A 114,652-nucleotide genomic window follows, 5' to 3' on the forward strand; every position below is an offset into this window, starting at 1 on the left:
TTCCGGGAGGCCACTCCAACAGGGGGCTCACCAATGTCTGCCATCACCATCGCTCCAACCACCTCCGCGGCCCGGGCCGAAGGCGTCAGCAAGTTCTACGGCACCGGCGACGCGACCGTCGCCGCGCTCAAAGACGTGCACGTGACCCTGCAGGCCGGTCAGTTCACCGCGATCATGGGGCCTTCCGGGTCGGGCAAGTCGACCCTGCTGCACATGCTCGCCGGCCTCGACCGGCCGACCTCGGGCGAGGTCTTCCTCGGCGACACCCGGGTCAGCTCACTCAACGACAAAGCGCTCACGCTGCTGCGCCGCGACCAGATCGGGTTCATCTTCCAGTCGTTCAACCTGCTGCCGACCATGACCGCCGCCGAGAACATCGTGCTGCCGATCCGCATCGCCGGCCGCAAGCCCGACGAGGAGTGGGTACAGTCGATCGTCGGCAAGCTCGGGCTGGTCGACCGGCTGTCGCACCGCCCCACCGAACTGTCCGGTGGACAGCAGCAGCGGGTGGCCGCGGCCCGCGCCCTCGCCTCGCGTCCACAGATCGTCTTCGCCGACGAGCCCACCGGCGCTCTGGACTCAGCCTCCGGCACCGAGTTGCTCACCTTTCTGCGCAAGGCAGTCAAGGAGCTCGGCCAGACCGTCGTCATGGTGACCCACGACCCGACCGCGGCCAGCTACGCCGACCGGGTCCTGTTCCTGGCCGACGGCCACGTCGTCGACGAGATGTTCGAGCCCACGGCCGACGCCGTCCTCGACTTCATGAAGCACCTGGGTGCGTGACCCATGTTCACCGCAACTCTGCGCGGCATGCTCGCACACAAGGTTCGGCTCGTCCTGACCATCGCCTCGATCGCACTCGGGGTCGCGTTCCTGGCCGGCACCCTCGTGCTGACCGACACCATGCGGGTGACCTTCGACCAACTGTTCGGCAAGGTCTCCGCCGGTACGTCGGCGGTCGTCCGGACCGAGGCTGCCTACAGCCAGAGCGAGGGCATCAGCACCAGTCGTGCTCCGATCCCGGCCGCGAGGCTCAAGGACGTCAGCACGGTTGACGGTGTCCGTACCGCCGAAGGTTCCGTCAGCGGCTACGCCTTGCTCACCGACAACAGCGGCAAGGCGGTGCTGACCAGCGGCGGTGCGCCGACCATGGGCTACAGCCTGGCCGCCGATCCCGCACTGCGAGGCGACGTCAAACTCTTGAGCGGCAGCGCGCCGGCGGGACCGCGCGAGGTTGCCATCGACGCCACCAGCGCCGAGGAGCACCACATCGCCGTCGGTTCCACCATCAAGGTCCTGTTCCAGGGCCCGGCCCAGGACTTCACCGTGGTCGGGACCGTCGGCTTCGGCAAGGAGAAGAACCTCGGCGGCACCACCGGCGCCTACTTCGACTCCGCCACCGCACAGCAGGTGCTCGGAGCACCCGGGTACTTCGACGCGATCAACGTCAGCGCGGACAACGGCGTAGAGCCGGCCGAGCTCGCGCAGCGGATCAACGCCGTACTGCCGGACGGCGCCGAAGCCGTCACCGGCGCGACCGTGGTGAAGGAATCCGCGGATGCCATCAACAAGGACCTCAGGATCGTCGGGATCCTGTTCCTGGTGTTCGCCGGGATCGCCTTGTTCGTCGGTGCCTTCATCATCTGGAACACCTTCACGATGACGATCACCCAGCGGTCCCGCGAGATCGCGTTGCTGCGGGCGATCGGCGCCACCCGGCGTCAGGTGAACCAGAGCCTGATCATCGAGGCCTTCCTGCTGGGGCTGCTCGCTTCCGCGGCCGGGATCGCACTCGGCCTGCTGGTTGCCAAGGGCCTCAACCTGCTGATGGACGCGGTCGGCTTCAGCCTGCCCAGTACGTCGATGCAGGTCCAGCCGCGCACCATCGTCGTGTCGCTACTGGTCGGCACCCTGGTGACCGTCGTCGCCGCGCTCGTACCGGCGTACCGAGCCACGAAGGTGCTGCCGGTCGAGGCCCTGCGCGAGGCAGTACCCGGCTCCGGCAACCCGTCGACGAAGCGCGTCATCGCCGGCATGATCGTGACCGGCGTCGGCCTGGCCGGGCTGTTCACCACACTGTACGGCGATCTGAACACGAGACTGTTCGGCCCCAGCCTGCTCGCCATCGTCGTCGGTGTCCTGATGCTGCTGCCGGCCGTGGCGCGTCCGCTCGCCTCGCTGATCGGTGTGCCGCTGCGGCTTCGGGGCCTGCCCGGCGCGCTGGCCCGGCAGAACGCGATGCGCAATCCACGCCGTACGTCGTCCACCGCGGCCGCACTCATGGTCGGCCTGACACTGGTTGTCAGCATGGGCGTGTTCGCCTCGTCGCTGAAGGCCTCGTTCACCGACATCGTCGGAGACTCGACGAACGCCGAACTGTTCGTGACACCCTCGAGTAAGCAGGCTCCGGGCTTCAGCCCCGAGGTGATCAAGGTCGTCCAGGGTGTCTCCGGGGTCAACGCGGTCTCGGCCAGCGGGTACGGCCGGGCCCGCTTCAACGGCAAGGATGCGAGGTACTCGGCCGTTGACCCGGCCACCGCGACAGCGGGCCTGAACCTGCGGCTGTCGTCCGGCTCGATCTCCGGCCTCCGCACGGACGGTGTCGTGGTCGCCAAGACCGCCGCCACCACGCACGGCTGGAAGGTCGGCACCGTCGTCCCCAGCGAGTTCGCGCAGACGGGGAAGCGCACCTTCCGCATCGTCGGCATCTACGACAGCAAAGGCTGGATCGGCGATGACTACGTCATCAGCATCGCCGCACAGACCGCGGCCGCCGGCCGGCAACTGACCGCCTCCGGTCTGGTCACGCTCGCGGACGGCGCCGACAAGGGAACGGTGCAGCGCGCCATCACCGACGCTCTGGCCGGCCACCCCGACGCCAAGGTCCTCGACCGGAAGGGATTCGAGAAGGAGGCGAGCGGTTTCATCGACCAACTGCTCACCTTCGTCACTGTGATGCTGTTGCTGGCGATCGTCATCGCGCTGCTGGGCATCGTCAACACACTGGTGCTGTCGGTGTACGAGCGGACCCATGAGCTGGGACTGCTCCGGGCCGTGGGGATGACGCGGGCTCAGGTACGGGCAATGGTCCGGTGGGAGTCGGTCGTCATCTCGCTGATCGGTGCACTGGCCGGAGCAGCCCTCGGTATCGGGCTGGGCATCGGGCTCTCCCAGGCGCTCGCGGACGAGGGCATCAAGTCCATCTCGGTACCCGGCCTGCAAGTGACGCTGTACGTCGTACTCGCGGCCGTCGCCGGCGTGCTCGCGGCCATCGGCCCCGCACGATCCGCCGCGAAGGTCGACGTACTGAAGGCGGTGGTCGCCGACTGAACTCCGCAGTTGCCCGAACACATTCCAGCTCGTTGAAAGGTTGCTCAGCATGACCGGATTGGTAAGACCCACCACGACCACCGAACCGAACTACTCACTGTCGTCACTGGCACGGATGGCCGGCCCGCTCGCCGTGGCCGCAGGCCTCCTGATGATCGTCGTCGAACTGGTGATCCTGCCCATTGTCGATGTCGACGACCACGTGGGAACGTCGACGAACCTCACCTATCGGATCAGCGGCGTCGTGTACTTCGTCGCCTTCTGCCTGCTCGTTCTGGTCGCGGTCGCCGCGTACGCCCGACAGGCGCACAAGGCCGGCCGGTTAGGCCTGATCGGGATGATCGCGGCTGTCGTCGGCACCATGTGGCTCGGCGGCGACCTGTGGTTCGAGTCGTTCTACGTCACCTACATCGTCGATCACGCACCTCAGGTCCTCGAACTCGATCCGGGCGGCATGATCGTGATCGGCGCGATCTCCAGCTACCTGCTCTTCGCTGCCGGCTGGGCCCTGTTCGGCATCGCGAGCCTGCGCGCCGGTGTGTTCCCGCGGGCGATCTCCGTGGCCATCGTGATCGGCGGCCTGCTCGGCTTCCAGGCGCTGCTGCCGCCGTGGGGCATCGGGCTCGGGCTGGCGATGGTCTGGCTCGGCGTGTGGCTGATCAGGACACCGGCACGGTCTGTGGCGACCGCGTGACAACCTCGGTTCAGGCGCCACCCACCGTTCGCGAGTGGAGTGGGTGGCGCACGGTGCTTGCCGTCTTCGGCAGCCCGTTGATCGTCCTCGGCGGCGGCGCTCTCGCCGGCCATGCGATGAGGCCGGCGAGTGAGCCACCAGGTTGTGCTTGGAATAGTTTGAAAGTCACCCGGCGTGGACAGCAGAGTTCATCTACCGTCGGTTAATCGTTCAGGCTAGGGTGCCTGCGACGCAGTGCTGGTGACACAGACTCCATCCGCCCCGTTAGGAGACTCGCATGCCAGATATCAACCGCCGCAGGTTCCTGCAGATGGCCGGAGGGTCGGCCGCGTTCGCCGCGATGGCGAACAGTATCGAGCAGGCCGCCGCGATCCCCGCGCACCGCCGGTTCGGCAGCATCCAGGACGTCGAGCACATCGTCGTCCTGATGCAGGAGAACCGGTCGTTCGACCATTACTTCGGCAGCCTGAACGGCGTCCGCGGGTTCGGTGACCCGCGACCGGTCACGCTGCCGAGCGGCAAGCCGGTGTGGTACCAGAAGAGTGCCCTCGGCCAGGAGATCCTGCCGTTCCGGCCGGAGGCCGACAACCTCGGGATGCAGTTCATCCAGGACCTGGCGCACAGCTGGTCCGACGCGCACCTCGCGGTGAACAACGGCAAGTACGACCAGTGGATCCCGGCGAAGACGTCGACCACGATGGCGTACCTGACCCGCGAGGACATCCCGTTCCACTACGCGCTCGCGGACAAGTTCACGGTGTGCGACGCGTACCACTGCTCGTTCATGGGTTCCACCGACCCGAACCGGTACTACATGTGGACCGGCTACACCGGGAACGACGGCGCCGGCGGCGGCCCGGTGCTCGGCAACGACGAGGCGGGCTACGGCTGGACGACGTACCCGGAACGGCTCGAGCAGGCGGGTGTCTCGTGGAAGGTCTACCAGGACATCGGCGACGGCCTGGACGGCGACCACGGGTGGGGCTGGATCGACGACGCGTACCGCGGCAACTACGGCGACAACTCGCTGCTGTACTTCAACAAGTACCGCACCGCACAGCCCGGGAACCCGTTGTACGACAAGGCCCGCACCGGCACGAACGCGAAGGCCGGCGAGAGCCTGTTCGCGCAGCTGACCGCTGACGTGCAGGCGAACCGGTTGCCGAAGATCTCCTGGATCGCGGCGCCCGAGGCGTTCACCGAACACCCGAACTGGCCGGCGAACTACGGCGCCTGGTACATCTCCCAGGTCCTCGACGCGCTCACCGCGAACCCCGAGGTGTGGAGCAAGACGGCGCTGTTCATCACGTACGACGAGAACGACGGCTTCTTCGACCACGTCGTACCGCCGTACCCGCCGATGGACGCCAACCAGGGTCTGTCGACGGTCGACCCGAACCCCGATCTGTACACCGGTTCGAAGGCCGCGCACGGCGCGTACGGTCTCGGCCAGCGGGTGCCGATGCTCGTGGTGTCGCCGTGGAGCACCGGCGGCTACACCTGCTCCGAGGTCTTCGACCACACGTCGATCATCCGGTTCATGGAGTCCCGGTTCGGCGTCCACGAACCGAACATCTCGCCGTGGCGCAGGGCGATCTGTGGCGACCTGACGTCGGCGTTCGACTTCGGTACGGCGGCGACGCGGCCGGCCACGCTCCCGGACACCAGCGCGTACGAGCCGCCGGACAACAAGCGGCACCCGGACTACGTGCCGACGCCGCCCGCGGTCGGCAAGGTCCCGGTGCAGGAACGCGGGCGCCGCCGTACCCGTCCGTTGCCGTACGCACCGGTCGTCGACGGAGCGGTTGCCGACAGCAAGTACAGGCTGACGTTCAGCTCCGGGGCGCAGGCCGGCGCGCAGTTCCTGATCACGTCCGCGAACCGCTCCGACGGCCCGTGGACGTACACCACCGAGGCCGGCAAGACCGTCGCCGACAGCTGGAACCCGATCTACTCCGGCGGTGTCACCGACCTCACGGTCCACGGCCCGAACGGCTTCCTCCGCACCTTCAAGGGCAAGCCCGCCACCGGCCTGGAGATCACCGCCCGCGAGAAGGCCGCCACGGGCAACGTCGTCCTCACCCTCACCTCCGACACCGCCCGCCGCGTCACCATCACCAACACGTACGCCGGCACCACCCAGACCCTCGACCTCCTCAAGGGCACCACCACCCGCACCATCACCACCACAAGCGGTTGGTACGACGTCTCCATCACCACCACCGACCCCACCTACCTCCGCCGCTTCGCCGGCCACGTAGAAACCGGCACCCCCAGCCTCAGCGACCCCGCCATCAAAACCGCCTAACTCAACACCGCGATCCCGGCCAGGGTCAGGTACACACCTCCCGCGGTGTACCTGACCCTGCATCGGTCCGGGCCCCTCCGCCGGGCGGGTGCTGCCAGTTTGCTGTCAGTCCAAGGACCCGGTGGATCGGTAGAGTGGGTGGCCATATCTCTCGGGGGTGAGATGGGACATCTCGACATTCGGCTGCTCGGACCGTTCGAGATCCGGCGGGACGGGCTGGTGGTTCAGGTTCCGGGCCGGAAGGTTCGGGCGTTGCTGGCGGTGCTTGCGTTGAACTGCGGACGGACTGTTTCGTTCGACGGTCTGGGGCGCGCGCTCTGGGCGGACGATCCGCCGCAGCGGCTGCGAGGCAGTCTGCAGACGTACGTCGGGCGGTTGCGCCGCGTGCTCGGCGACGACGCGGTGACGACCGAGCCGGCGGGGTATCGCCTCGACGTGCCGGTCGAGTGTGTCGACGTACTGCGCTTTCATCGGCTACTCGACGACGGGAAACTCGAGCAGGCGTTGGGATTGTGGCGGGGTGAACCCTTCGAGGGCTCGCGGTGGTTCGAGGAACACGAGGCGCCCGCCCTGGTGGAGCGCTACCTCACCGCCTGGGAACAACGAACCGGCGCCGACATCGCCGACCTCCAGAAGCTCACGACGCGCTACCCGCTCCGGGAGACGTTGTGGCTAAAGCTTCTGACCGCACTACGCGACGCCGGCCGGCACGCCGAAGCGCTCGAACACTACGAGGCGCTCCGCACCCACCTCGCTGACGAGCTCGGAGTCGATCCCGCGCCGGAGCTCCAAGCCATCCACCGGAGCCTGCTGGGCACAAAGACAGCGGGCATCCCCCGCGACCTCACGCGCTTCTTCGGACGCGACGAGGAGCTCGCTCAACTGGAGCAGGCACTGCGCGACTCGCGGCTGGTCACGATCGCCGGTCCCCCGGGCACCGGCAAGACCCGGCTCAGCCGCGAGGTGGCCGCGCGGATCGGCTCCCGGTACGCCGATGGCGTCGTACTCGTCGAGCTGGTGTCCACGACGCCACACGCGCTGCTCACCGAGATCACCGAGTACGCCGATGTCCTGGTCGTCCTGGACAACTGCGAACACGTCGTCGACGAAGCGCGAACCGCCGCGGTCCAGGTTCTCGCGACATACCCCTCAGTCCGCATCCTGGCCACGAGCCGCGTCCCGCTCGGTGCGCCCGGCGAACAGGTCTTCCGGCTGCCGCCTCTCGCACCCGCACCGGCGAGCCGGCTGTTCGCCGACCGCGCCGCTCTGGTGTCCGGCGCGGCGCCCGCCGACCAGTCGACGGTCGACGCGATCTGCCGGAAACTCGACGGCCTGCCGCTCGCGATCGAGCTCGCGGCCGCGTGGAGCCGGGTCCTGTCTCCGCGCGAGATTCTCGAACGACTCGACCCGCTGTTGCAGGACTCCGACGGCACCATGCGCGCCGCGCTCGACTGGAGCTATCACCTGCTGTCCGCACCACAGCAACTGCTGTTCGAGCGGCTCGCGGTGTTCTCGGGCAGCTTCGATCTCGCCGCCCTGGAGTACGTCGCCGACCTCGGCGACGAACTGCTCCGCGCTCTCACCGGACTCGTCGACCATTCCCTGGTGCTCACCGATCGGCTGCCCGACGGAGGGATCCGCTACCGGCTGCTGGAGCCGGTTCGTCAGTACGCCGCGACGGCCCTCGGCGAAGCACCGTCGATCCCGACCCGCCACGCGAAGCACTTCCTGGCCGTCGCACAGCAAGGCGACTCCGACCTGCACGGGAACGACCGGGGCCGCATCCTGATCGGCCTGCAACGCGACGAAGGCAACTTCCTCGCCGCGCTGAGCTGGGCGCGATCGCAGCCCGGCGACACCGGGTTGCGGCTGTCAACGGCCCTCGCCTACTACTGGGAAGTCCGCGGGTTCGTGAACGACGCGCGCACCTGGCTGGAAGAGTCCCTCGACCGTGGGGATCCGGCGCTCCGTGCGGTCGCGCTGGCAAGGCTGGGCCGGCTGGCGTGGCGTCAACGCGACTACCAAGCCTCCACACTCGCCTACCAGGAGAGCCTCGACCTCAATCAGCACCGAGGTGATGAGCCCGGAACGGCCCGCGCGCTGCGCAACCTCGCACTCGTCGCAGCCGCCACAGGCCAAGCGCCGTACGCCGTGGACCTGTGTGCGCAGAGCATCGCCAAGTTCCGCCAGTACGGCGATGAACGTGGTCGCGGCTGGACCCTGTCCGTGCTCGGTCTGGCGTACTGCGAGCAGGCGGCGTGGGCCGACGCCGGTCCCTGTTTCCGCGAGGTACGCGAGATCGGCCGATCGACCGGTAGCGCGGCACTGACGTTCGCCGGCCGTCTCGGCGTCGCCTATATCGCCGCGGAGGGCGGTGAGGTGCGGGTCCACCGCGAAGAGCTGACCGCGATCGTCGCCGACCTGCGCACAGCATCCGGTCTGATCGAGGATCCGGAGTGGTTGTGGGCCAGCATGAGTCTGGCGGCCAGTGAGGGGCGGGTGCGGGCCTCACTGCGGCTCGCCGGAGCCGCGGCCGCGCTGAGCCGTCGCGGCGGCCGGATGTCGGACGCGACCACAGTGCACTGTGACGCCATCGTCGAGCGGCTCCGGCAGCAGGTCGGCGGCAGAACGGCCGATCGGCTGATGGCGGCCGGCCGGCGACTCAACCAGGACGAGCTGATGGCCGAGGCGCTGGCTCCGCCCACACCGACCGACAGGCCGCTCAGCAGCCGGGAGCTCGAGGTCGCCGACCTCGCCGGACAGGGCCTCAGCAACGAGCAGATCGCGTCCGCGCTGGTGATCTCCCGTCGTACGGTCGAGTCGCACCTCGAGCACATCCGGCAGAAGCTCGACCTGTCCAGCCGGTACGAGATCATCGCCTGGGCGCTGTCACGATCCGGGTGATCACGGATGTGCCGGTCGACTGTGTCCGCGCAGGCTGAAGCGATGAACGACTACATCTTCGACACCGGCAGTGAGCTCGGGCACCATCACCTCGACCATCTCGGCAGGCTTCTGGACACCCCGACCACCTGGCGCCTGGAGCGGCTCGGCCTGACACCGGACCAGCGCTGCCTCGAGCTCGGCGCGGGCAGCGGTTCGATCGCGAACTGGCTGGCCGCACGCACCCGCGAAGTGGTTGCCGTCGACATCGATACGACCCAGCTGTACGACGTCGCGCCCGGCGTCCAGGTGATCAAGCACGACCTCCGCGACGGTCTCCCGGTGGACGGGCCGTTCGACCTGATCCATGCCCGGCTGCTGCTTCTCCACCTGCCCGAACGCGAGCAGATCCTGCAACGGCTGGTGAACGCCCTGGCACCTGGCGGCCACCTGATCCTCGGCGACATCACCGACCGGCCGCTCGAACTCCTCGCCGTACCCGAGCCGGCTGACCGGGACCTGTGGGAGAAGATTCAGCACCTGTCCCATCACGTCGTCAGCCCGGCGCGCGGGGTCAGCTGGACCTGGGCACGCGAGACGGCAGAGCGGATGACCGCCGCCGGGCTGGTGGACGTCGACGTGATGGACTACTCGCAGACAGCCGCCGGTGGCACCGACGGATGTCTCCTGCACCGCAACCTGAACCAGCAGGCCGAGCCTCTGCTGCTCGCGGCTGGGGCCACAATGGACGAGCTCGTCCGGTACCGCGAGCTGATGGTCGATCCGTGCTTCCGGGCGTGGTTCTACCAGCTGCTGTACACCAGCGCCCGGAAGCCCGGTTAGAGGATCGGTGCCTCCGGGGCCGGGGCCGCCTGGGCGTCGGTTTCTTCGAGGTCGTCGAGTTCGTCGACGGCGATCCGGCTGGTCCAGCGTTGGTCGGGGTCGGGTTGGGGGATGGAGTCGAGGAGGAGCTTGGTGTACGGGTGGGAGGGCTCGTGCATCACCGTGGAGACCGGGCCGCGCTCGACGATCTGGCCCTTGGTGATGACCATGACCTCACCGCCGAGGTAGTAAACCGTGGACAGGTCGTGGGTGATGAACAGCGTTGTCATCCCGTGCTCGGTCTGGAAGTCGAGCAGGATGTCCAGGAAGTGCTTGCGCACCTGGGCGTCCAGCATCGACACCGGTTCGTCGGCGATGATGAACGACGGACGCAGCATGTGGACGCGGGCCAGCATGATGCGTTGCCGCTGACCGCCGGAGAGCTGGTGCGGGTATCGCCCGAGCACGTTCTCCGGTTCCAGCCGGACCGCGCGCAGCGACTCCTCGATCAGTGCGAGCCCGGCCTCACGGGTCGAGGCGAGCTTGAACTTCTTCACCGCCTTCCAGAGCACGCGGTCGACCCGGTAGAACGGGTTGAAGATCGCGTACGGGTCCTGGAACACGGGCTGGACGTCGCGCCGGTACTCGTCGTACTCGGCCCGGTTCAGCTTGAAGATGTCCTTCCCGCCGTACAGCACGGTGCCGGCCGTGGGCTTCTGCAGGCCGAGGACGTTGCGGGCGATCGTGCTCTTCCCGCTGCCGCTCTGGCCGACCAGGCTGACGATCTGCGGTGGCGACGCGGCCAGGCTGAAGCTCACGTCGTCCACCGCGGTGATGTAGCCGTCGGCGACCCCACGGGCGTGGAATCGTTGCTGTACGCCACGAAGTTCGAGTTCAGACTTCATGAGGCCCTCCGTCCGACCTTCGGGATCGACTCGATCAGCTGCCGGGTGTAGGCGTCCTGCGGGTCCTTGAAGACCTGCCGTACGTCGCCGACCTCGACCAGCTGTCCCTCGTACATCACCGCGACCCGGTCCGCGAGCTGCGCGTGTACGCCCATGTCGTGCGAGATCACCATCAGCGTCACCCCGAAGTCGGTGCGCAGATCCGCGAGCGACTGCAGGATGACCCGCTGGATCGTCACGTCCAGCGCGGTGGTCGGTTCGTCGGCGATCACGAGGTCGGGTTCGAGTGCGACCGCAATCGCCATCAGGACCCGCTGCTTCATCCCGCCGGACAGCTCGTGCGGGTACATCCGGGCCACTCGCGGCTCGAGACCGACCTGTCCGAGCAGCCGCGGGATCATCTCGTGCAAGGAGTTCTTGCGATCCGGCGCGTGCTCCAGGATCACGTCCTTGAACTGGTCGTGCACGCGCATCACCGGGTTCAGCGAACTCATCGAGCCCTGCGGGAGATACGAGAGCGCGCTCCACCGCAGGACCCGCAGTTCCTCGCCCTGCACCTTCAGCAGGTCGACCGGGGAACGGCCGCCCGGGTGGAACATCACCGTGCCGCCGGTCACCTTGCCCGGCGCCTTCAGGAGCCGGAGCAGCGCGACCGCGAGCGTGCTCTTCCCACTGCCCGACTCCCCCGCGATCCCGAGGATCTCACCGCGCCGTACGTCGAGATCGATCCCGCGGACCGCTTTCACGTCGCCGCGGTTGGTGGAGTAGACGACCTCGAGGCCCTTGATCTCCAGCACTGAGTCACTCACCGGCCACTCCTCTCAGCCGCGGGTTGTAGACCTCTTCCAGCCCGATGTTCACCATGTTGAGCGCCGCGAACAGCAGCGTCAGCAGCACGATCGGGACCACGAACATCGGCCACGCCCCGAGGGTCAGCGCGCCGGTGGTGATCGCGTTGAAGATGATCTGGCCGAGGTCGACGACACCGCCCGGCCCGAGCCCGATCACCTCCAGGCCGACCAGTCCGAAGATCGCACCGAGCGCCGAGGACGCGAACCCGACACCGATGAACGGCAGCAGGTTCGGCAGCAGTTCGGTGACGATGATCTCCAGGTCGCGGGCCTTGCTCACCCGCGCCAGGTCGACGTACGGCCGGGTCCGCAGGCTCAGCACCTGCGAACGGATGGTCTTGGCCGCGAACGGCCAAGCGAAGATCGAGATCATCACGCCGACCTGGAACAGCGTCACGTTCTTCGCGTACGCCGAGAGCGCGATCAGCAACGGGAACGTCGGGATCACCAGCAGGATCCCGGTGAACGTCGACAGGATGCCGTCGATCCAGCCGCCCTTGTAACCGGCCACGAACGCCACGATCACCCCCACGACGGTGGAGATGATGCCCGCGATCGCCCCGATCTGGAGGGAGACCGAGAGCGCCTTCACCACCATCGCGAACACGTCCCGGCCGAACTGGTCGGTGCCCAGCAGATGGCCGGGCCCGGGCACCAGCCATTTCTCGTACGCCGCCACCTCGATCGGGTCCTTGCCACCCCCGATCGCGTTCACGATCAACGGGCTGAACAACGCCAGCAGCACCATCACCCCGAGGATGAGGAGACCGATCGCGAGGCGCCGGCTGTTCCGGATCGTCCGCAGTACCGCGGTCAGGATTCTCATCGTCATCACTTCCAGTACTTGACCCGCGGGTCGAGCAGCGGGAGCAGGAGGTCGAGGAGGAGTACGGCGGTGAGCACCGAGAAGATCGCGATATCGGTGACCCCGAGGATCGTGTTGAAGTCGAGCTGCTGGATCGCGGTGACCAGCGTGGTCCCGAGACCCGGGTAGTTGAACAGCTGCTCGACCAGCACGTTGCCGTTGAAGATGAAGCCGAGTGAGATGCCGAACGCGGTGATCTGCGGCAGGTAGCAGTTCCGCAGCGCGTACCGGGTCAGGATCCGCCAGCCCTTCAGGCCCTTCGCCTCGGCGTACACCAGGTAGTCCTCGCCGAGCACCGGGACCATCAGCATCCGGGTGGACAGGATCCAGCTGAGCGTCCCGATCACCACGATCGACAACCCCGGCAGCAACCCGTACTTGAGCACGCTGCCGATGAACTCGGGCGTGATCCCGGGACTGATGTTGGAGTCGTACGCCGATCTCGCCGGCAGCACACCCATCGAGTACGCGAAGATGTACACCAGGATCAGCGCGACGAAGAAGTACGGAACGTGGGAGAGCGCGATCGACAGGTTGGTCGCGATCGCGGAACCGAGTTTCCCGCGCCGCCAGCCGGCGATCGCGCCGAGGAGCACGCCAAGGATCCAGGACAGCACCGCGGAGATCCCGAGCAGACCGATGGTCCAGGGCAGCGCTCTCAGGATCACGTCCTGGGCCGGAGTCGGGTAGTTGATCAGGCTCGGCCCGAGATCGCCGTGCAGAACGAGTTTCTCCATGTACTTCACGTACTGGGAGAACATGTTCCCGGTGAGACCGAACTCCTGCTGGTAGCGGGCGATGAGCTCGGTGCTCGCCTGCTGGTTGTACATGTAGTTCTGCTGCAGGGTCTGGATCAGCGTCTGGACCGGGTCGCCCGGAATCAGGCGGAAGAAGAAGAACGCGATGGTGAGCGCTCCCCAGAGCTCCACGAAGTAGATCCCGACTCTTCGGATCGCGTACGCCGCCAGCGGATGCCGCGACAGCCAGGCCCGCACCCCCCGAGAAGGTGCGGAGTCCTGGCTCTTGTCGACTGCTACCACCGGCGGGGCATCCGCCGTCACGCCGGTCCCTTCTGGCCGGTGGCCGTGATCTTGCCGAGCACCAGCGTGAAGTGCGGCCACCAGTTCAGCGGCACCTCGTACAGGTTGTCGTCGGTCGGCCAGTCCTTCCAGAACGCGGTGTTGAAGAACTGCGGGTACCCGGTCTGGATCACCGGCAGCAGCGGCAGCTTCTGGAAGTAGATCTCCAGCGCCTGCTTGAGCAGCGGCTTGGCTTCCTCGCTGTCCGGGTCCATCCCGGACAGCTTCTGGGAGATCGCGTCGAACGCCGGGTCCCGGAAGCGCATCTTGTTCTTGCCGGCGGCGTTCTTGCCGATCGGCTGCGCCTTGGTGCTCTCCCAGTCGGTGTACAGCTGCTCCGGGTCGATGGCGAACCCGGCCCAGCTGGAGTCGATGTCGTACTCGCCGCGCTGGAACTTCTCGTCGTGCACGCTCCCGGACAGACTCCGCAGCGTGCAGGGCACGCCGACCTTGGCGAGATCGGCCTTCAGCACGTTGGCGATCGCATACTCGGCCTTGTCGACCTGCGCGGGCGTGATGATCTCGAGGTTGATCTCCTTGCCCTTGTACGTGCGCTTGCCGGCCGCGTTCTTCGGCGCGATCTCGTCGAGCAGCTGGGTCGCCTTCTCGAGGCTGTACTCGAACTTGTACTTATTGGCGAGCTCGTCGTCTTTCCACTTGTCGTTGGTCGGGTAGTCGGCCCACGGGTAGATCGCGGGCGGCACCTTGACGTCCCAGACCGACGTACCGATCTTTTCGCGGTCGAGGCAGTAGTTGATTGCCCAGTGCATCTTCTCCTCGGCCATCACGCCCCGGGTCGGGTCGCAGTTCAGCCACATCACCCGTGGGTTCGGGTCGTGGAACTGCGTGGTGACCAGGTTCGGGTACCCGGTGTTGGCCAGCTGCGTGGCGTGCTGCGCATCGATCGAGCCGACGTCGAACTCGGCCCGCTCGAACGCCAGCGACGCCTGGTCGAGCTGCTTCGAGGTGCTCTGGAAGATCACGTACTGCGGCTTGACGTCGAGCTTGTCCTTGTTCCAGTAGTTCGGGTCCTTCTCCCAGACGAACATCTTCTGGTTCCGGATCGCCTGCTTCAGCTTGTACGGGCCGGAGCGCACCGGCGGGTTGTCCTTGTACTTGGTCAGGTCCTGCGACTTCCAGATGTGCTCGGGCATGATGTTGTTCGGCGCGCCCGCGATCGCCGCGATGAAGTTGTAGTGGAAGCGCGGCGTCGGCTTCAGGAACTTGACCACCGCGGTCTGCGCGTCCGGCACCTCGACGGTCTTGACGAACTCCTTCAGGTCGCCGCCGCCGCCGAACAGGTCGGGCCGGTCCTTCAGCGCCATGACGGTGAACTTGAAGTCGTTGGCACCCAGCGGCTTCCCGTCGTTCCAGTGCGCCTTCGGGTCGAACTTCAGGGTCAGCTCGGTGTGGTCGTCGTTGTACTTGTACTCGGTCGCGAGCCACGGCGTGAGCTTGCCGGTGGCGAAACTGAGGAAGAACAGGGGCTCGGTGGCCAGCTCCACGCCGGCTCCGCCCGGTGATCCGTTGGGGATCATCCCGTTGAAGCTGTCGAAGACGGTGTACTCGACCTGACCCACGATCACCGTCTGCTCCCGCGGGACGGGGATGTTGGCCTTGCCGATCTGGATGGACTTGGTGGCGACCGGCTTGTTGCTGTTCGCCGGCTTGTCGGAGTAGGAGCCTCCGCCCGAACAGGCGGCCAGGAAGGCGGTCAGCGCCGCGGCGCCGCCACCGATCATGCTTCGCCGGCTCAACTGGTACCGCACGACGTCTTCGACATCTTCGTACTGCTCGCGCGGGGCGGCGCTGTTGTGAGACTCCGTCATGACGAAGGTCACCTCCGTTTACGTTGCGTGGACTGGCGGATCACCGACCGAGAGGTGCCACGGACTATAAGTAGCGTTGACAACGTTGACAAGAGTTCGTTGCCACGTTGAAGCAGAGAAGTCATATCCGCAGCTCAGTCGATATACCAACCTATGACAACGTTGCTCGCTCTGCGTGACTCCCGCAGGCGGAAACGCTTCCAGGAACAGTCACGCGGCGTAGAGGTTCCGGCCGGCGGCCGATTCCGGTCAGTCGTAGACGGCGTCGACCAGAAGTTCGACGGAACGGTCCGGTTCATTGAGAACCGCGCGGATCACATGCCGCCGGTCCCAACGCCCCGCGGACCACGCGAGAGCCTTCGCCAACCCGTCGAACGTCGCCGCGTGCGGAGCGCCGTCGGCGTCCACCCACCACGAGACCTCGACGCCGTCGACAGTGAGCTCCTCGTGCTCCCACCACGTCGCCGGGACCTCGGGGACGAGCTCGCGGACGAGCGCCGGCACGTCGGCCGCCGTACCCTCCCCACTGATCTTGCCCTCGGCAACTTCTTGGGCGAGCGGTACGTCGAACAGGTCACTGAGCCCGTCCGCCGCCGCGCCCGACCCGATCACGAACCCGCCGAGATCCTCGCGCTGCACCCACATCGGCCCGTCGACCACCACCGCGCCGTCCGCGTCGGTGACTCTGGTCGCGCCGTCGGCGTCGAGCACGCGGACCTGGGCCGGCGCGGCGCCTGGGAACAGCTTGAGGGTCCCGAGCCGGTTCCACAGCCGCAGGATCGACGCCTCGTCGACGTCCCGCTCAGGGTCGGCCAGCCGGTCGAGGACGAGTTCGATGCCGTCCGCGTCGAGATCGCCGACGTCGCGGACCAGGCCGACCGCCGTACGGACCTCGGGATCGAGTTCGGCCGTCCACGCCGGAGCCTCGTCGAGGAACGTCGCGAGCACCGGTTCGGCGTCGGGGTCCGCGCGTCCGGCGAGCGGTTCGCCGTCGTCGAGCAGGACGTGTTCCCGGATCCACCAGGCGGCGTACGACGGGACTCCCAGTGGCCGGTCGTCCGGGCCGACGACTCGGACCTGGGTGACCAGCGCGCGGCGCAGTTCGGGCTCAGAACCCAACAATTGCAGGGCCTTCGGCCAGCTGTCGTCGATGACCCAGTCGAGGTCGCGGATCGCTTCGAGCTCCCCGACAGTGGCACCGAACCGGGATCCGTCGGGTGCGACGTCGTACGCCCAGTCCTCGATGCCGTCGAGGTCCTGGAGGGCTTCGGGGAGCCGGTCGAGGGCGACGTCGGACGCGCTGACGAGGCCGAGCGAGGCGAGAACGCCGACGGCTTCGAGTGCGGGCAGGCCGTAACGGTCGAGGACGTCGGCGGCGATGGGCGCGACCTCGTCGGCGTCGAGCACGGCTTGTCCGCCGGAACCTTCGACCACCAAGGCGTTCGCGGGGACGAGGTCGCCGTCCGCGTCCCGGAGTACGAGGTCGGACAGCCACCACAGGCCGTCCGCCTGCGTCGGGTCGGCGGCGACCAGGCTGAGGACGGCGTGCGCGATCGCGTCCGGGTCGTCGGCGTCCGCGGAGTGTTCGACGGCGGCGCGCACGGCACCGTCCTCGAGGAGTGAGCGTGGGGTGGCGGGGATCGCGCCGAGGCGTTCGAGGACAGGGTCGACCGCCTCCGGGTGCACGACGCGAACGCCGTACGCACCGAACGCGGCGAGCGTGTCGACCGGGATCTCGGGTCCGGGCAGGAGCAGACCGCGGGCGCCGCGGACGAGCCGCCCGTCGGCGAGCGGGACCGGGAGGGTGCCGAGCGATTCGCGGATCAACGGGTCGGTGACCATGGTCTTGAGGGAGTTGTAGAGCGTGCGCCACCAATCGGGCAACTCCTGTCCCCCGAGCTGATCCACCACCTCCGCGAGCTCGAGACGCCTTACCTGCAAGGCATCCAGGGCTAGGCGGTCCTCACGGCGCGCGTGAATCAGGCCTGGTAGGAGCGGCGCGAGTACGGCGTTGAACGCCTCGTCGGCGCCCTCCACCACGACGGCTTCGGCCGGGCGCAGCTGTGCACCTTGGAGGATGGTCGTCTTGGGCAGCACGGCGAGGATCGCGTCCCGCAGCATGCGATCCAAGGCGCCCGCGGCGAGTCCGGTTGGTACGAGAGGCAGTACCTCGTCGCCAGCCGCGGCCCGCTCCGCCAACAGGTCCGCGTACGCCGTCGCGGCCTCTTGGACGAGCCGGTCCGTCAGCGGGCCCTTCGCGACGTGGCGACGGGTGGAGTCCAGCGGGAACGTTGCCAGGAGCAACGCTGGGAGGGAGAACGGTTCGTCGGTGGGTGTCGGTGCGTGGACTACCGGTGACAGTTCGGCGAGAGGGTTGCGAGGGAGGGCCCAGACGACTGACCAGGTGGGGCGGGTGCGTTCTTCGGTGGGGCGGTCGGCGAGGAGGTGTTCGCGTTCGGCGGTGGTGAAGGTGCCGGCGGCGCGGTGGATGTGCCAGCGGTCGGCGGCGTTCTCGAGGATCCGGTGGGTGTCGCCGGTCTCGATCTCGATGCGTTCGAGGCCGGGGAGGGCGAGGAGGAGGGCGTCGTCGGCTTCGGTGAGCAGGCGGCGGACGAGGTCGGCGGCGGCCTCGTCGCGGAGCGGGAGGATGACCGCGGTGTCGTAGCCCGCCGGTGGTTCGCCCTCGGTCGCGAACGGGAGCCGCAGGGCCGGCACCTGACCGTCGCGACGCCGCAGTTCGGTGTCGAGGGCCGCGCTGCCGAGGTCGGCGATGGCCGCGGCGGTGTCGGCCTTCGAGAACCGCACGCCCCCGGTCCGCGACAGCACCACCGGCTCATCCGTCACCGCAAGCACGGCCGAAAACCCAACCCCAAACCTTCCGACCGCGGCGCCTCCGCCCTCGCCCGTCTCTGGGGAGCGCTTGGCGGAGGCTCGGAGGGTGGCTAGGGACTCGACGCCTTCCGCGTCCAGCGGGGTGCCGGTGTTGGCGACGACGAGGGTGTTTTCGCGGAACTCGTACAGGACGCGGCCGGGGGTGCCGGCGCGGGTGGCCGCATCGGCGGCGTTCTGGGCGAGTTCGATCACCAGCCGGTCGACGTACCCGCCGAGAGCGAGTTCCTCCTCGGCGTTCGCGTCCTCCCGGAACCGCACCGGCGCCGCCGCCCACCCGGCCAGCACCCGCTCGCGAATCCCCGCAGCACCGAACACGTCGTCAGTCACCGGGGCACCGTACCCCCGGGCACCCGGTTCGTCCCGAACGGGCAGCGGTTACTGGAACGGACAGCCCGGATTCGCTGCGTCCTCGGACAGTGGGCTGCCCGTCGGAAGCACATAGAGGACGTCCAGTACGAGCGGTTTCGTACCGAGGTTGCGCCCCACGTGCACGTGGTCCGACCCGCTGGGCTCGGTGAACGCGGCGCCGGCCTTGTAGATGCCGTCCGTCGTGCAGTCGGCGCCGGAGTGGGTCAGTGTGCCCGACTTCACGAACGCGTACAGCGTGCCGTCGTGGAAGTGCCACCCGGTCGTCCCGCCCGGCTGGATGGTGATCTCGCGCAGCACGTAGTCGGTCCGCCCGACCGTCGTCTTGGACAGGATCGTCCCGGTGACGCCCGATCCCGGCGTCGCGTCGGCGGCGGACGGGCTCAGGCCGATCACGAGACCGGCGGCGGCGACCGTGGCGAGTGCTCCCCGAATGCGCATCGAGGTGTTCCTTTCGTCAGGTGGAGAGTTCGGCTCATCATCTATCGTGGTGCGGTGATCGCTTCCGGCAGTCGGTACGTCGCACTCGGCAGCTCGTTCGCGGCCGGACCGGGGATCCGCCCGATCGTGCACCCGCCCGCGGGCCGCTCGGGCAACAACTACGCGCGGCTCGTCGCGACCGAGCTCGGCCTGGAGCTGGTCGACGTCTCGTACTCCGGCGCGACCACCGCGCATGTGCTGGACACCCCGCAGGACGAGGCGCCGCCGCAGCTCGACGTACTCACGCCGGAGACCGCTCTCGTGACGATCACGGTCGGCGGCAACGATCTCGAGTACGTCGGGACGTTCCTCCGCGGGAGCTTCCTGAACACGGTCGCGAAACCCGCGACGATCCTCGGCCGCCGGGTGGCGAACCGGATCCGCGCGCGGGTGAGCTACCTCAAGGACGACGCGGCGTACCAGACGGTCACGGATTCGCTGACCAGGGTGGTCGAGAAGGCCAGGGAACGCTCTCCGCAGGCGCGGATCCTGCTGGTCGACTACCTGAGTCTGGTCGGGCCGGCGACCCGGCCGCGGCTCGACGTACCGCTCAACGAGGAGCAGCTGCCGAGCATCGCGATGATGGCCGACGGTCTCGCGGGCGCGTTCGCGAAGGCGGCGGCCGCGTCCGGCGCCGACCTGGTCGCGGCGTCGGCGGCGAGCCGCGAGCACGCGATCGGATCGGCCGAGCCGTGGACCACCGGGTTCACGCTGCGGCCGTCGTACCTGGGCGGCCACGTCTCGTACCATCCGAACGCGGCCGGTATGCGTGCCGTCGCCGACCTGATCCTCGAGACGCTCCGCACATGAAGGTGCGCGAGGCAACCATCGCGGATGTCGACGCCGCCGTCACCACGCTGACGCGCGCATTGGCCGACTACCCGATGAGCCGCGCGTGTTTCGACCCTGACGGTTACCTCGAACGACTCACGGAGTACCACCGCTTGTTCGTGAGCGGTATCGGGCTGCCGCACGGTCGCGTCTGGGTGACCGACGACGTCAGCGCGGTCGCGGTCTGGCTCCCGCCCGATCTGCCGGCCGATGCGTTCGCGCCGTACGCGGCCGCGTTCCAGGAACTCGCCGGGTCCCAGGCCCCGCTGACGGCGGAATACGGCCAGGCGATCGCGCTCTTCCATCCTCGCGATCCCGTCTGGCTTCTCGCACTGGCCGCCGTCGACCCTGACCGCCAGCGTCAGGGGCTCGGCCGCGCCGTCATCACCCCCGGCCTCGCCACCGCGGACGCCGGGCACTCCCCCGCCTTCGTGGAGACCCAGGACCCAGCGAACATCACCTTCTACGAGTCACTGGGCTTCACCGTCATCGCCGAGCTCGAACTCCCGCACAGCGGCCCAATGCACTACTCCCTCTACCGCGCCGCGCGCTGAGCCGGTGTGTGGACGTACGGCGTCGTGGTAGTGACTGCGAGGAAGCCGAGCCGCTGGAGGATCGGGGAACTGTCGTCGGAGGCGTCGACGTGGAGGTACTTGTAACCAAGCTCGACCGCTCGCGCAGCGCGGACCGCGACGAGCGCCTTATAGATGCCCTTGCCGCGCCACTCAGCCAGCGTCGAGCCGCCCCACAGGCCCGTGAACTCGGTCCCCTTCTTGTACACGGCCCACGCGGCGGAGACCACCTGTCCGTCGGCCTCAGCGGCGTAGACGTCGGTGCCGCCCGCGTGCCGGCGTACCAGGTCGTCGGTGAGCCAGGACCAGTCCTCACCCCAGACTGCTGACTCCATCGCGGCGATGCGTTCGAAGTCCACGCGCTCGCTGACGCGCCGGATCGTGATGCCGTCGACGGCGTCGCGGCCCCGGAGGCGCTCCGCGACGGCTGCGCTCTCGGCGACGAGAACGGTCTCCTGGTCCTCGGGCTCGAACCCGGCGGCCTTCAGCCGGTCCGGGAGGTCGGCCGGCTGGTCGTGACCGCGCAGCTTCCACTCGACGGCCTGTCCCTTGGCGGCGAAGTAGTCCCGCTGCCGGGCGATCAGGGCGTCGATCTCGGCCCCGTCCAGCCCGTCGAGCGAGCGGTAACTCACGAAGCCGCGGCTCGGGTACTCGACCCGGATCACCGGTCCGTCGGTGCTCGTCGGGACGTCCGCGGTCTCACTGGTCCCCCGCAGCTGGTCGTCGTACGCCGCGAGCAGGTCGTTCTTCAAGGCATCGGTCACGGGAGGACTTTGGCATGCCTCGCCCAGATCCGCCGCATATTTCCGGTGGCGAGCTTGCGTGCCTTCCGCGCCGTACGGCGACCGCGCCCGGCGGGCTGGCTGAGGCCGTGCTCGTTCTCACGTTCGGTGTTCGCGAAGTGGCTCAGCGACACCATCAGGTTCAGCGGTTCCATCGGTCCGTCCTCCGGTCTCTCGGTGCTTACACGGGGACGTCGGATCCGATCGACCGAACTTGACATGGGCCAGCTAGGAATCTTTCTCGGTGACGAGGACGAGGCGCCGGAGCAGGTTGTCGAGGCGGGTTCGGTCGGCGGTGGGCAGGTGGTGGATCAGTTCCTCCTCGACCCGGAGGATGTCGCCGATCCCGCGTTCCCAGAGAGCATTTCCGGAGCGGGTCAGGGTCGCGACGACCTTGCGGCGGTCGTCGCGGTCGTGCGTGCGTTCGACGTACCCGCGGCTCTCGAGCGCGTCCAGCCGGTTGGTGAGGGCGGCCGGCGACATCCCGAGCTGCCTGGCCAGTTCGCCTGGCGTCGCGCGGTACGGCGTACCGCCGCGGCGCAGCATGTGCAGCGTCTTGAACTCCCACAGCTGCAGTCCGTACGCCGCCAGCACGGCCTCTCGCCGCCGTTCGAGGTACCGCGTCAGCACCTGGAGGCGGACGGTGATGCCCTCGACGTCCCGATCGAGGTCATCGAGCTGCCCGGCCCACAGGTCGACATGTGCGTCTACGAAGTCTTTCACCCGGTGAAGCTTAGTTGTCATATATTTCGATGTCGAAATACCGTGGCGTCCATGAGCCAACTCGCAGCCACCGCGGTCGTCACCGCCGCCACCTACCTGATGCGCGCCGGCCAGTGGTCCGCCGCAACCGATCTCTTGACCGCCGCAACCCCCGACGACCCCGACGAACGTCAGATCCTCGCGCTCACCCTGGCCGAGGTCACCGTCGACCAGGACTTCGGCCGGCAAACCGACCACGCCTCCGCCGCGCTCGCGGCCGTGCCCGGCGATTCGTGGGATCTCGCGCTGCTCAACTTCCGCAAGGACTACGCGAGCGCACTGTTCAGGGCCGGCAGCAGGAACCTCAGAGATCGCGCCCTCACACTCATCGAGGAGGCGCCCGACGACGGGCGACGCGGCACCGCGAACTTCTGGGCAGGTGCGATGGCCGACAACGTGTACGAACAGCCGGCAGAGGCCATCGAGTACTACCGGATCGCGCTGGAACTGGGTGAGAAGTGCGACGACGAATGGCTGGTCGCGCAGGCGCTTCGTCATCTCGGCTACCACGCTCACGCTGCAGGTGACCTGGTGCTCGCCCGCTCGCAGTGGGAGCGGTCGACCGAACTCCTGCAGAAGGCCGGGTACCTGCGTCCCACGCTCGCCCAGCAGGCCATGCTCGCGGTCCTGCTCCGCGACGAGGGTGACGCGGCCGGATCACGCGCGCTCGCGACCGAGGTCAACCGGTGGGCCCGTCAACTGGGCATCCCGTTCATCATCCAGGAGACCGCGGAACTCATGGCCTGAGCGGTACGCCGAACTCCGCGGGAACCCCGGCGCTGAACGCGACATGATCCGGCGGGCGGTCGGGCGGTACGAGGCCCACGGACCGCAGCAGCGCGTCGGCGTCCAGTGCGGTGAGTCTTGCGCTGTGGAGGATCCAGGGCGGGTGCTCGTTCGGCAGGTACCAGGTGCGACCGGCGCGCTGGACGTGCAGCCCCCACCGCGCGGTGAGGAAGTCCTCCAACGGACCGACCGGCATCCGTTCACCCATCTCGACGCCGACAAGCGCTTGGATGCCGAACCGGCGAACGGTCGACGTGTACGTGTGGTGGTTGCCGTGCCGTTCATGGCACATCCGCGCCCACCGGTACGGGAGCCCGAACACCGTCCGCGCGGTCGCCACCACGGCCAGCCGGTTCGCGTCGAGACTCAGGAACACCACGCCACGCCGGCCTGTCTCGTCGACGGAGTACAGCCGGATGTTCGTTTCCAGGAACGACCCGAAGTACGGGACGGCCGGGCCGTGCGGCAGCCCGGTCCCGACCATCCGGAACGGGACCAGGCCGACGTACGTGCGTCCCTCGAACGTGTCCGGCCTGGTCCCCGGCGGGAAGAAGTGCGCGACATCGGCCGGCGCGAAAGCCCAGTGCACAAAGGTCAGATCCAGCCACCGCTGCCGCAGAATCCGCGGCCGCGACAACCCCGGCGCCACCGGCCAACTCATGACATCGAGCGTAAGCCCCCTAGGACGAGAAGGCCGCGTCGAACGACGCGGTCGGCGGATCGAAGGCGAGCGAGCGGACGAACTGAACGGCTTCGGCGGCGCCGACCAGGCGGTCCATGCCGGCGTCCTCCCACTCGACCGAGATCGGGCCGTCGTACCCGATCGAGTTCAGCATCCGGAAACACGCCTCCCACGGGACGTCGCCGTGCCCGGTCGAGACGAAGTCCCAGCCGCGCCGCGGGTCGCCCCAGGCGAGGTGCGATCCCATCCGTCCGTTGCGGCCGTTGCCGACCTGGCGCTTCGCGTCCTTGCAGTCGACGTGGTAGATCCGGTCCTTGAAGTCCCACAGGAACCCGACCGGGTCGAGGTCCTGCCAGACGAAATGCGACGGGTCCCAGTTCAGCCCGAACGCCTCCCGGTGCCCGATCGCCTCCAGCGTCGCGGTCGTCGACCAGTAGTCGTACGCGATCTCCGACGGGTGCACCTCGTGCGCGAACTTCACACCCACCTCGTCGAACACGTCGAGGATCGGGTTCCACCGGTCCGCGAAGTCCCGGTACCCGGCCTCGATCATCGCCGGCGGCACCGGCGGGAACATCGCGACGGTCTTCCAGATCGACGACCCGGTGAACCCGACCACCACGTCCACACCGAGTGCCCGGGCCGCCCGCGCGGTCGTCTTCATCTCGTCGGCCGCCCGCTGCCGGACACCTTCCGGATCGCCGTCGCCCCAGATGTGCGCGGGCAGGATCGCCTGGTGCCGCTGGTCGATCGGGTCGTCGCAGACCGCCTGCCCGAGCAGGTGGTTGGAGATCGTCCACACCTTCAGGTTGTGCTTCTCGAGGATGTCCAGCCGGTCCCGGACGTACGCCGGGTCCTCGGCGGCACGCCGTACGTCGAGATGGTCGCCCCAGCAGGCGATCTCCAGCCCTTCGTAACCCCACGAGGACGCCAGCCGGGCCACCTCCTCGAACGGCAGGTCGGCCCACTGGCCGGTGAACAACGTGATCGGTCGTGCCATGTCCTTCTCCTTGTCGATTCCTCTTGCAGGGGTGTCCCCGGCGGCGTCCGGAGCGCTTGTCCGCCGCCGGGGACTGTCACCGTGGGTCTCGCTGGGCCGTCGCCCGTCTGGGGCCGAACCAGCCGGGGCGGCGGCAGGTGTACGGCGGCGAGTCCCCACGGCGACGTCATCGGCCGAGCCGTGCCTTCAGGTCCTGGCCCACCGCGGTCAGCAAGGTTCGCGCCGGTACGTCGGCGACCGTGCGGGCCGTGGCCAGGTACAGGGTGAGGGCGACGGACGCGGGCACGACCTGGTTACGGGCCGCGGCGCGCTCGGCGGTTCTCAGGTGCGCCTTCAGCACCACGGCAGTTGCCAGCGGAACCTTTCCGGCGATACGGAAGCGGTCGACCAGCTTGACAGCCTCGGCGTACGACGCGACCACCGTGAACGGCACGTTCTTCACCGAGGTGTTCCCGGCCAGATCAGAAGCCGTAACGGTCAACGCGTGCGCCCCGAGCCCGAGCACTGCACCATCGACCGCTCCCGTTGTCGTCTTGCCGTCCAAGGCCATCACCACTGTTCCCGGACCGGAGAGCGCATCCGTTGCAGTTGCCTGCACCGTGGCGGTTGACGCGACTCCGAGAGTCGCCGTCAGTCCGGTGACCGTGGTGGTGGGTGGAGTCTGGTCGATCTTCACGGTGACCGACGAGGGTTCCGACACGTTGCCGGCGGTGTCACTTCCCCGCACCGCCAGCGTGTGCGTTCCGTCGGCGGTCAGGGCGACCGGGGCGGTGTACTCGGACCAGTTGCCGTCGCCAACCTTCTGCTCCAGGTACACCTGACCGGCCTGATCATCGATCCCCATCGCGGTGGCCGTCACCGGTCCCGTCCACCAGCCTGCTTGCCCCGAAGGCGTCGACGGGTTCAGCCCCACGGTGACGGTGGGAGCTGTTGTGTCGGTGACTCGCTTGAAGTAGTCGAACTTCGCGGTCTTCGACGCCGCTTGGTCGACACCGAAGGCGTAGACGCCGAACTTCGCCGAACCCAGCGCGGTGTTCGTCACCGGCGCGAGCGCCGTCCAGGACAACCCGTCGGAGCTGTACGACCCGGTGAACGTCGAACCCGCCTTCGACAGCCGGAGGTACCAGACGCCTTGGGTTGGGCTGGGAGCGTTCGGCTGCGGCGACTGCACCACGTCGGCCAGTTCGCTGCGCAGTTCTATGCCTCGGGTGACCGTGCTGCCTGCGGCGTTGGTGGTCAGGTAGTCGAGTTTCACGTAGTTCGCGTCGTCGGCGTAGACCAGCAGACCAGCCTGCTGGTACGCCTCGTCGAACGTCGACGCGTCCACCTTCGTCTCGATCGTCCAGTCACCGTCCGGCGCCTCCTGAAGCATCAGGTTGCGCGGGTTGGTCGCCGTACCGCCGTAGATGTCACCCTTGCTCGTGTCGATCTCCAGCCCGCCGCCGGTCACCCGGTAGGCGGCTGGATCGGGCCGTACGACGTCCGTCCAGCGGCAGGCGTCGAGCGTCGTACCGTCGAACTCGTCGTCCGGTGCGGGCTGCTCGGCGGTGTCGTCGGGCGTGATCGCGAAGTAGTCGAACGTCGCCGTGATCGGCAACGCCTCGGTCCGGTTCGTGAGACCGAACAGGCCGATGCGTGGATTCGTGATCCCGGCGAGCTGCTTCGTCTCCGGCATCTCGGTGAACGTCGCACCGTCGGCACTGTACGAGGCCTTCAAGTTCGCGCCGTCCGAGGTGAACCGCACCCAGACCGTGTCCGGGTAGGCCGCGCCAAGGTTCGCCGTGTTCGACGCGGCGACCTCGTTCGGCGCGCCGTTCTCCTCGCGGATGAACTGGAAGATCCGGTCAGCGGCGGACGCCGTCGTCGACCGGCCTTGCAGAACCATCTTGGCGTAGTTGTCGTCGTCGCCGTACACGATCAGCCCGGCCTGCTGGTAGGCCAATCGCGCGGGCAGCGTCACCTTGGCGGTCGCCGACCAGGCACCGGCCTGCAGCGGTTGCAGAACGATGTTCGGTGTGCCGGTGTTGCCCGTGCCGTAGATATCCGTTGCCGTCAACGGGATCGACAGCGCACCGTTCGCCACCGACAGTTCTTGGTTGCCGCGGACAACTGCCGACCAGCGGGCGGTGTCGAGCGTCGTGCCGTCGAAACCGTCCGAGCGACCTGTCAGGCAGGTCGGGGCCGACGGCGAGTCGACGGTCACATCAACCTTCGCCACACCTACCGCTCCCCGCGCATCGGTTACCGTCGCCGTCACCGTGTGTTTGCCGGGAGTTGTGAAGGTGTGCGAGGCAGCCGGTCCGGTGGCGGTCGAACCGTCGCCGAAGCTCCACGCGTAGGTGAGTGGCAGGTCGCCCTCGGGGTCAACGGCAGCCGCCGTGAAGTCGACCGCGAGCGGCGCCTTGCCTTGGGTGGCCGAAGCCGTGACCGTGACCGCCGGGCGCTGGTTCTCCGTGACGCCCTTGCCGATGAACTTGACCCAGTTGACGTTCAGCTGCCCGGTCGTCTTCACGAAGTACAACGGGCCGCTGTCGAGCGACGCGCCACTGACCGCGCCGGTGAAGTCGCCGTACGTCTGCCAGCCGCCCGTCGGCGTCACCTGGATGGTGGCTACGACCGGGCCGTCGGTCGGCGAGCCCTGTCGGACCTGCACCGTCGCGCCGGCGTCGGGTGACGCGGCCCGGAGCTGGATCTGGTCGATATTGGTCAGGTTGGTCGGTTTCCAGCCCCACCAGTCGCCGTCCTCGATGAACCCGATGTTCTTCCCACCGCCCGCGGTGTCACCGGTGTCCTCGACCTGTACGCCGGGCGCCGACCCAGGCCCACCGGTTTCGTTGAAGAACTCGGCTTCCCGCAGCTTGGGCTGCAGCTGGACGATCTTCTGCGTGGTGATCCTGCCGGTCCCGGGCGCGCCCTTGTCGGTGTAGGTCACCTTGACGATGCCGAAGATGTTCGCCCCGACGTGCCCCTGGTCTCCGGGCAACGGGAACGTGCCTTCGCAGCCGTGGTACTGCTCGTAGTCGTGCGCGTGCTCGTCATGCCCGAGCGCGGGCTGGGTGACGACGTCGGCGCAATCGACCGTCCCGTCCTCGGGGTCGGTGACGGTGACCTTGTAGCGGATCGTGTCCCCGAACTCGAAGAACCCGCCGTCGACCGGGGCCTCGATCGTGACCGTCGGCGCCGTGTTCCCGGCCGTGATGGTCCGGTTCGAGACCGCCGTCCGGCCGTCCGGATCGGTGACCGTCAGCCGCGCCGTGAAGACACCGGCGGTGGCATACGTGTACGCCGGTTTGGCGTCGGTACTGTCCGTCGTACCGTTGCCGTCGAAGTCCCAGGCCAGGGTCACGGGTTGCCCGTCCGGATCCCGCGACCCGGTCGAGTCGAACGCGACCGTCAACGGCACCGGGCCGGACGTCTTGTCGGTCGCGAACTGCGCGATCGGCGCCCGGTTCCCTTGGACGTAGTCGATCCGGTAGATCCCCGAGTCGGCGTTGTTCCCGCCGAACCCGCTCCCCCACTCGATCACGTACAGCGCGCCGTCCGGCCCGAACTGCAGCGCGTGCGGCCGGACGAAGTTCAGTGTCTGGAACATCCGCGACACGTCGGCGACGCCGCTGCGGTCGTCGTTCAGCTGCACGGAGAACAGCCGGCTGTCGTTCCAGTCCGCCCAGACCGCCTTGCCGTCGAAGTACTGCGGCCACTTCCGGTCCGACGGGCTCGCCGCGTCGTACCGGTACGCCCCACTCGTCATCGGCGCCCCGCTGCCACCGATCTCGGGCGTGCCGGTGGTCGACTTGCCCTGCCACATCGTCGCGGGGATCGCCGCGGGCAGCTGGGTGATACCGGTGTTGTTCGGCGACTCGTTGACCGGCGCGCTGCAGTTGAACGTCGCGCCAGAGGTTCCGGTCGCGAAGTCGTAGTTGTTGTACGGCGTGTTCGCGCCGACGCAGTACGGCCAGCCGTAGAAGCCCGGCTGGGACAGGATGTTCCACTCGACGCGACCGTCCGGCCCCCGCGTCGGCGACACCGCGCCGGCGTCCGGTCCGTAGTCCGCGACGAACAGGTGGTTGGTGGTCGGGTCGATCCCGATCCGGAACGGGTTCCGGAAGCCCATCGCATAGATCTCCGGCCGCGTCTTCGCCGTTCCAGCTGGGAAGAGGTTGCCCGCCGGGACAGTGTAGGTGCCGTCGACCTCTGGGTGGATGCGGAGCACCTTGCCGTTCAGCACATTGCTGTTGGCCGCTGACCGCTGCGCGTCCCACGCGGCGCGGCCGGCCCGCTCGTCGATCGGCGCGTAGCCGTCGGAGTCGAAGGGATTGCTGTTGTCCCCGGTCGCGATGTAAAGGTTGCCGTTGCCATCGAACTCGAGCGCACCGCCCGCGTGACAGCACTGGTCGCGTTGCGTGTCGATCCGCAGCACCTGCTGCTCGCTCGCGAGGTCAAGGGTGTCACCAGTCACCTTGAACCGCGAGACTCGGTCGAACGGCTCCGCGCTCACCGGCGAGTAGTACAGATAGACGAATCCGTTCGACGCGAACCCGGGATCCAGCGCGAGACCGAGGAGCCCGAACTCCTGGCCCGTGTAGACGTTCAGCGTCCCGGCCGTGACGACCGAGCCGTCGGTTTTGACGATCTTCACCGCGCCGTTGCGGTCGATGTAGAACACCCGGCCGTCGTCCGCGACCGACAACTCCATCGGGTTCGACGTGTCGTCGTCCAGCGTGACCTTCTCGTAGCTGTCACTCAGCGACGCGCCGCAGTCCGCCGGCTGCACACCGGCCGCGGTCCTGATGCCCCCGAGCAGCTGCTTGCGGAACGTCGGATCGGCGTACGACTCGATCGTGTGGCCCATACCCGTGTACCAGGCGCGGCCGCCGTCGTAGTCCTGGCACCACGTGATCGGGTGCTCGGGGCCCATGTTTCCACCGCTGTACGACGACTCGTCGAGCGACGCGAGGACGTGGACGGTGCCGCGCGGATTGGTCCGGTAGTTGTACCACTCGTCCGTGCGCTGCCACAGCGTCGGCGCATCGACCGTCGACGGGTGCGCGTGGTCCTCCACCTTCACCGTCGCGGTCGGCGTACCGGCGGGGTGGCTGTCGAAGTAGCTGCCGACGAGCTGCCCGTACCAGGGCCAGTCGTACTCCGTGTCGGACGCCGCGTGGATACCGGCGTACCCGCCGCCGCCCCGGATGTACCGCTCGAACGCGGCCTGCTGGTCCGCGTTCAGCACGTCACCGGTCGTGGACAGCCAGATGACGACCTCGTACTTCGCCAGCTCGGTGTCGTTGAACATCGTGGCGTCCTCGGTCGCGGTGACCGTGAAGCCGTTCTCGGTCGCCAGGTCCTTGATCGCCTGGATGCCGGCCGGGATCGAGTCGTGCCGGAAACCGGCGGTCTTGCTGAAGATCAGGGCGTTGAAGGTCTCGTCACCGTGCCCGGGATGGGCCCGGGCCGGTAAGGCGGTCAGTAGTGCCGCGAACAGGGCGAGCACGAGAGCGCACACCAAGGCGCCGTGCCTGCGTAGCTGGATCATGCGGAGCTCCTCATGGGTCGGACAAGGACGCGCGCTCCATCAACTACAAATCCCGTGCTCTGCCCTGCGCGGGAGTACTACCGGCTAACTCAACGGACGCCGAGCAAGTGCTCCATCGCCAGCTGGTCCAGCCGTTCGAACCCGAGACCGCGCTCGGCCAGCGCGTCCGGGTCGTAGGTCGCGTTGCGGAGATCGTCGAGTGATTCACCCTCGGCCAGGGTGGTCTCGGACAGCTCCGCGACGCGTGCGGCGGCGAGTGCCTCCGCGACCTCGGGGTCGGCGCGGAACGCCTGCACCTTGTCGCGCAGGATCAGGTAGTTCCGCATGCAGCCGCGCGCGGTCTCCCAGACGCCTTCCTCGTCCTCGGTCCGCGGCGGCTTGTAGTCGAAGTGGATGTAGCCCTCGTACGCCGGGTAGCTCCCGGCTCCCTGCAGTACGTCGACCGTCCAGAAGGCCTCGCGCAGGTTCCCGGCCCCGAACCGCAGGTCCTGGTCGAACCGCGGACCGTGCTGCCCATTGAGGTCGATGTGGTACAGCTTCCCGTGCCACAGCGCCTGCGCGATCCCGTGCGCGTAGTTCAGCGACGCCATCTGCTCGTGCCCGACCTCGGGGTTGATACCGACCAGCTCGGGGTCGGCGAGGTCGTTGATGAAGGCGATCGCGTGCCCGATCGACGGCAGCAGGATGTCGCCGCGCGGCTCGTTCGGCTTCGGCTCGATCGCGAACCGGATGTCGTAGCCCTGCTCGCGCACGTACGCGCACAGCAGGTCCATCGACTCCTTGTAGCGGTCGAGCGCGGCCCGCACGTCCTTCGAGCCGCCGGACTCCGCACCTTCACGACCGCCCCACAGCACATACGTCGTCGCGCCCAGCTCGGCCGCGAGGTCGACGTTACGCAGGACCTTCGACAGCGCGTACCGCCGTACCTGCCGGTCGTTGGCGGTCAGACCGCCGTCCTTGAAGACCGGGTGCGCGAACAGGTTCGTGGTCATCATCTCGACGACCATGCCGGTGTCGGCGAGCGACTTGGTGAAGCGTTCGAGCGTCTGCGCCCGGGTGCCGTCGTCCGGGACGACGTCGTCGTCGTGGAACGTGACCGCCGCGGCACCCAGTTCGGCGAGCTTCTCGACCGCGTGCACCGGGTCCATCGCCGGGCGGACCGCCGTACCGAACACGTCGACGCCCTGCCAGCCGACGGTCCACAGACCGAAGGAGAACTTGTCGTCCTTGGTCGGGGTGTAACTAGTCATTCCGGAATCTCCTGCCATTGTCGGGATGCCGAGCTGGTCTCGACCGCGGCCAGCACCCGCTGGACGCGCAGCCCGTCGGCGAACGACGGTTCCGGATCGGCGCCTTCGGCGATCGCGGTGACCAGGTCGACGACCTGATGGGTGAACCCGTGCTCGTAACCGAGCAGATGTCCCGGCGGCCACCAGGCGGCGACGTACGGGTGGTCGGGTTCGGTGGCGAGGATGCGGCGGAAACCCGCCGTCCTCGAGTCCTCGGTGGCGTCGTAGTAGTGCAGGAGATTCATGTCCTCGAAGTCGAACGCCAGACTGCCGAGGCTTCCGTTGATCTCGATCCTGATGGCATTCTTCCGCCCGGTCGCGAATCTCGTGGCCTCGAAGACTCCGAGTGCGCCGGAACGGAACTGCGCCAGGAACACCGCCGCGTCGTCGACGGTGACCGGTCCTCGTTGCGCACCCGCGGTACCCGACAGACCCGAGTGCTCCGCGGCGACCGGACGCTCCTTGACGAACGTCTCCAGCCGCGCGCTGACCTCGCCGATCGTGTCACCGGTGATGAACTGCGTCATGTCGACGATGTGCGCGCCGATGTCACCGAGCGCGCCCGATCCGGCCTTCTCCTTGTCCAGCCGCCACGACAGCGGCGCCTCCGGATCGGCGATCCAATCCTGCAGGTACTGCGCGCGGACGTGCCGGATCGTACCGAGCTTGCCGTCGGCAACGAGCTGGCGGGCGAGCGCGATCGCCGGCACCCGGCGGTAGGTGAACCCGACCATCGACCTGATCCCCTGGGCCCTGGCCTTCTCGGCGGCCGCGGTCATCGCCTCGGCCTCCTCGACGGTGTTGGCCAGCGGCTTCTCGCACAGGACGTGCTTGCCGGCCTCCAGGGCTGCGATCGCGATCTCGGCGTGACTGTCGCCCGGCGTGCACACGTCGACCAGCTGGACGTCGTCGCGCGCGATCAGCTTGCGCCAATCGGTCTCCGTCTCCTTCCAGCCGAGCTTCGTCGCCGCCGCTTGGACAGCCTCGGCGTTGCGACCGCCCAGCACGTTCATCCGCGGGTCCAGCGGCAGGTCGAAGAAGCGCGGCGCGCTCCGCCAGGCCTGCGAATGGGCCGCTCCCATGAACGCGTAGCCGATCAGGCCGATGCCCAGGTTCGTCATGACTCTCCCTCTACTAGCTCAGCTCTCGAATGCGGTGGGCAGGTACTGGTCCACGTTGTCCTTGGTGACCACCGGCGCGTACAGCTGGACGGTGCGCGGCACCTCGACCTCCACCAGGTCGCCGAGGGCCTTCTTCTGCACCAGCAGCCGCGCCAGCCGGACGCCGTCGGCGCCCTGCGTGGACGGGTAGATGACGGTGGCCTTGAGCAACGAGCTGCCGGACTTGATGTCCCGCATCACGTTCGCCGAACCGGCCCCGCCGACCACGAAGAACTCCTTGCGGCCGGAGTTCTTGATCGCGGCCATCACGCCGACGCCCTGGTCGTCGTCGTGGTTCCAGATCGCGTCGATCTTCGGCGCTGCCTGCAGCAGGTTCGCCGCGGCCTTCTCACCGGATTCCACGGTGAATTCGGCGGCCACCCGGTTGCTGACCTTCAGGCCGCAGTCGGCGAGCGCCTCCTTGAAGCCCTTGCTGCGGTCCTGAGTCAACGGCAGCGAGTCGATCCCGGCGATCTCCGCGACCACCGCGTCCTTCTTGTCCTTCAGCTGCTGGCAGACGTACGTGCCGGCCGACACGCCCATCCCGTGGTTGTCGCCGAGGATCGTCGTACGGGCCGCGAACGGGCTGTCGAACTCGCGGTCCACGTTCACGACCGTGATCCCGGCCTCCATCGCCTTCGTCGCGACCGGGGTGAGCGCGGCCCCGTCGAACGGCAGCAGGACGATCGCGTCGACCTTCTGGTTGATGAACGTCTCGACCTGGCTGATCTGCAGGTTCACGTCGTTGGTGCCTTCGGCGACGACCAGCTCGACGTCGGAGTACTTCTTCGCCTCGGCCTGGGTGGCCTTGGTGATCGCTCCCATCCAGCCGTGGTCGGCGGCAGGCGCGGAGAAGCCGATCTTGACCTTCTTGCCGGGCTCGTCGTTCTTCACGGCCGCCTGCTCGGCGGGCTTGTTGCCGCTGTCCTCCTCGGCCTTCGGGGTGTTGCTCGTGCAGGCGGCCAGTGCGACCACGCTGAGGCCCGCGATCACCAGGGTGCGGGCGGAACTTCGGGACATCTTTGTCCTCCTCTAGGTGCCGGTGGTACGACGCGCCAGCCGTTGCTGGAGGAGGACGGCGACCACGATGATCGCGCCCTTCGCCACCGACTGGGCGGAGATGCTCAGGTTGTTCAGGGTGAAGACGTTGTTCAACGTCGTGAAGATCAGTACGCCGAACACGGTGCCGACGATCGTGCCGCGGCCACCGGACAGCAGCGTGCCGCCGATCACCACCGCCGCGATCGCATCGAGTTCGTACAACTGACCGTGGGTCGAGCTCCCCGTGGTCGTCCGCGCCATCAGCATCACCGCGGCGATCCCGCAGCACAGCCCGGCCAGGACGTACAGCGCCACGGTGTGACGCTGAACCTTGATCCCCGCCAGGCGAGCGGCTTCGGCGTTCCCGCCGACGGCGAAGGTCCGGCGGCCGAACGTGGTCCGGTTCAGCAGCACCCAGCCGGCCGCGGCGACCAGCAGGAAGATCCAGACCAGCACCGGTACGCCGATCAGCGAGCCGCCGAAGAAGTCTTCGAACGAGCCGACCGTGATGATCTGGGTCTTCCGGTCGGAGATGATCTCGGCCAGGCCGCGCGCCGAGGCCAGCATCGCCAGCGTCGCGACGAACGGCACGATCTTGCCGTAGGCAACCAGCAGGCCGTTGACCAGACCGCACGCGGCGCCGACCGCGAGCGCCGTACTGACCATGAAGATCCAGTGGTAGTCGGCGGCCAGCTGCTGGGTCGCCAGCGTGGTCGCCCAGACCGACGCCAGCGCGACCATCGCGCCGACGCTCAGGTCGATCCCGCCGCCGGTGATGACGAACGTCATCCCGACGCTGACCACCCCGATGACCGCGGCCAGCCGCAGGATCGTCAGCACGTTCGCACCGGTCGCGAACGTGTCACCCGCGGTGGCGACGCCGACGATGCACAGCAGCACCAGGGCGACCACGAGGCCCAGGTTGCGGCCGAAGCCCGACCTCAGCAGGTCGGTCGACGACCGTGGCCTCGCCGGCTGGGTGACTGTGTCTTGTTTAGACGATGTCGTGATGTCCTCACTCATCACCTCGCACTTCCCTCCATCACCAGGTCCAGGACCTGGTGCTCGTCGATCTCTTGCGCGGGCCCCGTGTGGACGGCTCGCCCCTCCCGCAGTACGACGACTCGGTCGGACAGACCGAGCACTTCCTCGACCTCGCTGGAGACCAGCACGATCGCGACCCCGTTCGACGCCAGCTGCCTGATCAGCGCGTAGATCTCCGACCGCGCACCGACGTCGACTCCCCTGGTCGGCTCGTCGAGCAGCAGCACCCGGCAGTCCCGCAGCAACCAGCGCGCGAGCACCACCTTCTGCTGATTACCTCCTGACAGGTTGCGCACGGGGTGATCCACGCCCGCTGGGCGGACGTCGAGCGCCTGCGCCAACTTCGTGGCCGCGTCCCGCTCGGCCCGGTTGTTCAGGAATCCGCTGCTCGCGAACCGTCCCAGCGTCGACACCGTGATGTTTTTGAACACCGCCTCGTCGAGCAGCAGCGCCTGGCTCTTCCGTTCCTCCGGTGCGAGCCCGACACCGGCCTTCACCGCGGCCTGCACCCGTCCGGGACGCAGTACGGCACCGTCGACGCGGACGAATCCGGTCGCCGCGCGTCGCGCGCCGTACACGGTCTCCAGTACTTCGGAACGCCCGGAGCCGACCAGTCCGGCCAGTCCGAGGATCTCGCCGGCGCGCACCTCGAACCCGATCCCGGCGAACTCACCGGGCCGGCTCAGATCCACGACCTCGAGGACGACCGGCGCGGCGGCCGGGACGTCGGTGCGGGGCGGGAACACGTACTCGATCGAGCGCCCCGTCATCAGCTGGATGAGTTCCTTGGTTGGTGTCTGGCGGGCGTCGAGGCCGGTCGCCACCGTCGCGCCGTCCTTCAGTACCGTGACCCGGTCGCCGATCTCGCGGATCTCCTCGAGCCGGTGCGAGATGTAGACCACCGCGACCCCGCGGTCGGTCAGGCCGCGGATCACCCGGAACAGGTTCGACACCTCCTCCGGATCGAGCACCGCGGACGGCTCGTCCATCACGATCAGGCGGGCGTCGCGGGACAACGCGCGGGCCATGCTGACCACCTGCTGACCAGCGGCCGGCAGCGAACCGACTGTCCGGTGCGTGGGGATCTCGGCGTGTCCGAGGCCCTGCAGGATCGCGCGTGCCTTCGTGTTCGCCTCGTGAGTCCGGCTGAAGCCGTAGCGGGACGGTTCGTGACCGAGAAAGATGTTCTCGGCAACGGTCAGATCCGGGACCAGGTCGAGCTCCTGGTAGATCGCCGCGATCCCGCGCTGGATCGCCGCGGTCGGACTGTTCAGCTGCACCGGTTCGTCGTTGATCCGGATCATGCCCGCGTCCGGCTGGTGCGCGCCGGTCAGCACCCGGATCAGCGTGGACTTCCCCGCACCGTTCTGCCCGAGCAGGCAGTGCACCTCACCGGCCCGTACGTCGAGATCCACACCGTCGAGCGCCCGTACGCCGGGGAACTCCTTGACGATGCCCATCATGGTCAGCAGATCCGTCATGACGCGGCCCCGATCCGCGTCGGGTCGACGAAGACCTGATCGAGCGAGATCTGCGCGCCGCCGCGGACGGCCGCCGCGAAACCGAGTTCCGACCGGACGACCTTGCAGCCGCCGCCGTCCGGTGCGATCACCCGGTCCTGGATCGCCTTCTCCAGCGGTTCTTTCAGCCACGGCCCGAGGACGGCGAAGTAGCCGCCCAGTACGAGCACGTCCGGGTTCAGGATGTTCACCAGGATCGCTCCCCCAATCCCCAGCCAAGTGCCGACGTCCTTCAACGCGGACAGCGTCCGCGCGTCCCCCGCTTCGGCCCGCCGGGTGATCCCGGCCAGCCGTTGCTCCACGTCCAGCGACGGGTCCCGCACCGGATCGTCCCTGTCCGTTGCCTTGTGCAACAGTGCGGTCAGCCCGACGACCGTCTCCCAGCATCCGGTCCGCCCACACCCGCAGGTCCGCCCGGGCGGGGCGACCGGCATGTGCCCGACCTCACCGCTGTACCCGGCGCCCCCGTGCAGCAGGTGCCCGTTGGACACAATCCCCCCACCCACACCAACCGCCCCGGTCAACAAGACAAGATCGTGCGGAGCACCCCCGCGCTCTCCGGCCCCGCGCTCTCCGGCCCAGCCGTCTTCCGCTCGCTGCAGCTCGGCGTACGCGGCGAGCGCCGCGAGGTTCGCCTCGTTCTCGACGTGCAGCGGGTAACCGGCGTCGCCGAGCCGAGAGCGCATCTCCTGAGCTACGGAGACCTCGCCCCACCCCAGGTTCGGCGCAAGCTTCAGCTCCCCCGTCTCCCCTTGCACCAGCCCAGGCACAGCAAGCGTGACGCCGGCCAACTGCCCGCTCCGAGCCTCGACGGCATCGACGGCCTCCCGGACCAGTTCCGCGAGCCGGTCAAGCGTCGTACCGGGTTCAAGATGCGCGACATCGACCGGGACCCGCTTCTCGAGCACCACACCACCGGCCAGGTCGAGCGCCGCAACCGCGAGGTAGTCGACGTTGATCTCCGCGCCGACCCCGCAAACACCGGTGCCGTCCAGCTCGACGAGCTGCCCCGGCCGACCTAGCGCGCGGCTCGAGTCAGCCAGTCCCTCGCGGAGCAGGCCACGGTCGACGAGTTCGGCGACCAGGCTGCTGACGGTCGCCTTGTTCAGGCCGGTCTCGTCCGCGATCCGGGCCCTGGACCGGGGGCCCAGGTCGCGGACGTGCCGCAGTACGACCGAGAGGTTGTTGCGCCGCAGCGACACGTGATCGGCGGCAACGCCCCGGCTCCCCGGGCGACGGCCGTCCGTCAGCGTCATCTGGGCACCCCCCTCCAGATTTTGTCTGTTGACCCAACAAACTAAGTTCACGCCGCGAGGTCGTCAAGAGTTCCGCAACAGTCAAGTTCTTGCGAGAGTTTGTCGACGTTTGTACGCTCGCCACACGCTCTCCTGCCCGCCCCCACCAGGAGCACCCATGAAGCTCACGCGCCGTACCCTCCTCGCCACCACCGCCGCGGCCGCTCTGGCCGGCAGGTCCCAGTTCGCCTCCGCCGCCAGTCCCCCGGGCGACGTCGTCGGGAAGGTCACCGTCGGCTACCAGGGCTGGTTCGCCTGCGCCGGCGACGGCGCACCGATCAACGGGTGGTGGCACTGGAGCCAGAACTGGGGCCAGCCGCCGTCGCCGACGAACACCGCGATCGTCAGCTGGCCAGACGTCCGGGACTTCACGTCGACGTACCAGACGGCGTACGCGAACCTCGGGAACGGGCAGGCGGCCCGGCTGTTCTCGTCGTACGACCAGCAGACGGTGAACACGCACTTCCAGTGGATGCAGCAGAACGGCTGCGACACGGCGGCGCTGCAGCGGTTCAACCCGACCGGCGGCGAAGGACCGACGCGGGACGCGATGGCCGCGAAAGTGCGGCAGGCCGCGGAGCAGTACGGGCGAAAGTTCTACATCATGTACGACGCGACCGCCTGGACGTCGATGCAGTCGGAGATGAAGGCGGACTGGACGTCGAAGATGAGCGCGTATACGACGTCACCGGCGTACGCGCGACAGAACGGGAAGCCCGTCGTCTGCATCTGGGGGTTCGGGTTCAACGAGCCCAACAAGGCATGGCCGGCCGACGTGTGCCTGGACGTCGTGAACTGGTTCAAGGGACAGGGCTGCTACGTGATCGGCGGCGTACCGACGCACTGGCGGCCGGGCAACGAGGACTCGCGGCCCGGGTACCTGGACGTGTACCACGCGTTCAACATGCTGTCGCCGTGGATGGTCGGGCGGATCAGCGACATCGCGGGCGCCGATCACTACTACAACAACGTGAATCAGCAGGACCAGGCGGACTGCAACGCCCATGGGATCGACTACCAGCCGTGCGTGATCCCCGGCGACCTGCAGTCCGGGCACCGGCGGCACGGCGACCTGATGTGGCGCCAGTTCTACAACCTCACCCGCGTCGGCGTGCAGGGGCTGTACATCTCGATGTTCGACGAGTTCAACGAGGGCAACCAGATCGCCAAGACCGCCGAGACGTCCGCCTGGATCCCCGCGAGCTCAGGCATCCGCGCCCTCGACGAGGACGGCACAGCATGCTCGTCCGACTATTATTTGAGGTTGACCAACGACGGCGGCCGCATGTTCAAAGGCCAGGCCCCGTTGACACCGACGCGGCCGACCGTACCCATGCCTGTGCAAGGTCCTGCCGGAGTGATCTTCTACGAGCACGTCGACTACGACGGCGTAGCCGGCGCGACGCTCCCCAAGGGCAGCTACACCCGCGCGCAACTACAGGCAGCCGGCGTGCAGGACAACTGGGCGTCCTCGGTGAAGATCCCGTCAGGCTGGACGGTCACGATCTACGCCGAGGACAACTTCAGCGGGCAGTCCTGGGTGCGTACGGCGGACACACCGAACTTCGTCGCGCTGTCGCCGCACGCGAACGATCACCTGACGTCCTGCCGGATCTCCTAGAAGAGCTCCATGCTGTCGGCGGTGGCGGTGATGACCGGGTTGTCGAAGTAGAGACGGCAGGCGATCGCGTGGCCGGCGCAGGTGAGGAGGGACGGGCCGGCGGCGTCGACGACGCGGTACCCGACCGGGTGGACGCAGCGTTCCACCTCGCCCACGTTCTCCCGGCCGCAACCGAGAACGTGGCAGGTGACCGTGTCACCGACGTTCATCAGCGTCAGGCCGTGCTCAGGACAGACACCCCAGCCGACGCCGCACGCCTGTCCCTCGTTCGCGGCCAGCCGGACGAGTTTGCCGGCGGTGACCTCCAGCTTGCTCGCCAGGTCGCGGAAGGTGGTCGCGGCCTGGTCGAGGTCGCGCCGGAAGCGCCGCAGCTCGACGGACTCGGGCATGTTCTGCGTCGCGGCGTGCAGATCCTCGGCCAGCGTCATCGCCGCGACCGCGATCTCGTCGACCCGGACGGGCGTGTTGAACTGGCGCAGCGTCGTACCGCTCTGCTGCCGTGGCCGGTCGCGCACCTCGGACAGCCAGTCCGAACGCGGTACGACGTCCTGCGGCTGGTCCAGGCGGATCTCACCGACCTGCTGCTCCGCGTGCCACTCCGATGGTGGTTCAAGGTCAGTGGTCGGTTGCGGAGCGTGACCATTGGCTCCGTTGGCCGGTCCGGTCCCGTTCATCGGGATCCGGCTTTCCTGCGCTGTCCGCCCGTTCATACAGCCTCACTCGTCCAGTGCATGACACCCGCCATTGCGCGTCCCCTGTAGTGCCTCTGGTGGCTGATCGTGCCATGTCTGCGGTACCCACGACCAGAGGAACAACAACGGCGTCACCCACCGCTCCCCCGCACTTGCGGACCGCAACGATCAACCCCCAGGCAGTGCCAGAATTCCCCATCCCAGGGGCACCAAATCACACCGTGCGGGTTACCCAACGTGGTTTTGACATTTCCCCACGGACCGTCGCCGGGCCGTTGCTGTCAGGTGCTCCTCGTGAGGTGGCCGCGGAGGAATTCAACGGTCCGTGTCCGGGCGCGGTACGCCGAGTTCGGAGGGTCCTCACGCAGGTCCCGGGTGAGCACCGAATGCGCGCGCCGCCCGTACCCGTCCGGGTTGCCCGGCGCCGAGTCCAGCTCGATCACCTCGAACGCGTCACCCAGCTGTGCACGGAGCGTGACGAACCGCTCAGCCGGCGCCATCCGGTCCTTGCTGAACCGCATCCCAAGGACGCAGAGGCCGTCGGTCTGCGTGCGTTCCTTGACCGCCTCGAGCTCCTTTTGCGACAGTCCAGGATCACGCCGCAGCTTCGCGCTCACCGCGAACGGCGTCGACGGCTGGCTCAGCACCGGCGCCTTCACCACGTCCTCGACCGCGGTCGCGAGCGCGAACCCTCCGGTGAAGCACATCCCGATCACACCGACCCCGCGCCCCGGCGTGCGCGCGGCCAGATCAGTCGCGACGGCTCGCAAGTACTTCGTGATCGGGCGCTCGGCGTTCGCCGCGAAACACCGGAACTCCTTCGAGACACACAGTCGCGCGATCACGCCCAGCGCGTACCCGGTGGTCTCCGGGCGTCCCGGCGTACCGAACGGCGACGGGATCACGACCGTGAACCCCTCGCTCACCAGATGCTCCCCGAAGGCGGCCACCTCGGGCGTGAGCCCAGGGATCTCCGGGATCAGCACAACACCGGGCCCTTCGCCCTTCTCGAAGCAGTCATAGGTCAGGCCGCCGCCCGTGAACGGCGCCCTCCGCCAGGAACCGAGGTCCGCATGCATAGGGAGAAGTGTGCATCACGGGGCGTAGTGCTGGACGGCACCGCCTTGAGAGAGATCGACGAGGGTGTGGGCCAGGTCCTTCGCTTCGGCGAGGACTTCTGTCAGGTCCATGGTCGTGAGCTGACGGTCGCGCACCACGACCTGGCCGGCGACGAGCACAGTGACGACGTCGGAGGCTCGTACGGAGTACACCAGCGCGGCGCGTGCGTCGTGGATCGGCTGGTTGTGCGGTGCGCTCAGGTCGACCAGGGCGATGTCGGCTTGGCGGCCGGGCTCGAGTACGCCGATCTGGTCCTTGAGCCCAGCGGCCGCAGCGCTTCCCCGAGTGGCGAAGCGGAGTGTGTCGGAGAGGGTCATCCATTCGGCGTCGTGTTCGCGCTGCTTCTGGGTGAGGGCGACCATGCGGATCGCTTCCCAGACGTCGAGAGTGTTGTGTACGGCGGCTCCGTCGGTCCCGATACCCACGTCGACGCCGACTGACCGCAGTCCCTTGATCGGGGTCACCTCGCCCATCGCGAGCTTGAGGTACACCTTCGGGCAGGACGCGACCGTCGTACGGTCGGCGTACCGCTCGAGAATCGGCAGATCCTCCTCCCGGATACCGCAGCCGTGCGCTATCAGGGCCCCGGCCTCGAGAACACCGGTCTGCTCGAGCACCTGAATCGGCGTCACACCGTGCTTCTCGAGCGAGGCCCGCGTTTGGTCCTCAGTCTCGGAGGCATGCAGGTGGATCCGTCGCCCGTCGGCCCGCGCACGACCCGCCGTACGCCGCAGATCCTCGTCGGTCACCGTGTACGTCGCGTGCGGGCCGAGACTCGCGGTGATCCGCGGATGTCTCGTGCTCAGGTCGCGAGTGGTCTCGAACGCGGCATCGATCGCGTCCTGTCCTGCCGACGAGAAGAACGTCGGGGCGAGATCCGCCCTGATCCCGGACTCGATCGCGGCGGCAGCAATCTGGTCAGCGTGGAAGTAATGATCGACAAACGTGGTCACACCACCGAGCAACATCTCCGCACACGCCAGCCGCGCACCGACCCGCACCCGCTCCGCCGTCAAATTCACCTCCATCGGCCAAATCCGCCGATTGAACCAGTCCTCAATCGCCAAATCCTCCGCAGCCCCCCGCATCATCACCATCGGACTATGCGTATGCGAATTAACCAACCCAGGCACCGCCAACAACCCACCCCCGTCAATCACCTCGCCAGGCGGTTCACTCGCCCCTAGTGCTCCTGGCGCGCCCGGTGCTCGGGACGCGTCCTGTGCTCCTCGCGCGCCTTCTGCTCCTCGCGCGCCCGGTGTTCCCGTCGCGTCTTGTGCTCCTCGCGCGCCCTGTGTTCCCGTCGCGTCTCGTGTTCGTCGCGCGCCCTGTGCTGTTCGCGCGTCTGGTTCACCTGTCGCGTCTTGTTCGTCTGGCGCGCCTGTTGGCGTGATCGCGACGATCCGGTCGTCCTGCACATGAATGTCCTGCGCCTCGTCTACCCGACACTCCCCTTGCTCAGGAACGACCAGCACAGACACGTTCCGGATCAGTACTCGCGACATTGAACCTCCCGACACGCTGCCCTCGACACACAGCAGTCTTGTCGATCCACAGGTCCACGCCGCGACTCTGCCGGCAGCCTGAGCCAACTGGCGGCCTGCGCCAACTCGTTCGTGACCAACGACGATCTACGCAAGACTGCCCGAGTGTTCCCGTACGAGAACCTCCCGGCCATCCGGTCGTTCTGCCTAGCACGCTTGCAGGCGTCCCAAACCGCAGGCGACCCCGACGCCCCAAGTCTCTGTGCCCGCCTGGACACCGCCGTCCACGCACTACGCGCCCTGGCCCCCGACACCTGGCCACAAGCCGAAACCGACATCCAACAAATCGCCAACCGCTACGCCACCCACCCCGACTACCCACCCCTCGGCCTCACCCCCAGCCCTAACCCCTCCAACCACAACCAGAGCCCGCCCGACCTACCCACCACCTCATCACCCTGACCCCACAGGCAGCCCTCCTCCCGCAGCCAAACACCTCCGCGACGCCCCCTCAGCATGCCGCCCCGCCGCAGACCACGCCCATGACATGCAGGACAGGACACCCGCGACAGAACACGCGGCAGGACACGCGGTGCAGGCCACTGGCCCGCAGAAGGTCACAGTGCTGGGCATGCCCCGCAAGAGGTCACGGCGTAGGCCACACGGCACAGGTCAAGCAGGCGCAGGCTCACGGCTCAGGAGCTCACGTCGCAAGTCATGCAGCGCAGGCGTTCACGCGGCAGGTCACGCGGGTCACGCGGCGCAGGAAGTTCACAGCGCAGGCCCGCGGCGCAGGTGCTCACCGCGCAGGTACCCAGCGCACTAGGTCACGGGGCAAGTCACCCAGCGCAGGAGGGAACGGGGCGGGCCACGCGGCGCATGCACACCGCGCAGACACACGGCTCAGGAGCTCACGGGGTACGTCATGCAGCGCAGACGTTCACGGACAGGCCACGGGTGCCGCGGTAGGACGGAGACGGGAGGTGGAGCGCGCGAACGGGTGAAGGCATGAACAGCTGAGGAAGAGATCAGGCAGGAATGCTGAGCCGGGGCACGCAGCGCACGAGACCACGGGCAGCGGCAGCGGGTAGGACGGGGCGGGGCTTCTAACTAGCTGCGCTCAGGTTGAGTGCGATGGGGACTCAACTGGGACTGATGGGACTCATGGGTCGGTTCGGTGGGTGCCGTTGGGGTCGACCTGGAAGGTGAAGCCGTGGGGTGTCCTCCATTCGAGAGTCCTGTCGTCGATCCGGCGCACGCTCCATCCACGCGCGTGGGTCTTCACCCGATGCCCGAAGCGGCCGAGAGGTGCGAGGTTCGTGGTGCTCGTCTGTCCGCTGGGTCCGTATGGGGCGTAGGTCTTGATGTGGTCGAGGTCGATGGTGTTGGTGGTTTCGCGGGTGCCGTATGGAAAGAGTTCGACGGGATGGGTGAATCGGACGCGGTCGCGGATCCGGGTGGGGATCTCGTACGCGTCGACGCTCACGGCGTCGTTGAGGTCGATCACCGGTTTGACGGTGTACGGGCCATACCCGACAAGCTCGCCGAGCTGCGCCGCGAGCAGCGGCCCGATGTCCTCGGCACGCAGTACGCCGCTGCCGGTAGCCAACGTGTAGTCAGTGAGATGCACAACCACCTCGGTCTGCCCCGGACGCACCTGCCCAGCCCGCACCCGACCTACCCGCCCCGAATCTGGGCGCACCTGTCCCCTGATCTCATCACCCGGCCGCACCGGCACATCCGAGCACGAGACCTCACCCGATCTATCCGAGTCACCCGAGCTGCCCGGCTCGCCTGACCTGCCCGAGTCACCTGAACTGTCCAGGATCGGCGTCCTCGGACATGCCGCCGACAGGTCGGGCGGGTTGACCGGGTTGACCGGGTTGACCTGGTTGCCCGGGGTGACCTGGTTGCCCGGGGTGGCCGGCTTGCCTTGGGTACCCGGGTTGCCCTGGGTAGCCGGGCTGCCCTCGGTGGCCAGCTTGGCCGGGGTGGCCGCTTCGGCCGGGTGGGTGGGATAGCTCGGGGTGGCGTAGGCGTCTTGCTTGATCTGGGCGAGCCGGGCGCGGAGTGCTCGGCGCGCGGCAGCATCCATCGCCGAGCCCTGGTCGGGTTCGGTTCGTGGGTCCGTTGGATCGGGTGATGTTCGCCGATCGAACGGGTCGGTTGGTGGGTCGGGATCGTAGGGCGCGGCAGCTTCCAGCCACGGATCGTCCAGCGGACCTACCGGCTCCACGTCCTCCTGCATCATCGGGTCGTTGCGCACCACCCCGCCATGCGCCACCGAGTCGTCTTGCACCCCGTCCTGCACCACGTCGTCCTGTACCACCGCGTCGTCCTGCACCGGCAGGTCGTTCCGCACCTCCACGTCGTCTTGCACAACGTCGTCCTGGAGCGGCAGGTCGTTCCCCTGCGCCGCCTCGTCCTGCGCCGCCTCGTCCTGCGCCGCCTCGTCCTGCGCCGCCGCGTCGTACTGGGGTGCTGCGTTGTGCGCGGGCGCGGGGTAGTCGGGGGTGCGGGGTTCGTTGGTGTTTGGTTCGGGGGTGGTTGGTGGGGTGGCGGGGGTCGGGTGGGGGTGGTTGCGGGCTTGGTTGAGGAGTTCTTGGGTGTAGCGGGGGTCGGCGAGGATTTCGATGGCGTCGGCGCGGCGGTGTTGAACGGGGCGGGTGTCGCCGAAGGTTTTGAGGGCTTCGGCGATGTCGGTGATGGTTGCGTTGCAGCGGTTGACGGCTGCTGCGGCCGCTTTGATGTAGATGGTTTTGTTGCCGTGGCCGTCGCCGCGGCCGATGTGTACGCCGCGGTCGTCGGCGGCCGCTGCGGCCTGGTCGGCTGCGGCTGCGGGGTCTGCCTGTTGGCGGGCGGCGCGGGCGATCTTTTCGAGTCGGTGGGGTGGGATGGTGTCGATGATCGCGGCGACGCGGCGGTCGACGTACTCCGCGGCGGCGTGGTCGAGTTTGGTGCAGGCTCGGACGATCTGGCGGGCCTTCCAGGGGGTGGCTTCGCCGGCTTGGACGCGGGACCAGGTTCGGGGGAAGCGGTGGCGTAGGGCTAGGGCATCGGCGAGGAGGTCGCGGCCTACGCCGGGTGAGACACCGAGTACGACGGCGAACTCGGCGATCGCGAACTCCGCTATTTCTGGGCAGCCTTCGCCGCCAAGGATGACGGCTCGTTCGCGGCCGTCGTGGGCGCGGCGGGTTGGGCGGGTTGGGCAGATGGAGGGGTGGAAGCGGTCGGCGTAGGTCTGGGCGCATTCCAGGAGGCGCGCGTCGGCCAGGTTGGCCACTGTGCGGCAGTCCGCGGCCTGCTCTAGCAGGTCGCGGGTGGTTAGCGTTTCCAGATCTCGCTCGAACATGTGTTCGATTCTATGTGATGCAGGGTTGGGTGATCAAGTTGGTGGCGGGGAGTTTTCCCTTATCCACAAGGGGAAACGTCACAGGTTCGGTGTGTCGGGAAACGTGTATGCGATGGCGAGTCGGGGCGGTTTGGCGTGCGGGAGGGGCGGCCTGCGGCCCTGGGCGGCAGGATGGATCGCGGCGTGGATCGGCTGCATCCAGCCGATGAAGGCCTGTTTGAGCGCGCGGAGTGTGGGCGAGCATGCGTCGGTGGAGTACGTGCCGGCGGGGCGACCGTGGGCGGAGCGGGTCCAGACGGGGCCCAGTAGGCGGAGCGCGCCCCCGCGTGGCCGGTGGGACTTGGCGGGCTTGCGGCGGGGATTGGGGTGCTCACGGGAGAGGGCATGGGCATGCATCCACGGACGTGGCGCTGCCTCGGTCATCGACGCGAAGGCTGAAGGAGCGTCAGGGGCGTGGCGTGGGGCGCGGAGCGCGGGGCGCGGGACCTCGGGCGCAGGAACCCGGGCGCAAGACGTAGGTGCGCAAGACCCTGGACTTCGGGGGCGGGGGGTCGGATCGAGGGGTCGAGGCGGAGGGCGTCAGGGCGGGGCGCCAGAACGGGCGCCAGGCCGGGCATCGGGGCGAGGGGTAGGTCTTCGGAGCGGAGGGCTTCGGAGCGGAGGACTTCGGTGCGGAGGACTTCGGTGCGGAGGGCTTCGGTGCGGCGGCCTTCGGGGCCGGGCTTCAGGGCCGGGCTTCAGGGCCGGGCTTCAGGGCCGGGCTTCAGGGCCGGGCTTCAGGGTGAGGCTTCGGGGTGAGGCTTCGGGGTGAGGGCTTCGGGGTGGGCAACTGAGGCTGGTGGTGGGTCGTGCGGGGAAGAGGTGGGGCTTGGTGGTCGTGGGGTGGAGTGAGTTGGGGTGGGGTGGTCGGGGCGGTGGTTGTGTTGGGTGGGGCGGGGGTGGGTGGTGGGGATTTGGTGGTAGGGGAACGTTTGTTCGAGTTTCGGGTAGGGTGGGGGGATGGGTGGTGAGCTTCAGGGGTCGTTGCTGGATGCTTTTGCGGATCCTTTGTTGGGGGATTTGCGTGGGGTGGTGCGGGCTGAACTGGGGCGGGGGGCCTGGGTTGATGTGCTGCCGGGGTGGTTGACGGGGGCGGATCAGGTGTATGAGCGGCTGGCTCGGGAGGTGCCTTGGCAGGCGGAGCGGCGGCAGATGTACGACCGGGTGGTGGATGTGCCTCGGTTGTTGTGTTTCTACGGAGAGAACGCGGAGTTGCCGGTGCCGATTCTGGACGAGGCTCGGGATGCGTTGAGCGCGCACTACGCGGACGAGTTGGGTGAGCCGTTCCGTACGGCGGGGTTGTGTTTCTACCGCGACGGGCGGGACAGCGTCGCGTGGCACGGGGATCGGATCGGGCGCGGGAACCACGAGGACACGATGGTGGCGATCCTGTCCGTGGGTGAGCCCAGGGTGCTGGCGCTGCGGCCGAGGCCGGGGGCGTCTAGTGGGCCGGTCGGGTCGACTGTTCGGTATCCCTTGGGGCATGGGGATCTGATCGTCATGGGTGGCTCGTGTCAGCGGACCTGGGAGCATGCGATTCCGAAGGCGACGGGGCGTGTCGGGCCGCGGATCAGCATTCAGTTCCGGCCGCGTGGGGTGCGGTGACGGCGCAGCGAGATCCCGCGCAGTACGCCGCGCTCCACCGTCGAGATCGGTTCACGCGGCGACTGCGGTGGCGCTGAGGTCGTTGCGGTGGACTCCGTCCTTGGTGGCTGTGTAGAAGCCGAGTAGGCGGATGCCGGCGGCCTCGCAGATGGTGGTCGCGGCGTGGGCCCACTGGCGGTCGACGTCGGTCAGGCCGGCGGGACCTGGTCGGCCCAGGGTCAGGATGAGACCTGTGCCGGGAGCGGTGTGGACGGCGGGGATGACCGGATCGAGGACAGCCCCGCACAGCTCGGCGGGACTGGGTGGTTGGGCGTCAGCAGGTGGCTGAAGCTGTGACTGCGGGCGGCGGAGGTCTGCGGCGGCGGATTCTGGGAGGCCCACGAGCACGGTGGCCAGGTAACGGGCGTCGGGGTCGCAGATCAGGACGGTGAGGGTGCCTCGGCGGCGGTCGCCGAGGCTGACCATCAGGTCTACGGCGTCGGCGGCGAGGACGGGGTCGGTGAGTGGCTGGTCGGCCCAGGTGGCCGAGAGGTTCTCGAAGCTCATACCTCTAAAGGTGCCGCGATTCAGGCCGCCGTTCCGGATTGTCCACAAGGCAAAGTGGCCCACGATTTCGCGATGACAATGGATCTCTGGGCTGGGCCGCTACTCCCCTAGGCTCAGGAACATGACCAGCAGACTTAGGCAGATGCTTCCCCCGGCCGGAGCGCCGCGGGACCTGGCGATGGCGCAGTTGGCGAACTCGGTCGGCGACGGTGCGTTCGTCGTCACCTCGGCGTTGTTCTTCACCCGCGTCGTCGGGCTCTCGACCGCGGAGGTCGGGCTCGGGCTGACGATCGCATGGCTGGTGGGCTTCCTGGCAGGCGTACCGCTCGGCAACCTCGCGGACCGACGAGGTGCGCGCGGCACCGCGGTCCTGCTGGCGCTGACGACGGCAACGGCTGTCGCGTCGTTCCTGGTCGTCAGGAGCTTCGCAGCCTTCCTCATCGCCGCCATCGTCTACGCGTGCAGCCAGACAGGGCTCACTGCGGCGCGGCAGGCGTTGCTGGCCGGGCTGGTCGCCCCGGCGGAGCGCACCCGGATCCGCGCGTTCCTGCAGTCCACGGTGAACGCGGGGCTTGCGCTCGGCGCGCTCCTCGGGGGCGTGGCGCTCCGCTTCGACAGCGAAGCGGCGTACCTGATCGTGTTCGGGATCGATGCGCTCAGCTTCCTGATCGCCGCCGGGCTGCTGCGCCGGGTGCCGTCGATCGCGCGGACCCTCCGGGTTGTGGGTGAGCCGCGGCTGGCGGTGCTGCACGACCGTCCGTACGCCGTTCTCGCGCTGATCAATGCGGTGATGCTGCTCTTCATGCCGCTGATCAGCCTGGTCGGACCGCTCTGGATCGTCACCCGCACGAACGCTCCCAGCTGGGTCGTGGCCTCGCTGATGATCGTGAACACGCTCGGCGTCACGTTCTTCCAGGTCCGGATCGCGAAGAGCGTCAAGGATCTCCGCACCGCGTCCCGCAGCGTCCGGTACGCCGGAGTTGCGATGCTGGCCGCCTGCGCCGTCTTCGCGATCACCGCCGCCGACCTGAGCGCCCCGGTCACCGCCGCCGTACTCGTGGTTGCCGCCGCGCTGCTGACCCTCGGCGAGATGAAGCTCGCCTCCGGCGCCTGGGAGATCAGCTTCGGACTCGCGCCGGCTGACAAGCAGGGGCAGTACCAGGGCTTCTTCGGCACCGGCCCCGCGATCGCCCGGATGCTCGGCCCGGCGCTGCTCACCACGGTCATCCTCGGATGGGGTCCGATCGGCTGGCTGGTGGTCGGTGCACTGTTCCTGGGGACCAGTTGCGCAACTGGTCCCGCCGTACGATGGGCTGCGCGGACGAGGGCCGTCAACGAGGACGCCACGCCGTCGCTGGTAGAGGAGAACGCCGCCTGATGGAGATTCCCGGACTGGTCGAAATCACTACCCAGGAAGAGCTGCGGGAGATCGTCCCGCAACCGCTGGCCGCGGCCGCGGGTAAGGCGCGCAAGGAGCTGCACGACCTGGATCGCGAGTGGCTCGCGGCGTCGCCGTTCTGCCTCGTGGCCACGTCCGCCGAGGACGGTACATGCGACGTCTCCCCCAAGGGCGACCCGGCCGGGTTCACCAAGATTCTCGACGCGAGCACGATCGCGATTCCCGAGCGCGCCGGCAACCGGCGGGTCGACGGGTTCACCAACATCCTCTCCAACCCGCACGTCGGGCTGATCTACTTCCTGCCCGGCCGCGGCGACACGCTGCGGATCAACGGCCGCGCGCGGATCGTCCGCGAGGCGCCGTTCTTCGACGAGATGGTCGTGAAGGGCAACCGTCCGCAGCTGGCCCTGCTGGTCGAGATCGAGGAGATCTTCCACCACTGCTCGAAGGCGTTCCTGCGGTCCCAGCTGTGGAAGCCCGAGACCTGGAACCCGGACGCGATGCCGAGCCGCCCGCGGATCGCGAAGGCGCTGGAGCGGCAGGACGAGGAGCTCGCGACGCTCGAGGAGTACTACGGGCAGGCGTACGAGGACAAGATCTACAAGGTCAAGTACTGAGCTACCGCAGCGGGCGCAGACCGAAGTACTCCGTGGCGACGATGACATCGCCACGTGAGCCATCTACGGTTTCGTACTGTGACTGAACCTGTCCCGACTCTGGGGGCCCGCGTGCGCCGCGTCCTGCTGCCGGTGCTGCTGGCCGTGTTCTCGGTGGTGGGGTCGTTCGGCGCGTCGCGCGGTCAGACCGATCGCCACGAGCCCGACTGGTTCATGGTGGTCCTGCTGCTGGTCGGCGCGCTGTCCCTGTACTGGCTGCGCACCAGGCCGATCCCGGTGCTGTGGGCAACTGTCGTCTCGACGCTGATCTACATGCTCCGCGAGTACCCGTGGGGCCCGGTCGTGTTCGCGTTCGTGATCGCGGTGTTCACCACGATCCGGCTCGGTCACCGGCTGGCCGGCTGGGTCGGGCTGGTCACCTTGTACGTCGGGCATGTCGGCGGGCGAATGATCCTCGGCATCAACGAGCAGGGCGTGTACCAGGTCCTGCTCGTCGGCACGTGCTTCTGCGTGCTCGGGTTCCTCGCCGAACTGTTCCGCGCGCATCGCGACCGCGTCATGGCGGCGGCGCGGACCCGCGAGGAGGAAGAACTGCGCCGAGCCGGCGAGGAACGGCTGCGGATCGCGCAGGAGCTCCACGATGTCGTGGCACACCACATCTCGCTCATCAACGTCCAGGCGTCGACCGCGCTGCACCTGGTCGACCGGCAGCCCGAGCAGGCCGCTCCGGCGCTGTCCGCGATCAAGGACGCGAGCAAGGAAGCGCTGGTCGAGCTGCGGTCGATCGTCGGCGTACTGCGTCAGTCCGACGAGTCCGCGCCCCGTACGCCGGTGGCCGGCCTCGATCACCTGGACCACCTGATCAGCCGGACCGAGAGGGCCGGGCTCGAGGTGCACAAGATCGTTCACGGCGAGCCGCGGCCGCTGCCGAGCGGGCTCGACCGGGCAGCGTTCCGCATCGTTCAGGAGTCGCTGACGAACGTCGTACGGCATGCGCGCGCGACGTCGGCGACGGTTCGAATTCAGTACGGCGAACAGACGCTGGTACTGCAGATCGACGACAACGGCGACTGCCTGGCCGCGGCACCGACGGAAGGCAACGGCATCTCCGGCATGCGCGAACGCGCCACCGCCCTCGGCGGCACCCTGACCGCCAACCGCACACCGGCCGGCGGCCTCCGAATCACGGCAACCCTGCCGCTGTAGGGCTCAGGGCAATTTCACGTGGGACGGGTTCAGTTCGGCGACGCTGGAGACGCCGAGTAGGGCCATTGTGCGGCGGACCTCCTTGGTGAGGATGTCCGCGGCGCGGGCGACGCCGCGCTGGCCGCCGGCCATCAGGCCGTACAGGTACGCGCGGCCGACCAAGCAGGCGTCCGCGCCGAGCGCGATCGCGGCGACGATGTCGGCGCCGGACATGATGCCGGTGTCGAGGTAGATCTCCGCGTCGGTCCCGATCGCCTTGCGGACCTCCGGGAGGATGCGGAGCGGTGTCGGGGCGCGGTCCAGCTGGCGACCGCCGTGGTTGGACAGCACGACCGCGTCGGCGCCCGCGTCGACCACCCGGCGCGCGTCCTCGACGGTCTGGATGCCCTTGACGATCAGCGGGCCGTCCCAGATCGAGCGCAGCCAGTTCAGGTCGTCGATCGTCATCGTCGGGTCGAACAGCTTGTCGAGCAGCTCGGCGACCGTGCCGTCCCACGTGGACAGCGACGCGAACGTCAGCGGTCGCGTGGTGAGCAGGTTCGCCCACCAGGCCGGGTGCAGCGACGCGTCCAGGACGGTCTTCGCGGTCAGCGACGGCGGGATCGTGAAGCCGTTGCGTACGTCGCGGAGACGAGCGCCGGCGACCGGTACGTCGACGGTCAGCATCAGCGCCTCGTACCCGGCGGCGGCCGACCGCTTCACCAGGTCCTCACCGGCCGTGCGGTCCTTCCACACGTACAGCTGGAACCACTTGCGCGCGTTCGGGGCCGCGGCCGCCACGTCCTCGATCGAGGTGGTGCCCATCGTCGACAACGCGTACGGGATGCCGGCCTGCTCGGCGACCTTCACGACCGCGCTCTCGCCCTCGTGGTTCATCATCCGGGTGAACCCGGTCGGAGCGAACGCGAACGGCAGCTCGGAGCGGCCGCCGAGGATCGACGTCCCGAGATCGATGTCCGACACGTCGCGCAGGATCGACGGCTGCAGCTCCATCTCGGCGAACAGCCGGCGGGCGCGGCGCAGACTGATCTCCGCCTCGGCGGCGCCGTCGGTGTAGTCGAACACCGAGCGCGGCGTCCGGCGCTTCGCGATCGCCCGCAGGTCCGCGATCGTCAGCGCCTTGTCCAGCCGGCGCTCGGTCGGGTTCACCGTGACCGGCTTCGGCCGCAGCAGCGGCTTCAACTCGGACCATTTGGGCAACTGGCGATCGGTCATCACAACTCCCGGCTGAATCTGTGGTCGGACCACACCCTATCCTGTGGTCCGACCACACCGGTAGGGTCGTCCACATGAAGAACTACGAGCTGGTCCTGCATCGGGTCGAGGCCGACCTGGCGGCGGGGCGGCTGCGGATCGGCGGGCGGTTGCCGGGTGAGCGGGCGCTGGCCGAGCAGCTCGGGATCAGCCGGCCGTCGGTACGGGAGGCGGTCCGGGTGCTGGAGGCGATGGGCGTGGTGCGGACCGCGACCGGATCCGGCCCGGAGGCGGGTGCGGTGATCGTGGCGGAGCCGGTGTCGCCGCTGACCGCCGTACTGCGGTTGCACCTGGCAACCAACCACCTGCCGATGGGGGACGTCGTGCAGACCCGTCTGCTGCTGGAGTCCTGGTCGGCGCGGGAGGCGGCGGCGCGGGAACTCGGGGCGGGCGAGCTGAAGGTCGCGGAGGAACTGCTGGACCGGATGGACGACGCCGGGTTGTCGCCGGCGGAGTTCCATGTGCTCGACGCGGAGTTCCACGTCGCGCTGTCCGGGCTCGCCGGGAACGTGCTGATCGCCGCGGTGATGACGTCGTTGCGGTCGGCGATCCACGGGTACGTGCTGGCCGCCGTCCCCAATTTGCCGGACTGGGAAGCGACGGCCCGCGGGCTGCGATCAGAGCACCGGGCGATCCTTGCGGCGGTGCGGGGCGGTGAGCCGGAGCAGGCGGCCGAACTTGTGACCGCGCATATTCGGGGGTTTTATCAGGCTGCGCAGTTAGCACCGTTCGGCGGCGGTGAAGGCGGTGCGGCGGAGGCCGAGGATGACGATCGCGCCGACGACGAGGTGGAGTGACGCGAGGCCGAGTTTGGCGCCGGGGCCGATGCCGTTGGTCAGCGGGCTGCCGAGGGACGTGATGCAGACGATGGTGGCGACGACGGTCCAGATGGTGCGGGCGCGCGGGGTGCGGCGTTCGAGGATCGAGAGCAAGGCCCAGCCGGCGAAGGACACGAAGATTGTCGAGACGACGACGGCGGCGGCGCCGATGTGCTGAGTGCCGCCTTGGCGGGCCTCCAGGGTGAGGCCGGCGAGCGGGGCGAGGATCGCCCAGTCCGCCAGCGCTGCCAGGGCAGCAACCCCAACAACCGCCAGCCGACTCCGCCCCGGGACCCGACGCGGCGCCCGAGAAGTAGGCAGTTCGGCAGAAAATTCCGGGGCAGTCGGCAGTTGGTTGCCGGCGGCGGAGGCCGGCATGCTCGAGTGGCGGGCGGGCTGCTGGGTCGTCTGCTTCTGCATCGGGAGCTCCTCAGGTGATGGGGTTGTGGGATCACCTTGCTGGGGTGGAGGAGTCCGGGGCATCGGCCGGGGAGCTGGGGTGGGGCGGCCGGAAGTCTGCGGGGGTTCGACTTTGGTCGGTGGTGGGAATCGCCCGCGGCCGCCTAGTCTCGGCGGCATGGAGGAGTTGTGCGCGCCGCAGAAGCCGTCGAAGTGGATGGACGTCGTCGCGACCGGCGCGATCGGTGTGCTGGTCGCGATGACGATCATCGGGCGGCTGTCGGACCCGGAGCACCGGCAGTTCCTGCTGCTCGACATCGCGGTCGGTCTCGTCTCCGTCGCGCTGATCCCGGTGGTGGTCCGCCGCCCGGTGCACGGCGCGATCGCCCTGGCCGTGCTGGCGATCTTCTCCCCCGCCGCGACGCCGCCCTCGACCGTTGGCACGCTGAACGTCGCGATGCGCCGACCACTGCGTACTGCGGTCCTGGTCGCCCTCCTCGGCACCGGAGCACATCTGATTCAGGGCCTGTGGCAACCGATCCACGGTCTGCCCTTCCTCTGGTTCGCCGTACTGGACGTGGTCGTGCACGCCGCGTTGCTCGGTTGGGGCCAGGGCGCTCAGGCGCGGCAGCAGTTGCTCGAGTCGCTGCGGGAGCGGGCCCGTCGCGCGGAGGCCGAGCAAGGGCGCCGGGTCGCCGAGGCGCGGTCCAACGAGCGCACCAAGATGGCGCGCGAGATGCACGACGTACTCGCTCATCGGTTGTCGTTGCTCGCGACGTACGCCGGTGCGCTCGAGTACCGGCCGGACTCGTCGCCGGAGAAGCTGGCCAAGGCGGCCGGCGTGATCCGGACCGGCGTACATCAGGCGCTCGACGAGCTGCGTGAGGTGATCAACGTCCTGCGCGACGAGGATGTGTACGAAGGGCGGCCGCAGCCGACGTTCGGGGATCTGCGTGCGCTGGTCGAGGAGTCGCGGGAGGCGGGTACGACGATCGCGTACGACGACCAGGTGGCGGACCCGGAGTCGTTGCCGCCGGCCACCGGCAGGACGGCGTACCGGGTCGTGCAGGAAGGGCTGACGAACGCTCGCAAGCACGCGGCAGGGCATCCGGTCACCGTGCTGGTGGCCGGAGAGGCCGGCGACAGGCTGCGGATCGAGCTGACGAACCCGGCGTCGAACGGTACGCCGCTGGCGCCCGGCAGCGGGACCGGGCTGGTCGGGCTGACCGAGCGTGTGCAGCTCGCGGGCGGCACGCTGGACCACGGGCGGGTGCCCGGTGGCGGGTTCCGGCTGGAGGCCTCGCTACCGTGGCCCTCATGATCCGGGTGCTGGTGGTGGACGACGACGCGTTGGTCAGGGCCAGCCTCGAGATGATGCTCGACGGCGCGAACGGGATCTCCGTGGTCGGGCAGGCCGCCGACGGGGACGAGGTACCGGCCGCGGTCGACGCGCATTTCCCGGACATCGTGCTGATGGACCTGCGGATGCCGCGTGTCGACGGCATCGTCGCCACGCGGCGGGTGCGGGCGCGGGCCAATCCGCCCGAGGTTGTGGTGCTCACCACCTTCGACACCGACGAGAACGTCCTGCATGCGCTCCGCGCCGGGGCGAGCGGATTCCTGCTGAAGGACACGCCGCCGGCGCAGATCGTCGACGCCGTACGACGGGTCGCGGCCGGTGACCCGATCCTGTCGCCCGCGATCACGCGGCGGCTGATGGACCGCGCCGCCACGCAGGCCGATGCGCACACGATTGCGCAGGCGAAGCTGCAGCGGTTGTCGCCGCGGGAGTACGACGTGATGCTCGCGGTCGCGCAGGGCAAGGCGAACGCGCAGATCGGTACCGAGCTGTACATGAGCCTGGCGACGGTCAAGGCGCACATCTCGCACATCCTCACCAAGCTGGAGCTCGGGAACCGCACCCAGATCGCATTGCTCGCTCATGACGCGGGGCTCGCATAAGCTCCAGCGCATGATTCGGGTGTTGCTGGCGGATGATCAGGCGTTGGTGCGGGCCGGGTTTCGGTCGTTGCTGAACGCCGAGGACGACATCACGGTGATCGGCGAGGTGCCGGACGGGGCCGAGGCGGTCGCGGTCGCGCGGCGGGAGAAGCCGGACGTCGTGCTGATGGACATCCGGATGCCGAGGACGGACGGGCTGGAGGCGACCCGGCAGATCGGGGCGGATCCCGAGCTGGCCGACGTCCATGTGGTGATCCTGACGACGTTCGACCTCGACGAGTACGTGTTCGAGGCGCTGCGGGTCGGGGCCAGCGGGTTCCTCGTGAAGGACACCGAGCCGGTCGAGCTGCTGCAGGCGGTACGGGTGGTGGCGCGCGGTGACGCGCTGCTGTCGCCTGGGGTGACGCGGAGGCTGGTGGCGGAGTTCGCGTCGCGGTCCCGGCAACCGCATGCGAGCAAGGAACTCGACGTACTCACGGAACGCGAGAAGGAGATCGTCGCGCTGGTCGGCGAAGGGCTGTCGAACGACGAGATCGCCGAGCGCCTCGTGCTGAGCCCAGCGACCGCGAAAACCCATGTCAGCCGGGCGATGATCAAACTCGGCGTCCGCGACCGCGCCCAACTCGTCGTACTCGCCTACCAGACGGGCCTGGTCCGCCCCGGCTGGCTGGGTTGACCTTCGAGCCGCTCGAACCCAGAGGGTGCTCGCATGATGCACCTCGAGGAAATCACGGCAGCAGTCGAACTCGGTCGCACCGGGGACCGTGAAGCCGCCCGTCAGCAGCTGACCGACCTGTGGAACGCAGCCCAAGACCCGCAAACCCGCTGCGCGATCGCGCACTACCTGGCCGACGTACAGGAGGAAACCGAAGACGAGCTGCTGTGGGACCTGCGGGCGCTGGAGGACGTGGCCGACGACGGTTGGCTTCCTTCGCTTTATCTGAACCTGGCTGACGACTACCGGCGGCTCGGACAGGTCGAGCTGGCGCAGGAGCACCTCGCAGCAGCTCGTGCGCATCTCCCAGGACTGCCGGACGGCGCATACGGCGAGGTCATTCGGGCCGGGGTCGAGCACGTCGCGGAGGCTCTCGCGGCGGGGAGCCTGCAACGGCTGGAGACCAGCCCGAGTAGCTGACTACTCCGCCAGGGGTAGGTCGGGTCACTCCCCCGAGGTGACGCGCCCGGTGGGGTTTGAGCGACACGCTCTAGGTATGGATGCATTGGTTGAGGTCAGTGGGCTGACTAAGAGGTACGGCGGCACCTTGGCGGTTGACGGTGTCGATCTGAAGGTGTTGCCGGGTGAGGTGTACGGCTTTCTCGGGCCGAACGGCGCCGGGAAGACGACGACGCTCCGGATCCTGACCGGGTTGATCGCGCCGACGAGTGGGACGGTGCGAGTGCTGGGCTGGCGGCCGGGAGACGCCGCGGTGCTCAAAGGAACCGGGTCGATGATCGAGTCGCCGGCGTTCTACCCGTATCTGTCCGGGCTCGACAACCTGCGGCTGCTCGCCGAGTACGCCGGGGTGTCGCGGCAGCGGATCGACGAGGTGCTGGAGCTCGTCGACCTGACCGATCGCGCGAAGGACCGGTTCTCGACGTACTCCCTGGGGATGAAGCAACGCCTCGGGGTCGCGGCCGCGCTCCTCAAGGACCCGGAGCTGGTGATCCTCGACGAGCCGACCAACGGCCTCGACCCGGCCGGGATGCGCGACATGCGCCGCCTGATCCGTGAGCTCGGCACCGAAGGCCGGACCGTGCTGCTGTCCAGCCACCTGCTCGGCGAGGTGCAGCAGATCTGCGACCGGGTCGGCATCATCAATGCCGGCCGGATGGTTGCCGAGCACAACGTCGACGAGCTGCGCGGCGAGCAGGAACTCGTCGTCCGGGCGACGCCGAAGGACACGGCCCAGGCGATCCTGACCCGCTTCGGCAGCGTCCACCAGTACGACGACACGCTGCGGGTGCAGGTGGATCCGGCGAAGGCCGCCGAGGTGAACCGCACGCTGGTCGAGGCCGGCGTCGAGGTGTCCGAGCTGCACACGACCGAACGAGCACTCGAAGACGTCTTCTTCGAGCTCACGACCGAGCTGTCAACTGGGGAGGAGAAGGCCGATGTTGGGTAGCTACCGCGCGGAGATCCTCAAGCTCCGCAAGCGTTCCGCGGTCTGGGTGCTGTTCGGCGCCGGACTGGTCCTGAGCCTGATCTTCGGCTACCTGCTGCCGTACCTGGGCTACGCGACCGGCGACGAGAACCCGCAGACCGACGGCGTACCGCGCGCCGAGATCCTCCGCGGCATGCTCCCCGAGCGGATCCTGGACAACACGATCGGCGGGTACCCGATCTTCGCCGGCGCGCTCGCGCTCGTCCTGGGAGCGATCGTGATCGGCGGCGAGTACACCTGGGGAACGCTGAAGACCGTCCTCACCCAGCGCCCGCGACGGCTGACGATCCTCGGTGCCCAGTTCCTGGCGCTGGGCACGATGATCGCGCTCTGGGTGCTCGGCATCTTCGCCGCCTGCGTACTCTGCAGCGTCGGCATCGCCGCCGCCGAAGACGGCTCGATGAGCTGGCCCGGCGTCGGGGATCTCCTGCAAGGACTCGCGGGCGGCTGGCTGGTCCTGATGATGTGGTGCCTCGCCGGCGCGGTCCTGGCCGTTGCCTTCCGCAACGTCGCACTGCCGATCGGCCTCGGCGTCGTCTGGATCCTCGGCATCGAGACGTTGCTGGCCGGCGTCGTGAGCAGCCTGCTGCCGGGCCTGAAGTGGCTCGCCAACATCCTGCCCGGCACCAACGCCGGCTCCCTCGTCTTCAGCGTCACCGGAATGGCAGCCACCGACGCCCCACCAGGAGTACGCGACGCAGTCGGCGGCAGCCGAGCCCTCCTGACCCTGCTCGCCTACTGTGCGATCTTCGCCGTACTGGCAGCCTGGACCACCCGCCGCCGCGACGTCACCTGATGCCGGCGTGGACCAGGGCCAGTTCGCAGAACATGGCGTTGGCCCAGGAGAACCATTCGCGGGTGAATTTGCGGGGGTCGTCGACGTCGAAGCCCTCGTGCATCTGGCCGGTGCCGCCGGTGGTGTCGCGGAGGAGTTCCAGGAGATGCTGGCGCTCCTCCGCCGACGTGCTGGAGATTCCCTGGACGGCGAGGGCGATGTGCCAGATGTAGCGCGGCGGAGTGTGTGGGCTGCCGATTCCGGCGGCTGCGGTTCCGCTGTAGTAGTACGGGTTCGCCGGGCTGAGCAGCAGCGAACGCGTTGCGAGGTACGTCGGGTCGTCCGGGGCGGCGTACCCGGTGAGCGGGATCGACAGCAGGCTCGGCATGTTGGCGTCGTCCATCAGCAACGACTCCCCCAGCCCGTCGACCTCGTACGCGTACACCCGACCGTGCGACGGGTGCTCCACCGTGCCGTGTGACGTGATGCCCTCGTCGATCTCGGCCTTCAGTTCCTTCGCGCGATCGGCCAGCGGCTCGTCCCGCAGGACCTCGGTCGCGATCTCCTGCAGGTACCCGAGCACCACCGACGCGAACATGTTCCCGGGCACGTTGAAGCCCAGCTCCGTCGCGTCGTCACTCGGCCGGAACGCGCTCCACGACATTCCGGTCGGCCGCGTCAGGCGCCCACGTCCCTCGCGGACGAGCGTGTCCGACGGGCGGTCGTCGTGGCGCTGGAAGCGGTACGGCGAACGCGCCTCGTGGTCCTGCTCCACGGTCCACAGCTCGACGATCGCCTCCGCCGCGGCCCGGTACCGGTCGTCGATGACGTCCGCGCGGCCGGTGATCCGCCACAGCCGGTACGCCAGCTCGAGCGGGAAGCACAGCGAGTCGATCTCGTACTTGCGCTCCCACACCCACGGCGACATCTCGGTCTCGTCGGAGGTGTGCCCGGCGCCGTTCGCCTCCTTGTTGAAGGCGTTCGCGTACGGGTCCAGGACGACGTACTCGAGCTGGCGGTGCAGCACGCCGATCAGTACGTCCTGCAGGCCCGGATCGTCCTTGCACAGCAGCAGGTACGGGCGCAGCTGCGCGGCCGAGTCCCGCAGCCACATCGCCGGGATGTCGCCGGTCAGGACGAACGTCGTACCGTCCGGCAGCCGCTCGCCGACGGCCGGGAGGTTGCCGGCCATCGAGCGCTGGAACATCTCCGCGATCACGTCGTCACCGGTGGCCCGTCGCACGGCGGCCGTGGCACGGGCGAGGACCTCGGGGTCGATCATCAACACTTCTACCTTTCACCAGCAAGGGAGGGGTTCGGGGAAAACATCCGGTCCAGGATCAGGCTGGCGGCGCCGATCGCGCCGACGTCCGCGCCGAGCGACGTACCCGTCACCTCGAACGGGTGCACCGCGGCCAGCAGGAAGCGTCCTTCCAGCGCGGTGCGCACGCGGTCGTGCAGCACCGAGGCGAGCTGCTCCCAGTGCGGGCCGCCGAAGACGACGCGCTCCAGATCGAGCAGGTTCGCGATGTCCTCGACCACCTTGGCGATCCGGTCCGCGAGCGTGGTGAGGATGTCCCGGGCGGCGCCCGGACCGCCGGCCTGCGCACACACCGAGGCGAACGCCGCTTCCACCGCCAGCCGGTCGTCGAGGTCGATGCCTTCGGCAAGTACGCCGGCGCGCACCGCCTGCTCCACCAGGTACTTGGGCTGGCTGGCCTCGCCGACACACCCACGCCGCCCGCAGTAGCAGAGCGGCCCGTCGGGGTCGACGATCACATGACCGATCTCGCCGACGTTGCTCGACGAACCGCGGACCACCTCGTCACCGATCACCAGCCCGGCACCGACACCCGTGCCGAGGTAGAAGAACACGAAGCTGCCGCCCTGACCGGCCCACTTCTCCGCGGACGCGGCAGCGGTCACGTCCTTGTCCAGGACGATAGGAAGACCGGTCCGCGCGCTCAACTCGTCGCGCAGTGGAACGAGGTGCCAGGTCGAGAGGTTCGGCGGATCGACGACCACACCGCGTTCGACGTCGATCGGACCGGGCGCGGCGATCCCGACACCGGTGACCCGGTCGCGCGGTGCGCCGGACGCTGCGATCACTTCCTCGATCGTCTTCGCGATGCCGTCGATGAGCAGACCGGGGTCGTCGGCGTGCTGGTCGACCGGCCGCCGCGCGACCACCTCACCGGTGAGATCGAGCAGTACGACGGTGACGACCGACGGATCCAGATGCACGCCGACGGCGTACTGGCCGGTGGGTTCGAGCTCGAGCAGGGTCCGTGGTTTGCCGAGACCGGCGCCGCGCAGCCGGCCGGCCTCACGGACCAGGCCGGCGTCGAGGAGACGGCGCACGATGTTGGAGATCGCCTGACCGGACAGGCCGGTCGCCTCGGCCAGCTCGACCCGGCTCAGCTGCTCGCTGCGGCGGATCGCGTCCAGCACCACGGCGTCGTTGAATCCCCCGACGCGATCGAGGTTCGTCCCCCGTCTAACCAATTGGATCCGCACCCCACGGTTGCGACCAGTCGTAACGAATGGTGCCGTCGCCCGCCCGCCATTCGTTCGGAGTGGTGTTGACGAGCCAGTCGACCGGCTCGATCCCCGAGGTGTCACCACCACTGAGCGCCAACCGTATACCGTCGCGCAACGCACGGTCCGTGCGCTCCGTCCGGGCGGCCGGATCGATCGACAGGAACAACGCCGTACCGGAGCGCGCGACGAGGTCGAGGAACCGTTCGTTCAGTTCCCACGGCGTCTGCGGCGTACAGGGAACACAGTCGGCGTCGACGGTGAAGAACCGGTTGTGCTGCGGGAGCCGGAACGCGAGCGTGTTCACACCCATCTTCCGGGTCCGCTCCCAGTCCCGGCCGGACGTGTCGTCGCCGGTCCGCTGGACGTCGACGAGCCCGGCGGCGAGGTGGCCGACGGTGTTGCAGCCGATCAGTACGACGTCCTCGGCCGCCGCGCGAATCTCGCGGTAGAACGCGAGGACGATCTCGGCCGTGGTCCGTGACGGGTCATGGAAGTGCCAGTCGCCCGTCGTGAGTCTCGAACCCATGGCAGGACCGAAGTTGCCGAAGATGTCGTAGGTGCTGAAGTCGTGCTTCACCAGTTCGAAGCCCCAGGACCGGAAGCGTTCGAGGTCGGAGCGCACTGTCTCGAGGACCTCGGGCCGGGTCGGGTCGAGGGCGCGGCCTGGTTTGTCGTGGGGGCCCGGCCGGGCTGAGGAGTTGGGCTCGCGCACGAGGAGCGGACGGAACCAGAGGCCCGGACGCGCACCGATCGCCTTGATCGCGGCCGCCGTACCGGCCAGGTCGTCGAAGACTCCCGGCGTACCGCGGTCCCAGGGGCCGCCGGAGGCGATACCGCCCGGGTACCAGCCGTCGTCGACGACGCTGAACGGCTTCACCGGGTGACCGTCGGCGAGCTCGACGATCGTCGACGCGTCCTTGAGGACGGCCTTCTCGTCGAAGTTCTCGCCGTACGCGTAGTACCAGTTGTTGGCCCCGACCACCGGCGCGGGCTCAGGTCGCGCCGGTAGCCGGGTGCTCAGGGAGGCGACCGCTGCGTGCAGGGTCTGCCAAGGGGTGCCGGCGTCCTCGAATCGTCGCACGGTTGCCGCTGTCAGCGTACGACCGTCCAAAAGCGTGGGGCCGCCGCCGTTCCGCAGGTCGAGCCAGAGGGTGAACCCGTCACCGTCGACGGTCCACGAGCAGAACGCGTTCGGCTGCACGTCGACGCCCATACCGAACGTGCCTGCCGCCGAGTGGGCGAGGAAGTACCACGGCAGCAGACGCTCGGGTTGCTGGTGGCGCCACTGCAGGTCGCCGTACGAGCGTTCCCACGCATCGCCGAGGATCAGCGCATCGCTCGGCAGCTTCTCCGACCACCGGAGCGCAACCCGGGAGATCCGCTGGGCCGTGACCTCCACGGCGCCGTCGCTCCAGCTGATCACGGCACCGGCGCGCGCCGGTGCGACCAACTCTCCCGAGGGATCCACCTGGACGAAAACAGCACTCGGTTCTCTCACGTGGCTCCCTCTGGGTTACTTTCCCCAGAGACTTTAGTTAGTGCTTCTCGGGCCGGTCAAGGCGGCGACCGCGGCCACGAGACGGTCGACGTCCGACTGGTCCGTGTACGGCGCCAGACCGGCGCGGATCGCACCGGCCGGGCCGAGACCGAGGTGGCGGGCGGGCTCGTACGCGTAGAACGAACCGGCCGGGGCATTCACCCCTGCCTTCGCGAGGCGCTCGGCGACCGCGGCCGGGGTGTGCCCGTCGACGGTGAAGAGCAGGGTCGGCGTGCGGTGCGCGGCGTGGCCGTAGAGGGTGACGCCGGGGATCGCCTTCAGGGCGGCCTCGAGGTTGTCGCGGAGCGCGTCCTCATGCGCTTCGACCGCTTCGAGCGAGCCGATCAGGCGCTCGCGCCGGGTGTCGCCGGTGCCCGCGAGACCGGCGATGAAGTCGACAGCGGCGGTCGTGCCCGCGAGCAGCTCGTACGGCAGCGTCCCGAACTCGAAACGCTCCGGTACGACGTCCGTCGACGGCAGGAGCTTGTCGGGCTTCAGCGTCTCGAGCAGTTCGGGCGCCGCGGTCAGCGCGCCGAGATGCGGGCCGAAGAACTTGTACGGCGAGCAGACGTAGAAGTCGGCGTACCGCGCGTCGACCGGCGCGTGCGCGGTGAGGTGGACGCCGTCGACGTAGATCAGCGCCCCGGCCTCGTGGACCTGGTCGGCGATCTTCTGCGTGTCGGGGCGAGTGCCCAGGAGGTTGGACGCGGCGGTCACCGCGACCAGGCGGGTGCGGTCGGTGAGCAGCGGGGCGATGTCGTCCAGTTCCGAGGTCTCGGGGTCGAAGCCGAGCCACTTGACGGTGACGCCGACGGCCTCGGCAGCCTGCACCCACGGACGCACGTTCGCGTCATGGTCGAGGCGGCTGACGATCACCTCGTCACCCGCGGACCAGGTCTTGGCGAGCATGCGGGAGAAGTCGTACGTGAGCTGCGTCATGCTGCGGCCGAACACGATCCCCTGCGCGGTGGTGCCGAGCAGGTCGGCCATCGCCTGCCGGGCGCCGGCGACGATCTCGTCGGCCCGGCGCTCGGCGGCGGTCAGCTGACCGCGGTTGGCCAGCGCCGAGGTCATGGTCCGCGCCACCGCGTCGGCGACGGCCTGCGGGGTCTGCGAACCGCCGGGACCGTCGAAATGCGCCGCTCCCTCGTCGAGCGCGGGGAACTGCTTCCGGACGGCGACGACATCAAAGGCGCTGTCAAAGGCACTCATGCGCGTCATCCTCTCTCGCTCCTGACAGCCGCCGCTACTGCCTGCCCGAATGCGGATAAAAATGCGCGAACTGTCCGCGGAGTAGTGCAGGATGTCAGGAGTGAGTACCGTAACGACTCCTGACAGCACGGCGGCCCCGGTGCGGGCCTGGCTTCCCACCATGGTGGCGCTCGCCGCGATCTGGGGCTGCAGCTTCCTGTTCATCTCGGTCGGCGTCCGCGAGTTGCCGCCGCTCTACCTCGCGCTCGGACGGGTGATCGCGGGGTCCGTCGTACTGCTCGCGATCCTCGCTCTGAAGCGCGAGCCGCTGCCGCGGGACCCGCGGCTGTGGGCGCACTCGTTCGTGGTCGGAGCGATCGGCTCGGCGATCCCGTGGACGCTGTTCGGGTACGGCGAGGAGCGGATCCCGTCGCTGCTCGCGGGCATCTGGAACGGGATCACCCCGCTGGTCGTACTGCCGATCGCGGTCCTGATCTTCCGGACCGAGAAGTTCTCGGCGCAGCGCGGATTCGGGTTGCTGATCGGGTTCCTCGGGATGCTCGTCGTCCTCGGGGCCTGGCAGGTGCAGGCGGGTTCGGACCTCCTCGGCCAGGGGCTGTGCATGCTGGCCGCGGTCTCGTACGGGCTCGCAATCCCTTACCAGAAACGATTCCTGGCCGGGACGACGCTGTCCGGCACCGCGCTGTCGACCAGCTTGTTGCTGTGTGCAACGGTGCAGTTGGCAATCGTCGCTCCCCTGGTCACCGGGCACGCTCCCCCGGCTCCGTGGTCGCTGTCGGCCAAGACGGTACTGAGCGTTCTCGCCCTCGGCGCGCTCGGCAGCGGACTCGCGTTCGTGCTCAACATGCGCAACATCCGGCTGATCGGCGCCAGCCGCTCGTCGATGGTCACGTACCTGATGCCGATCTTCTCGATCGTCGTCGGCGTCCTCGTCCTGCACGAACACATCGCCTGGTACCAGCCCGTCGGCGGCGTCGTCGTACTCCTCGGCGTCGCCGTCTCCCAAGGTGTCCTCGGGAACTTCCGTCAGCGGTAACGGAGGTTGGGTACGGCGGCGACGGCTACGGCGACCAGTGCGAGGAGAGTGCCGGCGACGACCGGGGTGGTCACCGGCTTGTCGGCGACGGGCAGGAAGACGTCGATGAACAGGCTCGCGATCAGTTGACCTGCGATCGTGCCGAGGCCGAGCACGAACACGCCGACGACTCGGACGACAGCGGCCGCGGCGCTGATGAAGATGACGCCGCACGCGCCGCCGAGGTACAGCCAGGGCTCGCTCGGCAGGTGCCGTGGCGCGCCGCGGAGCGCCAGGTCGACGGCGAATACGGCCAGCAGCGCGACGAATCCGACCAGGAAGTTCACCAGTCCGGCCGCGACCGCGCCGTACGCATCGGAGGACGCGGCCCGCGCCACCCGCCCGTTGATGGCCTGCTGCACCGCACTGCCGACGCCGGCCAGCGCGGGCAGGATCGCGAGCATCAGACCGTCGGGGTGACTCAACTGCTCCGACACAGCCAGAGCGACCGCGACCAGCGCGATCAGCGCACCGACAATCCGTACGGCGGTGAGCGGCTGCGGTCCGGCCGGACCGAATCCGAGGCGGTCGACGACCAGGCTGCTGATCGCCTGCCCGGCCACACCCGCCACCAGGAACACCGCGACACCGATCACGGAGACGGTGATCGACTGCGTCGCGACGAGAAACGCGCCCGACAGTCCGCCGAGACACTGCCACCAGCGCAGACCGCCGTACCCGCGCATCGGCCGCCGGACAGTGCGCCAGACCTTGACCACCCCATGGCGCACCGGAGGCACCACCGCCGACGCGACCAGCAGGATCAGCAGGCCGGAGCCGAACGAGATCAGCGCCGCGGAAACCCCGTCGCCGAGGATGCCGCCGAGCTCACCGTTCAGGCGTGACTGGACCGCTACCAGCATCCCGATCCCGAAGGCCGACGCGAGACCGACGACGTGGTGCCGCCGGGTCGAGGGCGCGGGACGGGTGGCGGTCGTTGTCACGTCACTATCATGACCGTTCGGCCGATAGCGCGTGACAGCAGGTCCGGATCACGGGCGGCGGATCAGCGCCAGGTACATCGCGTCGGTACCGTGCAGGTGCGGCCAGAGCTGGACGTCAGGTCCGTCGCCCAAGTCCGGTACGCCGTGGAACAGCGGCCGCGCGTCCTCGAGGGTCGCGTCGTCGCGGCGCCCCAGGACGGCGTCGACCACCGCGCGGGTCTCGTCGGGATGCGGCGAGCACGTGACGTACGCGACCACGCCGCCCGGCCGGACCGACGTGATCGCCGAGTCGAGCAACGCCTCCTGGAGCGGGCGCAACTCCTCGACGTCTTCCGGCGTACGGCGCCAGCGCGCTTCCGGACGGCGGCGCAACGCACCCAGGCCGCTGCACGGGACGTCGGCCAGCACGCGGTCGAACGAACCCTCCGGCCACGTCGGCTTCGTCCCGTCGCCGACCAGCACCTTGTGGTTGCCAGGGATCGCCCGCAAGTTCTGGCGCACCAGGTCAGCGCGGTGTTTCAGCGGTTCGACAGCGGTCAGCTGACCGTCATGTACGAGGGCCGCCAGTAGTGCGGACTTGCCGCCCGGTCCCGCGCACAGGTCGAGCCAGTTCGCGTCGTCGCCGTCGACCTTCGCCGACGCCAGCGCGATCGCGACCAGCTGCGACCCTTCGTCCTGGACGCCGGCCCGCCCGGTCGCGACCGCCGCGATCCGGCCCGGATCGCCACCGCCGTCGAGCACCGCGCCGTACGGCGACCACCGCGCGGGCGTCGCGCCCGCAGCCACCAACTCATCCACGTCGGCCAGTCCAGGCCGAGCAACCAGCGTGACCCGAGGTGGTTCGTTGTCGGCAACCAGCAACCGCTCCAGCTCGTTCGCAGCCTCACCCGCCGGCGCGGCGCCCGGCCCAGCGGTGAGTGCACGGTCGAAGGACTCGATCACCCACCGCGGATGTGCTTCGGCGATCGCCAGGTAACCGAGGAGATCATCGTCCGGGTGCGGCGCGGTCGTGGAGATCCATTGGTCCAGCGAGCGCTGGCTGATCTTGCGGAGGACGGCGTTCACCAGGCCGGTACGCTTCTGCCCGAGCTCGGACCGGGTCAGCGTGACCATCTCGTCGACCGCGGCGTACGAGTCCACGCGCATGTTGAGCAGCTGATGGGTGCCGAGGCGGAGCACATCCAGGAGTTCAGGGTCGAGGTCCGCGAGTGGACGCGAGACGCACCGCGCCAGGAACACGTCGTACGTGCCCTGCCAGCGCAGCGTGCCGTGCACCAGCTCGGTGCAGAACGCGGCGTCGCGCCCACCGAGTCGCGCGTCGCGGAGGGCCTTGTTGAGCGCGAGGTTCGCGTAGCCGCCCTCAGCGGTGACCTGCCGGATGACCTGGTACGCCACCCGCCGTACCGGATCCGGACGCCGCTGCGGCGCCCGATTACGCGCGTTCCGATCAGCCACCGAGGAGGTCCGCATCGGTGAGCCGGATACCGCGCGCCCAGTCGGCCGCGGCCATCGGCTTCTTGCCCTGCGGCTGGACCGTGACGAGCTCGACAGCCTTGCTGCCGGTGCCGGTCTTCACACTCGACTTGGTCGCCTGCAGCTCGCCCGGCTTCAGCTCGTCGTCGGTCAGCCGTACGGCGAGGACCTTCAGCCGCTCGCCCCGGAACGTCGTCCATGCCCCGGGCGCCGGGTTGCACCCGCGTACCAGCCGATCGACGCGCTGCGCCGGCGCGTTCAGGTCCAGCTCGGCGTCCTCGACCGTGAGCTTCGGCGCCAGCGTCACCCCGTCGGCCGGCTGCTCGCGGGCCTCCAGCACACCGGCTTCGATCCCGTCGAGCGTGTCGACGAGCAACTTCGACCCGGACACCGCGAGCCGGTGGAGCAGATCACCGGACGTGTCCTCGGGACCGATCGGCTCGGTGAGTACGCCGTACACCGGGCCGGCGTCGAGCGCCTTCACGATCCGGAACGTACTCGCCCCGCCCACGTCGTCGCCCGCGATGATCGAGTGCTGCACCGGCGCGGCCCCACGCCACGCGGGCAGCACCGAGAAGTGCAGGTTGATCCAGCCGTGCTCCGGGATGTCGAGCGCCGCCTGCGGCAGCAGCCCGCCGTACGCGACGACCGGGCAGCAGTCCGGCGCGATCTCCCGTAGCCGGGCCAGGAACTCGGGGTCGCTCGGCTTGACCGGCTTCAGGATCTCGATCCCGCCGATCTCCTCCGCGTACTGCGCGACGGGCGACGCCACGAGCTTGCGTCCACGACCGGCGGGCGCGTCCGGGCGGGTCACGACCCCGACCAGTTCGTGGCGACTGGCAACGATCGCCTCGAGCGCGGTGACAGCTGGCTCCGGCGTACCGGCGAAGACGACTCTCACAGTCCGAATCCGTTCGTCGGGTGCGGCGAGACCTTGAGCTGCGGCGGGCCGCCCAGGCCGGACCAGTCGGACTCGCGGATCGCCTTCATCGCCTGCTTGCGGGTCTCGCGGTCGAGCCGGTCCACGAACAGGACGCCGTCCAGGTGGTCGGTCTCGTGCTGGATGCAGCGGGCGAGCAGGTCCGACCCCTCGATCACCACCGGGTCGCCGTACATGTTGAAACCCTTGGCGATCACCGACTGGGCGCGGCGGCAGTCGAAGGTCAGGCCGGGGATCGACAGGCAGCCCTCGGGGCCGAACTGCTCCTCCAGCGACAGCGTCAGCTCCGGGTTGATCAGGTGCCCGAGCTCGCCCTCGACGTGGTATGTGAACACCCGCAGGCCGACGCCGATCTGCGGCGCGGCCAGACCCGATCCCGGCGCGTCCTGCATGGTGTCGGTGAGGTCCGCGACCAGGCGGCGCAGCTCGGCGTCGAAGTCGACGACCGGGTCGGCCTTGGTGATCAGCACGGGGTCGCCGAACAGGCGGATGGGTTGGACCGACACAGACTCTCCACAGCACTCCACGGACCTGGACCGGGCAAGTCTACGGGGCCTGTCAGGCGGATTCCCGAGGGGAGGCCCCTCCCGTTTGTTGCCACAAGCACGTACTGTGGTCCCAGGCGTACCCTCAGTCACTGCCGTCACACGCCGCTCGGGAGACCCAATGCTCACAGCAGCACGGGGGGCGACTCTGATCCTCCTGGGTGCACTGCTCGCCCAGGCACCCCTCACCGCCCAGGCCTACCAACCACGCGACCCCGCCGGTCCCGCCACACCTCGACCCACCGCACCACCCACCGCACCACCCACGGCGCCGCCCACAGCTCCGCCTACCTCTGCTCCGACCCCTGCGGCCCCCAGTGATGGTGTGGCGAGGTCGTGGAGTGACGTGGTGCGGCAGGTCACGGAGAGCTCGCCGGGTGATGTGCAGCTCCGGTCGGCCGACACCTCGGCGCAGGCCGCCTCGATGCTCCGGTGCTTCAAGCTCGACACCGAGAACTACTGCCTCGGCCTCGGCTTCGTCAGCCAGGTGCCGACCGGCGCCCAGCGGCACGCCCTGATGACCGAGCCGACCCTGCGCGCCGCGGACGAGACCGGCACAGAGCAGGACATCGCGACCGGTGATCTGACCCCGGCCGCGTTCGTCGCGGAGCGTGCCGCGTTGCCGAAGAGCCGGCGTGTCACCGCGGAACTCGACGAGATGCAAGCCGCCTGGAACGGCCGCGAGAAGGCCCGCGAACTCCGCGAACTCGCCGAAACCCAAACCCCACCGCCCAACCCGGAGCCCACACCCGAGGCCCCTCCGGCACCGACACCGACATCAACGCCGACTTCGACTCCGACGCCGACCAGGACTGCTCCTACCCTCGGTCCGTCCACTCCGGTGACTTCGTCCCCGTCGACTCCGGTGGCGCCGGTGGTCGCGCCCGCTTCGGCGTACATCATGAAGGGCTTCCAGACCTCGCAGGACAAGGGGTACTGGTGCGGTCCCGCGACCTTCCAGTCCATCGACTGGGCCGACGACAACCAGAAGGACACCCAGGCGTCCTGGGCGAAGGACCTCGGCTCGACCACGTCCGGTACGGCGATCTCCGCGATGGTGAAGCAGACGAACCTGAAGACCGCGTGGCCCAAGTCCGCCGGCACGTACATCGTGCAGAACGTCGCGGACTGGAACACGCAGACCTTCTTCACCGTGCACCAGAAGCACCTCGGCGTGTACAAGGCGCCGGTGATCGAGCACGTGCAGCTGCTGAAGCGATACTTCCCGTACCTCGCCTTCAACCACAGCGGGCACTACCAGGTCGGCCGCGGCTACGACAAGGCGAAGGGCACGATCGCGATCTTCGAGGTGTTCAACGAGCGCCGCTTCAACAGCCGCGGCAACGTGACCGACGGCCCGAAGAACATCCCCGCCAGCGCCCTGTTCAACGCCACCCTGGCCAACTCCTTCAAGAACATCGGGCTGTGATGCGTCGTCGTACGGTTGCTGTTGGCACCCTTCTGCTCCTGACCGTGGCGGGCTGCTCCTCCAACCCACCGGAGAGCACCCCGTCACCAACCAGCACCCCTAAACCGACGCCGACGCGGCCAGGAGACACCGGTACGGCGCTGCCAGCGTGGGCGAACGTCCTGCGGCAACCGGTCGACGGCCAGCACCTCGTCACCCAGCAACGCAAGTACGTCGTGACTCGGGGCAGCGACGAAGCCGGTACGACGACCATCACGGACCGCGCCGGCAAGAAGGTCGTCGTACGGCATGTGCCCGCGGCCGGCTTCGTCGCCCAGTCCCCCGTCGTGATCGACGACCGCTGGGCGCTGATCGAGGACATCCGTTCCGACGGCCCCGACCCCCAGATCAAGGTGCTGCGCTACGACCTCGCGACGGGTAAGGCCACCGCTCCGACCGCGCTGCCGCCGGTGTCCGAGCCGGAGATCGGCGCGTACGACGGTACGTTCGCCTACAGCTCGACCGACGCGAAGAACCGTTCCTGCCTGATCGTCGCCGATCTCGCGACGCTGAAGTCCCGCACCGTCACCTGCGTCGCGGCCCCCGGCTACATAGCCGACCCGGTGGTGTCGGCCGACACGGTGACATTCAGCGAGATCATCGCGCCGGAGACCGCCCGCCGCTGCAAGCGGATCCTGACCGCTCCGCTGGCCGGCGGCGCCGTCCAACCGGTGCCCGCAGCAACCAACTGCATCCAGTGGAGCGGCGCGACGGTGCGCGGTGCGACGGTGTGGTCCGAGGTCGGCGCCGCGGACCCGGACCAGTACCAGAGCAAGGCGTACGTCCGGGAGTCCGGCGACTCCCCCGCCCGCCCGCTTGGCACGGTCGTCACCGACACCATCCTTGCCTGCGGCAACTGGATCCTGTGGGAGACCAGGACAGTCGGCTCGAGCGGTGAGGAGACCTATCAGATCAACCGCTGGCGCTCCGGTCTCTCCACCCCACAACGGTTGTACGCCGCCAAACCCGGCGTCGCGCTCACTCCGATGACGTGCCAGGACAGCACGGTCTACGTCGAAGCGGCGTACCTCGCGAGCACCCCGACGTACACCGAAACCATCTCAGCCGCGCTCTGAGGCCAGCACTGCCGCAAGACCGTCCTGGAGGTCCTTGACGAAGTAGTCCGGAACCTCCAATGCCGGGAAGTGTCCGCCGGCCTCGGCCAGCCGCCAGCGAACGATCTGCCGGTAGCGCTCCTGCGCCCACGGACGCGGGCACTTCTCGACGTCGCGGGGATAGGCAGTGATCGCCGACGGAACGTCGACCCGAAGGTCTGGGTCGAGCGAGTTGTGGCTCTCGTAGTAGATCCGGGCGGCCGAGGCGCCGGTCCGCGTCAGCCAGTACAGCGTGACGTCGTCGAGAACCCTGTCTCTGGACATCGTCTCGAACGGGCTGTCCTCGGTGTCCGACCACTCGGCGAACTTGTCGACGATCCAGGCGAGAAGCCCGACCGGCGAGTCGACGAGCGAGTAACCGATCGTTTGCGGCCGGGTCGCCTGCTGCTTCGCGTACGCCGCGCGGTGGCGCCAGAAATCGTGGGTGTCTTCGGCCCATTCGCGTTCGACCGCCGTCAGTCCGTCCGTCGTCAGCCCGGGCGGCCCCTCCGCGAACGTGGTGTGGATGCCGAGAACCTGATCCGGGAATCTGCCGGCGAGAACCGTGGTGATGTTGCCTCCCCAGTCGCCGCCGTGCGCCAGGAACTTGCCGTAGCCGAGCCTTCCCATCAGTTCCACCCAGGCGGACGCGATCTTCTCGGCTCCCCACCCGGTGGTGGCCGGCTTGTCGCTGTACCCGAAGCCCGGCAGCGACGGCGCCACGACGTGAAACGCGGGCGCGTCGACCTCCGTCGGATCTGCCAACTCGTCGATGACATCGAGGAACCGGACGATGCTGTCCGGCCAGCCGTGCGTCAGGATCAGCGGGGTGGCATCCGCACGCGCGGACCGGCGATGCAGGAAGTGGATTCCCAGTCCGTCGATGGTCGTGCGGAACTGGCCGATCCGGTGCAGGCGCTCCTCGAACGATCGCCAGTCGTACCCGGTGCGCCAGTAGTCCACGAGCTCGACAAGGTCGGCGAGCGGAACGCCCTGATCCCAGCGGCGCGGGCCGGGAGCGGCGCCGAGGACCGTCTCGGCCTCGGGCAGCCGCGCCGCAGCCAATCGTGCGCGCAGCTCGTCCAGGTCGGCGTCAGATGCACGGGTTTCGAATGCCTGTACGTCGCTGGTCATGAGACCTCCTGGAACCGTCTTAGGTGGTTCCACCTTGTCATGCCTCGAGGTGGGTCGCAACCGGCTAAGGTGGTTCCATGTCTGATGGGTTCCCCGACTTCCGCCTCGGCAGCGTGCTGGCGACCAGCTTCACGGGCACTCTGTCGGAGCGTCACGGGACTGCGGTGGAGCGCATTCCGACGCCGAAGCGACTCGTCGACTGGCTGGCCGTGAGCGGACTCGACGTGGAGTCCTGCACGCCTGCGCAACTCGACCTCGCTCGGGAGCTGAGGGAGTCGATCCATGCCGCGGCGACAGCGGCCGCAATCCAGGACGCGCTTCCTGCGGCGGCGGTCCAGGTCATCAACGACCGCAGCGTTCAGGGTCGGGCCGCGGCGGTTCTGACGGCCGAGGGCGAGCGCCGATGGCAGTTGGGCTCGGCTTCCGTTGAGGACGCCCTCAGCGTGATCGCTGCCGACGCGATCAGCATCATCGCCGGCGAACGGGACGGACGACTGGCCCTGTGCGCGTCACCGACCTGCCAAGCCGCGTTCTTCGACACCAGCCAGAGTCGCACCCGCAGATGGTGTGACATGAACACGTGCGGGAACCGCCAGAAGAAAGCGCGCTACCTCGCCAACCAGCGCGCTAGCGGCGGGCGTGCCGGATCTTCAGGCGACCGAAGCCCATCACCCCGGTGATCCGGACCCGCGGACCGTCGCCGCTCGAGGCGCGCGACGGCTTGTAGCGGGTGTCCTTCCACTCGGTGTGCACCGCGTCGAAGTCGACGACCGCGTCCCGCGGCAGCGTGATCTTGACCCCGCCGTGCATCACGTTGAGGTCGATGTCGACGTCCCCGTGCTCGAACTGTGCTTGCGACAGGTCCAGCCGCACCCGCCCGTGCATGGATTCGACCTTGAGATGCCGCGGCACCCGCCAGACGCCCCGCCGTACGATCCGGCCGGCCGAGGCGCCGATGGTCGCAGAGCGGCCCGGCTCCTCGGCCGGAAGCGCGGCGACGGCGACCTCGAGATCCTGACGGGTTCTGGCGGCCAGCACCTGGTGCAGCTGCTCCTCCAGCTCGTCGTGCGAGAGGTATCCCCCGGTGTACGCCGCCTGGACGCGTTCCACAGCGGCGTTGCGGTCCACGTCCCCGATCGCGGGCGAGCGATCCTCTGGTACCGAAGTCACGCAATCACTGTAGTGGCAGGCCGCGTTCACGCAGCTGGGTCCGCAGGTCCGCGGCACCGGTGAAGACCTCGGCGTCGAGTCCGACCGCGCGGGCGCCGTCGACGTTGTATGCCATGTCGTCGGTGTAGAACGTGCGCGCCGGGTTCAGCGCGAAGCGGTCGATCAGGATGCGGTAGATCTTCTCGTCCGGCTTCACCGTCTGCTCGACGCCGGACACGACCTCCCCGTCGAAACGGGTGAGGATCGGGAACGCCTCCTTGGCGACCTCCCACTTCTCGCCGGAGAAGTTCGTCAACGCGTACGTCGGTACGCCGAGCGACTGGAGCTCGGTGACGACCGCGGCGGTGTCCTCGAACACGCCCTTGACCATCTTCAGCCAGCCGGTGTCGTACGCCTCGATCCACTCGGCGTGCTCTGGGTGCAGGCTGGTCAGCTCGGCGACTGCCTCCGCCCACGGACGGCCCTCGTCCTGCTGGTGGTTCCAGGCCGGCGTGGCCACGTTCGTCAGGAAGTGCGTCCGCTGTTCCTCGTCCGGGATCAGTTCGGCGTACAGGTACGTCGGGCTCCAGTCCAGGAGGACCCCGCCGATGTCGAAGACCACTGCGTCGATCGTCCGCTCACTCATACCGGCAACCCTACGAGACCCGGCGCGAACGGCGCGGCGGCTTTCACCGTCCGAAGGACCGGGACGGTCTCGATCGCGGTGATGTGTTCGATCGCGCCGACGCGTTCGGTCAGGTAGGTGTGCAGGGCGTTCGGGCTCGCGCAGATCGCTTGCGCGACGAGGTTGGTCCGGCCGGTCGTCGCGGCGACGAACCCCAGTCCGTCGTGCCCGGCCAGCGCGCGACCGACCGCGTCGAGGTGGGCGGGTGGCACGGACAACCACAACATCGCACTCGTGGTGAAGCCGAGCGCGCCCGGGTCGACGTCCACGTCGAAGTAGATCGCACCACTCCCCTGCAACTCCTCCATCCGCCGCGCAACAGTCGCCGCCGACCACCCCGTCCGCACCGCAAGCTCCGCATGCGTAGCCCGCCCATCCGCACCCAGCCCCGCCAGCAACTTCCCATCCCCCACATCCAACGCCCGCACCGCACCACGTCCCGGAGTCCCGGCGGCCGCTCCCGTCCCGACCCCCGGCGCTCGGGAGCTTCTGAGTGCGCTCTCTTGAGCTGGGGTGAGGCTTTTCGCGCGGCCGCGCCAGGCGGTCGGCCCGCCGACGTACAGATGCAGCAGGTAGTGGGCCGACACCGAGGTGATGCCGGCCGTCCGCGGGATGTCGTGCAGGAGGAGCGCGTTCCCGTCGGACTGCGTCGCGTGCACGATCGACACAATCTCCGTACCGCCGGACGCCAGCTTGATCCAGCTCGTGTCGGACCGCCGCGACAGTGCCCCCGCAAGATCCTGCGCCGCATGCGGAACCGCGGTCAGCCGGAGCAGCCACTGCGACCGCCCCGCGAGCTCCGGATCCGGCAGGCCGATCACCCGCAGCCCCGCCTCGGCCCGCAGCCGATTGAACCGCCGCGCGACCGTCTGCGTGGACACGCCGAGCACCTCCCCGATCCGGCTGTACGGCGCCCTGCCGTCCAGCTGCAGCGCGTGTACCAGAGCCCGGTCGATCGCATCCACCATGGTGACGATCATCGCCCCAGACAGCCGTGTATGGAATATTCCAGCAAGATCCGTCCGCTGAATGGAAGATCATCAGCCCCAAGCTGATGGTGATGACATGACCAACAAACGATGGATCGGCCTGATCGCCCTCCTGGTCGCCGAGGCGATGAACCTGCTCGACGCGACGATCGTCCAAGTCGCGGCGCCCGTGATCCACACCGACCTCGGCGGCCGCACCGCGGACATCCAGTGGTTCAGCGCGGCGTACACCTTGCCGTTCGCCGCCTTGCTGATCACCGGCGGCCGACTCGGCGACCGCTTCGGCCGTCGGCGCCTGTTCCGCATCGGTGTGGCGGTCTTCGTCCTGACGTCGGCCGCCTGCGCACTCGCGACGGCTCCCGGCGAGCTGATCGGGTTCCGCGCGGTCCAAGGTGCCTCGGCCGCTCTGGTGATCCCGCAAACCATCGGCCTGATCAGGTCGAGCTTCACAGGCAGCGCCCTCTCGAAGGCGCTCGGCACGATCGGCCCGGTGATGGGCCTGGCCGGTATCTCAGGCCCGCTACTCGGTGGTTTCCTCACCGACGCCAGCTCCTGGCGAGTCGTCTTCCTCGTCAACGTCCCGCTCGGTATCGCCGTACTCGCCCTGTCGCACCTGCTCCCCGAATCCGCATCGCCGCAACCCCCACGGATCGACATCCTCGGAACCCTGCTGCTCACCGGCGGTACGGCGCTCGTCGTCTACCCGATCCTGCAGTCCCGCGACTGGTACCTGCTGGCAGCCGGCGTCGTGCTGCTCGCGCTATGTCTTCTGCGCAAGGCCCTGATCGAGGTCAGCCTGTTCGCACACCGCGGATTCGCGCCCGCACTGGTCACCTCGACGTTGTTCTTCGCGGTGATGAGCGGCCTGACCCTGGTCGTCGTACTGCATCAGCAACTGACCCTGCACCACAGCGTGATGCGCTCGAGCCTCGCGTTGCTGCCGTGGTCCGCGGCCACCGGTATCGCGTCGCTCGTCGCCGGCCAATGGCTGGTCACGCGACTCGGATCCCGCTTGATGTACGTCGGACTCGGCGTACTGCTCCTCGGTCTCGCGGCCGCGCCGTACGCGCTCCCGCCCGCGCTCGCCGTCGGCGGAGTAGGCGTCGGACTGTTCACGACCGCGTTCTTCACGGAGGCCTTGCACCGGGTCGGACCGCACGAGACCGGGTCCGCGGCCGGGCTGCTGAACGCGGTGCAGCAGTTCGGCGGAACGCTCGGGGTCGCGGCGTTCGGCTCGATCTTCCTGCGGCACCCGGCGACGCTCGACCGCGCGGTCTGGGTGGCGGTCGCGGTCGTCGCGGTGACGATCGCGACCGCTCACCTCATGCGGTCGCCGCGTTCGACTCGGCGCGGGCGTGCAACGCGGGAGCCAGTGAGTACTGGCCGATGAAGATCGCGACACCGAGTACGGCGCAGCCCAGCCACGTCGCGGTCGGGCCGAGGTGCTCGAGGGCGTTGGTGCCGGCCAGCGGACCGATCACGGTGCCGACGCCGAACGCCATACCGGACAGGCCCATGTAGCGCCCGCGCAGGTCGATCGGTGCGAGATCGGCGAACACCGCGCCGATGACCGCGGCGAATCCGATCTCCCCGAGCGTCCACACCACCACTGACATCCCGTAGCCCCACCAGGTGTCCACGAGCGCTCCCAGGCCGAACCCGAGCCCGACCACCAGCATCGAGCAGGCGAGCAGTTTCGGCCGGTCGAGCTTCGCCATCCAGCGGCCGAGGAACGGCTGGGCGAGCACGATCACCACGCCGTTCAACGCGATCACGAGCCCGTACGTCCGGGACGACAGACCGTCGCCCGCCATTGCCAGCGGCAACGTCGAGTAGCCCTGCATGTAGATGGTCGCGTAGCCGATCTGGATCAGGATCATCAGCAGGAACACCGTGTCGCGTGCGACCACCGGCAGCAGCGCCCGCCCGGCCGAGTCGTCCTCGGGCGCCGGGCGGCTCTCCGGCACCATCGTCCAGATCACCAGACCGGCGATCACCGAGGTGGCGGCATTCACCCAGAACAGCAGGCCGTACCCGAAGGAGGCGAGCACGCCGGCGCTGACGGTCGAGACGGAGAAGCCGAGGTTGATCGCCCAGAACAGGAGGCCGTACGCGCGGACCCGCTCGGTCGGCTGCAGCAGGTCCGCGACCGTCGCCTGGACCGCCGGGCGGAACAGGTCGCCCAGCAGGCCGACGAGGAAGGCGGTCACCCAGATCAGCACCATCGACCGGGCGGATCCGAGCAGGATCAGCGCGCCGCCGGTGCCGAAGAAGCAGATCAGCATCGTCACCCGGCGCCCGGCCCGGTCGGACAACCAGCCGCCGACGAGTTGCGCGCAGACCGATCCGGCGCCGACCGCGGCCGCGACGGCACCCGCCGTACCCGCGGAGAGGAGGCGGTCCTGGGTCAGGTACAGCACGAGGAACGGTTGCACGAAGCTGCCGAGCCGGTTGACCAGCTGGCACACCCACAACGCCCAGAAGGCCCGCGGCAGTGCGGTGGGCGTGGGGTTGCCAACGGCGATTGCGCTCATGGGTCAACTGTCCAGGCCTGCAGCGGTGTTGTCGACGATTAGGCTCAGGGCTAATCTGGCCCGGTGATCACGATCAGGCTGACCGCTGGGGACATCGGACGGATCCGGTTCGCGCTGTCGCCGGTCTGGGAGGCCGTGACGAGTGTGCGAGCGCTGAGCAACAACACCGCGCGCAGCGTGCACGGGCCGTGGCTGCAGAAGGTCCGGCCGACGATCGAGGGCGACGACCTGACGTTGCTCAGGGCCCTCATTCCGCCGGACGGCTACATCCCGGACTTCCTGACCCCGGCCCCGCCGCGCCGGTCGACGAGTCTGGAGTCGGGCCTCGCCGCGATCACCGCGACACCGCACGCCCTGGTCGCCGCCGAGCTCAGGAAGCTGTACGCCGAGAACCCGGACCCGGTGCTGCCCGCGCTGATCGCGCACCCGGCGAAGGCGCTGGACCTGATCACCACCGCGCTCGAGACGTACTGGCGCCGGGCGATCGAGCCGGACTGGCGGCGGATGCGATCGCTGCTGCAGGAGGATCTCGCGTTCCGGCTGGACGAGCTGGCGAGCGGCGGGATCGAGCGACTGTTCCGCAACCTGCATCCGTCGATCAAGTACGCCGGCGACCGCGTCGAGATCGACCGGCCGTTCTGCTGCGACGGCGAACCGATGACCGGGCAGGGTCTGCTGCTGGTGCCGTGCGTGTTCACCTGGCCGGCCGGGCTCGCCGTCACGGGCGCACCGCACGTGCCGACCATCACCTACCCGCCGCGCGGCCTCGGCCGGCTGTGGGAGGACCGCCAGGACACCACGGACTCACCCCTCGCCGACCTGGTCGGCCGCACCAGAGCCGCGATCGTCAGCCACCTAGACCTGCCGATGTCCACCACGCATCTCGCCCACCAGCTGGGCGTCACAGCCCCCACGCTCAGCGTCCATCTCAGCATCCTCCGCAACGCCGGCGTCGTCGCGTCCCGCCGCGACGGCCGCACCGTTCTCTATCACCGAACGTCACTCGGCAGCCAACTGCTCTCCGCCTCCACAACACTCGCGACGACGGCATGACCAAGGACAGCAACTTCAAGAAGGTCGTACGGCGGCACGCCCAGGAAACCGGTCAGCGCTACACCGAGGCGCTCACCGACCTCGTGGGTCTGGGCGACCGCATCTACCACGAACCGGACGCCGATCGGCTGCTCGCGCATCTTCGGAATCGCTACGGTATCGACGCGACCGCCGCGACGAAGCTCAGCGTGCACAAGACGTACGTGTTCCGCATCGACCGGAACGACGGCGACCCGTGGATCGCGCGCGCGTTCCCGCCCGCTCGGCCGCGCGCGGATGTCGAGGGCGACGCCGCGGTCCTGCGATTCCTTGAGCAGCACGACTACCCCGCGGAACGTCTCGCGGTCGACGACGCGGTGTCCGACTTCGACGGGGGCGCGGTGCTCGTCACCGAGTTCGTCGACAACACCCCGCTTCCGGACGGCGAGGGGTTCGCGATCATGGCCGATCTGCTCGGACGGCTGCACGCGTTGCCGTTCGACGAGTCGGTCAGCCGGCCGGGTGGGGCCAGCGGTGAGGACCCCCGCCGGATGGGGACGCCAAGGCAAGATCTGCTGGCCGGCTTGGCCTTTCTCGACGCCGTGGACACGAAGGTCGCGGCAGCCGACCGCGAGCGCTTCGAGCGGCTGCGCGACCAGGTGCGCTCCGCGGACGACGGCGACGGTCTGCCCGAGGGCCTGCTGCACGGCAATCTCCTGCACGCTCCCGATCACGCCGTAATGGGCAAGAACGGGCCGGTGGCAATCAACTGGAAGGCGTCCGGGCGTGGACCGCGGCTGGCCGACCTCGCCTTCCTGCTGTGGGGAACCGGCAACTGGGCTCCCTCGCGAAGCACGAACCAGGAGCGCGTCGACGCCGTCGTCACGGCGTACCGCAAGCACGTCGAGCTGACCGACGAGGAACTCGACCGACTCGAAGGCGTGATGTACATCAGGCCGCTCTACCTGGTGTGCTTCGGCTACCGGCGCGACCTGCTCAAGGGCGTGCCGTTCGACGAGTGGTGGTTCCTCGAGCCGTCGGAGTACTTCACCTCGACCGCAGCCGCAACGAGAGCCGCGTCCCGCCGCTAGCCGAAGCTCGGTGGGTCGACCTGGATCCGGACCGTGCCGGGGTTCTTCTTGGTGGTGCGCGCCGACTGGGACTCCTTCAGGGAGCGGACGAGCGTGGTCCCGTGGGCCCGCGGAGTCCGGACGACGGCCCGGACGGTTTCGTCGTCGAGGTCGACCGGCCCGAGGACCTCGAGTCCGGCGGACGGCGGCATCAGGTCGCGGAGGCGCATGACAAGGTCGTTGACCGATTCGGCCGGGCCGGTGAGTTCGGCGAGTTTGGCGGCCGGAGCGAGCCGGGCGGTACGGCGTTCCTCGATCTCGCGAGCGGCGTACCCCTCGGGGCTCCACCGCACGATCGCCTGCAGCGGCAGCGCCGACGGGTCGCCGACCAGGATCACCATCCCGCCGGCACTTGCCGGCCGAACCAGAGCGGCGGCGTTGAACCAACGGCGTACCGCCTCCTCAGCCGCCCGGAGGTCGGGGCGGGCGAGCATCAGCCAGGTGTCGAGGAGCAGCGCCGCGCTGTACCCGCCCTCGGCCACCGGCTCGGCCCCCGGTGTGCTGACGACCAGCGCCGGCGCGTCCGGTACGACATCGAGCACGTTGTCGCCGCCCGACGTCCGCACCACGATCCCGGGGAACGCGCGCCCGAGTTCCTCCGCCGTACGACGTGCGCCGATGACCGCCGCCCGCATCCGGGTGTCCCCGCACTCCGGGCACCGGTGATCCGCCGCCGGACGGCCGCACACGCTGCAGCTGGCCGGCCCCGATCCCCCGGTACGGCGCAAGGTCCCGCCGCAGGTGGAGCACCGCGAAGGCGCCCGGCAGGTCTGGCACACCAAACTCGGCAAGTACCCCGCGCGCGGCACCTGCACCAGCACCGGCCCGGTCCGCAGGCCTTCGCGCGCGATCTCGAACGCCCGGGACGGCAACCGCGCCGCGCGCGCCGACGGGTCGCGCGCCAGATCGATGTCCGACTCCCCCGCGATGTGCACCGACGGCGCCGCCGCCCGCGTCACCTTCCGGTCCGCGATCAGCTCGTGCGCGAACCCGGACTCCAGCACGGCCGCCGCCTCCGCGGACCGCGCGTACCCACCGAGCAACGCCGCGCACTTCTGCCGGAACGCCCGCAGCAGCAGGACTTCCCGGGCATTCGGGTACGGCGCGCGCGGCTCGGCGTACGACTCGTCGCCGTCGTCCCACATCGCCACCAGCCCGAGATCCGTCACCGGAGCGAACGCCGCCGCCCGCGTCCCGATCACCACCCGCGCACGGCCGTGCAACGCGGACAGAAACGCCCGATAGCGGGCCGTCGGACCCAGATCCGCGGACAACGTGACAAACCCGGACTCCCCCAGCACCTCGGCGCACGCGGCCGCGAGGCGCTCGAGATCACGGGCGTCCGGAGCCAACAGGAGCGCGCCCCGCCCTGACGCCGCGGCCGCGGCCTGAGCGAAGGCGAGCGGCCAGTCAGCACCCGGCACTGCGGTCCAGACCGCCCTCGGCGCCTCGCCCCGTGCGACCGCGTCCAGAAAGCCAGGGGGGTACGGCGCCCACTCCGACCGGGACGTCGACACCGGCGGGCGCGGCGGCTGATCGCAGCGCAACGACTCGCCCTCGACCTTCGCGTGCCGCGGCGGGACCGCGAGCCGCGTCACGTCCGCGAGCACCCCGGCGTACCGATCGGCGACCGCCCGGCAGAGGTCCGCGATCTCCGGCGTCAGCACCTGCTCGGGTGACACGACCTTGCGGAGCCGGACCAGCTTGCCGTCGTGGTCCGACGCGTCGAGCCGCTCCAGCACGAACCCGTCGAGGTCCTTGCCGGCGAACCGCACCTTCACCCGGGCACCGGGCTGCGCGGCCGCGGCCAGGTCGTCCGGCACGAGATAGTCGAACGGCCGGTCGAGATGCGGGAGCGAGACGTCGACCGCGATCCGGGCCACCGGCAACGTCGTGGTGATCTCGGCCGGTTCCTTGGTGCGGGACTTGCGAACGGTGTCGCGCAGCAGCGTCAGCTGCTCCGGCGAATCTCCGTTCGATGTCACTGAGGAATGCTAGAGCAGCGGGCCGACAGTGCGCTGACGCACTGCCGACCCGCTGTGGACAACTACTTGCTGACCGCTGCCTTGAGGGCCTCGACGCGGTCTGTGCGCTCCCAGGTGAAGTCCCCGCCGGTGCGGCCGAAATGGCCGTTCCGCGCGGTCTGGGCGTAGATCGGCCGGAGCAGTTCCAGGTCGCGGATGATCGCGGCCGGGCGCAGGTCGAAGACCTCCCGGACCGCGTCGGCGATCTTGCCGACGTCGACCTTCTCGGTGCCGAACGTGTCGACGTAGAAGCCGACCGGCGCGGCCTTGCCGATCGCGTACGCGACCTGGCACTCGACCCGGTCCGCGAGCCCGGCCGCGACGATGTTCTTCGCCACCCAGCGCATCGCGTACGCCGCCGACCGGTCCACCTTCGACGGGTCCTTGCCGGAGAACGCGCCACCACCGTGCCGCGCCATGCCGCCGTACGTGTCGATGATGATCTTCCGTCCGGTCAGCCCGGCGTCGCCCATCGGGCCGCCGATCTCGAACCGGCCGGTCGGGTTCACCAGCAGCTTGTAGTCGGCCGCGTCGATGTCGAACTGCTCCAGCACCGGGTCGACGACGTGCTTCTTGATGTCCGGCGTCAGCATCGACTCCAGGTTGATGTCCGCCGCGTGCTGGCTGGACACCACCACGGTGTCGATCCGGACCGCCTTGTCACCGTCGTACTCGACCGTGACCTGGGTCTTGCCGTCCGGCCGCAGGTACGCCAGGGTGCCGTTCTTGCGGACCTCGGCGAGCCGCTCGGACAGCCGGTGCGCGATCGTGATCGGCAGCGGCATCAGCTCCGGCGTCTCGTTGGACGCGTAGCCGAACATCAGTCCCTGGTCGCCTGCCCCCTGCAGGTCCAGTGCGTCCTGGGACGCGTCCGAACGCGTCTCGTACGCCGTGTCGACACCCTGCGCGATGTCCGCGGACTGGCTTCCGATGGCGACCTGCACCCCACAGGACGCGCCGTCGAAACCCTTCAGGGACGAGTCGTAGCCGATCTCGAGGATGCGCGACCGCACGATCCCCGGAATGTCGACGTACGCCGTCGTGGTGACCTCACCCGCGACGACGACCAGACCCGTGGTGATCAGGGTCTCGACCGCGACCCGGCTCTTCGGGTCCTCGGCCAGCAACGCGTCGAGGATGGAGTCGCTGATCTGGTCAGCGATCTTGTCCGGGTGACCTTCGGTCACGGACTCGGACGTGAAAAGGCGCCTCGCCACAGTTCTCCCTCGGATTCCTCTTGTGCCGCCCGGTTGCGCGTTGGCACAGCCGCACGATCCCCCCATGCACCGGCGGTTGGCGATGCATCTTGGGAAGTATGCCAGCAGTTTCCACCCGCGTCCCGGTGACGCTCCGAATTCATCCAGGATACGAGATTCCTGATCACATTCTGGACGATCGGCCCTGGTTCAGGCGTGCGGGCCGACCGTCACGTCGCCGAGTGTGAGCGACGGCGCACAACCAAGGATCGCAGCCAACCGGTCCACCTCGGCGTCCAGCAGAGCGCGGCGGCGCCGGTTCAGCGGGGTCAGCGCCTCGACCGTGACCTGCAGCTTCCGGCCCGCCTTTTTCTGGTGCCAGACACCGGCCACGATGCCGTCGACGAGCAGCAGCGGATAGTTCCCGGCCTGGCCGCGGGCGGTCGCCCGCTCGAACGCCTTCCCCGGGAAGAGCAGTTCGCGCGGGTAGCTGCCGACGCCGTACGCATCGAAGTACGGCAGCAGCCGGACACCCTCCGCGCGCTCGTCGGGAAACTCGTCGTCGCCAGGCGCGACGTATGCGATCTCCCCGTTCAGCAGGACCTGAGGCAGACCGTCGAAGTACGGCTTGACCGTGGTCAGCGTCGCACTCAGCCAGCGGGCGAACTGCTGCGGTGTCGCCGGACCGTAGGAGTACAGATACCGGTGCAGGAGCTCGGTGAGCGCCTTCTCCGCGGGCATCGGCTCGAACGGGCGGAGCCGATGCGGATTCGAGTACGTCGTGAGTCGGCCGCGCATCGGCCCGTGACAGAGGACGCCGGCATGCGCCGCGAGGTACACCGCCTGTCGCCAGCGGGCCCAGGCGCCCTGGAACGCCGGGATCGTCGGCGTCCGCGCCCACTCACCGGTACGCCGTACGACCTCCTCCGTGAGCTCGTCGACGGTCAGGTCGGCGTCGGCGAGTGCTTCACCGATCGCGGCCACGACCTGGTCGAGTTCGTCCGGCGTCATCCGGATCGGTTCCGGCTGCTGGCCGCCCCCTGGCAGCGCCGACAGCGCACCGGTCCACATCGGCAGGTCGTCGAGCGGCAACAGGTGCACGGTCCCCCGCGGACCGAACGTCTTCACCAGCCCTTCGTCGCCCTGCACCGACTCCCGGTTCGCGCCGTCAACGCGCACTGCCACGGACACGTCACCCGCGGCCGCGATCTGCGCATGCGCCCCGCACATCGCCCGGACGGCGTCAACGGGCGTCTCCGCGGCCTCGGTCAGGAAGTGCCGCCGCATCCGCCGCGCCACCACGGCCGTCCAGGTGATCTCCATACGCTCAGCCTAGGAGGGAAAGCGGACAGCTTCTGTCCTCTGCAAAATCCGGAGCCGTTTGCGGCGAGGTGAGGCAAGCTGACGTCATGACCACGACCATCCGGACCGCGATCACCGACGCCGACTACGAAGCCTGGCGCGCGGTGCGGATCGCGGTGCTGCCGTACGAGCGCTGCCCGACTCTCGCCGAACTGCGTGAACTCGACCGCCCCGGCCGGCTGATGGTGCTGGCCGAGGTCGGCGGTGAGGTGGTCGGCAGCGGGATGGCCGATCGTTCCGGCGACGGCGAGCGGGAAGCGCTGATGCCGCGGGTGCACCCGGATTTCCGCCGCCGCGGAGTGGGCACCGCCCTGCTGCGGGTGCTCGCCGAGCATGCCGTTGCCCAGGGCTATGACATGGCCGGGGCGAGTGTCGACGACGAGGAGTCCCGGCTGTTCGCCGAGCGGTTCGGCTTCAAGGAAGCGAATCGGGAGGTCGAACAGGTACGGCAGATCGGCGACGAGCCGTGGCCGGCGCCGCCGACGGAGTACACGATCGTGTCGGTCGCCGAACGCCCGGAGCTGTGGGCCGCGGCCTACCACCAGGTCGCGCTGCCGACGTTCCCGGACATGGACCATCCGAGCGCGCTGAAGGTTTCCGCGGACGAGTGGGAGAAGGAGTGGATCAACGATCCGGCCGCGATGTTCGTCGCCGTCGCGGGTGACGAGGCGATCGGCGTCGCGGGCCTGATGCTCGACTCCGATCGCCCGGAGCGCGCGGAGGTCGCCTACACCGCCGTACGCCGGGAATGGCGTGGCAAGTCGGTCGCCGCGACCCTCAAACGCACCAGCATGGCGTGGGCCGCCGACCACGGCATCACCGAGATCTACACCTGGACCCAGCGCGGCAACGACGCGATGCGCCGCCTCAACGAACACCTCGGCTTCACCTACGGCATCACCAGCATCAGCCTCCGAGCCCCACTGCCGCTGAGCTTCGACTAGGTCCTGAAGCGGAAGACCTGCCGCGAACCGCCCTCCGGACCGTCCTCCGCGGGCTCGGCCGGCACGAACCCGAGCCGCTCGTAGAACACGCGCGCCCCGCTGGTCACCGCCCCCGGATGATCCGCACCGAAGGTCACGACCTCGACGACGTCTCCCTCGGCGAGCCCTCGGCCCACGGTGAGCCGGTCGATCACCGCGTCCATCAGCTGCCGCCCGACACCACGGCCGCGCGCCTGCTCAGAGATCACCAGCCAGTGCACCGCGAACCGCGGCGACGCCCCACCGAACAGCACCGCTCCAGCCAACTGATCCGCGTCCGACGCCACCAGTGCGCGGTCGTCGGCGATGTGCTTGTGGAGCGCCCGATGGAAGCCCGGCTCGGCGACCATCGGACCGAACCAGTGCTCGACCTCACCGGCCAACTGTAGGAACGCCGGTACGTCATCCTCGGTGGCCGGTCGGACCGTGGTCACGACCAGTGCGTGGCGACGAGGTTCCAGATGACGCCGGCCAGGGCGTCTTTGCTGCCCGAGGGGACGGGGAGGGCGTTGCCGTCGCGGTCGAGGATGACGGCCTCGTTGACGTCGCTGCCGAAGACCTTGCCGCCGGAGACATCGTTGACGACCAGGAGGTCGCAGCCCTTGCGTTCCAATTTGGCGCGACCTAGCTCCAGGACGGTGTGGTCGGCGTCGCCGGTCTCGGCGGCGAACCCGACGATCACCTGATCGGTACGGGACCGGTCGTGCGAGATCGTCTGCAGGATGTCCGGGTTCTGGATCAGGCTGACCGCGGGCACCGAGCCGTCGGCGGTCTTCTTGATCTTGTGCTCCGCGACATCGGCCGGGCGGAAATCGGCCGGGGCGGCGGCCATCACGATCGCGTCCGCGTCGGCGGCCCGCCCGGTGATCTCGTCGTACAGGTCGCGGGTGCTGGTGACCGGGACGACCTGGACGCCGGCCGGGTCGGGCAGCTCGGAGTTCGCCGCGACCAGGGTGACCTTGGCGCCGCGGGCGGCCGCGATCCGGGCCAGGGCGTAGCCCTGCTTACCGGACGACGAGTTGCCCAGGTACCGCACCGGGTCGAGGTGCTCGCGGGTCCCGCCGGCGCTGATCAGCACATGCTTGCCGGTCAGGTCGGCGACCGACTGGCCGGCCGCGCGGGCGGCCTCGTCGGCGAGCATCAGCTGGCTGATCGCGAAGATCTCCGACGGCTCCGGCAGCCGGCCGCGGCCGGTGTCGGCGCCGGTCAGGCGCCCGACGGCCGGGTCGAGGACCGTGATCCCGCGGGCGCGCAGCGTCGCGACGTTCGCCTGGGTCGCCGGGTGCTCCCACATCTCGGTGTGCATCGCGGCCGCGAACAGGATCGGGCAGCGCGCCGTGAGCAGGGTGTTCGTGAGCAAGTCGTCGGCGAGCCCGTGGGCGGCCTTGGCGATCAGGTTCGCGGTGGCGGGCGCCACCACGACCAGTTCGGCCGCCTTGCCGATCCGGACATGCGGCACCTCTTGCACATTGTCGAACGGATCGGCGGTCACCGGCTGCCCGGACAGCGCCGCCCAGGTCGCCGCGCCGACGAACTCCAGCGCGGCCGCCGTCGGCACCACCCGCACGCTGTGCCCGGACTCGGTCAGCCGGCGGAGCAGATCACAGACCTTGTACGCCGCGATCCCGCCGCCGACGCCCAGCACCACGTTGGGCCGGTGCTTGGGAACGACGTCAGCCCCCGGACCATGCTCGGTTCCGGGGGTCTGGTCACCGGTTGCGGACATCTGCGCGGACTCCGTTCCCGGTCGTCTGTTCTAGGTGACTACTCGGACTTCTCCGCGGCCGCCGCTTCCGCCTCGGCCTCGGGGTCGATGTCGGTGCAGGTCAGCACGCCCTCGTTGATCTCGCGCATCGCGATCGACAGCGGCTTCTCCTGGACGTGCGTCTCGACCAGCGGTCCGACGTACTCCAGCAGGCCCTCGCCGAGCTGCGAGTAGTAGGCGTTGATCTGCCGCGCGCGCTTGGCCGAGTACAGCACCAGCTTGTACTTGGAGTCGGTGCGGGTGAGCAGGTCGTCGATCGGCGGGGAGGTGATGCCGATGGCGACGGGCTGGTTGCCAGACAAGGTCAGCTCTTTCCAGAGATGGAGGGTGATCGAATCAACTTTACCAACTGATCGGCAGCCTCCCGAACCGAGGCGTTGACGATCGTCACGTCGAACTCCTTCTCGGCCGCCAGCTCCAGTACGGCGGTCTCCAGGCGGCGCTCCCGCTCCTCCTGGGTCTCGGTGCCGCGGCCGACCAGCCGGCGGACCAGTTCGTCCCAGCTCGGCGGCGCCAGGAACACGAACTGGGCCTCCGGCATCGTCTCGCGGACCTGACGCGCGCCCTGCAGGTCGATCTCGAGCAGGGCCGGCCGCCCGCCGGCGAGCTTGTCGAGGACCGGCTGCTTCGGCGTGCCGTAGCGGGCCGCCTTGTGCACCACCGCCCACTCCAGCAACTCGCCGTCGGCGATCATCCGGTCGAACTCGGCGTCGGAGACGAACAGGTAGTGCACGCCGTGCACCTCGTTCGGCCGGGGCTTGCGGGTGGTCGCGGACACCGAGATCCAGATGTCCGGGAACCGCTCGCGGATCTCCGCCGCGACCGTCCCCTTGCCCACCGCGGTCGGTCCGGCCAGCACGGTCAGCCGCGCCGGGCCGTCGTCGGCCGGTCCCGGCGCGTTCGGAACATTCTGCGAGTGCGTGGTCATCGTCACACCAGTGTCCAACGAGCCGGGGCGGATTTCGGTCTGGCTCACTCGGCGAATTCGCGCTCGAGCGCGGCGATCTGGTTCGAGCCGAGGCCGCGCACCCGCCGCGTCTCCGAGATCCCCGCGCGCTCCATGATCTGCTGCGCGCGGACCTTGCCGACGCCCGGGATGCACTGCAGCAGCTGGCTGACCCGCATCTTGCCGATGACGTCGTTCTTCTGCCCCTCGTGGAGCACCTCCGTCGGAGACGCTCCCGAGTGCCGGATCCGGTTCTTGATCTCGGCTCGTTCACGCCGCGCCGCCGCGGCCTTGTCCAGAGCGGCCGCACGCTGCTCCGGGGTCAAAGAAGGAAGTGGCACCGTTTCACCTGTCCCGTTGTATGGCTTCGCAAGGGAACCTAACACGGGTTCAGCCCGTGGTCGGGTGCTGGTGGAACAGAGTCGTGGGGGAAGCGGGCGATTGGAACGATCAGTTGATCAGTTCAGTGCCGGGAGGTCGACCTTGCAGCTGTCCTTGGCCTGGCTGGTGATGTTCTTGTACGCCGTCATCACGCTGCCGGTCTGCTTGCTCAGCTCGGCCAGCTGGGTGGCGTCCGTACCGGCCTTCTGGGCCTTCTCCGCGAACGCGACGACGACACCCCAGTCGTCCTTCACGTCCTTCGGCGCGGACTCCTGGAGCTTCTTGGCGTCGTCCAGGATCTTCACGTAGTCGACCGGCTTCTGCGGGTCGACGTCGACTGCCTTGGCGGCGTACTTGGCGAGGTCCACGCAGTACGCCTGCTCGTCGGTGCAGGCAGTCAGCACACCTGCGGTTGCGGCCATGGTCGCGATAACGGCGAGAGAGCGCTTCACGATGTTCACGCTACAGGCTGGCAGGACTACCGGGCGAAACCGAGGCACGCGCTGGTGGGACGGAACGGGCAGAGCCGTCCCACCAGGCTGCGCCTACGGCAGATCAGCTACCGGCGCCCGGCAGGTCGATCTTGCAGGTGTCCTTCGCCTGCTTGCTGATCGCCTGCATCGCCGGAGTGATCTTCTCGCCGTCAGCCTTCGCCAGTTCGACCAGCTTGTTCGTGTCGCCCTTGGCCGCCTGCGCCTTCTCGGCGTAGTCGATGACGACCTTCCAGTCGTCCTTGATGTCGTCCGGCGCCGACTTCGAGACCTTCTTCGCCTGGTCCAGCATCTTGCCGACCTGATCGGCGTTCTTGATGTCGAGGTCCTTCGAGGAGTCGACGTAACCCTTCAGGTCACCGCAGTAGTCGCCACCCGAGCAGGCAGTCAGGGCGCCAACACTCATCGTCACTACGGCCGCGAGGGCTGCCAGCTTCCGCATCGTGTTCCTTCACTGTGTCACGCGGGAAGACCGTGGCTCCCCGTCCGCCGACACCTTTCCGAACGCCGGGGTCACCGCGAGCTCCGGCACGCCGTGAACAACATCGCACCCACCGACTGGAACCCGGTTGTGATCTGCCGCGTCGCCACCGAAGGAGATCGCCACGGCGTTCGCGGAAACGATGACGAAGATCGCGATCCAGTCCAGCACGGCCAGCTGCTGCTGCAGTACGACGAGCCCGACGAACGCCGCGAGTACTGGGTTCACGCTCATGAAGACGCCGAAGAACTGCGCCGGGACGCGGCGCAACGTCAATAGATCAACGAGGAATGGAACCGCGGACGACAGCACACCCGCCACCAGCGCGTACGACGCCGCGGCAAGCGTCGGCGGATGATGCAGCAGTACGACCACGCCGATCGGGACGTACGCGAGCCCCGACAACGCCGCCGCCGCGGCCGAACCCGTTGCGCCCGGCAACTCTCGCCCGACCTTCCGGTTGAGCAGGATGTAGAACGCCCAGCACAGCGCGGCGAGCAGACCGAGCCCGATCCCGACATAGTCGGTCGTTGCCTGCGGCCGCGCCAGCAGAACCACGGCCGGTGCGGCAACCAACGCGCAGACGAGGTCGAGTACGCGCCGTGATCCCAGAAGCGCAACGGCCAACGGGCCCAGGAATTCGAGCGTGACAGCCAGCCCCAGGCCGACCCGGTCGATGGCGGTGTACAGGGACAGGTTCATCACGGCGAAGACCGCCGCCAGCCCGACGACCAGGCGCCATTGCGGGGCCGTGATCGATCGCAGCCGCGGTCTTCCGACCGCGAGCAGCACGATCGCCGCGACCCATTGCCGGATCGCCACCACGCCCGCCGGACCGATCACCGGGAATGCCAGCGCCGCCACCGACGCACCGACCTGCGTCGACAGCCCGCTCCCGAGCATCATCACCACACCGACCAACCGTTCTCGCCTCACGATCACGAGAGTCCGCCCGGCAGCGGCTGGCGCAAAATGCACCGGGCCGCCGATCTATACGCTGGAGTCATGGATATCCGGCAGCTGCGGTGCCTGGTCGAGATCGTCGACTCGGGCACCTTCACCGACGCCGCGATCGAGCTGGGGATCTCGCAGGCCGCGGTGTCCCGCAACCTGCTGGCCCTGGAACGCGAACTCGGCGTCCGCCTGCTGCACCGGACCAGTCGTTCGCTCACCCCGACCACCGCCGGCGTCCGGGTGCTCGCACGGGCGCGGCACATCCTCGCGGAGATCGACGAACTCGTGACCGAGGCAACGAGCGGTCACACCCGTTTGCGGGTCGGCCACGCGTGGTCGGCGTTCGGGAGCCGCACCCGCGAGTTCCAGCGGCAGTGGGCGGCCGAGCACCCCGGTGTCGAACTGCAACTGATCCGCACCAACACCGCGACCGGCGGGCTCGCCGAGGGCCTGTGCGACCTCGCGGTCGTGCGCAGTCAGCTCGAGGTACGGCGCTTCGGGCACGTGCTGCTGACACAGGAACGGCGGTACGGCGTTCTCCCCGCAGACGACCCGCTGGCACGCAAGAGAGCGCTCACTCTCGATCAGCTGCGCGATCGCACGCTCGTCATCGACCGCCGTACCGGGAGCACCACGGTCGATCTGTGGCCCGCGGACGCACGGCCGAAGATCGAGCTCACCCACGACGTCGACGACTGGCTGGCCGCGATCTCGTCCGGCCGGTGCGTCGGCGTGACGCCCCAGGCGACCACGACGCAGTACCGGCGGGACGGGGTGGTGTACCGCCCGCTGCGGGACGCGCCGCCGGTCGACGTCCACCTGATCTGGCATCGGGAGGACCCGCATCCCGCGACGCAGGCCGCCGTCGACCTCCTGATCGCGCTCTACCGGGAGTCGAGCACCCCGAGCAGGTGACGGCGATCGCCGGCCTTCCACAGCAGGTTGCGCACGCGATCGATCCCGCCGACGGGCCAGCGGTCCGCGATCCGGCGTACCTCCGGGTCCTGGATCGCGGCGGACAGCGCTCCAGGGAAGTCACCCCAGACGACCTCGAACGGCCGGTCCCACATCCGCTCGACGCCGAGCTCGACAGGTGCGGTGATCGCGAGCCGGTTGTGCAACTCCCCCACGGCCCGGTAGACCGCAGAGAGCGCTCTCTCGCGCTCTTGCCAGGTTTCCGCGCGGAGTACGTCGCGGAGCAGCGGGCCGATCGCCGGACCACAGGAGAGGCGAGCGAACGCCGTACCGAACCACTTGGAGTACGGCGCGTAGGTGCGCTCCAGCAGGAAGCACAACTGCATCAGATCCTGGACGAGCTGTGCGCCGACCAACGTCGACCCGAGCTCGTCGCCGACGTACCCGACGCGGCCGACGAGATTCATCTCCGGATGCACACGCCACCAGGCGGTGATCATCAGGTACCGCCAGACGTCGTCCGGGTAGTACGCGAGCCGATCGCGGACCGCCTGGAGGCCGAGGTCGTCGTGGAAGACGCCCCCGGCCGTGTGCTGCCGCAGAATCGACTCGGGAAACGTCAGCCAGTCCTCGGGCGTCAGCGTGCCGTCGACGTCGAACCCCAACTGATCCAGGAAATACTGCCGCAGCGTGTGGACCTCCACCAGCGCCGGCCGCCCCTCGAAGGCGTCGGGCACCTCGAGCCGAAGCTCCACACCGTCCTCGACGAACAACAGGACGCGGGCCTCGCAGTTGTGGTCCGTCGACATGTCGTCGTCGAACCCGAGCACCTCCGACCCGCGCCCCATCAACCCCGCACTGTGCGGCACGTCGACGATCGGCCCGACAACCTCGCTGTAGAACCTGCGGCACAACCCCAACCCCGAACCCATGCCGACGAAGATCGCATACCCGGCCTTGTTCTGCAGCTCATCAGGCCATGTCGGCCTCCGGTGGGGTTATCCGGGTCTTGTGACTGAAGGTGGGTGCACCGGAGCCGTCGAGTCGTGGGCTTTGGCGCTCACCCGCAGCCTCGATCCACGACTCGGGGATTCGAGGGGCAACCAAACGCCACGACTCGGCGGATCGGGCGGGACAGGTTGTGGTGGACTGGGCCGTCCCTGATGCCGGCGCGCCGCAGGCGCCGGCGCGGGGTGTAGCTGTGCGGTGAGCTGTCGTGGTGGGGAGAGAAATGGTCACTCGGTGCACCTTTGTTTCCCCGCACCTGGAGTACCGCGCCGAACCCAAGCAGCAATCCTCCCCCGCCCAGGGCTGACCGGCGCGGCGACGCCGGGCGGGACAGGTTCCGTGGCGCGGTTGGGCGTTAGTAGCCGAGGACCGTGCGGTAGGCGTCGTTCGTGCGCGCGGCGGCGTCCTGGAGGGCGGTGGCGTCGGGGCCGGCTCCGAGGATTTCCCGGGAGCTGGACGGTACGACGTTGCGCACCGCGGACCCGAAGACCTCGGTGAGACCCTCGGCCGTGCCGCCCTGGGCGCCGAGACCGGGTGCGAGCAGCGGGCCGTTGATGTCCAGGTTCTCATCGGTGGAACTGATGGTGGCGCCAACGACCGCGCCGAAGGACCCGAGGCCGTCGGCGTCGGCGTTCAGCGCCCGCAGACCGTCGAGGACCGCGCCGGCCACCGTCGGGCCGTCGGCGGTGCGGGCCGACTGGAACTGCGGGCCCTCCGGGTTCGAGGTGAGCGCGAGCACGAACAACCCCGCTCCCGCCTCCCGGGCCTCGTCGATCGCCGGCTGCAGCGAGCCGAACCCGAGGTACGGGCTGACCGTCAGCGCATCGCACGCCAGCGGCCCCTTCTCCGCCAGGTACGCCGACGCATACCCGGCCATCGTCGTACCGATGTCGCCGCGCTTCGCGTCGATGATCACCAGCGCCCCGGCCTCGCGCAGCCGGATCGTCGCCTGCTCCAGAACGGCGATCCCGGCCGACCCGAAGCGCTCGAAGAACGCGGACTGCGGCTTGAACACCGCGACCCGGTCGGCGAGCGCGTCCACGACGCCGTACGTGAACGACGCCAGGCCCTCGGCGGTGTCGGGCAGGCCCCAGGCGTCGAGCAGGTGCGCGTGCGGGTCGATGCCGACGCACAGCGGCCCGCGCGTGTCCATCGCGACCCGCAGCCGGCCGCCGAACGGTTTCGCAGACATGTCGCTCCCGAAGGTCTCGTTGCTCATGGCAATCTCCTGTTGATCTGCCGGATCAGCCCCGGCCCTCGATAGATCAGTCCGCTGTACACCTGGACGAGGCTGGCGCCCGCGTCGAAGAGGCGGGTCGCGTCCGACGGGTCGACGATCCCGCCGACTCCGATCACCGGGAGCGCTCCCGCGGTCTCGGCGTGGATGTGCGCGACGACCTTCGCCGAGGTCTCGGCGAGCGGCCGCCCGGACAGGCCGCCGGTCTCCCCGGCCAGCGGGTGTCCCGCGACGCCCGCCCGGTCGATCGTCGTGTTGGTGGCGATGATTCCGGCGACGCCGGCGCCGGTGCAGACCTGGAGCAGCTCGTCGATCGCCGACGTGGTCAGATCCGGCGCGATCTTCACCAGGATCGGCTTCGGAGCCAGCCCGGCGACGGTCAGCGCGGCGGCCTCGGCGTGCAGCGCGGTCAGCAGCTCGCGGAGGTGTCCGGCGTCCTGGAGAGAGCGCAGTCCAGGGGTGTTCGGCGAGGAGACGTTGACCGCGAAGTAGTCGCCGTACCGGTAGAGGCGGCGCAGCGAGGTCACGTAGTCCTCGACCGCGTCCTCCAGCGGCGTCACCTTCGACTTCCCGATCGAGATGCCGAGCGGATAGCCGAGGTCGCCGTACGCCGCCAGTCGCGCGGCCAGCGCAGCCGATCCGAGGTTGTTGAACCCCATCCGGTTGATGACCGCCTCATGCTCCACGAGCCGGAACAGGCGGGGCTTCTCGTTGCCGGATTGCGGATGTGCCGTCACGGTCCCGACCTCGACGAAGCCGAACCCGATCGCGGGCCACGCCCGCAGCGCGATCCCGTTCTTGTCCATCCCGGCCGCCAGCCCGACGGGTGAGGGGAACCGGACGCCGAACACGGTGCGGGCGAGGCCCGAGCCGCCGAAGGCCCGGGCGCCGATCGTCGCCGCGCCCGGGATTCGGCCGAGGAGCTGGAGGGCGCGGAGGGTTTGCTCGTGGGCGATCTCTGCGTCACCGCGACCGATCCGGTACAGAACCGGCCGGACGAAGCGCTCGTACGCCGAGCGCCCCGCCGCCGGTCGCGCGGGCAGCTGCCGCTCAGACACCGCGGATCCTCGGGACCCAGTCCTGCAGCGAGCGGACGCCGATGTCGCCGGTGCGCTGTGCCTCGATGCCCTGGACCGCGGCCGCGAGGCCCTGCACGGTGGTGATGCACGGGATGTTCCGCGCCACCGCCGCACTGCGGATCTCGTACCCGTCGATCCGCGGCGAGCCGCCCTGGGTGATCCCGATCGGCGTGTTGACGATCAGGTTCAGCTCACCGTCCTGGACCATCTGGACGATCGTCGGCTCACCGTTCGGGCCCGGGCCCTGGCTGCTCTTGCGGACCGTGACCGCCTCGACGCCGTTGCGCCGCAGAACGTCCGCGGTGCCTTCGGTCGCGTAGATCTGGTACCCGAGATCGGCCAGCCGCTTGACCGGGAAGATCATGTGCCGCTTGTCCCGGTTCGCGACCGAGACGAACACCTTCCCGTCCGCGGGCAGCGGCTGCGACGCCCCGGCCTGCGACTTCGCGAACGCCGTACCGAAGGTCTCGTCGATGCCCATCACCTCGCCGGTGGACTTCATCTCCGGCCCGAGCACCGTGTCGACCGACCGGCCGTCGACGGTCCGGAACCGGTTGAACGGCATCACGGCCTCCTTGACCGCGATCGGCGTCGTCGTCGGCAGCGTCCCGCCGTCTCCCGTCGCCGGCAGCATGCCCTCGGCCCGCAGCTCGGAGATGGTTGCCCCGAGCATCACCCGGGCCGCGGCCTTGGCCAGCGGCGTCGCGGTCGCCTTCGACACGAACGGCACCGTCCGGGACGCCCGCGGGTTGGCCTCCAGCACGTAGAGGACGTCGCCGGCGAGCGCGTACTGCACGTTCAGCAGGCCCCGGACGCCGACACCGCGGGCGATCGCCTCGGTGGAGCGACGGATGTTCTCGATGTCCGCGTTCCCGAGGGTGATCGGCGGCAGCGCGCAGGACGAGTCGCCGGAGTGCACGCCGGCCTCCTCGATGTGCTCCATCACGCCGCCGAGGAACAGCTCCTCGCCGTCGAACAGCCCGTCGACGTCGATCTCGACCGCGTCGTCGAGGAACCGGTCGATCAGCACCGGGTGCTCGAACGCCTGACCGCCGCCGAGCCGCTCCAGCGCCGCGCTCAACTCGGCGGAGCTGTAGACGATCTCCATCCCGCGCCCGCCGAGCACGTACGACGGCCGCACCAGCACCGGGAACCCGATCTCCTCGGCCACCCCGTGCGCCTCCTCGGCGGACAGCGCCGTACCGTGCTTCGGCGCCGGCAGCTTCGCGTCCGCGAGCACCTTGCCGAACGCGCCCCGCTCCTCCGCGAGGTGGATCGCCTCGGGCGACGTTCCGACGATCGGTACGCCGGCGTCCGCGAGCCGCTGCGCCAGGCCGAGCGGCGTCTGGCCGCCGAGCTGGACGATCACGCCCGCGACCGGTCCGGCCTGCAACTCGGCGTACACGATCTCGAGCACGTCCTCGCAGGTGAGCGGCTCGAAGTACAGCCGGTCGGAGGTGTCGTAGTCGGTCGAGACCGTCTCCGGGTTGCAGTTCACCATGATCGTGCAGTAGCCGGCCTCGCGCAGCGCCATCGAGGCGTGCACACACGAGTAGTCGAACTCGATGCCCTGCCCGATCCGGTTCGGCCCGGAGCCGAGGATCAGCACCGCGGGCTCGGTCCGGGGCGCGACCTCGGACTCCTCGTCGTACGACGAGTAGTGGTACGGCGTCTCGGCCTTGAACTCGGCCGCGCAGGTGTCGACCGTCTTGTAGACCGGCCGGATCCCGAGCGCCTGCCGGACGCCGCGGACGACGTCCTCGGTGAGGCCGCGGATCTCGGCCAGCTGTAGGTCGGAGAACCCGTGCCGCTTGGCCAGCTTGATCACGTCCGGCGTCAGCCGCGGCGCGGCCGCGACCTGGAGAGCGGTCTCGTGGATCAGGTACAGCTGGTCCACGAACCACGGGTCGATCTTCGTCGCGTCGAAGATCTGCTCCGGGGTGGCGCCCGCCCGGATCGCGTCCATCACGATCCGCAGCCGGCCGTCCTGCGGCGTCTTGATTGCTTCCAGCAACGGCTCCAGCTCGCTGGCGGGCTGGCCGGCCCAGGAGAACCGGGCCTCCGGCTTCTCCAGCGACCGCAGCGCCTTCTGCAGCGCCTCGGTGTAGTTCCGGCCGATCGCCATCGCCTCGCCGACGCTCTTCATGTGCGTGGTCAGCGTGGCGTCCGCGGCCGGGAACTTCTCGAACGCGAACCGCGGCACCTTCACCACCACGTAGTCCAGCGTCGGCTCGAAGCTGGCCGGCGTCTGCCGGGTGATGTCGTTCGGGATCTCGTCCAGCGTGTAGCCGATCGCGACCTTCGCGGCGATCTTGGCGATCGGGAACCCGGTCGCCTTCGACGCCAGCGCGGACGAGCGGGACACCCGCGGGTTCATCTCGATGACGATCAGCCGGCCGTCCTCTGGGTTCACCGCGAACTGGATGTTGCAGCCGCCGGTGTCGACGCCGACCTCACGGATGATGCCGATCGCGAGATCCCGCATCACCTGGTACTCGCGGTCGGTCAGCGTCATCGCCGGCGCGACCGTGATCGAGTCGCCGGTGTGCACGCCCATCGGGTCGACGTTCTCGATCGAGCAGATGATCACGACGTTGTCGGCCTTGTCGCGCATCACCTCCAGCTCGTACTCCTTCCAGCCGAGGATCGACTCCTCGATCAGCACCTCGGTGGTCGGGCTGGCGTGCAGTCCGGCGCCGGCGATCCGGCGCAGGTCCGCCTCGTCGTACGCCATACCGCTGCCGACGCCGCCCATCGTGAACGACGGCCGCACCACCAGCGGGTACCCGAGCGCATCGGCCGCGCCCATCACGTCGTCGAGCGTGTGGCAGATGTGCGAGCGCGCGACCTCCGCGCCCAGCTTCTCGACGATGTGCTTGAACGACTCCCGGTTCTCACCGCGCTGGATCGCGTCCACGGACGCGCCGATCAGCTCGACGCCGTACTTCTCCAGTACGCCGTTGTCGTGCAGGGCGATCGCCGCGTTCAGGGCGGTCTGGCCGCCGAGGGTGGCGAGCAGCGCGTTCGGGCGCTCCTTCTCGATCACCTTCTCGACGTACTCCGGGGTGATCGGCTCGACGTACGTGGCGTCGGCGAACTCCGGGTCGGTCATGATCGTCGCCGGGTTGGAGTTCACCAGGACGACCCGGAAACCCTCCTCGCGCAGCACCCGGCAGGCCTGGGTGCCGGAGTAGTCGAACTCGCAGGCCTGCCCGATCACGATCGGGCCGGACCCGATCACCAGGACCGAATCGATGTCGGTACGGCGCGGCATCAGTTCCGCCCTTCCATGAGCTCTACGAAGCGGTCGAAGAGGTACGCCGAGTCGTGCGGACCGGCCGCCGCCTCGGGGTGGTACTGCACCGAGAAGGCGAGCACGCGCCCGTCCTTGCCGGTGAGCTTGAGCCCTTCGACCACGTTGTCGTTGAGCGAGACGTGGCTGACCTCAGCCGTCCCGTACGGAGTCTCGAGAGCGCCGTCGATCGGCGCGTCCACCGCGAAGCCGTGGTTCTGCGCGGTGATCTCCACCTTGCCGGTGGCCCGGTCGAGCACCGGCTGGTTGATCCCGCGGTGCCCGTACTTGAGCTTGAACGTGCCCAGTCCGAGCGCCCGCCCGAACACCTGGTTGCCGAAGCAGATCCCGAAGTACGGCTTGCCCCGCTGCAGCAGTTCCTTCAGCAGCGTGGTCGGGTGCTCGGTGGTCTCCGGGTCACCCGGGCCGTTGCTCATGAAGATGCCGTCCGGGTTCACCGCGAGGATCTCGTCCAGCGAGGCGTTCGCGGGCATCACGTGGACCTCGATGCCGCGCTCGGACATCCGCTTCGGCGTCATGGTCTTGATCCCGAGGTCGAGCGCGACCACCGTGAAGCGCTTCTCCCCCTCGGCCGGGACGACGTACGGCTCGAACGTCGTCACCTCCGACGCGAGGTCCGCGCCGACCATCGGCGGCTGCTCGAGGACCTTCCGCAGCAGCTCGGCCGGGTCCAGGATCTCGGTGGAGATCCCCGCCCGCATCGCGCCCCGCTCCCGCAGGTGCCGGGTCAGCGCGCGGGTGTCGATCCCGGAGATCCCGACGATCTGCTGACCCTTCAGCTGGTCGTCGAGCGATCGCTTCGCGCGCCAGTTCGACGACACCCGGGCCGGGTCGCGGACGACGTACCCGGCGACCCAGATCTTCTGCGACTCGTCGTCCTCGTCGTTGATCCCGGTGTTGCCGATGTGCGGCGCGGTCTGGGTGACGATCTGCCGGTGGTACGACGGGTCGGTCAGTGTCTCCTGATAGCCGGTCATCCCGGTGGTGAACACCGCCTCGCCGAAGGTCTCACCGGTCGCCCCGTACGACGTACCGGTGAACGCCCGGCCGTCCTCCAGGACCAGCAGCGCTGGCTGGCTCATGATGCTCCGATCAAGGTCGAGATGGATGCGGTCAGGGCGGCGGTGTCGGCCTTACGACGTGGACGGAACCCGGTGTCGAGCTCACGTCCGTCGTGGGTCCAGGTGACCACGACGAGGCCGGACTTCTCCGCGGTCACCTTGCCGGCGATGCCACGGTCGGTCCGGACCCCGGTCAGGTGGTCCGCGGGGATGAAGACATCCGCCGCGCCCTGCCGGTGGAAGATCAGGCCGGCCTCACTGACGGCCAGGTCCGCGGTGGCGCGGACGCCCAGTTCGTGCACGGCGATCCGGTCCATCCAGTCGCCGGCGCTCGTCGTGGCGACGTACACGCCCTCGACTCCGCGCGTTGTGGTTTCCGGCGCCGTGGGCAAGGGCGCCAGGTCAGCCTGCCGGGACTGGCGGTTGCGCCAGCCCCGGTACATGCCGAAGTAGCCCGCTGCCAGCACCAGCAGCGTGCCGAGAACGCCTAAGAAGGCCTTCACTTGGTCAGCTCACCGTCCAGGACGGTCGGCGTACCGCGCAGGAACGTCGCCACCACCTTGCCCGGCAGCGTCATTCCCTCGAACGGCGTGTTCCGCGACAGCGACACCGACTCCTCCGGTACGACGGTCCGCTCGACCCGGGGGTCGTACAGGACCACGTTCGCCGGCGCACCGGCCTCGAGCGGACGGCCGTGCTCGGTCGCCTGACCGATCGCGGCCGGCCGGTAGCTCATCCGGTCGGCGACCTCGGCCCAGGTCAGCAGCTTGGTGTCGATCATCGCGTGCTGGACGACGCTCAGCGCGGTTTCGAGCCCGGTCATGCCGAACGCGGCCGCGCTCCACTCGCAGTCCTTGTCCTCGACGGGGTGCGGCGCGTGATCGGTGGCGACGATGTCGATCGTGCCGTCGGCCAGGCCCTCGCGGACCGCCTCGACGTCCTCCTTGGTGCGCAGCGGCGGGTTCACCTTGTAGACCGGGTTGTAGGAGGCGGCGAGCTCCTCGGTCAGCAGCAGGTGGTGCGGGGTGACCTCGGCGGTCACCTCGAGCCCGCGGCGCTTCGCCGCGCGAACGATCTCCACCGAGCCCTTGGTGGACAGGTGGCAGACGTGCAGCTTCGACCCGACGTGCGCGTTCAGCAAGATGTCACGGGCGATGATCGCCTCCTCGGCGACACTCGGCCAGCCGGTCAGACCGAGAACGCCGGACAGCGCTCCCTCGTTCATCTGCGCGCCCTGCGTGAGCCGCGGCTCCTGCGCGTGCTGGGCGATCACACCGTCGAACGCCTTCACGTACTCGAGGGCGCGGCGCATCAGCGCGGCGTCCCAGACACAGTCGCCGTCGTCGGAGAACACCCGGACCCGGGCGGCGGAGTCGGCCATCGCGCCGAGTTCCGCGAGCTGCGTGCCCTTCCGCCCGACCGTGACCGCGCCGATCGGGTACACGTCGGCGTACCCGGCGTCGCGGCCGAGGCGCCAGACCTGCTCGACCACACCGGCGGTGTCGGCGACCGGGTCGGTGTTGGCCATCGCGAAGACCGCGGTGAACCCGCCCTTCGCGGCCGCGCGGGTGCCGGTGAAGACCGTCTCGGCGTCCTCCCGGCCGGGCTCGCGCAGGTGCGTGTGCAGGTCCACCAGACCCGGCAGCGCGACCAGCCCGTGCGCGTCGATCATCTGCGCGTCGGCGGGCGCGTCCAGGCCCGTGCCGGTGGCAACGATCTCGCCGTTGTCGATCAGCAGGTCCGCTTGGTCACCGCCCACGATGCGTGCGCCGGTGATCAGGTATGCGGTCATGCTGTGTGCTCCTCGGTCTCGTTACTTCCAGATAGCAGCAGGTACAGGACGGCCATCCGGATCGCCACGCCGTTCGTGACCTGCTCGACGATCACCGAACGGGTGGAGTCGGCGACCTCGGCGCTGATCTCCATCCCGCGGTTCATCGGCCCGGGGTGCAGCACGATCGCCTCGTCGGGCAGCTGCGCCATCCGGTTCCTGTCCAGGCCGTAGCGCCGCGTGTACTCGCGGGCGCTCGGGAAGAACGCGTCGTTCATCCGCTCCCGCTGCACCCGCAGCATCATCACCGCGTCGCTCTTCGGCAGCACCGCGTCGAAGTCGTACGACGTGACGCACGGCCATCTGCTCATGTCGACCGGGACCAGCGTCGGCGGGGCGACCACGGTCACCTCGGCGCCGAGCGTCGAGAGCAGCAGCACGTTCGACCGCGCGACCCGCGAGTGCAGGACGTCGCCGACGATCGTGATCCGGCGGCCCTCCAGGGAGCCGAGGTGCCGGCGCATCGTGAACGCGTCGAGCAGCGCCTGGGTCGGGTGCTCGTGGGTCCCGTCGCCGGCGTTCACCACCGACCCGGTCATCCAGCCCGACTTCGCCAGCAGGTGCGGCGCACCCGACGACCCGTGCCGGCAGACGACGCCGTCGGCGCCCATCGCCTGCAAGGTCAGCGCGGTGTCCTTGAGGCTCTCGCCCTTGCTCAGGCTCGAGCCCTTCGCGGAGAAGTTGATGACGTCCGCGGACAGCCGCTTGGCCGCCGCCTCGAACGAGATCCGGGTCCGGGTGGAGTCCTCGAAGAACAGGTTCACCACGGTCCGCCCGCGCAGCGCGGGCAGCTTCTTGATCGGACGGTCGGCCAGCGACCGCATCTCCTCGGCGGTGTCGAGGATCAGCTGCGCCTCGTCGCGGTTCAGGTCCGCGGCGCTCAGCAGGTGCTTCATTTCGCCCCCCTGTCGGCGATCAGTACGGCGTCTTGCCCGTCGTACTCCGTCAGGTGGACGGTGACCCGCTCCACCAGGGAGGTCGGCAGGTTCTTACCCACGTAGTCGGCGCGGATCGGCAGCTCGCGGTGGCCGCGGTCGACCAGGACGGCGAGCTGGACGGCGCGCGGGCGGCCGATGTCGCCGAGCGCGTCGAGGGCCGCGCGGATCGTCCGGCCGGAGAACAGCACGTCGTCGACGAGGACGACGACCTTGCCGTCGATCCCGTCCGCGGGGATGTCGGTGTGTTCCAGCCCGCGGGGCGGTTTGAGGCCGATGTCGTCGCGGTACATGGTCACATCGAGTGACCCTGTCGGTACGCTCTGCCCCTCGACGGCCTGGATGCGGGCCGAGACGCGTTGCGCGAGCGGGACTCCGCGGCTGGGGATGCCGAGCAGGACGACCGGGTCGGCGCCGCGGTTCCGCTCGAGGATCTCGTGGGCGATCCGGGTCAGTGCCCGGGATATGTCGGAAGCGTCGAGGACCTCGCGGCTGCTGCGTTTCGGCGGCTGCGCGGTCTCGGGGTGCTCTGCGCTCTGGGCAGGGCTCATCGCTACCGTTCCTCCTTTCCCGCCTCTCTGGACGGGTCTTTAAAGGACGTTCGGACCGCTTGACATGGTATCGGATGTGACACGCCGTCTTGACGCTGGCCTCCGGCCCAGAATATTGTTACTCTGTGTAATCGAGGGGGGTTTCACCTTCCGGCCCGTTCCCTGCGGGCCGGACATGACGAAACTAGTCGGAGGGAAGAACCAGCGTGCCGAGCGAATACGCGAAGACACTGGGTGGCAAGCTACGTGCCATCCGCCAGCAGCAAGGTTTGTCGCTGCATGGCGTGGAAGAGAAGTCCAAGGGTCGCTGGAAGGCGGTTGTCGTCGGCTCGTACGAGCGCGGCGATCGAGCCGTCACGGTCCAGAAGCTCGCGGAGCTCGCCGATTTCTACGGCGTGCCGATCCGTGAGCTGCTTCCTGGATCCGCCAGCGCAGCGGCCGCGGCTGCCGCTCCTCCCCGGTTGATCCTCGACCTGGAGGCTCTGCAACACCTCGACGCGAGCGAGGCCGGTCCGCTGACGCGGTACGCGGCCACGATCCAGGCTCAGCGTGGGGACTACAACGGCAAGGTGCTGTCGATCCGTCAGGACGACATGCGGACGCTCGCGGTGATTTACGACGAGTCGCCGACGACGCTGACCGAGCGCTTCATCTCCTGGGGTGTGCTGAACCCGGAGGCGAAGGGTGACGTCGAGGAATCGTCCGAGGCCGCCGGCGCCTGACGCCTGAGAAGGCAGCAATCTGGCGAAGGTACTAGACGGTCGGGGCTTGTAGCAGCTGGCCCGCGGCCGCCCACCTTCCTCAGACAGACCGAACAGAGCAGGACCGAAGCAGTACCAGCGGCAGGTACCACCTCACCGGCCGCGCACGGGGACGCAAAGGCGGCCCGGGACCGTACCGAGACGGTTACCGGGCCACAGAGAGGGCTCGCCCCCCTCATCTCCCTGCAGTGACTTTGCCCTGCAGTGACTTTGCCCTGCAGCGTCGTACCAGCAGCTCGTTCAGACGCCCAGTGTGGGCTTCAGCTGCAGCAGTCTCGCCAGCAGTCCGTTGACGAACGTCGGGGACTCGTCGGTCGACAGGTCCCGCGCCAGCGCGACCGCCTCGCTCACCGCGACCACGTCCGGGACCTGGTCGTCGAACAGCAGCTCGTAGGCGCCGATCCGCAGGATGTTCCGGTCGACGGCCGGCATCCGGTCCAGCGTCCAGCCCACCGAATGGGTCTCGAGCAGGTCGTCGATCTGCTCGCTGTGCTTCGCGACACCTTCGACCAGCGCCACGGTGAACTCGTTCACCGGCGGGTCGTTGTCGGCCACCCGGTCAGCCAGGGTGCCGCCGACCGGCAACCCCCTGACCTCCGACTCGAACAGCACGTCGAGCGCGCGCTTGCGGGCCTTGCTCCGGGCAGACATCTTCTGTTGTCGACTTTCCCTAGAGGTTGCGCTGCTCAGGAGGTGACGCGGCCGAGGTAGTCCCCGGTGCGGGTGTCGACCTTGACCTTCTCGCCGGTGGTCAGGAAGAGCGGGACCTGGATGTCGTAACCGGTCTCCAGCTTGGCCGGCTTGGTGCCGCCGCTGGAGCGGTCGCCCTGCAGACCGGGCTCGGTGTACTCGACGGTAAGCTCGACCGAGGCCGGGAGCTCGACGTACAGCGGGAGCTCGTCGTGGACCGCGACGATCGCGTCCTGGTTCTCCAGGAGGAAGTGGGAGGCGTCGCCAACCACCTCGGGCTGGAGAAGCAGCTGCTCGTACGTCGACTTGTCCATGAACACGTAGGCCGAGCCGTCGTTGTACAGGTACGTCATGTCGCGCTTGTCGACCGTGGCCACATCGACCTTGACATCGGCGTTGAAGGTCTTGTCGACCACCTTGCCGGACAGCACGTTCTTCAGCTTGGTCCGGACGATGGCGCCGCCCTTGCCCGGCTTGTGATGCTGGAACCACACGACGGACCACAGCTGTCCGTCCAGGTCGAGCACCATGCCGTTCTTGAGGTCGTTCGTCGATGCCACGCGGGTATGCCCTTCGAAATCGATCAGCGGTCAGAGTGCGTCCGAGGCCCCAGCGCCGTAGCGAGCAAGTGCTCGGTGCGGCGAGGTGCCGTGCCGAGTGCTGCGCAGTAGGCGATGGGGCCTCGGACGCACTCTCACAACAAATTGTAGCGGTCACTATCGCTTTCGCCGATTCCGCGAACCTGGGTGACCGTTAGGCTGGCCTCCAGACCGCTACCGAGGTGCCAGGAGGCCGGCGATGACGGGGTTTGTGATCTTCGTCGTGGTGATGATCGTGGTCGGCCTGATCAACAAGGCCCGGCAGCAGTCCGGCGGCGCCAACGGCCAGCCGAACGCCCGCATGCAGGCGCTGATCGAGAAGATCCAGGCCCAGCAGGGCGGCAACCAGCCGGTCCAGTTCCAGGGGCAGTTCACCCAGGCCGCCGGCCCCGGCGGGCCACAGATGTACCCGCCGCCCGCGCAGTTCCAGGCTCCGGCGCAGTTCCAGCCGCCCGCGCAGTTCCAGCCGCCGGTCCAGTTCCAGCCTCCGGTGCAGTACAACCCGGGGCCGTACCAGCCGCCGGCGCATCGGCCGCAGCAGAACAACCTGCCGACGCCGAAGCAGGACCTGGACACGCGAGTGCGGGACCTGATGAACAAGGGCAACGAGGTTGGGGCGATCCGGTTGCTGAGCGACGAGCGCGAGATGGGGATCCTCGAGGGGCAGAAGTACGCCCGTTCCCTGGTCGCGCCGCCGGCGGCTCAGCAGCGTGCCGACGTACGTGATGAGTCTGATGGAGACGACGAGCGGTACGTCGGTTCCGCGGCGTTCGCGGAGTCGATCTTCAACGTGAACGACCGTGACGAGAACGTGTGGGCCAGCGGCTGGGTCGACAAGCCCGAGCCGGAGGATCGCTCCGACATCGAGGAGCTCTGGCAGACCGTCAGCAACCCGCCGCGGGCTACTCCACCCACCTCACAGTGATGTAGCTGTGCCGCCGGGCGATGTGGAAGCCCTGCGGCAGTACGGCGTCTGAGGCATGCACCTGAAACACCGGACGCCTGCGACGCCAGGTCTGCACCTGGTCGAGCATGTGGTCGATCAGCTGACCGGCCTGCGGACCATGACCGCTGCAGCCGAGTTCGACGTGCACGTCGTCGCCACCGCCACGTGACGCGAGGTACGCCAGGCTGTCCTCCGTAGCGACAGCGGCCACCCACGGCCACTCAGGACCAGCCAGAACGCAGTACCCGGGCAGTGTGCTCGCCAGCCACAGGTAGAGGTCGAGCAAAGGCTCCTCACGATGCACCTCCACCCCGGACCACGTCTGCACACCCGGCAACGTCAGTACGTCGTACGGCGGATGCGGGTCGCCTTCCTGGTCCTCGTCGAAGATCAGCCCGCCGTCCTGCAGCGGGACCCGCCGCTCGTAGTCCGCACCCGCTCCCTGCATGCTGACGAACCCGCACGCCGTCGTGGACCGGCTCTCCAGGTGGTCGCCGACCAGGTCGAATGCGATCGCCCGCGTCTGCCCGCGCATCCGCAGCGGTACGACGATGCGCCCGCCCGGCCGGAGCTGCCGCAGCCACGCGCCGGCGATGTCCCACGCGGTCACCGTCACCACGATCCGGTCGTACGGCGCGCACTCCGGGACACCGAACGCGCCGTCGGATCGCACCACGGTCACATCGCCGTACCCAGCCTCGTCCAGCGACTCGCGCGCCCGGTCCGTCACCTCCGGGTCGATGTCGACCGAGGTCACCGCACCACCCGCCCCGGCCAGCTCCCTCAGCAGCGCGGCGTTGTACCCGCCGGAGCCGATCTCGAGGACCCTGTCCCCCGGCCGGATCGCGGCCTGCTGCAGCATCAGCGCGACGATGCTCGGCTGCGACACCGAGCTGGTCACCACACCGGCCTGGTTCTTCTTCATCGGTACGACATCGTCCGCGTACGCGACGTCGAGCGGAGCGTGCGGGACGAACACATGCCGTGGCACCGCCTCGAACGCCGCAGCAACGCGCTCGTCGCGGATCGTGCCGGCAGCTACCAACTGCCGAACGAGGGCGGTCCGCAGCAACCCAGCCGATGCCGAGTCACTGCTGAGACCAGTCATGACCTGTCAGTCCCGCCTGTCGCCCAGCGACTCCAGGAGCGTCCGCAGCAGACCTGCCAGCTGGTCCTGTTCGTCCGCCGACAGGCCGGCGAGCAGCTGCGCCTCGGTGTCGACGTGGGTCGGCAGCACCTTGTCGATCAGCTCCAGCCCCTCGGGCGTCAGGGTCACCAGCACGCCACGACGGTCAGTCTCACTAGGTGCCCGCGTCACCAGCCCGCGGGCCTCCAGCCGGTCCAGACGCTGGCTGATCGCCCCGGACGTGACCATCGACGAGTGCATCAGCCCCGCGGGCGTCAGGCTGTGCTCGGCGTTGCTGCGCCGCAGGGTCGCGAGGACGTCGAAGGACGCGCGGTCCAGATCGTGCTTGCCGAAGTTCCGCCGCAGCTCGGCGTCGAACAGCGCACCGAGGCGGCTCATCCGCCCGATGACGCCCATCGGCGACGGATCCAGGTCCGGCCGCCGCGCCCGCCATTGCTCGAGCACCAGGTCGACGTGATCTGCCATTCACCCAGCCTAGCGTCCAGATCGCTTAGCGGTGAGACACTTGAAAGTTTCTTAGCGCTGAGATACTTTATCTTAGTGCTAAGCAATCGACGTTCCGCTCTCCTCCTGACCACGGCGATCGCGCCGATGCTGTGGGGCACCACCTACGTGGCGACCACCGAGTTCCTGCCGCCCCACCGTCCGCTGCTCGCTGCGCTCCTGCGGGCGTTGCCGGCCGGCCTCCTGCTCGTCGCGATCACGCGTGTCCTGCCGCGCGGCAGCTGGTGGTGGCGCTCGCTGGTCCTCGGCACGCTCAACATCGGCGCCTTCAACGCGCTGCTGTTCGTCGGTGCATACCGGCTGCCAGGTGGCGTCGCGGCCACGGTCGGTGCGATCCAGCCGCTCCTGGTCGCGTTGCTGTCAGCTGGTCTGCTGCGTCAGCGCCTGTCGCTGCGGACCGTTTTCACTGCCCTGGCAGGCGTGTTCGGCGTCGGCCTGCTGGTACTGCGGGCTACAGCACGGCTCGACATGTGGGGAGTACTCGCGGCCGCCGGCGCTGCGGTCGTCATGGCGTTCGGCGTCGTACTCAGCAAGCGCTGGACGTCACCCGCTCCCCTCCTGGCCACTACCGGTTGGCAGCTGGTGGCCGGTGGACTGGTACTCCTACCAGTGACCGTCCTGGTCGAGGGCGCCCTCCCCGACTTCACCCTGCGAAACCTCGCCGGCTATGCCTACTTGGCCCTGTTCGGCTCGGCGGTCGCCTACGCACTGTGGTTCCGCGGCCTCGGGGAACTCGTCGCAACCGAGGTCACGTTCCTGGGCCTGCTGAGCCCAGTAGTAGCCACCACAGTCGGGTGGCTAGTCCTCGCCCAGCACCTCACCGCACTCCAGGCGGTCGGCGGCCTCATCGTGCTGACAGCCCTCGTGTTTGCACAGCTCCGGCCTGCGAGCCCGACAGGACGTAGCAAGTCCCGTCGAGCTCGCAGGTTCAGTGCCTCAGATCAGCCCCTCGCGCAGGGCGTAGGCGACGGCGTGGGAGCGGTTCCTGAGTTGCAGGCGGCTGGTGACGTCGTGGAGGACGTTCTTGACCGTGCGCTCCGAGTAGGACAGCTCCCGGGCGATCTCCTGCGTGTCCTTGCCGTCCGCGACCAGTCGCAGCACCTGGGTCTCCCGGTCGGACAGACCGGTGTGGGACAGGCCTCGCGGCGCCAGCACATGCCGCTGCATCCGCGAGACCTGACCGAGCAGCCGTCCCAGCAGGTCAGGGGGCAGGCTGCCGTCCCCTGCAGCAGCAGCCTGCACCAGGTGCACGATCCGGTCTCCGGTCGCCTCGGCACGCCGAAGTACGCCGGAAACCCCTAGCTCGACCGCGGTCATCAGCGCTTCGTCGTCGATCGTGCTGCCGATCAGCACGGTCCGGCGGCAGCCGCGCTGCATCGCGGCCCGGAGTACCTGAACAGCACCGGCATCCAGCGAGTCGACGGCGACCAACGCGACCACTGGCGGGGCGGTGCGCTGGCCCGACGATTGTGACGGCGCCTGCGCCGGCAGCTGCGACGGCAACTGTGATGCCAGGTCGGCGTCACCGATCAGGCTGATCTCGGGCCGCTGGCGCAGCGTGTGCACCAGCCCGAACTGCGACAGCGGGTCGAGGGCCTTGACCCAGACCGGAATGCGGTGCTGCTGACCGAGCGGTTGTCCCACCTGTTGTGTCGTCATTCTTGTCACTCCCCCAGAGCGTTGTTGAACGGAACGGATCGAATCCGTAGTCACACGAACCCCCAATGCGTCGATTTCCTCCCGATCGTGCGGCCGGACCGTCGGCCCCATCGGGCCATCGACAGCCGGCGTCACGATCCAACGCCTAGGGTGCGGCACCGGCATTTCACCGGCGTCTCACCCCGATCTCTTGGCCGTCCGCCAGTGAAACCTGCCCGCGTCGCGGTGCGAAATCTGCCCACAACCACCTGATGCCCGAAAGGGCAGATTGGTTATGAATCGAGGGCGGTGAGCGCGCGGAGCGCGAGCCGGTACGAGTCGAGCCCGAAGCCGGCGATGGTCCCGGTCGCGACCCCGGCGACCACGCTGGTGTGCCGGAACTCCTCGCGGGTGGCCGGGTTGGTGAGGTGGATCTCGATCAGCGGAGCGGTGCGCTGCGCGATCGCGTCCCGCAGCGCGTACGAGTAGTGCGTGAACGCGGCCGGGTTGAGGACGACGGGAGTCCGGCCGTCCGCGGCCTCGTGCAGCCAGCCGACCAGCTCGGCCTCGTCGTCGGTCTGCCGGACGTCGACCTCGAACCCGAGCTCGGCGCCGGTCTTCTCGCACACCCCGGTCAGCTCGGCGAACGTCGTCGTACCGTACTTCTCCGGCTCCCGCGATCCCAGCCGCCCGAGGTTCGGCCCGTTCAGCACCAGCACGCGCCTGCTCACATCCGTCACAGCCATCACCCTAGCGGCAGGCCGTCTAGCTCCAGGGGGCGCCGGGGCCGCCCATGCGGTGCGCGTACGGCGTGCCGTGGGCGAGCTCACCGCGCCGGATCGGCTTGTCGGTGAACGCGGAGGCGTAGATGGCCGCGGCGAGTTCGAGCGTGTTGCGGGCCTCGGCCAGCGTGACTGGAGTGGGCGCACCCGCGGCCTTGGCGTCGAGGATCGCGGCGAGCTGTGCGGTGTGACCGCTTGCCACATCCGGCAGATCGGTCGACCAGGCAGCGGCGACGTCTTCGTGACCGGGAGCCGGCGTGATCGTCCAGTCGGGGTTCTTGTAGCCGTACAGGTGCTCCAGTTCGACGGTCGCGTTCTCGCAGTCGAAGCGGAGCTGGGACGTCTGTCGCGCGGACACCAGCGAGTTCACGACCGACGCGACCGCGCCGTTCTCGAACGTCACGAGCGCCATCGACACGTCCTCGGTCTGGGTCGGCCGCGCCTGCCGGGCGGCGAGCGCGGTCACCTTCTCCCACGGGCCGAGGATCGACAGCAGCAGGTCGTACTGGTGGATCCCGTGGCCCATCGTCGGGCCGCCGCCCTCGACGTCGAACGTGCCACGCCAGGGCACCGCGAAGTACGCGTCGTCGCGGTACCAGACGGTGTTGCACAGGGCCACCAACGGGCGGCCGAGGACGCCGTCGGCCAGGAGCTCACGCAGCCGGACCGCGCCGGAGCCGAAGCGGTGCTGGAACACGCACGCCACCTGCGCCGCGGACTTCTCCTCCGCGGCCATCAGGGTGTCGAACTCGTCGAGCGAGAGGGTCGGGGGCTTCTCCATGTACACGTCGACATCCGCGGCGAGGCACTCGGCGGCCAACGGGACGTGCGAGCTCGGCGGCGTACACAGATGGACCAGGTCGATCTGCTCGGCGGCCAGCAGGTCGGTCAGGCTCGAGTACGTCGCCGGGATGTTCCACTGGGCGGCGAACTCCTTCGCCCGGTCCAGGTCGACATCCACCGCCGCGACCAGCTCGGCCCGCTCCGGCAACGCCCCGACGGCCCGCGCATGCGAGGCGGCGATCCCTCCGGTCCCGACGATCGCGATCCGGTACTTCCGCTCAGTCATCTGGAAAGCCCTTTCCGAGGCGTTTCCAGAACCCTAACTGATCTCGCCGTACGCCGCGACCAGCAGGCTCGGGTCGGGCGCTTCGAGGATGGTCGGTTTCGCCAGCGCGTCCAGGATCACGAACCGGAGGCGGTCCGCGCGGGTCTTCTTGTCCAGCTTCATGGCGTCCTGGAGGTGCGGCCAGGCGTCGGCGCGGTAGCTGACCGGGAGGCCGAGCGACTCCAGGACTGCGCGGTGGCGATCGGCGGTGGCGTCGTCCAGGCGGCCGGCGGCGCGGGCGAGTTCGGCTACGAAGACCATGCCGATGCTGATGGCGGCGCCGTGCCGCCACTTGTACCGCTCGACGCGCTCGATCGCGTGGCCGAGCGTGTGCCCGTAGTTGAGCCCCTCGCGCCCGATCGGACCGCCCGCGGTCGTGGTCCGCTCGCGCAGATCGGCACCGACCGTGTCCGCCTTCACCTGGATGGAGCGGGCGATCAGCTCCTCGGTCGCGCCGTACGACGGACTCGTGGCGCCGGCCGGGTCCTTCTCGACCAGGTCGAGGATCACCGGGTCGGCGATGAAACCGCACTTCACGACCTCGGCGAGACCGCTGACGTAGTCGTTGACGGGCAGCGTCTCGAGCGACGCGAGATCGCACAGTACGCCGGCCGGCTCCCAGAAGGCACCGACCAGGTTCTTGCCTTCGGCCGTGTTGATCCCGGTCTTGCCGCCGACGGCCGCGTCGACCATGCCGAGCAGGGTGGTCGGGATGTGCACGACCTTCACGCCGCGCAGCCAGGTGGCGGCGACGAAGCCCGCGAGGTCGGTCGTCGTGCCGCCGCCGACGCTGACGATCGCGTCCGAGCGGGTGAAACCGGCCTGCCCGAGGACCGACCAGCAGTACGCCAGCACCTCCGCGGTCTTGGCCTCCTCGGCGTCCGGGATCTCGATCGCGTGCGCGGTGAACCCGGAACCGGTCAAGTCGTCGCGGATCGCGTCACCGGTCGAGCGCAGCGCCCGCGGGTGGACGACGGCGACCCGTTGCACGCCCTCACCGAGCAGCCCGGGCAGTTCGCCGAGCAGGTTGTTGCCGATGACAACGTCGTACGGCGCGGCCGCCTCGACGCGGATCCTCGCACTCACGACAGCTGCTCCAGGATCTCGTCGGCGATCTGGTCGGGGGTCTTCTGGTCGGTCAGCACCGTCAGCTTGGCCACCTCGCCGTACAGCGGGCGCCGCGCCTCCATCAGGTTGCGGAGCTGGGTGCGGACGTTGCCGAGCAGCAGCGGACGCGCGACGCTGAGGCCGACGCGCTTGGTCGCCTCCCCCAGGCTGACGTCAAGGAAGACGACGGTGTGCCCGGCGAGGTCGGCGCGGGTGCCGGCGTCGAGGATCGCGCCGCCGCCGAGCGACAGCACCTCGCCGTCGCCCTGCAACGCGGCCGAGATCGCGTCCCGCTCGAGCTTGCGGAAGTGCGGCTCACCCTCGTCGACGAAGATGTCCGAGATCGGTTTGCCGGCCGCGGCCTCGATGTCGTGGTCGGTGTCGCGGTGCCGGACGCCGAGGCGCTCGGACAGCAGCGCCGCGATCGTGGACTTGCCCGATCCGGGCGGGCCGACCAGGACGACGACCGGACTCACTCCCACTCCCGCGGAGTGATCGTCTTCGGCAGGCTCGCCAGGTACGACTGGTGGTTCCGCGCGGTCTCCCCGACCGAGTCGCCGCCGAACTTCTCCAGCGAGACCTCGGCCAGCACCAGCGCGACCATCGCCTCGGCGACGATGCCGGCGGCCGGTACGGCGCAGACGTCCGAGCGCTGGTGGTGCGCGGCAGCGGCCTCGCCGGTGGCGGTGTCGATCGTGCGGAGAGCGCGCGGGACAGTCGCGATCGGCTTCATCGCGGCCCGCACCCGGAGCGTCTCGCCGGTGCTCATCCCGCCCTCGGTGCCACCCGAACGGCCGCTGGTCCGGCGGACCGAACCGTCCTCGGCGACGATCTCGTCGTGCGCCTTGGAGCCCGGTGTCCGGGCCAGCTCGAAACCGTCACCGAGCTCGACGCCCTTGATCGCCTGGATGCCCATCAGCGCGCCGGCCAGCTTGGAGTCGAGGCGGCGGTCCCAGTGCACGTAGCTGCCGAGGCCCGGCGGGAGCCCGTCGACGACGACCTCGACGACGCCGCCGAGGGTGTCGCCGGCCTTCTGCGCGGCGTCGATCTCGGCGACCATCTGCTTGCTCGCGTCCTGGTCGAGGCAGCGGACCGGGTCCGCGTCCAGCGCCGCGACATCCGAGTACGCCGGGATCACGCCGTACGGCGCCTTGACGGTGCCGAGCTCGACGACGTGGCTGACGATCGTCACGCCGTACGCCTGGCGGAGGAAGCGGGCCGCGACCTCACCGAGCGCGACGCGGGCCGCGGTCTCGCGGGCACTGGCGCGCTCGAGCACCGGGCGGGCCTCGTCGAACCCGTACTTCTGCATACCGGCCAGGTCGGCGTGGCCGGGCCGCGGGCGGGTCAGCGGGGCGTTCCGGGCCAAGCCGGCCAGTGTCTCGGCGTCGACCGGGTCGGCGCTCATCACCTGCTCCCACTTGGGCCACTCGGTGTTGCCGACCTGGATGGCGACCGGGCTGCCGAGGGTCAGCCCGTGCCGGAAGCCGCCGACGAACGTCACCTCGTCCCGCTCGAACTTCATCCGGGCGCCGCGGCCGTAGCCCAGCCGACGACGAGCCAGGGCGTCGGCCACATCATCTGTGGTGACCTCAACGCCTGCGGGAAGACCTTCGAGTACGGCGACGAGCGCTTGTCCGTGCGACTCGCCGGCGGTGAGCCAGCGCAGCATGCCCAGATTCTTTCACGGCACGCTCACACCCCGGACAGCGGTCTCAGTTGCCGAAGGGGTTGAGTAGCCGCACGCCGGTGCGCTCGACGTCGGCGACGTTGCGGGTGACGAAGGTCCAGTTGTAGACGAGGGCGGTCGCAGCCATCAGCCCGTCTGCCAGCGGGAGCCGGGCGCTCGCGTTGAGCCGGCCCCAGGTCTCGGCGACCTCCAGCGAGACCGGAACGATCCGGTCCGAGTACCCACGAACAAGTCGCTGCCGCCAGTCGTCAATCGCAGTGGCTCGCTGGGGATCCCGGCCCGCGAGCCGCTCGACACCCTGCTTGATCTCTCCGACCACGATCACACTCAGGTACAGCTGGGCCGACTTCACCGACTTGAGCCAGTCGACCACGCCCGGGTCGGGAGACTTCTTGGGTAGCTCCGACACGACATTCGTGTCGAGGAGGAAGCTCATTCGAAGTCGACCTGCCGCACCGGCTCGGCCGACCGCTCGATCTCCAGCTCGCTCATATCCGGCGCCGAGGCCAGGAAACTCTTGAAATCCTCCACCAGTTCCACTCCCACCATCCGCCGGTAGTCCACGATGTCCAGCACGACGGCGACCTGCTGCCCGTGTTTCGTCACGAACTGCGGACCGTCCGTCCGGACAGCCCGGATCAGCTCGCTGAAATGCTGTTTCGCCTCCTGCAACTGCCACTGCCCAGCTGTGACCGTCATGGACAACAGTCTAGACAGACTGGACAGAATCAGCAAACTCAGTCGCAGGCGGCGTTGTCCTGGGTGGGGCCGGTGCGGACGGCGAGGACGGCGTTGAAGGTCTTGGCGATCGGCGAGTCCTTGCAGCTGGTGCTGGCCGTGGCTGCCTGACCGCCGGCGATCGCGGCGCCCGTGAGGGCGGCCGTGGCGAGGGCCGCCGCGGCCAGACGCCCGGCGGTACGACGAAATGCGGTGGTCATCGTCTGCTCCTTGGAACGATCGGTTGCGCTGTAACAACGACCGTAGAAGCTGCGAGCGCCGCGCGAACTGGCTCCAGATCCCGTCCTCGAGGT

General features: G+C 68.9%; 104 protein-coding genes and 1 pseudogene. 33 read left to right on the plus strand and 72 right to left on the minus strand.

Annotated elements, in window-relative coordinates:
• Positions 1–33 precede the first annotated feature (33 nt).
• The 6 genes from E0H92_RS39215 (at position 34) to E0H92_RS39240 (ending at position 10,058) form a co-directional block, all read left to right on the plus strand.
• Positions 34–783, plus strand: a complete 750-nt coding sequence (locus E0H92_RS39215) for an ABC transporter ATP-binding protein (protein WP_131499886.1) — start codon at positions 34–36, stop codon at positions 781–783.
• Between the two features lie 3 nt (positions 784–786).
• Positions 787–3,330, plus strand: coding sequence for an ABC transporter permease (locus E0H92_RS39220; RefSeq protein ID WP_131499887.1), 2,544 nt, complete (start codon positions 787–789; stop codon positions 3,328–3,330).
• A 49-nt stretch (positions 3,331–3,379) separates the two neighbouring features.
• Positions 3,380–4,024 (plus strand): hypothetical protein, encoded by a 645-nt coding sequence (locus tag E0H92_RS39225; protein WP_131499888.1) that lies wholly within the window; start codon positions 3,380–3,382, stop codon positions 4,022–4,024.
• 277 nt (positions 4,025–4,301) lie between these two features.
• Positions 4,302–6,332, plus strand: coding sequence for a phosphocholine-specific phospholipase C (locus E0H92_RS39230; RefSeq protein WP_131499889.1), 2,031 nt, complete (start codon positions 4,302–4,304; stop codon positions 6,330–6,332).
• Between the two features lie 162 nt (positions 6,333–6,494).
• Entirely contained in the window at positions 6,495–9,236 is a 2,742-nt protein-coding gene (locus tag E0H92_RS39235; protein ID WP_131499890.1) for an ATP-binding protein, read from the plus strand.
• Positions 9,237–9,278: 42 nt separating this feature from the next.
• Entirely contained in the window at positions 9,279–10,058 is a 780-nt protein-coding gene (locus E0H92_RS39240; protein ID WP_165550239.1) for a class I SAM-dependent methyltransferase, read from the plus strand.
• Here E0H92_RS39240 and E0H92_RS39245 read toward each other — a convergent pair.
• The 7 genes from E0H92_RS39245 to E0H92_RS39275 all read right to left on the minus strand — a co-directional run bounded on the left by E0H92_RS39245 (position 10,055) and on the right by E0H92_RS39275 (position 19,265).
• Entirely contained in the window at positions 10,055–10,942 is an 888-nt protein-coding gene (locus tag E0H92_RS39245; protein WP_131463321.1) for an ABC transporter ATP-binding protein, read from the minus strand. The two genes, E0H92_RS39240 and E0H92_RS39245, sit on opposite strands and share 4 nt — an antisense overlap.
• Complete coding sequence (locus tag E0H92_RS39250; RefSeq protein ID WP_131499891.1) at positions 10,939–11,751, minus strand: ABC transporter ATP-binding protein; 813 nt, start codon at positions 11,749–11,751, stop codon at positions 10,939–10,941. The genes E0H92_RS39245 and E0H92_RS39250 overlap by 4 nt, the downstream gene beginning before the upstream one ends.
• On the minus strand, positions 11,744–12,619 hold the full coding sequence (locus E0H92_RS39255) for an ABC transporter permease (RefSeq protein ID WP_238151549.1): 876 nt from the start codon (positions 12,617–12,619) through the stop codon (positions 11,744–11,746). The genes E0H92_RS39250 and E0H92_RS39255 overlap by 8 nt, the downstream gene beginning before the upstream one ends.
• A gap of 5 nt (positions 12,620–12,624) precedes the next feature.
• Positions 12,625–13,719: an ABC transporter permease subunit gene (locus E0H92_RS39260; protein ID WP_131295043.1), complete on the minus strand. Its 1,095-nt coding sequence runs from the start codon at positions 13,717–13,719 to the stop codon at positions 12,625–12,627.
• On the minus strand, positions 13,716–15,566 hold the full coding sequence (locus tag E0H92_RS39265) for an ABC transporter substrate-binding protein (protein ID WP_131499892.1): 1,851 nt from the start codon (positions 15,564–15,566) through the stop codon (positions 13,716–13,718). The genes E0H92_RS39260 and E0H92_RS39265 overlap by 4 nt, the downstream gene beginning before the upstream one ends.
• 249 nt (positions 15,567–15,815) lie before the next feature.
• The gene (locus E0H92_RS39270) at positions 15,816–18,785 is read right to left on the minus strand and encodes a sacsin N-terminal ATP-binding-like domain-containing protein (protein ID WP_131499893.1); all 2,970 of its coding nucleotides are present in this window, start codon (positions 18,783–18,785) and stop codon (positions 15,816–15,818) included.
• A gap of 48 nt (positions 18,786–18,833) precedes the next feature.
• On the minus strand, positions 18,834–19,265 hold the full coding sequence (locus tag E0H92_RS39275) for a cupin domain-containing protein (protein ID WP_131499894.1): 432 nt from the start codon (positions 19,263–19,265) through the stop codon (positions 18,834–18,836).
• A 54-nt stretch (positions 19,266–19,319) separates the two neighbouring features.
• Between E0H92_RS39275 and E0H92_RS39280 the strand changes: the two genes are divergently transcribed.
• Positions 19,320–20,114, plus strand: coding sequence for an SGNH/GDSL hydrolase family protein (locus E0H92_RS39280; RefSeq protein WP_202874065.1), 795 nt, complete (start codon positions 19,320–19,322; stop codon positions 20,112–20,114).
• Positions 20,111–20,689 carry a GNAT family N-acetyltransferase gene (locus tag E0H92_RS39285; protein ID WP_131463316.1) on the plus strand — a complete coding sequence of 193 codons (579 nt, stop codon included), beginning with the start codon at positions 20,111–20,113 and terminating at the stop codon, positions 20,687–20,689. Before E0H92_RS39280 ends, E0H92_RS39285 begins: the two co-directional genes overlap by 4 nt.
• Here E0H92_RS39285 and E0H92_RS39290 read toward each other — a convergent pair.
• From E0H92_RS39290 to E0H92_RS39295, 3 genes are all read right to left on the minus strand, one after another.
• On the minus strand, positions 20,671–21,471 hold the full coding sequence (locus E0H92_RS39290; protein ID WP_131499895.1) for a GNAT family N-acetyltransferase: 801 nt from the start codon (positions 21,469–21,471) through the stop codon (positions 20,671–20,673). The genes E0H92_RS39285 and E0H92_RS39290 overlap by 19 nt on opposite strands.
• Positions 21,468–21,644, minus strand: a complete 177-nt coding sequence (locus E0H92_RS44510) for a hypothetical protein (protein ID WP_165550240.1) — start codon at positions 21,642–21,644, stop codon at positions 21,468–21,470. Before E0H92_RS44510 ends, E0H92_RS39290 begins: the two co-directional genes overlap by 4 nt.
• Before the next feature lie 73 nt (positions 21,645–21,717).
• A complete protein-coding gene (locus E0H92_RS39295) occupies positions 21,718–22,212 on the minus strand; it encodes a MarR family winged helix-turn-helix transcriptional regulator (RefSeq protein WP_238152844.1) in 495 nt (164 codons plus the stop codon).
• Positions 22,213–22,263: 51 nt separating this feature from the next.
• On the opposite strand from E0H92_RS39295, the gene E0H92_RS39300 reads away from it, so the two are divergent.
• Positions 22,264–22,998, plus strand: coding sequence for a hypothetical protein (locus tag E0H92_RS39300; RefSeq protein ID WP_131463313.1), 735 nt, complete (start codon positions 22,264–22,266; stop codon positions 22,996–22,998).
• Here E0H92_RS39300 and E0H92_RS39305 read toward each other — a convergent pair.
• The 9 genes from E0H92_RS39305 to E0H92_RS39345 all read right to left on the minus strand — a co-directional run bounded on the left by E0H92_RS39305 (position 22,988) and on the right by E0H92_RS39345 (position 37,565).
• Positions 22,988–23,698 (minus strand): YqjF family protein, encoded by a 711-nt coding sequence (locus tag E0H92_RS39305; RefSeq protein ID WP_131463312.1) that lies wholly within the window; start codon positions 23,696–23,698, stop codon positions 22,988–22,990. The genes E0H92_RS39300 and E0H92_RS39305 overlap by 11 nt on opposite strands.
• 19 nt (positions 23,699–23,717) lie before the next feature.
• Positions 23,718–24,719, minus strand: coding sequence for a sugar phosphate isomerase/epimerase family protein (locus tag E0H92_RS39310; protein WP_131499896.1), 1,002 nt, complete (start codon positions 24,717–24,719; stop codon positions 23,718–23,720).
• Between the two features lie 166 nt (positions 24,720–24,885).
• Positions 24,886–30,255, minus strand: a complete 5,370-nt coding sequence (locus E0H92_RS39315) for a ThuA domain-containing protein (protein ID WP_131499897.1) — start codon at positions 30,253–30,255, stop codon at positions 24,886–24,888.
• Positions 30,256–30,344: 89 nt separating this feature from the next.
• On the minus strand, positions 30,345–31,505 hold the full coding sequence (xylA, locus tag E0H92_RS39320) for a xylose isomerase (RefSeq protein WP_131499898.1): 1,161 nt from the start codon (positions 31,503–31,505) through the stop codon (positions 30,345–30,347).
• Positions 31,502–32,665, minus strand: coding sequence for a Gfo/Idh/MocA family protein (locus E0H92_RS39325; RefSeq protein WP_131499899.1), 1,164 nt, complete (start codon positions 32,663–32,665; stop codon positions 31,502–31,504). Before E0H92_RS39325 ends, xylA begins: the two co-directional genes overlap by 4 nt.
• Positions 32,666–32,683: 18 nt before the next feature.
• On the minus strand, positions 32,684–33,724 hold the full coding sequence (locus E0H92_RS39330) for a substrate-binding domain-containing protein (protein WP_131295055.1): 1,041 nt from the start codon (positions 33,722–33,724) through the stop codon (positions 32,684–32,686).
• Between the two features lie 12 nt (positions 33,725–33,736).
• Positions 33,737–34,768, minus strand: a complete 1,032-nt coding sequence (locus E0H92_RS39335) for an ABC transporter permease (RefSeq protein ID WP_131499900.1) — start codon at positions 34,766–34,768, stop codon at positions 33,737–33,739.
• Entirely contained in the window at positions 34,768–36,270 is a 1,503-nt protein-coding gene (locus E0H92_RS39340) for a sugar ABC transporter ATP-binding protein (RefSeq protein ID WP_131499901.1), read from the minus strand. Before E0H92_RS39340 ends, E0H92_RS39335 begins: the two co-directional genes overlap by 1 nt.
• Entirely contained in the window at positions 36,267–37,565 is a 1,299-nt protein-coding gene (locus E0H92_RS39345) for an ROK family transcriptional regulator (protein ID WP_131499902.1), read from the minus strand. The genes E0H92_RS39340 and E0H92_RS39345 overlap by 4 nt, the downstream gene beginning before the upstream one ends.
• A gap of 157 nt (positions 37,566–37,722) precedes the next feature.
• On the opposite strand from E0H92_RS39345, the gene E0H92_RS39350 reads away from it, so the two are divergent.
• The gene (locus tag E0H92_RS39350) at positions 37,723–39,225 is read left to right on the plus strand and encodes a lectin (RefSeq protein WP_131499903.1); all 1,503 of its coding nucleotides are present in this window, start codon (positions 37,723–37,725) and stop codon (positions 39,223–39,225) included.
• Here the strand turns inward: E0H92_RS39350 and E0H92_RS39355 are convergent.
• The 4 genes from E0H92_RS39355 to E0H92_RS45370 all read right to left on the minus strand — a co-directional run bounded on the left by E0H92_RS39355 (position 39,222) and on the right by E0H92_RS45370 (position 45,872).
• The gene (locus E0H92_RS39355) at positions 39,222–39,935 is read right to left on the minus strand and encodes a hypothetical protein (RefSeq protein WP_131463303.1); all 714 of its coding nucleotides are present in this window, start codon (positions 39,933–39,935) and stop codon (positions 39,222–39,224) included. The two genes, E0H92_RS39350 and E0H92_RS39355, sit on opposite strands and share 4 nt — an antisense overlap.
• A 263-nt stretch (positions 39,936–40,198) precedes the next feature.
• On the minus strand, positions 40,199–40,996 hold the full coding sequence (locus E0H92_RS39360) for a dienelactone hydrolase family protein (RefSeq protein WP_131499904.1): 798 nt from the start codon (positions 40,994–40,996) through the stop codon (positions 40,199–40,201).
• Positions 40,997–41,011: 15 nt separating this feature from the next.
• Complete coding sequence (locus tag E0H92_RS39365) at positions 41,012–42,541, minus strand: amidohydrolase family protein (protein WP_131499905.1); 1,530 nt, start codon at positions 42,539–42,541, stop codon at positions 41,012–41,014.
• Between the two features lie 1,141 nt (positions 42,542–43,682).
• Positions 43,683–45,872 carry a hypothetical protein gene (locus E0H92_RS45370; RefSeq protein WP_131499906.1) on the minus strand — a complete coding sequence of 730 codons (2,190 nt, stop codon included), beginning with the start codon at positions 45,870–45,872 and terminating at the stop codon, positions 43,683–43,685.
• Between the two features lie 1,140 nt (positions 45,873–47,012).
• Here E0H92_RS45370 and E0H92_RS39380 point away from each other — a divergent pair.
• Positions 47,013–47,516, plus strand: a complete 504-nt coding sequence (locus tag E0H92_RS39380) for an alpha-ketoglutarate-dependent dioxygenase AlkB (protein WP_275670133.1) — start codon at positions 47,013–47,015, stop codon at positions 47,514–47,516.
• Between the two features lie 51 nt (positions 47,517–47,567).
• Here the strand turns inward: E0H92_RS39380 and E0H92_RS39385 are convergent, their stop codons facing one another.
• A complete protein-coding gene (locus E0H92_RS39385) occupies positions 47,568–48,062 on the minus strand; it encodes a hypothetical protein (RefSeq protein WP_131499908.1) in 495 nt (164 codons plus the stop codon).
• A 121-nt stretch (positions 48,063–48,183) separates the two neighbouring features.
• Between E0H92_RS39385 and E0H92_RS39390 the strand changes: the two genes are divergently transcribed.
• The 3 genes from E0H92_RS39390 to E0H92_RS39400 all read left to right on the plus strand — a co-directional run bounded on the left by E0H92_RS39390 (position 48,184) and on the right by E0H92_RS39400 (position 51,284).
• Positions 48,184–49,440, plus strand: coding sequence for an MFS transporter (locus tag E0H92_RS39390; RefSeq protein WP_131499909.1), 1,257 nt, complete (start codon positions 48,184–48,186; stop codon positions 49,438–49,440).
• On the plus strand, positions 49,440–50,078 hold the full coding sequence (locus tag E0H92_RS39395) for a pyridoxamine 5'-phosphate oxidase family protein (protein WP_131499910.1): 639 nt from the start codon (positions 49,440–49,442) through the stop codon (positions 50,076–50,078). The genes E0H92_RS39390 and E0H92_RS39395 overlap by 1 nt, the downstream gene beginning before the upstream one ends.
• A gap of 78 nt (positions 50,079–50,156) precedes the next feature.
• Entirely contained in the window at positions 50,157–51,284 is a 1,128-nt protein-coding gene (locus E0H92_RS39400; RefSeq protein ID WP_238173795.1) for a sensor histidine kinase, read from the plus strand.
• 3 nt (positions 51,285–51,287) lie between these two features.
• On the opposite strand, the gene E0H92_RS39405 is transcribed toward E0H92_RS39400, so the two are convergent.
• On the minus strand, positions 51,288–52,499 hold the full coding sequence (locus E0H92_RS39405; protein WP_131499911.1) for an alpha-hydroxy acid oxidase: 1,212 nt from the start codon (positions 52,497–52,499) through the stop codon (positions 51,288–51,290).
• A 74-nt stretch (positions 52,500–52,573) separates the two neighbouring features.
• On the opposite strand from E0H92_RS39405, the gene E0H92_RS39410 reads away from it, so the two are divergent.
• The gene (locus E0H92_RS39410; protein ID WP_202874067.1) at positions 52,574–53,335 is read left to right on the plus strand and encodes a FadR/GntR family transcriptional regulator; all 762 of its coding nucleotides are present in this window, start codon (positions 52,574–52,576) and stop codon (positions 53,333–53,335) included.
• Here the strand turns inward: E0H92_RS39410 and E0H92_RS39415 are convergent.
• Complete coding sequence (locus E0H92_RS39415) at positions 53,258–53,776, minus strand: DUF6069 family protein (RefSeq protein WP_131499912.1); 519 nt, start codon at positions 53,774–53,776, stop codon at positions 53,258–53,260. The genes E0H92_RS39410 and E0H92_RS39415 overlap by 78 nt on opposite strands.
• Positions 53,777–53,933: 157 nt before the next feature.
• Here E0H92_RS39415 and E0H92_RS39420 point away from each other — a divergent pair, with 157 nt between their 5' ends.
• The 6 genes from E0H92_RS39420 to E0H92_RS39445 all read left to right on the plus strand — a co-directional run bounded on the left by E0H92_RS39420 (position 53,934) and on the right by E0H92_RS39445 (position 58,675).
• Positions 53,934–55,076: a sensor histidine kinase gene (locus tag E0H92_RS39420; protein WP_131499913.1), complete on the plus strand. Its 1,143-nt coding sequence runs from the start codon at positions 53,934–53,936 to the stop codon at positions 55,074–55,076.
• A complete protein-coding gene (locus tag E0H92_RS39425) occupies positions 55,073–55,717 on the plus strand; it encodes a response regulator (protein WP_131293914.1) in 645 nt (214 codons plus the stop codon). Before E0H92_RS39420 ends, E0H92_RS39425 begins: the two co-directional genes overlap by 4 nt.
• 10 nt (positions 55,718–55,727) lie before the next feature.
• Positions 55,728–56,393 (plus strand): response regulator, encoded by a 666-nt coding sequence (locus tag E0H92_RS39430; protein WP_131499914.1) that lies wholly within the window; start codon positions 55,728–55,730, stop codon positions 56,391–56,393.
• A 33-nt stretch (positions 56,394–56,426) separates the two neighbouring features.
• Positions 56,427–56,852 (plus strand): hypothetical protein, encoded by a 426-nt coding sequence (locus E0H92_RS39435; protein ID WP_131499915.1) that lies wholly within the window; start codon positions 56,427–56,429, stop codon positions 56,850–56,852.
• A gap of 76 nt (positions 56,853–56,928) precedes the next feature.
• The gene (locus E0H92_RS39440; protein WP_131499916.1) at positions 56,929–57,840 is read left to right on the plus strand and encodes an ABC transporter ATP-binding protein; all 912 of its coding nucleotides are present in this window, start codon (positions 56,929–56,931) and stop codon (positions 57,838–57,840) included.
• The gene (locus tag E0H92_RS39445) at positions 57,830–58,675 is read left to right on the plus strand and encodes an ABC transporter permease (RefSeq protein WP_131463290.1); all 846 of its coding nucleotides are present in this window, start codon (positions 57,830–57,832) and stop codon (positions 58,673–58,675) included. Before E0H92_RS39440 ends, E0H92_RS39445 begins: the two co-directional genes overlap by 11 nt.
• On the opposite strand, the gene E0H92_RS39450 is transcribed toward E0H92_RS39445, so the two are convergent.
• Genes E0H92_RS39450 through E0H92_RS39465 form a run of 4 tightly spaced genes read right to left on the minus strand, consistent with a single transcriptional unit; the run spans position 58,668 to position 63,944 of the window.
• Positions 58,668–59,936: a glycoside hydrolase family 125 protein gene (locus E0H92_RS39450; RefSeq protein WP_131499917.1), complete on the minus strand. Its 1,269-nt coding sequence runs from the start codon at positions 59,934–59,936 to the stop codon at positions 58,668–58,670. The two genes, E0H92_RS39445 and E0H92_RS39450, sit on opposite strands and share 8 nt — an antisense overlap.
• Positions 59,937–59,944: 8 nt before the next feature.
• Positions 59,945–61,159, minus strand: coding sequence for an ROK family transcriptional regulator (locus tag E0H92_RS39455; RefSeq protein WP_238173796.1), 1,215 nt, complete (start codon positions 61,157–61,159; stop codon positions 59,945–59,947).
• Positions 61,152–62,693: a glycoside hydrolase family 36 protein gene (locus E0H92_RS39460; RefSeq protein WP_131499918.1), complete on the minus strand. Its 1,542-nt coding sequence runs from the start codon at positions 62,691–62,693 to the stop codon at positions 61,152–61,154. The genes E0H92_RS39455 and E0H92_RS39460 overlap by 8 nt, the downstream gene beginning before the upstream one ends.
• 33 nt (positions 62,694–62,726) lie before the next feature.
• Positions 62,727–63,944: a cysteine desulfurase-like protein gene (locus E0H92_RS39465; RefSeq protein ID WP_131463287.1), complete on the minus strand. Its 1,218-nt coding sequence runs from the start codon at positions 63,942–63,944 to the stop codon at positions 62,727–62,729.
• A 100-nt stretch (positions 63,945–64,044) separates the two neighbouring features.
• On the opposite strand from E0H92_RS39465, the gene E0H92_RS39470 reads away from it, so the two are divergent.
• Complete coding sequence (locus E0H92_RS39470; RefSeq protein WP_202874069.1) at positions 64,045–64,980, plus strand: DMT family transporter; 936 nt, start codon at positions 64,045–64,047, stop codon at positions 64,978–64,980.
• Here E0H92_RS39470 and E0H92_RS39475 read toward each other — a convergent pair.
• Genes E0H92_RS39475 through def form a run of 4 tightly spaced genes read right to left on the minus strand, consistent with a single transcriptional unit; the run spans position 64,971 to position 68,882 of the window.
• Positions 64,971–65,963 carry a DMT family transporter gene (locus tag E0H92_RS39475; protein ID WP_131463285.1) on the minus strand — a complete coding sequence of 331 codons (993 nt, stop codon included), beginning with the start codon at positions 65,961–65,963 and terminating at the stop codon, positions 64,971–64,973. The two genes, E0H92_RS39470 and E0H92_RS39475, sit on opposite strands and share 10 nt — an antisense overlap.
• A 48-nt stretch (positions 65,964–66,011) precedes the next feature.
• A complete protein-coding gene (locus E0H92_RS39480; protein WP_131499920.1) occupies positions 66,012–67,433 on the minus strand; it encodes an RsmB/NOP family class I SAM-dependent RNA methyltransferase in 1,422 nt (473 codons plus the stop codon).
• The gene (gene fmt, locus E0H92_RS39485; RefSeq protein WP_131463283.1) at positions 67,411–68,337 is read right to left on the minus strand and encodes a methionyl-tRNA formyltransferase; all 927 of its coding nucleotides are present in this window, start codon (positions 68,335–68,337) and stop codon (positions 67,411–67,413) included. Before fmt ends, E0H92_RS39480 begins: the two co-directional genes overlap by 23 nt.
• Positions 68,334–68,882 carry a peptide deformylase gene (gene def, locus E0H92_RS39490; protein WP_131293902.1) on the minus strand — a complete coding sequence of 183 codons (549 nt, stop codon included), beginning with the start codon at positions 68,880–68,882 and terminating at the stop codon, positions 68,334–68,336. Before def ends, fmt begins: the two co-directional genes overlap by 4 nt.
• Before the next feature lie 388 nt (positions 68,883–69,270).
• On the opposite strand from def, the gene E0H92_RS39495 reads away from it, so the two are divergent.
• Together E0H92_RS39495 and E0H92_RS39500 are read left to right on the plus strand one after the other, a co-directional pair.
• A complete protein-coding gene (locus E0H92_RS39495; protein ID WP_238173798.1) occupies positions 69,271–70,350 on the plus strand; it encodes a C39 family peptidase in 1,080 nt (359 codons plus the stop codon).
• Positions 70,350–71,465, plus strand: a complete 1,116-nt coding sequence (locus tag E0H92_RS39500; RefSeq protein ID WP_238173813.1) for a hypothetical protein — start codon at positions 70,350–70,352, stop codon at positions 71,463–71,465. Before E0H92_RS39495 ends, E0H92_RS39500 begins: the two co-directional genes overlap by 1 nt.
• Here E0H92_RS39500 and E0H92_RS39505 read toward each other — a convergent pair.
• Positions 71,451–72,617, minus strand: a complete 1,167-nt coding sequence (locus E0H92_RS39505) for an epoxide hydrolase family protein (RefSeq protein ID WP_131499922.1) — start codon at positions 72,615–72,617, stop codon at positions 71,451–71,453. The two genes, E0H92_RS39500 and E0H92_RS39505, sit on opposite strands and share 15 nt — an antisense overlap.
• Positions 72,618–72,694: 77 nt before the next feature.
• Here E0H92_RS39505 and E0H92_RS39510 point away from each other — a divergent pair, with 77 nt between their 5' ends.
• Positions 72,695–73,297, plus strand: a complete 603-nt coding sequence (locus E0H92_RS39510) for a CGNR zinc finger domain-containing protein (protein ID WP_131499923.1) — start codon at positions 72,695–72,697, stop codon at positions 73,295–73,297.
• On the opposite strand, the gene E0H92_RS39515 is transcribed toward E0H92_RS39510, so the two are convergent.
• The 3 genes from E0H92_RS39515 to E0H92_RS39525 are packed head-to-tail and all read right to left on the minus strand — an operon-like array spanning position 73,245 to position 75,431.
• Positions 73,245–73,787, minus strand: a complete 543-nt coding sequence (locus tag E0H92_RS39515) for a DUF1707 SHOCT-like domain-containing protein (RefSeq protein WP_131499924.1) — start codon at positions 73,785–73,787, stop codon at positions 73,245–73,247. The genes E0H92_RS39510 and E0H92_RS39515 overlap by 53 nt on opposite strands.
• Positions 73,788–73,791: 4 nt before the next feature.
• Positions 73,792–74,412: an HAD family hydrolase gene (locus tag E0H92_RS39520; protein WP_131499925.1), complete on the minus strand. Its 621-nt coding sequence runs from the start codon at positions 74,410–74,412 to the stop codon at positions 73,792–73,794.
• Positions 74,409–75,431: an Lrp/AsnC family transcriptional regulator gene (locus tag E0H92_RS39525; protein WP_202874070.1), complete on the minus strand. Its 1,023-nt coding sequence runs from the start codon at positions 75,429–75,431 to the stop codon at positions 74,409–74,411. Before E0H92_RS39525 ends, E0H92_RS39520 begins: the two co-directional genes overlap by 4 nt.
• A gap of 85 nt (positions 75,432–75,516) precedes the next feature.
• Here E0H92_RS39525 and E0H92_RS39530 point away from each other — a divergent pair, with 85 nt between their 5' ends.
• The gene (locus E0H92_RS39530; protein WP_131499926.1) at positions 75,517–76,830 is read left to right on the plus strand and encodes an MFS transporter; all 1,314 of its coding nucleotides are present in this window, start codon (positions 75,517–75,519) and stop codon (positions 76,828–76,830) included.
• Here the strand turns inward: E0H92_RS39530 and E0H92_RS39535 are convergent.
• A complete protein-coding gene (locus E0H92_RS39535; RefSeq protein WP_131499927.1) occupies positions 76,763–77,974 on the minus strand; it encodes an MDR family MFS transporter in 1,212 nt (403 codons plus the stop codon). The genes E0H92_RS39530 and E0H92_RS39535 overlap by 68 nt on opposite strands.
• A gap of 63 nt (positions 77,975–78,037) precedes the next feature.
• On the opposite strand from E0H92_RS39535, the gene E0H92_RS39540 reads away from it, so the two are divergent.
• Together E0H92_RS39540 and E0H92_RS39545 are read left to right on the plus strand one after the other, a co-directional pair.
• Entirely contained in the window at positions 78,038–79,027 is a 990-nt protein-coding gene (locus E0H92_RS39540) for an ArsR/SmtB family transcription factor (protein WP_131499928.1), read from the plus strand.
• The gene (locus E0H92_RS39545) at positions 79,024–80,097 is read left to right on the plus strand and encodes a phosphotransferase enzyme family protein (protein ID WP_131499929.1); all 1,074 of its coding nucleotides are present in this window, start codon (positions 79,024–79,026) and stop codon (positions 80,095–80,097) included. The genes E0H92_RS39540 and E0H92_RS39545 overlap by 4 nt, the downstream gene beginning before the upstream one ends.
• Here E0H92_RS39545 and E0H92_RS39550 read toward each other — a convergent pair.
• From E0H92_RS39550 to E0H92_RS39560, 3 genes are all read right to left on the minus strand, one after another.
• Positions 80,094–82,121 (minus strand): primosomal protein N', encoded by a 2,028-nt coding sequence (locus E0H92_RS39550; protein WP_131499930.1) that lies wholly within the window; start codon positions 82,119–82,121, stop codon positions 80,094–80,096. The genes E0H92_RS39545 and E0H92_RS39550 overlap by 4 nt on opposite strands.
• 62 nt (positions 82,122–82,183) lie before the next feature.
• Positions 82,184–83,377: a methionine adenosyltransferase gene (gene metK / locus E0H92_RS39555; protein ID WP_131463272.1), complete on the minus strand. Its 1,194-nt coding sequence runs from the start codon at positions 83,375–83,377 to the stop codon at positions 82,184–82,186.
• Between the two features lie 189 nt (positions 83,378–83,566).
• On the minus strand, positions 83,567–84,679 hold the full coding sequence (locus E0H92_RS39560; RefSeq protein WP_131463271.1) for a winged helix DNA-binding domain-containing protein: 1,113 nt from the start codon (positions 84,677–84,679) through the stop codon (positions 83,567–83,569).
• Between the two features lie 86 nt (positions 84,680–84,765).
• On the opposite strand from E0H92_RS39560, the gene E0H92_RS39565 reads away from it, so the two are divergent.
• Positions 84,766–85,662: a GNAT family N-acetyltransferase gene (locus tag E0H92_RS39565; protein WP_131499931.1), complete on the plus strand. Its 897-nt coding sequence runs from the start codon at positions 84,766–84,768 to the stop codon at positions 85,660–85,662.
• Here the strand turns inward: E0H92_RS39565 and E0H92_RS39570 are convergent.
• The 8 genes from E0H92_RS39570 to E0H92_RS39605 all read right to left on the minus strand — a co-directional run bounded on the left by E0H92_RS39570 (position 85,659) and on the right by E0H92_RS39605 (position 90,701).
• Entirely contained in the window at positions 85,659–86,135 is a 477-nt protein-coding gene (locus E0H92_RS39570) for a GNAT family N-acetyltransferase (protein ID WP_202874071.1), read from the minus strand. The two genes, E0H92_RS39565 and E0H92_RS39570, sit on opposite strands and share 4 nt — an antisense overlap.
• Positions 86,132–87,349 carry a bifunctional phosphopantothenoylcysteine decarboxylase/phosphopantothenate--cysteine ligase CoaBC gene (gene coaBC / locus E0H92_RS39575; protein ID WP_131500089.1) on the minus strand — a complete coding sequence of 406 codons (1,218 nt, stop codon included), beginning with the start codon at positions 87,347–87,349 and terminating at the stop codon, positions 86,132–86,134. The genes E0H92_RS39570 and coaBC overlap by 4 nt, the downstream gene beginning before the upstream one ends.
• A 116-nt stretch (positions 87,350–87,465) precedes the next feature.
• Complete coding sequence (gene rpoZ, locus E0H92_RS39580; RefSeq protein ID WP_130388473.1) at positions 87,466–87,768, minus strand: DNA-directed RNA polymerase subunit omega; 303 nt, start codon at positions 87,766–87,768, stop codon at positions 87,466–87,468.
• 2 nt (positions 87,769–87,770) lie between these two features.
• Complete coding sequence (gene gmk / locus E0H92_RS39585; protein WP_131463268.1) at positions 87,771–88,394, minus strand: guanylate kinase; 624 nt, start codon at positions 88,392–88,394, stop codon at positions 87,771–87,773.
• 44 nt (positions 88,395–88,438) lie between these two features.
• Positions 88,439–88,753 carry an integration host factor, actinobacterial type gene (gene mihF, locus E0H92_RS39590; RefSeq protein WP_131463267.1) on the minus strand — a complete coding sequence of 105 codons (315 nt, stop codon included), beginning with the start codon at positions 88,751–88,753 and terminating at the stop codon, positions 88,439–88,441.
• 117 nt (positions 88,754–88,870) lie between these two features.
• Complete coding sequence (locus E0H92_RS39595) at positions 88,871–89,245, minus strand: hypothetical protein (RefSeq protein WP_238173800.1); 375 nt, start codon at positions 89,243–89,245, stop codon at positions 88,871–88,873.
• 103 nt (positions 89,246–89,348) lie between these two features.
• Positions 89,349–89,726 carry a hypothetical protein gene (locus E0H92_RS39600; protein WP_238173801.1) on the minus strand — a complete coding sequence of 126 codons (378 nt, stop codon included), beginning with the start codon at positions 89,724–89,726 and terminating at the stop codon, positions 89,349–89,351.
• A 9-nt stretch (positions 89,727–89,735) separates the two neighbouring features.
• Positions 89,736–90,701, minus strand: a complete 966-nt coding sequence (locus E0H92_RS39605) for an EamA family transporter (RefSeq protein WP_238173802.1) — start codon at positions 90,699–90,701, stop codon at positions 89,736–89,738.
• A gap of 69 nt (positions 90,702–90,770) precedes the next feature.
• On the opposite strand from E0H92_RS39605, the gene E0H92_RS39610 reads away from it, so the two are divergent.
• Positions 90,771–91,634 carry a LysR family transcriptional regulator gene (locus E0H92_RS39610; RefSeq protein ID WP_131463266.1) on the plus strand — a complete coding sequence of 288 codons (864 nt, stop codon included), beginning with the start codon at positions 90,771–90,773 and terminating at the stop codon, positions 91,632–91,634.
• Here the strand turns inward: E0H92_RS39610 and E0H92_RS39615 are convergent.
• From E0H92_RS39615 to pyrR, 9 genes are all read right to left on the minus strand, one after another.
• Complete coding sequence (locus E0H92_RS39615) at positions 91,604–92,566, minus strand: DUF4037 domain-containing protein (protein WP_131499932.1); 963 nt, start codon at positions 92,564–92,566, stop codon at positions 91,604–91,606. The two genes, E0H92_RS39610 and E0H92_RS39615, sit on opposite strands and share 31 nt — an antisense overlap.
• Positions 92,567–92,997: 431 nt before the next feature.
• The gene (gene pyrF, locus E0H92_RS39620; RefSeq protein ID WP_238152836.1) at positions 92,998–93,861 is read right to left on the minus strand and encodes an orotidine-5'-phosphate decarboxylase; all 864 of its coding nucleotides are present in this window, start codon (positions 93,859–93,861) and stop codon (positions 92,998–93,000) included.
• Positions 93,858–94,937, minus strand: a complete 1,080-nt coding sequence (locus tag E0H92_RS39625) for a quinone-dependent dihydroorotate dehydrogenase (protein ID WP_238173803.1) — start codon at positions 94,935–94,937, stop codon at positions 93,858–93,860. The genes pyrF and E0H92_RS39625 overlap by 4 nt, the downstream gene beginning before the upstream one ends.
• On the minus strand, positions 94,930–98,232 hold the full coding sequence (carB, locus tag E0H92_RS39630) for a carbamoyl-phosphate synthase large subunit (protein WP_131499933.1): 3,303 nt from the start codon (positions 98,230–98,232) through the stop codon (positions 94,930–94,932). The genes E0H92_RS39625 and carB overlap by 8 nt, the downstream gene beginning before the upstream one ends.
• Entirely contained in the window at positions 98,232–99,353 is a 1,122-nt protein-coding gene (carA, locus tag E0H92_RS39635; protein WP_131499934.1) for a glutamine-hydrolyzing carbamoyl-phosphate synthase small subunit, read from the minus strand. Before carA ends, carB begins: the two co-directional genes overlap by 1 nt.
• Positions 99,350–99,835, minus strand: coding sequence for a PH-like domain-containing protein (locus E0H92_RS39640; protein WP_131463262.1), 486 nt, complete (start codon positions 99,833–99,835; stop codon positions 99,350–99,352). The genes carA and E0H92_RS39640 overlap by 4 nt, the downstream gene beginning before the upstream one ends.
• On the minus strand, positions 99,832–101,124 hold the full coding sequence (locus E0H92_RS39645) for a dihydroorotase (RefSeq protein ID WP_131499935.1): 1,293 nt from the start codon (positions 101,122–101,124) through the stop codon (positions 99,832–99,834). The genes E0H92_RS39640 and E0H92_RS39645 overlap by 4 nt, the downstream gene beginning before the upstream one ends.
• Positions 101,121–102,059: an aspartate carbamoyltransferase catalytic subunit gene (locus E0H92_RS39650; RefSeq protein ID WP_131463260.1), complete on the minus strand. Its 939-nt coding sequence runs from the start codon at positions 102,057–102,059 to the stop codon at positions 101,121–101,123. Before E0H92_RS39650 ends, E0H92_RS39645 begins: the two co-directional genes overlap by 4 nt.
• Positions 102,056–102,649, minus strand: coding sequence for a bifunctional pyr operon transcriptional regulator/uracil phosphoribosyltransferase PyrR (pyrR, locus tag E0H92_RS39655; protein ID WP_131463259.1), 594 nt, complete (start codon positions 102,647–102,649; stop codon positions 102,056–102,058). Before pyrR ends, E0H92_RS39650 begins: the two co-directional genes overlap by 4 nt.
• 206 nt (positions 102,650–102,855) lie before the next feature.
• Here pyrR and bldD point away from each other — a divergent pair, with 206 nt between their 5' ends.
• Complete coding sequence (gene bldD, locus E0H92_RS39660; RefSeq protein ID WP_130388461.1) at positions 102,856–103,371, plus strand: transcriptional regulator BldD; 516 nt, start codon at positions 102,856–102,858, stop codon at positions 103,369–103,371.
• Positions 103,372–103,650: 279 nt separating this feature from the next.
• Here bldD and nusB read toward each other — a convergent pair whose 3' ends face one another.
• The gene (gene nusB, locus E0H92_RS39665) at positions 103,651–104,061 is read right to left on the minus strand and encodes a transcription antitermination factor NusB (RefSeq protein ID WP_131293877.1); all 411 of its coding nucleotides are present in this window, start codon (positions 104,059–104,061) and stop codon (positions 103,651–103,653) included.
• Between the two features lie 35 nt (positions 104,062–104,096).
• The gene (gene efp, locus E0H92_RS39670; RefSeq protein WP_131463258.1) at positions 104,097–104,660 is read right to left on the minus strand and encodes an elongation factor P; all 564 of its coding nucleotides are present in this window, start codon (positions 104,658–104,660) and stop codon (positions 104,097–104,099) included.
• A gap of 238 nt (positions 104,661–104,898) precedes the next feature.
• Here efp and E0H92_RS39675 point away from each other — a divergent pair, with 238 nt between their 5' ends.
• Positions 104,899–105,624 carry a hypothetical protein gene (locus E0H92_RS39675; protein ID WP_131463257.1) on the plus strand — a complete coding sequence of 242 codons (726 nt, stop codon included), beginning with the start codon at positions 104,899–104,901 and terminating at the stop codon, positions 105,622–105,624.
• Here E0H92_RS39675 and fxlM read toward each other — a convergent pair.
• On the minus strand, positions 105,602–106,753 hold the full coding sequence (gene fxlM / locus E0H92_RS39680) for a methyltransferase, FxLD system (protein ID WP_131499936.1): 1,152 nt from the start codon (positions 106,751–106,753) through the stop codon (positions 105,602–105,604). The two genes, E0H92_RS39675 and fxlM, sit on opposite strands and share 23 nt — an antisense overlap.
• A gap of 6 nt (positions 106,754–106,759) precedes the next feature.
• On the minus strand, positions 106,760–107,257 hold the full coding sequence (locus E0H92_RS39685; protein ID WP_131463255.1) for a MarR family winged helix-turn-helix transcriptional regulator: 498 nt from the start codon (positions 107,255–107,257) through the stop codon (positions 106,760–106,762).
• Between the two features lie 75 nt (positions 107,258–107,332).
• On the opposite strand from E0H92_RS39685, the pseudogene E0H92_RS39690 reads away from it, so the two are divergent.
• Positions 107,333–108,154: pseudogene (locus E0H92_RS39690) on the plus strand (EamA family transporter); the annotation flags it as partial.
• Positions 108,155–108,232: 78 nt separating this feature from the next.
• Here E0H92_RS39690 and E0H92_RS45690 read toward each other — a convergent pair.
• From E0H92_RS45690 to E0H92_RS39735, 9 genes are all read right to left on the minus strand, one after another.
• Positions 108,233–109,120, minus strand: a complete 888-nt coding sequence (locus E0H92_RS45690; protein ID WP_338068894.1) for a helix-turn-helix transcriptional regulator — start codon at positions 109,118–109,120, stop codon at positions 108,233–108,235.
• A gap of 107 nt (positions 109,121–109,227) precedes the next feature.
• Positions 109,228–109,665 carry a type II 3-dehydroquinate dehydratase gene (aroQ, locus tag E0H92_RS39700; protein ID WP_131463370.1) on the minus strand — a complete coding sequence of 146 codons (438 nt, stop codon included), beginning with the start codon at positions 109,663–109,665 and terminating at the stop codon, positions 109,228–109,230.
• Positions 109,666–109,699: 34 nt separating this feature from the next.
• The gene (locus tag E0H92_RS39705) at positions 109,700–110,785 is read right to left on the minus strand and encodes a Gfo/Idh/MocA family protein (RefSeq protein ID WP_131499937.1); all 1,086 of its coding nucleotides are present in this window, start codon (positions 110,783–110,785) and stop codon (positions 109,700–109,702) included.
• Between the two features lie 33 nt (positions 110,786–110,818).
• A complete protein-coding gene (gene aroB / locus E0H92_RS39710) occupies positions 110,819–111,910 on the minus strand; it encodes a 3-dehydroquinate synthase (RefSeq protein WP_131463252.1) in 1,092 nt (363 codons plus the stop codon).
• Positions 111,907–112,407, minus strand: coding sequence for a shikimate kinase (locus tag E0H92_RS39715; RefSeq protein ID WP_131499938.1), 501 nt, complete (start codon positions 112,405–112,407; stop codon positions 111,907–111,909). Before E0H92_RS39715 ends, aroB begins: the two co-directional genes overlap by 4 nt.
• Positions 112,404–113,603 carry a chorismate synthase gene (aroC, locus tag E0H92_RS39720; RefSeq protein ID WP_202874072.1) on the minus strand — a complete coding sequence of 400 codons (1,200 nt, stop codon included), beginning with the start codon at positions 113,601–113,603 and terminating at the stop codon, positions 112,404–112,406. The genes E0H92_RS39715 and aroC overlap by 4 nt, the downstream gene beginning before the upstream one ends.
• A gap of 43 nt (positions 113,604–113,646) precedes the next feature.
• A complete protein-coding gene (locus E0H92_RS39725; RefSeq protein WP_131499940.1) occupies positions 113,647–114,057 on the minus strand; it encodes a type II toxin-antitoxin system VapC family toxin in 411 nt (136 codons plus the stop codon).
• Complete coding sequence (locus E0H92_RS39730; protein WP_202868383.1) at positions 114,054–114,320, minus strand: type II toxin-antitoxin system Phd/YefM family antitoxin; 267 nt, start codon at positions 114,318–114,320, stop codon at positions 114,054–114,056. The genes E0H92_RS39725 and E0H92_RS39730 overlap by 4 nt, the downstream gene beginning before the upstream one ends.
• Positions 114,321–114,358: 38 nt before the next feature.
• A complete protein-coding gene (locus E0H92_RS39735) occupies positions 114,359–114,559 on the minus strand; it encodes a hypothetical protein (protein ID WP_131463248.1) in 201 nt (66 codons plus the stop codon).
• Positions 114,560–114,652: the final 93 nt, after the last annotated feature.

Source organism: Kribbella speibonae, assembly GCF_004331375.1.
GTDB lineage: Bacteria > Actinomycetota > Actinomycetes > Propionibacteriales > Kribbellaceae > Kribbella > Kribbella sindirgiensis.

Coding starts and splice junctions, on each gene's coding strand:
- E0H92_RS39425 (WP_131293914.1), top strand. CDS start 55,073: ATGATCCGGGTGCTGGTGGTGGACGACGACGCGTTGGTCAGGGCCAGC.
- E0H92_RS39450 (WP_131499917.1), bottom strand. CDS start 59,936: ATGATCGACCCCGAGGTCCTCGCCCGTGCCACGGCCGCCGTGCGACGG.
- E0H92_RS39465 (WP_131463287.1), bottom strand. CDS start 63,944: ATGAGTGCCTTTGACAGCGCCTTTGATGTCGTCGCCGTCCGGAAGCAG.
- E0H92_RS39275 (WP_131499894.1), bottom strand. CDS start 19,265: ATGCGCATTCGGGGAGCACTCGCCACGGTCGCCGCCGCCGGTCTCGTG.
- E0H92_RS39355 (WP_131463303.1), bottom strand. CDS start 39,935: ATGAACGGGCGGACAGCGCAGGAAAGCCGGATCCCGATGAACGGGACC.
- E0H92_RS39480 (WP_131499920.1), bottom strand. CDS start 67,433: ATGCGGACCTCCTCGGTGGCTGATCGGAACGCGCGTAATCGGGCGCCG.
- E0H92_RS39705 (WP_131499937.1), bottom strand. CDS start 110,785: ATGACTGAGCGGAAGTACCGGATCGCGATCGTCGGGACCGGAGGGATC.
- E0H92_RS39520 (WP_131499925.1), bottom strand. CDS start 74,412: ATGAGTGAGCGGACGATCGACGCAGTGGTCTTCGACATCGGCGGGGTC.
- E0H92_RS39365 (WP_131499905.1), bottom strand. CDS start 42,541: ATGTCGCGAGTACTGATCCGGAACGTGTCTGTGCTGGTCGTTCCTGAG.
- E0H92_RS39415 (WP_131499912.1), bottom strand. CDS start 53,776: ATGCAGAAGCAGACGACCCAGCAGCCCGCCCGCCACTCGAGCATGCCG.
- E0H92_RS39535 (WP_131499927.1), bottom strand. CDS start 77,974: ATGAGCGCAATCGCCGTTGGCAACCCCACGCCCACCGCACTGCCGCGG.
- E0H92_RS39615 (WP_131499932.1), bottom strand. CDS start 92,566: ATGGGTTCGGGGTTGGGGTTGTGCCGCAGGTTCTACAGCGAGGTTGTC.
- E0H92_RS39530 (WP_131499926.1), top strand. CDS start 75,517: ATGACCAACAAACGATGGATCGGCCTGATCGCCCTCCTGGTCGCCGAG.
- carA (WP_131499934.1), bottom strand. CDS start 99,353: ATGAGCCAGCCAGCGCTGCTGGTCCTGGAGGACGGCCGGGCGTTCACC.
- E0H92_RS39645 (WP_131499935.1), bottom strand. CDS start 101,124: ATGACCGCATACCTGATCACCGGCGCACGCATCGTGGGCGGTGACCAA.
- fxlM (WP_131499936.1), bottom strand. CDS start 106,753: ATGACTGGTCTCAGCAGTGACTCGGCATCGGCTGGGTTGCTGCGGACC.
- carB (WP_131499933.1), bottom strand. CDS start 98,232: ATGCCGCGCCGTACCGACATCGATTCGGTCCTGGTGATCGGGTCCGGC.
- E0H92_RS39435 (WP_131499915.1), top strand. CDS start 56,427: ATGATGCACCTCGAGGAAATCACGGCAGCAGTCGAACTCGGTCGCACC.
- E0H92_RS39505 (WP_131499922.1), bottom strand. CDS start 72,617: ATGACCAGCGACGTACAGGCATTCGAAACCCGTGCATCTGACGCCGAC.
- E0H92_RS39500 (WP_238173813.1), top strand. CDS start 70,350: ATGCGTCGTCGTACGGTTGCTGTTGGCACCCTTCTGCTCCTGACCGTG.
- E0H92_RS39385 (WP_131499908.1), bottom strand. CDS start 48,062: ATGAGCTTCGAGAACCTCTCGGCCACCTGGGCCGACCAGCCACTCACC.
- E0H92_RS39395 (WP_131499910.1), top strand. CDS start 49,440: ATGGAGATTCCCGGACTGGTCGAAATCACTACCCAGGAAGAGCTGCGG.
- E0H92_RS39310 (WP_131499896.1), bottom strand. CDS start 24,719: ATGGCACGACCGATCACGTTGTTCACCGGCCAGTGGGCCGACCTGCCG.
- E0H92_RS39735 (WP_131463248.1), bottom strand. CDS start 114,559: ATGACCACCGCATTTCGTCGTACCGCCGGGCGTCTGGCCGCGGCGGCC.
- E0H92_RS39235 (WP_131499890.1), top strand. CDS start 6,495: ATGGGACATCTCGACATTCGGCTGCTCGGACCGTTCGAGATCCGGCGG.
- E0H92_RS44510 (WP_165550240.1), bottom strand. CDS start 21,644: ATGGAACCGCTGAACCTGATGGTGTCGCTGAGCCACTTCGCGAACACC.
- E0H92_RS39330 (WP_131295055.1), bottom strand. CDS start 33,724: ATGTCCCGAAGTTCCGCCCGCACCCTGGTGATCGCGGGCCTCAGCGTG.
- E0H92_RS39675 (WP_131463257.1), top strand. CDS start 104,899: ATGACGGGGTTTGTGATCTTCGTCGTGGTGATGATCGTGGTCGGCCTG.
- E0H92_RS39350 (WP_131499903.1), top strand. CDS start 37,723: ATGAAGCTCACGCGCCGTACCCTCCTCGCCACCACCGCCGCGGCCGCT.
- nusB (WP_131293877.1), bottom strand. CDS start 104,061: ATGTCTGCCCGGAGCAAGGCCCGCAAGCGCGCGCTCGACGTGCTGTTC.
- pyrR (WP_131463259.1), bottom strand. CDS start 102,649: ATGAGCCCTGCCCAGAGCGCAGAGCACCCCGAGACCGCGCAGCCGCCG.
- E0H92_RS39340 (WP_131499901.1), bottom strand. CDS start 36,270: ATGACGGATCTGCTGACCATGATGGGCATCGTCAAGGAGTTCCCCGGC.
- E0H92_RS45690 (WP_338068894.1), bottom strand. CDS start 109,120: ATGCCGGTGCCGCACCCTAGGCGTTGGATCGTGACGCCGGCTGTCGAT.
- E0H92_RS39440 (WP_131499916.1), top strand. CDS start 56,929: ATGGATGCATTGGTTGAGGTCAGTGGGCTGACTAAGAGGTACGGCGGC.
- E0H92_RS39220 (WP_131499887.1), top strand. CDS start 787: ATGTTCACCGCAACTCTGCGCGGCATGCTCGCACACAAGGTTCGGCTC.
- E0H92_RS39410 (WP_202874067.1), top strand. CDS start 52,574: ATGAAGAACTACGAGCTGGTCCTGCATCGGGTCGAGGCCGACCTGGCG.
- E0H92_RS39240 (WP_165550239.1), top strand. CDS start 9,279: ATGAACGACTACATCTTCGACACCGGCAGTGAGCTCGGGCACCATCAC.
- E0H92_RS39300 (WP_131463313.1), top strand. CDS start 22,264: ATGAGCCAACTCGCAGCCACCGCGGTCGTCACCGCCGCCACCTACCTG.
- aroC (WP_202874072.1), bottom strand. CDS start 113,603: ATGCTGCGCTGGCTCACCGCCGGCGAGTCGCACGGACAAGCGCTCGTC.
- E0H92_RS39650 (WP_131463260.1), bottom strand. CDS start 102,059: ATGAAGCACCTGCTGAGCGCCGCGGACCTGAACCGCGACGAGGCGCAG.
- E0H92_RS39430 (WP_131499914.1), top strand. CDS start 55,728: ATGATTCGGGTGTTGCTGGCGGATGATCAGGCGTTGGTGCGGGCCGGG.
- gmk (WP_131463268.1), bottom strand. CDS start 88,394: ATGACCACGCACTCGCAGAATGTTCCGAACGCGCCGGGACCGGCCGAC.
- E0H92_RS39685 (WP_131463255.1), bottom strand. CDS start 107,257: ATGGCAGATCACGTCGACCTGGTGCTCGAGCAATGGCGGGCGCGGCGG.
- E0H92_RS39600 (WP_238173801.1), bottom strand. CDS start 89,726: ATGCGGAAGCTGGCAGCCCTCGCGGCCGTAGTGACGATGAGTGTTGGC.
- E0H92_RS39305 (WP_131463312.1), bottom strand. CDS start 23,698: ATGAGTTGGCCGGTGGCGCCGGGGTTGTCGCGGCCGCGGATTCTGCGG.
- E0H92_RS39525 (WP_202874070.1), bottom strand. CDS start 75,431: ATGATCGTCACCATGGTGGATGCGATCGACCGGGCTCTGGTACACGCG.
- E0H92_RS39420 (WP_131499913.1), top strand. CDS start 53,934: ATGGAGGAGTTGTGCGCGCCGCAGAAGCCGTCGAAGTGGATGGACGTC.
- E0H92_RS39285 (WP_131463316.1), top strand. CDS start 20,111: ATGAAGGTGCGCGAGGCAACCATCGCGGATGTCGACGCCGCCGTCACC.
- E0H92_RS39245 (WP_131463321.1), bottom strand. CDS start 10,942: ATGAAGTCTGAACTCGAACTTCGTGGCGTACAGCAACGATTCCACGCC.
- E0H92_RS39545 (WP_131499929.1), top strand. CDS start 79,024: ATGACCAAGGACAGCAACTTCAAGAAGGTCGTACGGCGGCACGCCCAG.
- E0H92_RS39315 (WP_131499897.1), bottom strand. CDS start 30,255: ATGATCCAGCTACGCAGGCACGGCGCCTTGGTGTGCGCTCTCGTGCTC.
- E0H92_RS39610 (WP_131463266.1), top strand. CDS start 90,771: ATGGATATCCGGCAGCTGCGGTGCCTGGTCGAGATCGTCGACTCGGGC.
- E0H92_RS39445 (WP_131463290.1), top strand. CDS start 57,830: ATGTTGGGTAGCTACCGCGCGGAGATCCTCAAGCTCCGCAAGCGTTCC.
- xylA (WP_131499898.1), bottom strand. CDS start 31,505: ATGACTAGTTACACCCCGACCAAGGACGACAAGTTCTCCTTCGGTCTG.
- E0H92_RS39360 (WP_131499904.1), bottom strand. CDS start 40,996: ATGCATGCGGACCTCGGTTCCTGGCGGAGGGCGCCGTTCACGGGCGGC.
- E0H92_RS39565 (WP_131499931.1), top strand. CDS start 84,766: ATGACCACGACCATCCGGACCGCGATCACCGACGCCGACTACGAAGCC.
- E0H92_RS39215 (WP_131499886.1), top strand. CDS start 34: ATGTCTGCCATCACCATCGCTCCAACCACCTCCGCGGCCCGGGCCGAA.
- E0H92_RS39510 (WP_131499923.1), top strand. CDS start 72,695: ATGTCTGATGGGTTCCCCGACTTCCGCCTCGGCAGCGTGCTGGCGACC.
- E0H92_RS39405 (WP_131499911.1), bottom strand. CDS start 52,499: ATGACCGATCGCCAGTTGCCCAAATGGTCCGAGTTGAAGCCGCTGCTG.
- E0H92_RS39225 (WP_131499888.1), top strand. CDS start 3,380: ATGACCGGATTGGTAAGACCCACCACGACCACCGAACCGAACTACTCA.
- pyrF (WP_238152836.1), bottom strand. CDS start 93,861: ATGAGCAACGAGACCTTCGGGAGCGACATGTCTGCGAAACCGTTCGGC.
- E0H92_RS39560 (WP_131463271.1), bottom strand. CDS start 84,679: ATGGAGATCACCTGGACGGCCGTGGTGGCGCGGCGGATGCGGCGGCAC.
- E0H92_RS45370 (WP_131499906.1), bottom strand. CDS start 45,872: ATGTTCGAGCGAGATCTGGAAACGCTAACCACCCGCGACCTGCTAGAG.
- E0H92_RS39230 (WP_131499889.1), top strand. CDS start 4,302: ATGCCAGATATCAACCGCCGCAGGTTCCTGCAGATGGCCGGAGGGTCG.
- E0H92_RS39345 (WP_131499902.1), bottom strand. CDS start 37,565: ATGACGCTGACGGACGGCCGTCGCCCGGGGAGCCGGGGCGTTGCCGCC.
- E0H92_RS39335 (WP_131499900.1), bottom strand. CDS start 34,768: ATGAGTGAGGACATCACGACATCGTCTAAACAAGACACAGTCACCCAG.
- E0H92_RS39265 (WP_131499892.1), bottom strand. CDS start 15,566: ATGACGGAGTCTCACAACAGCGCCGCCCCGCGCGAGCAGTACGAAGAT.
- E0H92_RS39725 (WP_131499940.1), bottom strand. CDS start 114,057: ATGAGCTTCCTCCTCGACACGAATGTCGTGTCGGAGCTACCCAAGAAG.
- E0H92_RS39390 (WP_131499909.1), top strand. CDS start 48,184: ATGACCAGCAGACTTAGGCAGATGCTTCCCCCGGCCGGAGCGCCGCGG.
- E0H92_RS39730 (WP_202868383.1), bottom strand. CDS start 114,320: ATGACGGTCACAGCTGGGCAGTGGCAGTTGCAGGAGGCGAAACAGCAT.
- E0H92_RS39255 (WP_238151549.1), bottom strand. CDS start 12,619: ATGAGAATCCTGACCGCGGTACTGCGGACGATCCGGAACAGCCGGCGC.
- E0H92_RS39325 (WP_131499899.1), bottom strand. CDS start 32,665: ATGACGAACCTGGGCATCGGCCTGATCGGCTACGCGTTCATGGGAGCG.